At 36.6% G+C, this 115,343-nt stretch carries 106 protein-coding genes, 3 tRNA genes, 1 other RNA gene and 2 pseudogenes (1 of these 112 running past the window's edge); 54 read left to right on the top strand and 58 right to left on the bottom strand.

Going from position 1 to position 115,343, the window contains the following annotated elements:
• Nucleotides 1-905: 905 nt before the first annotated feature.
• The 9 genes from A9G13_RS01435 to thrS form a co-directional block, all read right to left on the bottom strand.
• The gene (locus A9G13_RS01435; protein ID WP_065555848.1) at nt 906-2,852 is read right to left on the bottom strand and encodes a peptidase U32 family protein; all 1,947 of its coding nucleotides are present in this window, start codon (nt 2,850-2,852) and stop codon (nt 906-908) included.
• A 285-nt stretch (nt 2,853-3,137) separates the two neighbouring features.
• An RNA gene (gene ffs, locus A9G13_RS01440) (signal recognition particle sRNA small type) lies at nt 3,138-3,233 on the bottom strand.
• A gap of 134 nt (nt 3,234-3,367) precedes the next feature.
• A complete protein-coding gene (locus tag A9G13_RS01445; protein WP_065556354.1) occupies nt 3,368-3,661 on the bottom strand; it encodes an integration host factor subunit alpha in 294 nt (97 codons plus the stop codon).
• Nucleotides 3,662-3,666: 5 nt separating this feature from the next.
• Nucleotides 3,667-6,054, bottom strand: coding sequence for a phenylalanine--tRNA ligase subunit beta (pheT, locus tag A9G13_RS01450; RefSeq protein WP_065555849.1), 2,388 nt, complete (start codon nt 6,052-6,054; stop codon nt 3,667-3,669).
• A 16-nt stretch (nt 6,055-6,070) separates the two neighbouring features.
• Complete coding sequence (pheS, locus tag A9G13_RS01455; RefSeq protein WP_065555850.1) at nt 6,071-7,054, bottom strand: phenylalanine--tRNA ligase subunit alpha; 984 nt, start codon at nt 7,052-7,054, stop codon at nt 6,071-6,073.
• Between the two features lie 213 nt (nt 7,055-7,267).
• Nucleotides 7,268-7,621 (bottom strand): 50S ribosomal protein L20, encoded by a 354-nt coding sequence (gene rplT / locus A9G13_RS01460; protein ID WP_065555851.1) that lies wholly within the window; start codon nt 7,619-7,621, stop codon nt 7,268-7,270.
• A 32-nt stretch (nt 7,622-7,653) separates the two neighbouring features.
• Nucleotides 7,654-7,851 carry a 50S ribosomal protein L35 gene (gene rpmI / locus A9G13_RS01465; protein WP_065555852.1) on the bottom strand — a complete coding sequence of 66 codons (198 nt, stop codon included), beginning with the start codon at nt 7,849-7,851 and terminating at the stop codon, nt 7,654-7,656.
• A gap of 84 nt (nt 7,852-7,935) precedes the next feature.
• Nucleotides 7,936-8,475 (bottom strand): translation initiation factor IF-3, encoded by a 540-nt coding sequence (gene infC, locus A9G13_RS01470; protein WP_065556355.1) that lies wholly within the window; start codon nt 8,473-8,475, stop codon nt 7,936-7,938.
• 21 nt (nt 8,476-8,496) lie between these two features.
• The gene (gene thrS / locus A9G13_RS01475) at nt 8,497-10,428 is read right to left on the bottom strand and encodes a threonine--tRNA ligase (RefSeq protein ID WP_065555853.1); all 1,932 of its coding nucleotides are present in this window, start codon (nt 10,426-10,428) and stop codon (nt 8,497-8,499) included.
• Between the two features lie 274 nt (nt 10,429-10,702).
• Between thrS and A9G13_RS01480 the strand changes: the two genes are divergently transcribed.
• Nucleotides 10,703-11,452, top strand: a complete 750-nt coding sequence (locus A9G13_RS01480) for a hypothetical protein (RefSeq protein WP_065555854.1) — start codon at nt 10,703-10,705, stop codon at nt 11,450-11,452.
• A gap of 93 nt (nt 11,453-11,545) precedes the next feature.
• On the opposite strand, the gene recO is transcribed toward A9G13_RS01480, so the two are convergent.
• Nucleotides 11,546-12,238, bottom strand: coding sequence for a DNA repair protein RecO (recO, locus tag A9G13_RS01485; RefSeq protein ID WP_065555855.1), 693 nt, complete (start codon nt 12,236-12,238; stop codon nt 11,546-11,548).
• A gap of 164 nt (nt 12,239-12,402) precedes the next feature.
• On the opposite strand from recO, the gene A9G13_RS01490 reads away from it, so the two are divergent.
• The 16 genes and pseudogenes from A9G13_RS01490 to A9G13_RS11300 form a co-directional block, all read left to right on the top strand.
• Nucleotides 12,403-14,034, top strand: a complete 1,632-nt coding sequence (locus tag A9G13_RS01490; RefSeq protein ID WP_065555856.1) for a Na+/H+ antiporter — start codon at nt 12,403-12,405, stop codon at nt 14,032-14,034.
• Between the two features lie 22 nt (nt 14,035-14,056).
• Nucleotides 14,057-14,542 (top strand): ubiquinone anaerobic biosynthesis accessory factor UbiT, encoded by a 486-nt coding sequence (ubiT, locus tag A9G13_RS01495; RefSeq protein WP_065556356.1) that lies wholly within the window; start codon nt 14,057-14,059, stop codon nt 14,540-14,542.
• Between the two features lie 99 nt (nt 14,543-14,641).
• A complete protein-coding gene (gene sbcB / locus A9G13_RS01500) occupies nt 14,642-16,075 on the top strand; it encodes an exodeoxyribonuclease I (RefSeq protein ID WP_065555857.1) in 1,434 nt (477 codons plus the stop codon).
• Between the two features lie 101 nt (nt 16,076-16,176).
• A complete protein-coding gene (locus tag A9G13_RS01505) occupies nt 16,177-16,629 on the top strand; it encodes a CidA/LrgA family protein (RefSeq protein ID WP_081301117.1) in 453 nt (150 codons plus the stop codon).
• The gene (locus A9G13_RS01510; protein WP_065555858.1) at nt 16,626-17,315 is read left to right on the top strand and encodes a CidB/LrgB family autolysis modulator; all 690 of its coding nucleotides are present in this window, start codon (nt 16,626-16,628) and stop codon (nt 17,313-17,315) included. The genes A9G13_RS01505 and A9G13_RS01510 overlap by 4 nt, the downstream gene beginning before the upstream one ends.
• 1 nt (nt 17,316) lies before the next feature.
• On the top strand, nt 17,317-17,964 hold the full coding sequence (locus A9G13_RS01515) for an ElyC/SanA/YdcF family protein (protein ID WP_065555859.1): 648 nt from the start codon (nt 17,317-17,319) through the stop codon (nt 17,962-17,964).
• Between the two features lie 154 nt (nt 17,965-18,118).
• On the top strand, nt 18,119-18,847 hold the full coding sequence (gene artP / locus A9G13_RS01520; RefSeq protein WP_065555860.1) for an arginine ABC transporter ATP-binding protein ArtP: 729 nt from the start codon (nt 18,119-18,121) through the stop codon (nt 18,845-18,847).
• 23 nt (nt 18,848-18,870) lie between these two features.
• Complete coding sequence (locus tag A9G13_RS01525) at nt 18,871-19,605, top strand: transporter substrate-binding domain-containing protein (protein WP_065555861.1); 735 nt, start codon at nt 18,871-18,873, stop codon at nt 19,603-19,605.
• Between the two features lie 112 nt (nt 19,606-19,717).
• Nucleotides 19,718-20,467 carry an arginine ABC transporter permease ArtQ gene (artQ, locus tag A9G13_RS01530; protein ID WP_065556358.1) on the top strand — a complete coding sequence of 250 codons (750 nt, stop codon included), beginning with the start codon at nt 19,718-19,720 and terminating at the stop codon, nt 20,465-20,467.
• 12 nt (nt 20,468-20,479) lie between these two features.
• Nucleotides 20,480-21,157 carry an arginine ABC transporter permease ArtM gene (gene artM / locus A9G13_RS01535; RefSeq protein WP_065555862.1) on the top strand — a complete coding sequence of 226 codons (678 nt, stop codon included), beginning with the start codon at nt 20,480-20,482 and terminating at the stop codon, nt 21,155-21,157.
• Nucleotide 21,158: 1 nt separating this feature from the next.
• A complete protein-coding gene (gene uvrC, locus A9G13_RS01540; protein ID WP_065556359.1) occupies nt 21,159-22,994 on the top strand; it encodes an excinuclease ABC subunit UvrC in 1,836 nt (611 codons plus the stop codon).
• A 106-nt stretch (nt 22,995-23,100) separates the two neighbouring features.
• Nucleotides 23,101-23,655 carry a CDP-diacylglycerol--glycerol-3-phosphate 3-phosphatidyltransferase gene (gene pgsA, locus A9G13_RS01545; protein WP_065555863.1) on the top strand — a complete coding sequence of 185 codons (555 nt, stop codon included), beginning with the start codon at nt 23,101-23,103 and terminating at the stop codon, nt 23,653-23,655.
• Between the two features lie 192 nt (nt 23,656-23,847).
• Nucleotides 23,848-23,935 (top strand) — tRNA-Leu (locus A9G13_RS01550).
• 19 nt (nt 23,936-23,954) lie between these two features.
• Nucleotides 23,955-24,030, top strand: a tRNA-Gly gene (locus tag A9G13_RS01555).
• Nucleotides 24,031-24,206: 176 nt separating this feature from the next.
• Nucleotides 24,207-24,401, top strand: a pseudogene (locus tag A9G13_RS11295) (DMT family transporter); the annotation flags it as partial.
• Between the two features lie 64 nt (nt 24,402-24,465).
• Nucleotides 24,466-24,615 (top strand): annotated as a pseudogene (locus A9G13_RS11300) (LysR substrate-binding domain-containing protein); the annotation flags it as partial.
• A 224-nt stretch (nt 24,616-24,839) separates the two neighbouring features.
• On the opposite strand, the gene A9G13_RS01560 reads toward A9G13_RS11300, so the two are convergent.
• From A9G13_RS01560 to A9G13_RS01590, 7 genes are all read right to left on the bottom strand, one after another.
• The gene (locus tag A9G13_RS01560) at nt 24,840-26,333 is read right to left on the bottom strand and encodes an MFS transporter (protein ID WP_065555864.1); all 1,494 of its coding nucleotides are present in this window, start codon (nt 26,331-26,333) and stop codon (nt 24,840-24,842) included.
• Nucleotides 26,334-26,361: 28 nt separating this feature from the next.
• Nucleotides 26,362-29,520 (bottom strand): alpha-mannosidase, encoded by a 3,159-nt coding sequence (locus A9G13_RS01565; RefSeq protein ID WP_065555865.1) that lies wholly within the window; start codon nt 29,518-29,520, stop codon nt 26,362-26,364.
• An 81-nt stretch (nt 29,521-29,601) separates the two neighbouring features.
• Nucleotides 29,602-30,678, bottom strand: a complete 1,077-nt coding sequence (uxuA, locus tag A9G13_RS01570) for a mannonate dehydratase (protein ID WP_065555866.1) — start codon at nt 30,676-30,678, stop codon at nt 29,602-29,604.
• 113 nt (nt 30,679-30,791) lie between these two features.
• A complete protein-coding gene (locus A9G13_RS01575; RefSeq protein WP_065555867.1) occupies nt 30,792-31,664 on the bottom strand; it encodes an ROK family protein in 873 nt (290 codons plus the stop codon).
• Nucleotides 31,665-31,863: 199 nt separating this feature from the next.
• Nucleotides 31,864-33,069 (bottom strand): TPM domain-containing protein, encoded by a 1,206-nt coding sequence (locus A9G13_RS01580; RefSeq protein ID WP_176701935.1) that lies wholly within the window; start codon nt 33,067-33,069, stop codon nt 31,864-31,866.
• 278 nt (nt 33,070-33,347) lie between these two features.
• Nucleotides 33,348-34,544 (bottom strand): MFS transporter, encoded by a 1,197-nt coding sequence (locus A9G13_RS01585; RefSeq protein ID WP_065555869.1) that lies wholly within the window; start codon nt 34,542-34,544, stop codon nt 33,348-33,350.
• Between the two features lie 425 nt (nt 34,545-34,969).
• The gene (locus A9G13_RS01590; RefSeq protein ID WP_065555870.1) at nt 34,970-35,875 is read right to left on the bottom strand and encodes a DMT family transporter; all 906 of its coding nucleotides are present in this window, start codon (nt 35,873-35,875) and stop codon (nt 34,970-34,972) included.
• A 268-nt stretch (nt 35,876-36,143) separates the two neighbouring features.
• Between A9G13_RS01590 and A9G13_RS01595 the strand changes: the two genes are divergently transcribed.
• Nucleotides 36,144-37,034: a LysR family transcriptional regulator gene (locus A9G13_RS01595; RefSeq protein WP_065555871.1), complete on the top strand. Its 891-nt coding sequence runs from the start codon at nt 36,144-36,146 to the stop codon at nt 37,032-37,034.
• Nucleotides 37,035-37,158: 124 nt separating this feature from the next.
• Here A9G13_RS01595 and A9G13_RS01600 read toward each other — a convergent pair whose 3' ends face one another.
• The gene (locus A9G13_RS01600; protein ID WP_065555872.1) at nt 37,159-37,536 is read right to left on the bottom strand and encodes a carboxymuconolactone decarboxylase family protein; all 378 of its coding nucleotides are present in this window, start codon (nt 37,534-37,536) and stop codon (nt 37,159-37,161) included.
• A 185-nt stretch (nt 37,537-37,721) separates the two neighbouring features.
• Nucleotides 37,722-38,732 carry an SDR family oxidoreductase gene (locus tag A9G13_RS01605; protein ID WP_065555873.1) on the bottom strand — a complete coding sequence of 337 codons (1,011 nt, stop codon included), beginning with the start codon at nt 38,730-38,732 and terminating at the stop codon, nt 37,722-37,724.
• 162 nt (nt 38,733-38,894) lie between these two features.
• Here A9G13_RS01605 and A9G13_RS01610 point away from each other — a divergent pair, with 162 nt between their 5' ends.
• Nucleotides 38,895-39,494 carry a TetR/AcrR family transcriptional regulator gene (locus A9G13_RS01610; RefSeq protein WP_065555874.1) on the top strand — a complete coding sequence of 200 codons (600 nt, stop codon included), beginning with the start codon at nt 38,895-38,897 and terminating at the stop codon, nt 39,492-39,494.
• Between the two features lie 56 nt (nt 39,495-39,550).
• Here the strand turns inward: A9G13_RS01610 and A9G13_RS01615 are convergent, their stop codons facing one another.
• The gene (locus tag A9G13_RS01615) at nt 39,551-40,603 is read right to left on the bottom strand and encodes a hypothetical protein (RefSeq protein ID WP_065555875.1); all 1,053 of its coding nucleotides are present in this window, start codon (nt 40,601-40,603) and stop codon (nt 39,551-39,553) included.
• Nucleotides 40,604-40,961: 358 nt separating this feature from the next.
• On the opposite strand from A9G13_RS01615, the gene A9G13_RS01620 reads away from it, so the two are divergent.
• Entirely contained in the window at nt 40,962-41,759 is a 798-nt protein-coding gene (locus A9G13_RS01620) for a hypothetical protein (protein WP_065555876.1), read from the top strand.
• Between the two features lie 51 nt (nt 41,760-41,810).
• On the opposite strand, the gene A9G13_RS01625 is transcribed toward A9G13_RS01620, so the two are convergent.
• From A9G13_RS01625 to A9G13_RS01660, 8 genes are all read right to left on the bottom strand, one after another.
• A complete protein-coding gene (locus A9G13_RS01625; RefSeq protein ID WP_065555877.1) occupies nt 41,811-42,626 on the bottom strand; it encodes a MetQ/NlpA family ABC transporter substrate-binding protein in 816 nt (271 codons plus the stop codon).
• A 24-nt stretch (nt 42,627-42,650) separates the two neighbouring features.
• On the bottom strand, nt 42,651-43,508 hold the full coding sequence (locus tag A9G13_RS01630) for a DUF169 domain-containing protein (protein WP_081301122.1): 858 nt from the start codon (nt 43,506-43,508) through the stop codon (nt 42,651-42,653).
• A gap of 42 nt (nt 43,509-43,550) precedes the next feature.
• Nucleotides 43,551-44,225 (bottom strand): methionine ABC transporter permease, encoded by a 675-nt coding sequence (locus A9G13_RS01635; protein WP_065555878.1) that lies wholly within the window; start codon nt 44,223-44,225, stop codon nt 43,551-43,553.
• A complete protein-coding gene (locus A9G13_RS01640; protein WP_065555879.1) occupies nt 44,215-45,213 on the bottom strand; it encodes a methionine ABC transporter ATP-binding protein in 999 nt (332 codons plus the stop codon). The genes A9G13_RS01635 and A9G13_RS01640 overlap by 11 nt, the downstream gene beginning before the upstream one ends.
• A 216-nt stretch (nt 45,214-45,429) precedes the next feature.
• Nucleotides 45,430-45,867 (bottom strand): cupin domain-containing protein, encoded by a 438-nt coding sequence (locus A9G13_RS01645; RefSeq protein WP_065555880.1) that lies wholly within the window; start codon nt 45,865-45,867, stop codon nt 45,430-45,432.
• A 26-nt stretch (nt 45,868-45,893) separates the two neighbouring features.
• Nucleotides 45,894-46,856, bottom strand: a complete 963-nt coding sequence (locus tag A9G13_RS01650) for an aldo/keto reductase (protein WP_065555881.1) — start codon at nt 46,854-46,856, stop codon at nt 45,894-45,896.
• 23 nt (nt 46,857-46,879) lie between these two features.
• The gene (locus tag A9G13_RS01655; RefSeq protein WP_065555882.1) at nt 46,880-47,200 is read right to left on the bottom strand and encodes a carboxymuconolactone decarboxylase family protein; all 321 of its coding nucleotides are present in this window, start codon (nt 47,198-47,200) and stop codon (nt 46,880-46,882) included.
• A 36-nt stretch (nt 47,201-47,236) separates the two neighbouring features.
• A complete protein-coding gene (locus A9G13_RS01660; RefSeq protein WP_065555883.1) occupies nt 47,237-48,055 on the bottom strand; it encodes an SDR family oxidoreductase in 819 nt (272 codons plus the stop codon).
• A gap of 181 nt (nt 48,056-48,236) precedes the next feature.
• Between A9G13_RS01660 and A9G13_RS01665 the strand changes: the two genes are divergently transcribed.
• The 5 genes from A9G13_RS01665 to A9G13_RS01685 all read left to right on the top strand — a co-directional run bounded on the left by A9G13_RS01665 (nt 48,237) and on the right by A9G13_RS01685 (nt 53,485).
• Nucleotides 48,237-49,118 (top strand): LysR family transcriptional regulator, encoded by an 882-nt coding sequence (locus A9G13_RS01665; RefSeq protein ID WP_065555884.1) that lies wholly within the window; start codon nt 48,237-48,239, stop codon nt 49,116-49,118.
• 134 nt (nt 49,119-49,252) lie between these two features.
• A complete protein-coding gene (locus A9G13_RS01670; protein WP_065555885.1) occupies nt 49,253-49,936 on the top strand; it encodes a flavodoxin in 684 nt (227 codons plus the stop codon).
• 235 nt (nt 49,937-50,171) lie between these two features.
• A complete protein-coding gene (locus A9G13_RS01675) occupies nt 50,172-51,071 on the top strand; it encodes an AraC family transcriptional regulator (protein WP_065555886.1) in 900 nt (299 codons plus the stop codon).
• A gap of 130 nt (nt 51,072-51,201) precedes the next feature.
• On the top strand, nt 51,202-52,347 hold the full coding sequence (locus A9G13_RS01680; protein WP_065555887.1) for an MFS transporter: 1,146 nt from the start codon (nt 51,202-51,204) through the stop codon (nt 52,345-52,347).
• An 85-nt stretch (nt 52,348-52,432) separates the two neighbouring features.
• Nucleotides 52,433-53,485 (top strand): alpha/beta hydrolase, encoded by a 1,053-nt coding sequence (locus tag A9G13_RS01685; protein ID WP_065555888.1) that lies wholly within the window; start codon nt 52,433-52,435, stop codon nt 53,483-53,485.
• A gap of 141 nt (nt 53,486-53,626) precedes the next feature.
• Here the strand turns inward: A9G13_RS01685 and A9G13_RS01690 are convergent, their stop codons facing one another.
• The gene (locus A9G13_RS01690) at nt 53,627-54,838 is read right to left on the bottom strand and encodes an MFS transporter (protein WP_065555889.1); all 1,212 of its coding nucleotides are present in this window, start codon (nt 54,836-54,838) and stop codon (nt 53,627-53,629) included.
• Between the two features lie 154 nt (nt 54,839-54,992).
• On the opposite strand from A9G13_RS01690, the gene A9G13_RS01695 reads away from it, so the two are divergent.
• Nucleotides 54,993-55,694 (top strand): ArsR/SmtB family transcription factor, encoded by a 702-nt coding sequence (locus tag A9G13_RS01695; protein ID WP_065555890.1) that lies wholly within the window; start codon nt 54,993-54,995, stop codon nt 55,692-55,694.
• A 39-nt stretch (nt 55,695-55,733) separates the two neighbouring features.
• On the opposite strand, the gene A9G13_RS01700 is transcribed toward A9G13_RS01695, so the two are convergent.
• Genes A9G13_RS01700 through A9G13_RS01710 form a run of 3 tightly spaced genes read right to left on the bottom strand, consistent with a single transcriptional unit; the run spans nt 55,734 to nt 60,755 of the window.
• Nucleotides 55,734-56,864 carry an ABC transporter permease gene (locus A9G13_RS01700; protein WP_065555891.1) on the bottom strand — a complete coding sequence of 377 codons (1,131 nt, stop codon included), beginning with the start codon at nt 56,862-56,864 and terminating at the stop codon, nt 55,734-55,736.
• A gap of 5 nt (nt 56,865-56,869) precedes the next feature.
• Nucleotides 56,870-59,668 carry a ribosome-associated ATPase/putative transporter RbbA gene (gene rbbA / locus A9G13_RS01705; protein ID WP_065555892.1) on the bottom strand — a complete coding sequence of 933 codons (2,799 nt, stop codon included), beginning with the start codon at nt 59,666-59,668 and terminating at the stop codon, nt 56,870-56,872.
• Nucleotides 59,669-59,681: 13 nt separating this feature from the next.
• Nucleotides 59,682-60,755: an HlyD family secretion protein gene (locus A9G13_RS01710; RefSeq protein ID WP_065555893.1), complete on the bottom strand. Its 1,074-nt coding sequence runs from the start codon at nt 60,753-60,755 to the stop codon at nt 59,682-59,684.
• A gap of 393 nt (nt 60,756-61,148) precedes the next feature.
• Between A9G13_RS01710 and A9G13_RS01715 the strand changes: the two genes are divergently transcribed.
• Complete coding sequence (locus tag A9G13_RS01715) at nt 61,149-61,583, top strand: LexA family protein (RefSeq protein ID WP_218059119.1); 435 nt, start codon at nt 61,149-61,151, stop codon at nt 61,581-61,583.
• An 8-nt stretch (nt 61,584-61,591) separates the two neighbouring features.
• Nucleotides 61,592-62,857, top strand: a complete 1,266-nt coding sequence (locus tag A9G13_RS01720) for a Y-family DNA polymerase (RefSeq protein ID WP_065555895.1) — start codon at nt 61,592-61,594, stop codon at nt 62,855-62,857.
• A gap of 634 nt (nt 62,858-63,491) precedes the next feature.
• On the opposite strand, the gene A9G13_RS01725 is transcribed toward A9G13_RS01720, so the two are convergent.
• Nucleotides 63,492-64,922 carry a hypothetical protein gene (locus tag A9G13_RS01725; protein ID WP_065555896.1) on the bottom strand — a complete coding sequence of 477 codons (1,431 nt, stop codon included), beginning with the start codon at nt 64,920-64,922 and terminating at the stop codon, nt 63,492-63,494.
• 1,011 nt (nt 64,923-65,933) lie between these two features.
• Nucleotides 65,934-67,298: a hypothetical protein gene (locus tag A9G13_RS01730; RefSeq protein WP_141670839.1), complete on the bottom strand. Its 1,365-nt coding sequence runs from the start codon at nt 67,296-67,298 to the stop codon at nt 65,934-65,936.
• A 59-nt stretch (nt 67,299-67,357) separates the two neighbouring features.
• Between A9G13_RS01730 and A9G13_RS01735 the strand changes: the two genes are divergently transcribed.
• Nucleotides 67,358-67,549 (top strand): hypothetical protein, encoded by a 192-nt coding sequence (locus A9G13_RS01735; protein ID WP_065555898.1) that lies wholly within the window; start codon nt 67,358-67,360, stop codon nt 67,547-67,549.
• A 966-nt stretch (nt 67,550-68,515) separates the two neighbouring features.
• Here A9G13_RS01735 and A9G13_RS01745 read toward each other — a convergent pair.
• Nucleotides 68,516-69,868: a hypothetical protein gene (locus tag A9G13_RS01745; protein ID WP_065555900.1), complete on the bottom strand. Its 1,353-nt coding sequence runs from the start codon at nt 69,866-69,868 to the stop codon at nt 68,516-68,518.
• Nucleotides 69,869-71,018: 1,150 nt separating this feature from the next.
• Nucleotides 71,019-72,437, bottom strand: a complete 1,419-nt coding sequence (locus A9G13_RS01750; protein ID WP_065555901.1) for a hypothetical protein — start codon at nt 72,435-72,437, stop codon at nt 71,019-71,021.
• 59 nt (nt 72,438-72,496) lie between these two features.
• On the opposite strand from A9G13_RS01750, the gene A9G13_RS01755 reads away from it, so the two are divergent.
• Both A9G13_RS01755 and argE read left to right on the top strand, forming a co-directional pair.
• Nucleotides 72,497-72,724: a hypothetical protein gene (locus tag A9G13_RS01755; RefSeq protein WP_065555902.1), complete on the top strand. Its 228-nt coding sequence runs from the start codon at nt 72,497-72,499 to the stop codon at nt 72,722-72,724.
• A 1,293-nt stretch (nt 72,725-74,017) separates the two neighbouring features.
• A complete protein-coding gene (gene argE / locus A9G13_RS01760; protein WP_255307338.1) occupies nt 74,018-75,181 on the top strand; it encodes an acetylornithine deacetylase in 1,164 nt (387 codons plus the stop codon).
• Nucleotides 75,182-75,220: 39 nt separating this feature from the next.
• On the opposite strand, the gene rnz is transcribed toward argE, so the two are convergent.
• Together rnz and A9G13_RS01770 are read right to left on the bottom strand one after the other, a co-directional pair.
• A complete protein-coding gene (gene rnz, locus A9G13_RS01765; RefSeq protein WP_065555904.1) occupies nt 75,221-76,138 on the bottom strand; it encodes a ribonuclease Z in 918 nt (305 codons plus the stop codon).
• Nucleotides 76,139-76,144: 6 nt separating this feature from the next.
• The gene (locus A9G13_RS01770; RefSeq protein ID WP_065555905.1) at nt 76,145-76,372 is read right to left on the bottom strand and encodes a YccJ family protein; all 228 of its coding nucleotides are present in this window, start codon (nt 76,370-76,372) and stop codon (nt 76,145-76,147) included.
• A 74-nt stretch (nt 76,373-76,446) separates the two neighbouring features.
• On the opposite strand from A9G13_RS01770, the gene yaaA reads away from it, so the two are divergent.
• Together yaaA and A9G13_RS01780 are read left to right on the top strand one after the other, a co-directional pair.
• Entirely contained in the window at nt 76,447-77,217 is a 771-nt protein-coding gene (yaaA, locus tag A9G13_RS01775) for a peroxide stress protein YaaA (protein ID WP_065555906.1), read from the top strand.
• Nucleotides 77,218-77,236: 19 nt separating this feature from the next.
• Nucleotides 77,237-78,202, top strand: coding sequence for an AEC family transporter (locus A9G13_RS01780; protein WP_065555907.1), 966 nt, complete (start codon nt 77,237-77,239; stop codon nt 78,200-78,202).
• Here A9G13_RS01780 and A9G13_RS01785 read toward each other — a convergent pair.
• On the bottom strand, nt 78,194-79,066 hold the full coding sequence (locus A9G13_RS01785) for a carboxylate/amino acid/amine transporter (RefSeq protein WP_065555908.1): 873 nt from the start codon (nt 79,064-79,066) through the stop codon (nt 78,194-78,196). The genes A9G13_RS01780 and A9G13_RS01785 overlap by 9 nt on opposite strands.
• Nucleotides 79,067-79,359: 293 nt before the next feature.
• Here A9G13_RS01785 and A9G13_RS01790 point away from each other — a divergent pair, with 293 nt between their 5' ends.
• Entirely contained in the window at nt 79,360-80,952 is a 1,593-nt protein-coding gene (locus A9G13_RS01790) for an ABC-F family ATPase (RefSeq protein WP_081301123.1), read from the top strand.
• Between the two features lie 66 nt (nt 80,953-81,018).
• Here A9G13_RS01790 and A9G13_RS01795 read toward each other — a convergent pair whose 3' ends face one another.
• Together A9G13_RS01795 and A9G13_RS01800 are read right to left on the bottom strand one after the other, a co-directional pair.
• Nucleotides 81,019-81,357 carry a YggL family protein gene (locus A9G13_RS01795; RefSeq protein WP_141670841.1) on the bottom strand — a complete coding sequence of 113 codons (339 nt, stop codon included), beginning with the start codon at nt 81,355-81,357 and terminating at the stop codon, nt 81,019-81,021.
• Nucleotides 81,358-81,372: 15 nt separating this feature from the next.
• Nucleotides 81,373-82,704, bottom strand: a complete 1,332-nt coding sequence (locus A9G13_RS01800) for a DEAD/DEAH box helicase (RefSeq protein WP_065555911.1) — start codon at nt 82,702-82,704, stop codon at nt 81,373-81,375.
• A gap of 309 nt (nt 82,705-83,013) precedes the next feature.
• Between A9G13_RS01800 and nikA the strand changes: the two genes are divergently transcribed.
• From nikA to A9G13_RS01830, 6 genes are read left to right on the top strand one after another with little or no spacing between them, the layout of a single operon-like run.
• Complete coding sequence (gene nikA, locus A9G13_RS01805; protein ID WP_065555912.1) at nt 83,014-84,579, top strand: nickel ABC transporter substrate-binding protein; 1,566 nt, start codon at nt 83,014-83,016, stop codon at nt 84,577-84,579.
• A 26-nt stretch (nt 84,580-84,605) separates the two neighbouring features.
• Nucleotides 84,606-85,550 (top strand): nickel/cobalt ABC transporter permease, encoded by a 945-nt coding sequence (opp1B, locus tag A9G13_RS01810; RefSeq protein ID WP_065555913.1) that lies wholly within the window; start codon nt 84,606-84,608, stop codon nt 85,548-85,550.
• A complete protein-coding gene (gene opp1C, locus A9G13_RS01815) occupies nt 85,547-86,380 on the top strand; it encodes a nickel/cobalt ABC transporter permease (protein WP_065555914.1) in 834 nt (277 codons plus the stop codon). The genes opp1B and opp1C overlap by 4 nt, the downstream gene beginning before the upstream one ends.
• Nucleotides 86,373-87,239 carry an ABC transporter ATP-binding protein gene (locus A9G13_RS01820; protein ID WP_065555915.1) on the top strand — a complete coding sequence of 289 codons (867 nt, stop codon included), beginning with the start codon at nt 86,373-86,375 and terminating at the stop codon, nt 87,237-87,239. The genes opp1C and A9G13_RS01820 overlap by 8 nt, the downstream gene beginning before the upstream one ends.
• Entirely contained in the window at nt 87,240-88,019 is a 780-nt protein-coding gene (locus A9G13_RS01825; protein ID WP_065555916.1) for an ABC transporter ATP-binding protein, read from the top strand. It begins immediately after the preceding gene.
• 1 nt (nt 88,020) lies between these two features.
• A complete protein-coding gene (locus A9G13_RS01830; RefSeq protein WP_218059120.1) occupies nt 88,021-89,349 on the top strand; it encodes an MATE family efflux transporter in 1,329 nt (442 codons plus the stop codon).
• A 59-nt stretch (nt 89,350-89,408) separates the two neighbouring features.
• Here the strand turns inward: A9G13_RS01830 and A9G13_RS01835 are convergent, their stop codons facing one another.
• Both A9G13_RS01835 and A9G13_RS01840 read right to left on the bottom strand, forming a co-directional pair.
• Nucleotides 89,409-89,867, bottom strand: a complete 459-nt coding sequence (locus A9G13_RS01835) for a DUF4234 domain-containing protein (RefSeq protein WP_065555917.1) — start codon at nt 89,865-89,867, stop codon at nt 89,409-89,411.
• Between the two features lie 53 nt (nt 89,868-89,920).
• The gene (locus tag A9G13_RS01840; RefSeq protein ID WP_065555918.1) at nt 89,921-90,274 is read right to left on the bottom strand and encodes a hypothetical protein; all 354 of its coding nucleotides are present in this window, start codon (nt 90,272-90,274) and stop codon (nt 89,921-89,923) included.
• An 88-nt stretch (nt 90,275-90,362) separates the two neighbouring features.
• Between A9G13_RS01840 and clcA the strand changes: the two genes are divergently transcribed.
• The 4 genes from clcA (at nt 90,363) to A9G13_RS01860 (ending at nt 95,889) form a co-directional block, all read left to right on the top strand.
• A complete protein-coding gene (gene clcA / locus A9G13_RS01845) occupies nt 90,363-91,745 on the top strand; it encodes a H(+)/Cl(-) exchange transporter ClcA (protein WP_065555919.1) in 1,383 nt (460 codons plus the stop codon).
• A 281-nt stretch (nt 91,746-92,026) separates the two neighbouring features.
• Nucleotides 92,027-92,866, top strand: coding sequence for a BglG family transcription antiterminator LicT (licT, locus tag A9G13_RS01850; protein WP_065555920.1), 840 nt, complete (start codon nt 92,027-92,029; stop codon nt 92,864-92,866).
• Between the two features lie 134 nt (nt 92,867-93,000).
• Entirely contained in the window at nt 93,001-94,872 is a 1,872-nt protein-coding gene (locus A9G13_RS01855) for a beta-glucoside-specific PTS transporter subunit IIABC (protein WP_065555921.1), read from the top strand.
• Nucleotides 94,873-95,064: 192 nt separating this feature from the next.
• Nucleotides 95,065-95,889, top strand: coding sequence for a PHP domain-containing protein (locus A9G13_RS01860; RefSeq protein WP_065555922.1), 825 nt, complete (start codon nt 95,065-95,067; stop codon nt 95,887-95,889).
• 142 nt (nt 95,890-96,031) lie between these two features.
• Here the strand turns inward: A9G13_RS01860 and A9G13_RS01865 are convergent, their stop codons facing one another.
• Nucleotides 96,032-96,862 (bottom strand): MetQ/NlpA family ABC transporter substrate-binding protein, encoded by an 831-nt coding sequence (locus tag A9G13_RS01865; protein ID WP_065555923.1) that lies wholly within the window; start codon nt 96,860-96,862, stop codon nt 96,032-96,034.
• A 317-nt stretch (nt 96,863-97,179) separates the two neighbouring features.
• On the opposite strand from A9G13_RS01865, the gene A9G13_RS01870 reads away from it, so the two are divergent.
• Entirely contained in the window at nt 97,180-97,764 is a 585-nt protein-coding gene (locus A9G13_RS01870; protein WP_065555924.1) for a hypothetical protein, read from the top strand.
• Between the two features lie 121 nt (nt 97,765-97,885).
• Here the strand turns inward: A9G13_RS01870 and A9G13_RS01875 are convergent, their stop codons facing one another.
• The 8 genes from A9G13_RS01875 to A9G13_RS01910 all read right to left on the bottom strand — a co-directional run bounded on the left by A9G13_RS01875 (nt 97,886) and on the right by A9G13_RS01910 (nt 105,675).
• Complete coding sequence (locus A9G13_RS01875; RefSeq protein WP_141670842.1) at nt 97,886-98,182, bottom strand: hypothetical protein; 297 nt, start codon at nt 98,180-98,182, stop codon at nt 97,886-97,888.
• Nucleotides 98,183-98,663: 481 nt separating this feature from the next.
• Complete coding sequence (locus A9G13_RS01880) at nt 98,664-100,052, bottom strand: hypothetical protein (protein ID WP_065555926.1); 1,389 nt, start codon at nt 100,050-100,052, stop codon at nt 98,664-98,666.
• 691 nt (nt 100,053-100,743) lie between these two features.
• Complete coding sequence (locus tag A9G13_RS01885; protein ID WP_065555927.1) at nt 100,744-101,751, bottom strand: phage integrase; 1,008 nt, start codon at nt 101,749-101,751, stop codon at nt 100,744-100,746.
• 239 nt (nt 101,752-101,990) lie between these two features.
• A complete protein-coding gene (locus tag A9G13_RS01890) occupies nt 101,991-102,347 on the bottom strand; it encodes a hypothetical protein (RefSeq protein ID WP_065555928.1) in 357 nt (118 codons plus the stop codon).
• Nucleotides 102,348-102,540: 193 nt separating this feature from the next.
• Nucleotides 102,541-102,909, bottom strand: a complete 369-nt coding sequence (locus tag A9G13_RS01895; RefSeq protein ID WP_065555929.1) for a helix-turn-helix transcriptional regulator — start codon at nt 102,907-102,909, stop codon at nt 102,541-102,543.
• A gap of 119 nt (nt 102,910-103,028) precedes the next feature.
• Nucleotides 103,029-103,304 carry a helix-turn-helix domain-containing protein gene (locus tag A9G13_RS01900; protein WP_065555930.1) on the bottom strand — a complete coding sequence of 92 codons (276 nt, stop codon included), beginning with the start codon at nt 103,302-103,304 and terminating at the stop codon, nt 103,029-103,031.
• 1 nt (nt 103,305) lies between these two features.
• Complete coding sequence (locus tag A9G13_RS01905; RefSeq protein WP_065555931.1) at nt 103,306-103,674, bottom strand: helix-turn-helix domain-containing protein; 369 nt, start codon at nt 103,672-103,674, stop codon at nt 103,306-103,308.
• Nucleotides 103,675-104,307: 633 nt separating this feature from the next.
• Entirely contained in the window at nt 104,308-105,675 is a 1,368-nt protein-coding gene (locus A9G13_RS01910; RefSeq protein ID WP_065555932.1) for a hypothetical protein, read from the bottom strand.
• Nucleotides 105,676-105,734: 59 nt separating this feature from the next.
• Here A9G13_RS01910 and A9G13_RS11240 point away from each other — a divergent pair, with 59 nt between their 5' ends.
• The gene (locus A9G13_RS11240) at nt 105,735-105,869 is read left to right on the top strand and encodes a hypothetical protein (RefSeq protein ID WP_255307333.1); all 135 of its coding nucleotides are present in this window, start codon (nt 105,735-105,737) and stop codon (nt 105,867-105,869) included.
• Between the two features lie 361 nt (nt 105,870-106,230).
• Here the strand turns inward: A9G13_RS11240 and A9G13_RS01915 are convergent.
• From A9G13_RS01915 to hemA, 4 genes are all read right to left on the bottom strand, one after another.
• Nucleotides 106,231-106,317, bottom strand: a tRNA-Leu gene (locus A9G13_RS01915).
• Between the two features lie 98 nt (nt 106,318-106,415).
• On the bottom strand, nt 106,416-106,658 hold the full coding sequence (locus A9G13_RS01920) for a zinc ribbon domain-containing protein (RefSeq protein WP_065555933.1): 243 nt from the start codon (nt 106,656-106,658) through the stop codon (nt 106,416-106,418).
• Nucleotides 106,659-106,836: 178 nt separating this feature from the next.
• The gene (locus A9G13_RS01925; RefSeq protein WP_065555934.1) at nt 106,837-107,088 is read right to left on the bottom strand and encodes a DUF1289 domain-containing protein; all 252 of its coding nucleotides are present in this window, start codon (nt 107,086-107,088) and stop codon (nt 106,837-106,839) included.
• 33 nt (nt 107,089-107,121) lie between these two features.
• Entirely contained in the window at nt 107,122-108,393 is a 1,272-nt protein-coding gene (gene hemA, locus A9G13_RS01930) for a glutamyl-tRNA reductase (RefSeq protein WP_065555935.1), read from the bottom strand.
• Nucleotides 108,394-108,569: 176 nt separating this feature from the next.
• Here hemA and lolB point away from each other — a divergent pair, with 176 nt between their 5' ends.
• Both lolB and ispE read left to right on the top strand, forming a co-directional pair.
• Nucleotides 108,570-109,190, top strand: a complete 621-nt coding sequence (lolB, locus tag A9G13_RS01935; protein WP_065555936.1) for a lipoprotein insertase outer membrane protein LolB — start codon at nt 108,570-108,572, stop codon at nt 109,188-109,190.
• A 12-nt stretch (nt 109,191-109,202) separates the two neighbouring features.
• Complete coding sequence (gene ispE / locus A9G13_RS01940) at nt 109,203-110,042, top strand: 4-(cytidine 5'-diphospho)-2-C-methyl-D-erythritol kinase (RefSeq protein WP_065555937.1); 840 nt, start codon at nt 109,203-109,205, stop codon at nt 110,040-110,042.
• 124 nt (nt 110,043-110,166) lie between these two features.
• On the opposite strand, the gene A9G13_RS01945 is transcribed toward ispE, so the two are convergent.
• The gene (locus A9G13_RS01945) at nt 110,167-110,814 is read right to left on the bottom strand and encodes a DUF421 domain-containing protein (protein WP_065555938.1); all 648 of its coding nucleotides are present in this window, start codon (nt 110,812-110,814) and stop codon (nt 110,167-110,169) included.
• Nucleotides 110,815-110,969: 155 nt separating this feature from the next.
• A complete protein-coding gene (locus A9G13_RS01950; RefSeq protein ID WP_065555939.1) occupies nt 110,970-111,737 on the bottom strand; it encodes a transporter substrate-binding domain-containing protein in 768 nt (255 codons plus the stop codon).
• 484 nt (nt 111,738-112,221) lie between these two features.
• Here A9G13_RS01950 and A9G13_RS01955 point away from each other — a divergent pair, with 484 nt between their 5' ends.
• The 6 genes from A9G13_RS01955 to A9G13_RS01980 form a co-directional block, all read left to right on the top strand.
• Nucleotides 112,222-112,413 (top strand): DeoR family transcriptional regulator, encoded by a 192-nt coding sequence (locus tag A9G13_RS01955; protein ID WP_065555940.1) that lies wholly within the window; start codon nt 112,222-112,224, stop codon nt 112,411-112,413.
• A gap of 27 nt (nt 112,414-112,440) precedes the next feature.
• Nucleotides 112,441-112,866: a PTS sugar transporter subunit IIA gene (locus A9G13_RS01960; RefSeq protein ID WP_065555941.1), complete on the top strand. Its 426-nt coding sequence runs from the start codon at nt 112,441-112,443 to the stop codon at nt 112,864-112,866.
• Between the two features lie 149 nt (nt 112,867-113,015).
• The gene (locus A9G13_RS01965) at nt 113,016-113,417 is read left to right on the top strand and encodes a PTS sugar transporter subunit IIA (RefSeq protein ID WP_065555942.1); all 402 of its coding nucleotides are present in this window, start codon (nt 113,016-113,018) and stop codon (nt 113,415-113,417) included.
• 13 nt (nt 113,418-113,430) lie between these two features.
• Nucleotides 113,431-113,925, top strand: coding sequence for a PTS system mannose/fructose/N-acetylgalactosamine-transporter subunit IIB (locus tag A9G13_RS01970; RefSeq protein WP_065555943.1), 495 nt, complete (start codon nt 113,431-113,433; stop codon nt 113,923-113,925).
• 13 nt (nt 113,926-113,938) lie between these two features.
• Nucleotides 113,939-114,691: a PTS mannose/fructose/sorbose/N-acetylgalactosamine transporter subunit IIC gene (locus A9G13_RS01975; protein ID WP_065555944.1), complete on the top strand. Its 753-nt coding sequence runs from the start codon at nt 113,939-113,941 to the stop codon at nt 114,689-114,691.
• A 1-nt stretch (nt 114,692) separates the two neighbouring features.
• A protein-coding gene (locus A9G13_RS01980) for a PTS system mannose/fructose/sorbose family transporter subunit IID (protein WP_065555945.1) crosses the window boundary here: on the top strand, nt 114,693-115,343 show its 5' portion. The gene runs 168 nt beyond the window's last position; 651 of the gene's 819 nt are visible here — the first part of the coding sequence; the start codon lies at nt 114,693-114,695; the stop codon falls past the right edge of the window.

Here is a 115,343-nt window from a genome sequence, read left to right on the forward strand (position 1 = left end):
TAAAAAATTTTTTTAAAGAATAAGTAAAGATAGAGGGGAATACTAAACTGGTATTAGGAAATCTCTAATTTAATAGTTTTAGGATAAAAACCTTGCATTAAGGTTATTTAACATAATATACATTATGCGCACTTAAGTATTTATATGTTCAATTAAACAAATAATGGGAATAATTATTCACTACAATTTAAATTACAAATAATGATTTGTACGATAGATAAACTAATTATTCGAATTAGAATTCTTTAGTAGCATTATTTCTGTTATATAGCCCTTCATATTATGCAATCATTATTGACTCTAAATTGAAAACAATATAAAAACAAAATCACAATTCTGTGGTGTAACTAATGAGCAGCTATTAATTTAGTGCTATTCATTTAGATAGACCAACTTAAGTAGGTTTTTATACTGAAACGTATACTTCTCAGGAAACATCTTTACAGCTATATCATAACTGATAATGTAAGAATACATCTTTGCTTCGGAATAAATAAAGTGAATCAATATCACTGATAACTTGACTGGAAAATAGACATCAAAGTGACTTTTATTATTTCCAATAATCAGATACTCAAATATTATTATAACTTGAGATAAACCTACATTGCTTGTGCGATAACTTAATAATCACTTTAAAAAATAGCACAGCAGGATTTTTTAAATTTATTCTTACGAATTATTTATTCAGAACATCTTAAAATGCATATTATATTTCTTCTTTTATGCTAACTACCTATTACATGAATTTTTATGTTCATATTAATGGTATAAATAATTATTATAAATCAATATATTAAAGTTGGTATAATGTATATTATGTTAAATATATTAAATTATTACGAACTACTGTCGCACTATTGATTGGCCAATTTTTTATTAATTCTTATTGTTTGCATACATTATTATTTATCACTTATAAAAATAACTTCACTACCAGGTAAAGGCATTTTTAAAACATGATTCTTTATTTTACCCCAAACCTGCATTTCACAGGCTTTGCAGTTGAATTTTAGTAATAATTCCTCATTATTTTGTACCAATTTCATTGGTGTAACTCTAGTTTTAACCCCTTGAATACCTTTAGCTTGTTTTGGGCATAAATTGAACGCAAACCGTAAACAGTGCTTAGTTATCATTAATGGAACATCATCTTTAACTTCATGGGCTTCATAAGCATTTTCAATTAATTCGACTCCATGTTGAGTATAAAATTCACGGGCTTTTTGATTATAAACGTTAGCTAAATAACTGAGATGATTTTCCGGATATTTAGCTGATGGCGTTATTTCTGGCCTGCGTTTATTGGTTTTATAGTTAGCTAGTCTTGTTGTAGTTAAACGCTCTATTATGTCTCGTCTTAACTGATTTAATTGGCTACTAGCAATAAAATAAATAGTGGTTAAATCTATTTTAATTTCAGTTAAATAATATATTGTCTGCCCGAGTTTGGATAAATTATCTTTTATAGTTTTAAGAGTTTTATCCGGTTGGTCAGCAACTGAAAAAGAGTCTTTTAGTTCCATACTAACCTGAGTACCCTCTTCACTTTCAGCAACTAAACAAATTCCATTTTCAATATTTGATAATTTGAAGGATACCCCTATACGACGATTACTAGATTCTTTTATTAAACTTTGTTGCCAAGCATGATCTAAATTACGATTAATCTTATAAGGTAAGTTAATTGAAAAAAGCACTTTGGGTAATTCATTTGGAAAAATACGATATTGATTAGCGGATATTTTGGCAACTTTATCTGCTCTGAAACCCACGATTTCCCGCTTAATTAATACATTAAGTCCATCACCATTGATTAAAGATTGTTGAGATGTTATATCAATAAATTTGTTAGTAACCTTGACTATTTCACCGACTGGTAAACCAATAAATTTAGGTGAATCAAATGCCCCAATATCTTGTTTACGCCCCTGAACAAAATAATCAGTATTACCTCTATTAAATGTACGGTTTGGATCAGGAATAAATGCGTGTTGAGTTTTACCACTTGAAGCAGGAATCAAATTTGAATTTTGTGCCATAATAGTGTCTATTTTTTTACGGTAAAAAGCGGTAATATTTTTGACATAACTGCTATCTTTATAACGGCCTTCTATCTTGAAAGATCTTACTCCTGCTGTAATTAATGCTTCTAAATTATGAGACTGATTATTATCCTTCATTGACAATAGATGTTTGTCATAAGCCACTATACGGCCTTGATCATCTTTTAGCGTATATGGAAGCCTGCAAGCTTGTGAACAATCCCCACGGTTAGCACTCCGACCAGTTTGTGCATGAGAAATATAACATTGACCGGAAAAAGCCACACAGAGAGCCCCATGGATAAAGAACTCAATTTTAGCATCTACACTTTGATTAATTTTGGCGATTTCATTGAGATTAAGTTCCCGAGCTAATACTATTTGTGAAAAACCAACATCCGCCAAAAATTTAGCTTTTTCAGGGGTGCGAATATCCATTTGAGTACTGGCATGTAAATCAATCGGTGGAATATCCATATTTAAAATAGCCATATCTTGCACAATTAAAGCATCAATACCTGCATCATAAAGTTGCCAAATTAATTTTCTAGCTGATTCAAGTTCGTTATCATGAAGAATTGTATTTAAAGTCACAAAAATTTTGGCATAGTAAAGATGAGCAAAATCCACCAGTTTTGCAATATCACTCACAGAATTACCCGCATTATGCCGCGCCCCAAAATTTGGACCACCAATATAAACAGCATCAGCTCCATGTAAAATTGCTTGTTTTGCTATTTCTATATCTTTTGCCGGGCTCAGTAATTCTAATTGATTTTGTCGACTAAGTTGTTTTGGTTGTAACATTATAAAATCTCGTATAATGCAAAAATTTTGGTATCTGAATATTTACTTAAAAATATATATTTTAAAACATAAAAATCAGACTTATGTCTGATCAACAACACGCTTAAATGGATAAACATAAATAGGTACTATGATCGCAAATATAACTGCAATCAACAACTATCATTTTAATTAATTTACCCATAAACAAGGTGTTTGAGCACTAATTATTCTTAATAGTTATTAGACTGACAAATTGAAAATGGAAGATTAGAGATGAATAAGCATTTTCTATTTTGGAGGAGACCCTATCAGCCACATCCCACACACATGTTTTTTACTTTGGCTGCTTCCTTCCGGACCTGACCTGATGAGCAAAAAAATGTTGCAAGAGGACCCATAGAGCCTCCATAAAAGAGGCGTTATTATGCTTGAATCATTAAATTTTTACAATCAATTTTTTCTAAAAAAATAAAAAAAAGCCTATCTTTTGTTAGCTAACAAAAAAAGGCTTATACAATTATAAAAGTGAAAAATTATAGCGCTAAATTCTTTTCTACTCGTTCTCTAAATTTAATACCAGGTCTAAATGTAACAACCCGACGAGCAGAGATATCGACACTTTCACCTGTTTTTGGATTACGTCCTGGTCGTGAATTTTTATCACGAATAGAAAAATTACCAAATCCAGATAATTTAACGGCTTCCCCTCTTTCTAAAGCTACTCGAATCTCTTCAAAAAAAAGTTCAACAAGCACTTTAGCTTCTTGACGATCAATATTAAATTTTTCGGCAAGACGATCTGCGATATCAGCTTTGGTTAATGTCATAGTCATTATTCTCTTAATAGGGCTTTAAAACGATTTTGTAAAGCAACAATACATTTGTTTACAATGTTAGTTATATCTTCTTCCTCAAGTGTACGCGACTTGTCTTGTAAAATCAAACTGATAGCAAGACTTTTTTGATCTGCACCAATATTTTCGCCTTGATAGACATCAAATAGTGAGACTTTTACAAGTTGTTCGCCACCTGAATTTTTACATACTGAAATAATATCTGCTGCCGGGATTGTATTAGATATAACAATTGCAATATCACGTTTGTTAGACGGATATTTAGACAAGTCTTGAGCAACAGGTACCTTTTTAGAATTAATTTTAGCTAAATTTATTTCAAAAACAAGAGTTTTGCTATTTAAAGATAATTTTTTTTCAATTTCGGGATGTAAAACACCTATATAGCCAATAAGATCATTATTGGTATATATAGCTGCACTCTGTCCCGGATGTAATGCCGATAAATCAGCTTTTTTAAATTGAAGGTTATCAGTATAACCTAAAAGAGTAAAAATAGATTCAACATCACCTTTTAAATCATAAAAATCAATATGTTGTTTAGGTAAATTCCAATGATCTTCATATAAACGTCCAGTTACCACACCAGCTAGCATTAACTCTTGACGGACACCAAATTCGGATTTTTCATCAGGTATAAAACGTAAACCAGTTTCGAATAGTCGAATTCGCGACTGTTGTCGATTTTGATTATATAAAACAGCATCTAATAATCCAGACCATAATGATAACCGCATCACCGACATTTCACTCGAAATTGGATTTGGTAATTTTATTTCTTTTAATTCTGGATGTAACATTTGCTGAATTTTAGGATCAACGAAACTATAGGTAACGGCTTCTTGATAACCCCGATCAACCAATAGATCTTTAATTCGACTTAATGGAATATTTCCTTCTGGTATTGGCTTCATTATTGATTCAATTTTAAGATTGGCATTAGGTATATTATTGTAGCCATAGATACGGGCAACTTCTTCGACCAAGTCTTCTTCAATTTGCAAATCAAATCGCCAACTTGGGGCTTTAACTAACCAAATATTATCTTTATATTCTACGTTACAACCAAGTCTTTCAAGGATATCAGTAATTTTTTGTGTTGCCACAGAAAGACCAATAATACGATCAATTTTTTCACGTCGTAATACAATTGTTGCTTGTATTGGTAACTCATTAGCATGTGTTACATCAATAATTGGACCAACTTCACCACCACAAATATCAACTAATAATTTTGTAGCGCGCTGCATTGCCACCATTTGTAAAGCCGGATCAACCCCACGTTCATAACGATGAGATGCTTCAGTATGCAAACCATATTCACGGGCTTTTCCTGTAATTGCGATTGGTGCAAAAAATGCGGCCTCAAGCAGAACATCTTTAGTGGTTGAAGTTACACTAGATTGCTCTCCCCCCATGATTCCAGCTAAAGCTAATATTTTTTGTTGATCAGCAATAACTAAGGTTTTGTCATTAACTGTTACTTCATTACCATTGAGTAAAACTAATTTTTCATTAGCATTGGCGTAACGAACTACAATACCTTTTTCGATTTGAGCCAAATCAAAGGCATGCATAGGGTGACCAAGTTCTAATAACACATAATTAGTCACATCTACGACTGCGTCAATAGAACGAATTCCGCCACGACGTAATTTTTCTTTCATCCATAATGGCGTCGTTGCATTAACGTTGATATTTTTAATGATACGACCTAAATAACGAGGTGCAGCTGTTGGTTCATCAACTTGAATTGATATGGTATCGGTTATAGTTGCAGTAACTTCATCTACATGCAATTCACGCATAGGTATATTGTTTACTGCTGAAATATCTCTAGCCACGCCAATAATACCAAAACAATCAGCACGATTAGGGGTTACACTAATATCAATCATCACATCATCAAGTTTAAGATATTCACGGATATCTTGCCCTAAAGGGGCATCATTAGGTAACTCAATAATTCCATTGTGATCATCGCTTATACCTAATTCGGAATAAGAACAAAGCATACCTTCAGAAGGTTCCCCTCGCAACTTAGCTGCTTTAATTTTAAAGTCTCCTGGCAGTACCGCACCAATAGTGGCACAGGCTACCATCAAACCTTGACGACAATTAGGTGCTCCACAAACGATATTCAGTAATTCAGATTTGCCTATATCTACTTTGGTAACACGTAATTTATCGGCATTAGGATGTTGCATGCATTCTACAACTTTACCCACAACTACTCCGGTAAAATCTCCAGCAACTTTTTCAACGCCATCAACTTCTAAACCGGCCATAGTTAATTGGTCGGTTAATGTTTCGCTACTAATTTCTGGATTGATCCATTCACGTAGCCAGCTTTCACTAAATTTCATGTTTTGGTCTCCAGAATTAATTAAATTGTTTCAAAAAACGTAAATCATTTTCAAAGAAAGAACGTAAATCAGTGACACCGTAACGCAACATAGTTAACCTTTCAATACCCATACCAAAAGCAAAACCACTATACACTTCTGGATCAATACCTACATTACGTAACACATTGGGATGAACCATTCCGCACCCTAAGACTTCTAACCATTTACCATTTTTAGCTTTTATATCTACTTCCGCTGAGGGCTCAGTAAATGGAAAGTATCCCGGTCTAAAACGAATTTCCATATCGTCTTCAAAAAAGCAATGCAGAAAATCATGCAAGAGCCCTTTCAAGTGACTAAAGCTAATATCTTTGTCTACCAATAAACCTTCCATTTGGTGGAACATAGGTGTGTGTGTCTGGTCATAGTCGTTACGATAAGTACGACCTGGTGCTATTATGCGAATCGGCGGTTTTTGGTTTTCCATGGTGCGGATTTGCACGGTTGAAGTTTGCGTACGTAATAATCGTTTAGCATCAAACCAAAATGTATCATGATCTGCTCTAGCAGGATGATGAGCTGGAATATTTAATGCATCAAAATTATGATAATCATCTTCAATTTCTGGCCCAGTTTCAACCACAAAACCAAGTTCACCAAAAAATCCAATTAGGCGATTTATAGTTTTAGTTACCGGATGTAATCCTCCTAATTCTAGAGTTTTACCTGGTAAAGTCACATCAATCGTTTCATTGGCTAATTTGGCATCCAGAGCCTGACGTTCTAAAGCATTGCGTTTTTGATTCAATATTTCAACAACTTCTTGTTTGGCATCATTAATTTTTTGACCTACAACCGGGCGTTCACTAGCAGGAACATCACGTAAAGAAGCCATTTGCAATGTAAAATGGCCTTTTTTACCAAAATATTCCACTCGAATTTGTTCGATCATATTAATGTCATTAGCACTTTCAATAGCGGATTTGGCATTATTTACCAGTTCGACTAATTGAGACATACAGTTCTCCTGCTTATGGTTCAATATATAAAAAAAGCCTCTGTTGAGGCTTTTATAATTATTTTTCGTTTTTCATTTGCCTCAAAAATGAATACTGTAAATGAAGCTAAAAAAGAAACGAAAAATAACTAAATCCATGATCAATTACTCTTTTAATTAATATTAACTATCCACAATAATAAAAGCCGAGGTAACTCGGCTCTTATAAAGACATTATAGTGCCGCTTTTGCTTTTTCTACTAATGCAGCAAATGCATTTTTATCGAATACAGCGATATCAGCAAGGATCTTACGATCGATCTCAATTGATGCTTTCTTCAAACCATTGATAAAACGGCTATAAGAAAGACCACATTGACGAGCGGCTGCATTGATACGCACAATCCACAATTGACGGAATTGACGTTTACGTTGACGACGGTCACGATAAGCATATTGTCCTGCTTTAATTACTGCTTGGAAAGCAACACGATACACACGTGAACGTGCACCATAATAACCTTTTGCTTGTTTTAAAACTTTCTTGTGACGTGCACGAGCAATAACACCACGTTTAACACGAGCCATAAATTATATCCTCTAAATAATTAACCAATAATTTAAACGTATGGAACACACGCTGTTACTAAACCTAAATCACCTTTTGACACAGTTGTCAAACCACGCAAATGACGTTTACGTTTAGTTGATTTTTTAGTTAGGATATGACTCTTGTTAGCTTGTTTATGCTTGAAGCCACCAGATGCTGTTTTTTTAAAGCGCTTTGCTGCGCCTCTTACAGTTTTAATTTTAGGCATTTTAATAAATTCCACTTCGCATTGTTAATAATAATAAAATAATGGTGTAATTTTCAATACATCAAAAACTAACTTGCAGAACCATTATTTCTTCTTCGGCGCTAGCACCATAATCATTTGACGACCTTCGATCTTAGTTGGATAAGATTCAATAGTTGCCAAATCAGCTAAGTCTTCTTTAATGCGATCAAGCATTTCAGTACCTAACTGCTGGTGAGCCATTTCACGTCCACGAAAACGCAGCGTGACTTTGGCTTTATCGCCATCTTCAAGAAAGCGAATCAGGCTGCGGAGTTTTACCTGATAATCGCCTTCGTCTGTACCAGGTCGGAATTTAATTTCCTTAACCTGAACAACCTTTTGCTTCTTCTTCTGTTCTTTTGTTGCTTTACTCTTTTCATAGAGGAACTTGCCATAATCCATAATTCGACAAACTGGCGGTTCTGCATTAGGGCTTATTTCGACTAAATCTAAAGTCGCTTCTTCAGCTTGTTTTAATGCTTCATCTAAACTAACAATACCAAGTTGTTCACCATCGACACCAGTTAATCTCACTTCACGTGCGGTAATTTCATCATTAATTTTATGTGCTCGTGTTGACTGAATACGTTTACTGACTTTAATATCTAATTCCTCCAAATAAATTTATTCTTTATCCATTTGTTCTAATGAACGGTTATGAATTTCATTAAGCAACAATTCTATAACATGTTTCACTTCAAAGCTACCAAGATCTTTACCTTGACGAGTTCGAACTGAAATTGTACCAGATTCCATTTCTTTGTCACCACAGACAAACATATAAGGAACCCGTTTTAAAGTATGTTCGCGGATTTTAAACCCTATTTTCTCATTTCTCAAGTCTGCTTTAGTTCTAATGCCAACTTTTTGTAATTGTTCGGTCAATTGTTTCGCATACTCAGCTTGGTTATCAGTAATATTCATCACAACAACTTGTAATGGCGCTAACCATGTTGGGAAAAATCCAGCACAGTTTTCGGTTAAAATCCCTATAAAACGTTCCATAGAACCTAAAATTGCTCTATGAATCATTACGGGAACATGGCGTTCATTATTTTCACCTACATAAGTTGCATCCAATCGGCCTGGCAACATAAAGTCAAGTTGCACTGTACCACATTGCCATGCTCGACCTAAACAATCATATAATGTGAATTCAATTTTTGGACCGTAAAATGCCCCTTCTCCAGGTAAATATTCAAATTTAATGCCATTTTCAGTCAAACATTCAGCTAAATCTTTTTCGGCCAAATCCCAAGTTTCATCATTACCGATGCGTTTTTCCGGGCGAGTTGATAATTTAACCGTAATATCAGTAAAGCCAAAAGTACTATAAATGTCGTACACCATTTTTATACAACCATTGACTTCACTACGAATTTGCTCTTCAGTACAAAAGATATGCGCATCATCTTGGGTAAAGCCACGAACTCGCATTAATCCATGTAAAGAACCAGATGGTTCATTTCGATGGCAGCTACCAAATTCTGCCATTCGTAATGGTAAATCACGGTAAGATTTCAAACCTTGATTAAAAATCTGCACGTGCCCTGGACAATTCATTGGTTTAATACAATATTCACGATTTTCTGATGAAGTAACAAACATTAAGTCTTTATAATTACCCCAATGACCAGTTTTTTCCCATAGCACTCTATCCATCATAAATGGACCTTTAACTTCTTGATAATCGTATTCTTTTAATTTGGTACGCACAAAGACTTCAAGCTCACGGAAAATAGTCCAACCGTCATTATGCCAAAACACCATACCCGGTGCTTCTTCTTGCATATGGTATAAATCAAGTTGTTTACCAATTTTACGATGATCACGTTTTGCCGCTTCTTCTAAAAGATGCAAATAGCTATCAAGTTGCTTTTTGTCAGCCCAAGCTGTGCCATAAATACGTTGTAACATTTTATTATCACTGTTACCACGCCAGTATGCACCGGCAACTTTTTGTAATTTGAAATGATGACAAAAACGCATATTAGGTACATGCGGCCCTCGGCACATATCTATATATTCCTCGTGGTGATAAAGTGCCGGTTTGGATTCCTTAGGAATATTTTCATCTAAAATAGCAATTTTATATGGTTCGCGGCGATCCCAAAAAACTTCTCTTGCTCGTTCCCAACTAACCACTTCTTTTTTTACATCATAATCTTTTTTAGCCAATTCATGCATACGTTTATCTAATGCATCAAGGTCTTCCTGTGTTAAAGGGTGATCTAAATCAACATCATAATAAAAACCATTGTCAATAGTTGGTCCAATAGCCATTTGCGTATCTGGCCATAATTGTTTAATGGCATGACCTAATAAATGGGCACAAGAGTGACGAATAATTTCCAGTCCATCATCATCTTTAGCGGTGATTATAGCTACTGTAGCATCTTTATCGATCACATCACACGCATCTTTGCGTTCACCATTCACACGCCCAGCAATACAAGCTTTCGCTAGGCCCGCTCCAATACTTTGAGCAACTTCTAACACAGTAACTGGTTTATCAAATTGACGTTGAGATCCGTCAGGAAGAGTAATAATTGGCATAATTAATCCTTATAACAGTGGTGCGCCCTACGAAAGCGCACATGCATACAATAATAAATAGATCGCGTATATTACCACCTATCATAAGGATTTAAAATAGAACAACTTAGATTTGCGCAAGATTTTATTACTACTGTCAGATGTAAATCATTTAATAACAATGAATTATAGATACGAGTAACAAATGCATAGTTAACTAAAAATATATTATATATAATTGCATATAGTTTTCGGATACATCTGGTTAACTACATATAAAGGAATGAAAATCAATATGAAGAAATTATACACCAAATATTTTATCACTATTTTATCTTTGCTGACTTTAATTATAACAGGTTGTCAATCAGGTCGTCATAGTGACGCTGTAACATCTGATATTAGTCGGGATATCTCTTCTAGTAGATCCTTGGGTACTCAATGGGGCGATGGCATTGAATCACATGTTCAACAAGTAAGTATGCAACGCACCAGTTTTAGTCCTATCGATGTTATTACTATTAATTATTCAGGGCAGCAATATAACGGAAAAACGATTTCGGAAGTTATGCTAAATAATGGCAGGGTTGGTATGGCTTTTCTTGATGATCGCGACAATAAATGGCCATTAACTAAGCAAAATAACAATGTTAGGCTGCAAGGTAAGACCGGACAAAGTTACCAATTATTCTACCGTAATTACTCTGGTAATACCTATGAAATCATAGCTACTGTTGATGGATTAGACGTTATTAATGGTAAAGCTGGTTCATTCTCAAATGATGGCTATATTTTAAGACCATATGATACTCTTATTATTAAAGGCTTCCGTAAAAGTAATAATGAAGTAGCTGCTTTTACTTTTTCTGACAGTTCTAATGCCTATGCTAATCATACTACTGAAGGTTCGCCTAGAAATATTGGTGTCATTGGCACGGCAATATTCCAGTTAGAAGATAATAATAAAAACTATCAAAAAATAAGTCCAAATGCCTTCCCTGCTGATAAAGCTAATGGTACTTATGCCCAACCACCCGTTTATTGAGTTAGAAGCAATTACCTTTCCGTCAACTTAGTTGGCGGAATTGTTCAAACAATCCCCATGCAAAATACTTGTTTTATTAACCAATAAAACCAATTATATTTTTAAAAATAACTCCCTACTTTTAAATGGTTTGGTTCCTACATAAGGTTTTAATGCCATCCTAGTAAAGCGTTTTGCTGCTTTAAGCACATCTTGATTATCAAATTGACGATGGCCTAACGCCAAAACTTGCTCACCAGTAAAACTGGTACTATTTTGCAATAAGCTACTCATAAACCCTTTTTCTGATTGAAATTGATAATTCATAGCGGCAACGATATCATCACCAGTGGCACTACAATGAAAAAAATCAACGTGATAACCTAAATTTTCTAATAAAGCGAGTTCGAAAGATCGCAACACATTTTCAGCAGAGTCTTGTTTCGCCAACTGTTGTAAACTATGTAAATAATGTTCAAACAGTGTAGTGGTATCACTCTCAGCAACTAATACTCGATGCAATAACTCATTTAGATAAAATGCACTATATAACGAGGTTGAAACAAGAGGTAAAGCTAATGCCATAGCTTCCACTTGGCGTAAGGTTTTAACTTCCCCATGACCGGAATATTGTATGATAAGTGGAGTAAAAGGTTGCAACACACCTTTTAAAGCTGAACGTTTACGCTTTGCTCCTTTAGCTAACACTGTAATTTTACCGAAATTTTCGACAAAAAAATCAACGAGTAAACTACTTTCACTATAGGATCGGGTATGCAGGATAAATGCTCTCTGCCAACTCTCCATACAAAAATACCTTTATTTAGGTTGTTATTTATTAAATTGATTTTGGCTAAATGATGTAATATTTTTCCAAAAATATAAATAATATTTTTAAATTTAGCACCTGAAACTTTGCTAAAAATCAGGTATAATCAACAATTAATTGTCGGGTCACAAAAAGAATAACTATGGAACTTTTTTCAACAATATTGCTTATAGTATTAATTGTATCACTTTCAGGTGTATTTATTAAAATGCTACCGATTCAAATTCCACTACCACTGATGCAGATATTACTCGGCTGTATATTAGCTGCTTTTGGCGTTTATGTTAAATTTGATCCGGCATTATTCCTGGTTTTATTTATTCCGCCGTTATTATTTGCTGATGGTCGTAAAACTTCAGTTAAAGACTTTGTCTATAATGTTCGAGAGATTGTTGGTCTTGCATTAGTCTTGGTTGTGATTACCGTTATTGCCTTAGGGTATCTGCTTTATTGGATGTTACCGGAAGAAATTAAACTAGCCCCAGCATTAGCACTAGCAGCAGTACTATCACCAACCGATGCCGTGGCATTAAGTGGTATTGTAGGGAAAGGTCGTATTGAAAAAGAAAAAATGGAAATTATCGAAGGTGAAGCCTTGATGAACGATGCATCCGGCTTGGTCTCATTAAACTTTGCCATTTTAATTGCCATAGGCCAAATACAATTTGATTTATTACAAATTAGTATCAGTTTCTTTATTGTTGCCGTTGGTGGACTAGCTATTGGTGTTTTATTCACCTGGTTATATGCGCGGATTTTACGCCAAATAAATAAATTAACGCATAATGATGCCGCCATTCAAATTGTCTTACTATTCTTACTACCATTTGCCGCTTATCTTATTGCAGAAGAATGTCATTGTTCTGGTATCTTAGCTGCTGTGAGCGCTGGTATGACGGTTAATCAATCCGGAATGATGAGAAATGCCCCCTTAACCACCCGCTTACAATCTGATAGTGCATGGTCAATGTTAACCTTCGTGTTCAATGGTTTTGTTTTTATTCTATTAGGCATTCAATTACCAAGCATTCTAACTAGTACTTTTACCGAAAACCAAACAGATTCGTCAATAGAAGTATGGCAACTATTCTGTATTGTTTTATTTGTTTTTGTAGTTTTAATGGTGACCAGATTTGCATGGTTATGGGCAATGAAACATATGCCCGCGATGCCATTTGGTACCAAGCGCCCTCTGGCATTCAAATCCTATACCACTAGGGATCTATTAATCTCCACATTTGCCGGGGTACGTGGAGCAATTACTCTTGCCGGTGTACTCTCTATCCCAATGACAATTGCAGGTCGTTATCAATTAGTTTTTATTGCTACAGGTATTATTTTAATTTCATTAATTGCAGCAATCATTATCTTACCAATTTTATTACGTGGTAGTGTTATTTTAGATAATTCAAAACAAGAAAATGAAATCTTAACTATCAAAGGCCATATGGCCGAAGAAGCCATTGTTAGTCTTGAAAAAATGCAAAATAACTTATTACAAGAAACGACTGAAGATGGCTTAGATCAAGAAATTATTCATGAAGTTGGATCGCGTGTTATTGGTTCTTTAAGGCGCCGTACTGGACTGAAAGATCTAGAACAGAAAGCGCTTGAAGCGGAAAATTTAGAAAGACGAATGCGTTTAGTTGCAATTGGTGCTGAACGTACAGCTTTATTACAGATGAAAATACGCAATGAAGTAAGTGAAGAAGTTTTCGAACATCTCAATACTGACTTGGATATTTATGAACAAATGATTTCTGAGGGTGCCTAAAATGTTAGCTAGTAAACATCAAATTTTAAGTAAACTCCATTCGCAGATTGTTGATAAAGCGCCACAAATATTTGGGCTAACTCTACGTTGTGTACCTTTCAATTTAAAAAAACGTGCAATTGAGCAGTTATTGCAATTACAATTTAAACATTCACTTGAAGATGGTGATCTGGATTTTTTAGAAAATCGTTGGCTTAAAATTGAAGTTACTGATCTGCAATTAATCTGGTTTGTTAGCCTTATCAATAATAAACTAGTAGTAAGTCGAGAAGAAATTGCTGATGTTAGTTTTATTGGTAATGCTAACGATCTCATTATGATAGCCACCAGAAGGCAAGATCCAGACACCCTATTCTTCCAGCGTCGTTTAATCGTTGAAGGTGACACTGAATTAGGTTTATATGTCAAAAATCTGATGGACTCAATCGAATTGGAAGCTATGCCTAAATTACTGAGATTAACACTTGAAAAATTGGCTAATATAATCGAAAGTTCACCGAGTCACTAATACCAAATTATAAGTAACCTTGCCCCGGATATCGGGGCATTTATGTTTATAATTTTCAAGTTTATTGAATATATATTCACAATAATAAAGAATTTGCTAATGAATAATTTTTCAGACCAGTTAACTTTTTACTTTCACGATTATGAGACTTTTGGCATTAATCCGGCCTTGGATAGACCGTCTCAATTTGCCGGTGTGCGTACTGATAGTGATTTTAATATAATTGAACAACCCCTAGTTATTTATTGTCAACAAACTCCAGATTATTTACCCAATCCAGAAGCAGTGTTAGTGACAGGCATAACGCCACAAAAAGCCAATCAAAAAGGACTTTGTGAAGCAGAATTTACTAAACAAATTCATCAAGCTTTTAGTAAACCCAATACCTGTATATTAGGTTATAACAATATTCGATTTGATGATGAAGTCACACGTAACCTTTTATATCGTAATTTTTATGATCCGTATGCTTACAGTTGGCAAAACGGCAATTCACGATGGGATTTACTCGACCTGGTGCGAGCTTGTTATGCTTTACGTCCTGAAGGTATTAACTGGCCAATTAATGATTCTGGGTTGGTAAGCTTTCGGTTAGAACATCTAACGAAAGAAAATAATATCGCTCATGAACATGCTCATGATGCCATGTCCGATGTTTATGCCACTATCGCTATGGCCAAATTAATTAAAGAGAAACAACCGAAATTATTTAATTATTTTTTCTCATTACGTAATAAAAATAGAGTGGTTGAACTTCTTGACGTTATTAATATGACGCCAATAGTACATGTATCGGGTATGTTTGGTAGTTATCGAGGTAACTTGTCATTAGTTTGCCCCATTGCCTGGCACCCAATGCAAAATAATGCCGTGGTTGTATGTGATTTAACTGGAGATATTGATTTACTCATTAATCTAACGGTTGATGAACTTAGGGAAAAACTCTATACCAAAACCGAGGATCTTGAATTAAACGAATCACGGGTGCCATTGAAACTAGTGCATATTAATAAATGCCCTATTATTGCGCCTCTAAAAACATTGTTACCAGAAAACGAAAAGCGTTTTAATATTGATATCAACCAATGTTTAGCCAAACAACAACATTTGTTACAACACCAAAATACTTTGCAAGATAAAATGCGCGCATTATTTAGTATAACTAATGAGCATTTGGTGGCTACGGATGTTGAGGCCCAGATCTACAGCAGTTTTCTAAATGGTCAAGACAAATTACGTTGTGAAACAATTAGAACTACACCTGTCGATTTATTAGATTCAATAGCACCAACATTTGATGATCCGCGCTTGGCTACCTTATTTTTTAGATATAAAGCGCGTAATTATCCGCAAATACTAAATGAACAAGAGCAAATGATCTGGCAACATTACTGCCGTGACAAACTTAATACCACTAAAATTCAAGACTACTTATTAACACTCGAACAGCTAGCAGAAATCTACAATCAACAACCAGAAAAATTAGCAACAATTAAGCAGCTATATAATTATTGTCACTATTTAGTTGGATAATTAAATTTCAGGGGCGTATGATAGGCAACAAATATCGTAATACAGTTCGTTCCATCAATATTTAATCATAATTAAACCATAAGATAATTAACATTTATATTATGAAACATTTTTTAGCCAAACATGCCACTATAAAACATCGACTTTACTCTTTGTACTATACACTTTTTAGTTATAGTCGTGGATTAATTGTGTTAACCCTATTTTTATGGGCTGGGAATATAATTTCTAAAATATTACCTATCATGATCCCGGGCAGCATTATTGGTTTATTAATTTTATTTTTCTCTTTAGCCTTTCAATTAATCCCAACTTGCTGGATCAAAAACAGTTGTAATTTATTTATGCGCTATATGACAGTATTATTTATTCCAGCAGCAATGGGAATAATGGATAATTATTCATTATTAATAGATAACTGGGTACCAATTATTTTTAGCTGTATTGGTGGTTCGGTTATTGTGTTATTGTTAACTGCTTTTTTAACTGAATACATACATAAAGCTAATCTCAAAAAAGAAGCACAATTGACTAATAAGGAAAATCAATCATGATTTGGATGTTACCCTTAACTATTGGCATTTTCCTGATTGTCCGTAGGTTGTCATTTAAAATAAAAACCCCGCTATTTAATCCATTAGTGATCTCAGTAATTGTGTTAATTCCAATATTATTAATCACTAACACTAACTATACTGAATATGTAAAAAATGTACAAATTATTAATGATTTACTACCCTATTCTGTGGTTGCTTTAGCTTACCCGTTATATGAACTAATCCCACAAATTAAAGCTCGTTGGAAGTCTATTATGATAATTACTTTCACGGCTTCAATTGCTTCAATGGTAACTGGAGTGAGTATTGTTTTCTGGCTAGGTGGTAACCATGAAATCGCCGCCTCAGTGTTACCTAAATCGGTTACTACGGCAATAGCGGTCACCATTGCCGATAGTCAAGGCGGTGTACAATCCATAGCTGCCCTATGTGTTATTCTTGTTGGCACCTTAGGTGGCATATTTGGTCACCAATTATTAAACTTTTTCCGCATAAAATCAGTCTCAGCTCGTGGGTTATCTATTGGTGCGGTCTCCCATGCTGTGGGTACTGCTCGCTGCATCGAAGTTGATTATCATGAAGGAGCTTATAGTTCATTATCATTAGTACTCTGTGGTATAATGACATCATTGACAGCACCGTTTTTATTCCCAATAATGGTATTTATTTTTGATTGGTTTTAGCATGAAGTTAAGAAGGCTTATCGCTTATTTTGTTAGTTTATGCTTGATTATATTGATTACGATTATCGGACTTGATTATTGGATAAGTTATAAAACCGCCCCATATATCTACCATGATGAAAACAAACTCCCTTATCGTGCTATTGGTGTAGTTTTAGGCACCTCTAAATATGTTCGTGGTGGGGGTATAAATGGTTTTTATCGGAATCGAATTGATGGTGCAATTGATCTATACTGGCAAGGTAAAGTCGATTACCTATTATTAAGTGGTGATAACGCCCTGCTTAGCTACAACGAACCAATTACGATGCAAAAAGATTTGATTAAAGCTGGCATTCCACGTGAGGCAATTGTTCTTGATTATGCCGGGTTCCGCACTTTTGATTCAGTGGTACGCGCAAATAAAGTTTTTGATGCCAAGGATTTTACGATTATTACTCAAGAATTTCATTGTGAACGAGCCATTTTCATCGCTCTAGCGCAAGGAATTCAAGCTCAATGTTTTGCCGTGCCAGCACCACAAAGTATGAAACTCGTCCGCGTCCGCGAAATGTTTGCTCGTGTTAGTGCTTTTATTGATCTATATATACTCAATAAAGAGCCTAAATATTTAGGTCCGGTAATTCCTATCATTACGGATGAACGTTAAATTCCCCAGTAAAATTCTTGTCAAGATGTTTCCTGAGAAGTATACGTTTCAGTATAAAATATGCGCTAAAAAATGCTTGTCTCATATTTTAGATTGCATTTTTATGCAGAAAAAAGTAATATTTAGTCAATTTTAAAGCAAACAATAATTAATAATGAATATAGAATTAAAGCATATTAACTGCTTTTATGGTAGTCATCAGGCATTGAATGATGTCTCTCTTTGTTACCCACTAGGTGAAACCATTGTGTTGTTAGGCCAAAGTGGCGCAGGGAAAAGCTCTTTATTAAAGATTTTTAACTTACTGGAAATGCCGACTTCAGGCGAAATGACCATTGCCAATGAACATTTCGATTTTACCCAAAAAATCGCCGAAGCCAAAATTCGCCAACTGCGTAAAAATGTGGGTATGGTTTTTCAAAACTATAACTTATGGCCTCATTTAACGGTACTGGAAAACTTAATTGAAGCACCATGCCAAGTGCTTAAGTTGTCTAAAAAAGCAGCTAGTGATAAAGCCATGGCTATTTTAACTCGATTACAAATCGATGATATGGCACAACGTTTCCCTTTGCACCTTTCTGGAGGGCAGCAACAACGTGTTGCTATTGCAAGGGCTTTAATGATGGAACCACAGATTTTACTGTTTGATGAGCCAACAGCAGCATTAGATCCAGCAATTACATCGCAAATTGCCGAGATTATTAATGAGCTTGCGCAAACAGGTATAACCCAGATTATTGTTACCCACGAAGTCGATTTTGCTCGCAAAGTGGCTTCACAAGTAATTTATATGGAACACGGTAAAATAATTGAGCAAGGCCAGCTAGATAGTTTTGCTCATCCAAAAACAGAGCAATTTAAAGCTTATTTATCACATTAATTAACATGAAATTGGGTGGATATATGAAAAAAACGTTATTGGCTATTTTATTAGCAAGCAGTGCATTTATGGCACAAGCGGCTGAAACGCTAACCATAGGTACTGAAGCGACTTATGCGCCGTTTGAGTTTACTAATGATAAAAACGAAATAGTAGGATTTGATATTGATGTCATCAATAAAATTTGCGACGAAATGAAAGCCTCATGTAAAATCGTCAATCAATCATTTGATGGTTTAATTCCTAGCTTAAAAACTCGCCGTATTGATGTTGCCATTGCGGGTATTGATATTACACCTGAACGCCAACAACAAGTTGATTTCACCAAAGTTTATTATGATGACAGTTCAATCCAATTTATTACTCTAAAAGATACTTTAAATAATTTGGATCAATTAAAAGGTAAACGTGTGGGCGTTCAAAAAGGAACTACTTATTCAAAATATTTGAATGAAAAATACCCGGACGTGAAACCAGTTAGTTACGATAGCTATCAATTTGCTTTTTTAGATTTGAAAGCTAAACGTATTGATGCCATCGTTGCTAGTTCTTTTGTTGCTGGTGATTGGTTAAGTAAAGATGCTGATATCGTACCATTAAGTGACAAAATTACTGATCATGAATTTTTTGGTGAAGGTTTAGGTATTGCTTTACGTAAAGGCAATGATCAACTACTTAATCAATTTAACCAAACCATAGATAAACTTAAAGCTAATGGTGAATTAGACGCTATCTATAAAAAATGGTTTAACAAATAATTAGTTATAATTAAATTCGCTATACTATTGTGATCTCGCCGCATTATACTGCGGCGAGTTTATTTTTTAATTTAACCACGGTTTTTTTATGTCAGACTTTTTAGCAAATGGAATGAATTGGTTGCTACCCTCTTTAGATGGGTATATCTTGCCACTAACTCAAGCAACGTTAATTACATTGTCCTTGGCTTTTGTGTCATTGATCGTTGGAATGATCTTTGCTTTTATTTTTACTATGTTAGAATCGGCGCCATTCAAACCTGTTGCCTGGTTAATGTCGTTATTTAATTTAACCATTAGGGCGTTGCCTGAATTATTAATCGTGGTTGCAATTTATACCGGATTACCGTTGTTATTAATGGCATTAGATGATGGTATGACCATTTCACTTGGTTTTACCTCATTTAATTTACAAATCCATATTAGCAATACCCAACCTAATCCTTTCTTATGTGGTGTAATTGCACTATCGTTACTGTACGCGGTGTATGCTTCACAAACTTTGCGTGGCGCCTTAAAAGCTATTTCTAGTGGGCAAAAGCAAGCTGCTCAAGTGCTTGGATTAAGTAAATCCCGTACTTTCTTGCGTATTATTATGCCGCAAATGTGGCGTCATGCTTTACCAGGACTAAGTAATCAGTGGTTAATTTTATTAAAAGATACGGCGCTAGTTTCAGCAATAGCTATTGATGATTTAATGATGCAAACAAAGACCATCATTGCCAGAACCAATCAACCGTTTCTCTGGTATTTTGTTGCCATGATCATCTATTTAATTATCTCTATTTTTAGTCAGCGTGTTATTCAAAGAATCGAAAAACGAGCCGTCTATTTTGAACAACCTAACTCAGCTAATAGTTAATAAGGTCATAATATGTCAGATACTTTTATTTACTACCTTAAGATCATTATCCAAGGTCTACCCGATACCTTAAGTTTAGGCATTTTAGGTATCTTATCGGCTGGACTATTAGCGATTATTTTTTCTTGTTTATTATCCTTGAATTCTTGTATTTCCAGTAAAATTATCCGTACTTATATTACTATCTTTACTGGTTCACCGTTATTAGTACAACTGTTTTTAATCTATTATGGCCCATCACAATTTGGTGACGTTTTAAGTAAAATCCCAACATTTTATAATCTGATTTCCTCACCTTGGTTTTGTGCTTATTTAGCTTTAACCCTAAATAGTGCTGCTTATACTACGCAAATTTTTTATGGGGCGTTAAAATCTGTTCCTCAAGGACAATGGCAAGCTTGTGAAGCTTTAGGCATGAATAAACGACAAACGCTGAAAGTGGTATTACCTTATGCCTTAAAACGCGCGCTATCTACTTATTCAAACGAAGTGGTGTTTGTAGTTAAAGGTACAGCATTAGCATCAATGATCCCAGTTATGGATGTTATGGGCTATAGTAACCAATTAAATGGTGAATATTATGATTTTTCTATTTTTATTGCTGCTGGACTAATATACCTCTTGATAAACGGTTTATTAAGCACCATTATGAGGATAATAGAGAAAAAAGCCCTCACATTTGAAAACTAATATGAGCCAATTTGATTCGACAAACTTCTTAAAAACAGTCCCACATAAACCAGGCATTTATCAGATGTTTAATGATAAAGAGACCATTATATATGTGGGCAAAGCCAAAGATCTTAACAATCGTCTCAAAAGCTATTTTAACAGTAGCAAAAAAACCCTAAAAACAGATAGGTTAGTTAGTCATATCCAGCATGTTGAATTTACGATAACTAACACCGAAACCGAAGCTTTATTACTCGAACAAACCTACATTAAAAAATATCAACCGCGTTATAATGTACTGTTGAAGGACGATAAAAGTTATCCTTTTATAAAACTCAGTAAGGAACGTCATCCACAACTATCGCTATATCGTGGTGCAGTTAATCGTAAAAAAGATGAATTTTTTGGCCCTTATCCTAGTGGTTATGCGGTAAAACAAATATTAGCTTTGTTACAAAAAACTATTCCGATAAGGCAGTGTTTAAACACGACTTACCGTAATCGCACCCGCCCCTGTTTACAATATCAAATTAAGCGTTGTTTAGGGCCATGCGTGCCTGGTTTAGTCAGTGATGAAGATTATCAAGAACAAGTTAATTATGTTAGGTTATTTTTATCTGGTCAGTCAGATCAAATATTACAAAAAATAACCGAAGATATGCACAAAGCCAGTCATGATCTCAATTTCGAAAAAGCAGCGGTGTTGCGCGATCAATTGCAAGCTATCAAACATATTAATGAAAAACAAGCTATCTATAATAATAATGATAACCTTGATGTTATCGGCTTCCATTATGAATTAGGTTTAGCTTGTATTTATGTATTATTTATTCGTAATGGTCAAACTTTTGGGCACCGTTCTTATTTTCCTAAAGTACCGTCAAATACTGAACTGGAAGAAGTAATTGAGACCTTTTTGGGGCAATTTTATTTGCAAGGCAATCAGAATCGGAATATCCCTAAAAAGATCTTACTTAACTATTCCCTTTCCGATAAACAACCGTTGGAAGATACACTGTCACTTTTAGCAGAACATCAGGTTAAATTAGTCGATGAACCCAAAGGTGATAACCTAAAATTACTCAATATTGCCACTATGAATGCGCAAACTGAAGTTAAAAATAAGTTACTAGAGAATTCTTCCATAAAACAACGCTATGATGCTCTTAAAGCCTTTTTACACATCGATAAAATCAACCGGATGGAATGTTTTGATATCAGTCATTTTATGGGTAAAAATACTATAGCATCTTGTGTGGTTTTTGACGAAAATGGTCCGGTTAAATCTGAGTTTCGTCGCTACAATATCACTGGGATTACTCCCGGTGATGATTATGCGGCAATGGAGCAAGTTTTAACTCGTCGTTATAGTAAAAAAGATCTGCCAGATGAAAAAATTCCCGATATTATCTTTATTGATGGTGGTAAAGGCCAATTGAATCAATCATTACAAGTATTTGCGAATTTGGATGTAAATTGGGATAAATCTCACCCTATTTTAGTCGGGGTGGCTAAAGGTGCCGAACGTAAAGAAGGATTAGAAACACTGTTTTTTGAAGCACATGGAACGGGGCATTATCTTAATGATCATTCCCCTGCTCTTTTACTGATTCAACAAATTCGTAATGCTTCGCATGATCATGCCATTGGTGGACAACGCAAGAAAAGCGTCAAACAACTAACCGATAGCGCTTTAGAACATATTGAAGGTATCGGCGCAAGAAGGCGTCAAGCGTTACTTAAGCATTTTGGGGGACTAAGAGAACTAAAAAGTGCCAGTATTGATGAAATTGCTCAAGTTCAAGGCATTTCAAAGTCTCTTGCTGAAAAAATATATCTAAATTTACAACAATAACACATTGAAAAATTAACATTTTTCAGGCAACATAAGCATAAGAAAACACTGTTTTTTAATTATCCCTAATTATTTGATTAATAAAATAAAATAGAGTCTATGTCGCATGAAAATCAACTTCCCTACAGTTTTAACATTATTTAGAGTTATTTTAATTCCTTTTTTTGTGTTGGCATTTTATCTATTTTCACATGAATGGTCTGGTTTTTTTTCGGCTTTGATTTTTCTTATCGCTGCAGTTACCGACGTATTAGATGGTTACATGGCTCGCCGTTTAGGGCAAACCACCCGCTTTGGTGCCTTTTTAGATCCCGTTGCTGATAAAATTATGGTAACTATCGCTTTGGTATTAATCACACAATATTACCAAGCATGGTGGATTTCCGTTCCGGCAATTATTATTATTTCGCGTGAGATTATCATTTCCGCTTTGCGTGAATGGATGGCACAGATTGGTAAACGTAATAATGTTGCAGTTTCATCAACTGGGAAAATCAAAACTATCGCTCAAATGACGGCTTTAACATGGTTATTGTGGCGCCCTTGTGATCTGGTTATTTATGCCGGTTTAGTTGCATTATTTATCGCCACAGTGTTAACCATACTTTCTATGTGTCAGTATTTATGGATCGCCCACAGTGATTTATTAGATGATGAATAATTCTGGTTATAGTTTTAATTAAAAACAATCGCCAAAAAATCATTATTTAAACTTAAATGCAGCAGTTTTATTGTAAAAGCAGACAAACATTAAGCAATCGTGCAATTATTTGCATTTTTTTATTGACTGAATGCATAAGATGGGTAAAATGCACTGCATTCAAAGCGATGTTGTAAATAATATCAGTTTTGAGCCCGGGTGGTGAAATCGGTAGACACAAGGGATTTAAAATCCCTCGGCCTTTTTGGCCGTGCGAGTTCAAGTCTCGCCCCGGGCACCATTTAAGCAACACTTCTTATGCGGGAATAGCTCAGTTGGTAGAGCGCAACCTTGCCAAGGTTGAGGTCGCGAGTTCGAACCTCGTTTCCCGCTCCAATTCAAAATGTATAAAGCAGTACCGAATGATACAACTCAATGATTTTAAATAATTTATTTAGTGTTTCACACTGTACTGAAATATACTAAAATGTACCTACAGGTACTAATATTTAGTACACTTTTTACTTTTCAAGTAAACTCTTATTCCATATAATAATTCTTAAAGATGGGTACTTAATACGTTATATGCTTTCTTAGAACAAGTCTCTTTCCCACTAACACTATATATAGGTCTACAATACACAAGCTCATTGAACGCTGCTATATATACAACTCCATGTATTGTACTACTCATTAATTTTTTCTTATTTAAAGATACAATTACCTTACGCAATATAATTGGTGTAATAGTTAGTACAAAAGGAATTTGTTCATGTAAAAGGTCACTTAAGTAGTGACAGTGAAGAGGTTTAAAAAAAATGGTGTCTTTTAGGTAAAGGTATAGCATTACTGGAAGCATGGGCTGTATCACAAGACTTAAATGAGGGTAAATTAGTGCGTATCTTGGCTGACTGGGAAGAACCTGGCGCAACTATTAACATTTTATATCATCAGCGACAATATACATCAAAAAAAAGTTAGTGTTTATGCTCAATACCTTTTTCAATGTTTTAAACAGTCATTGTGATTTCCTTAACAATGAGAACTTTTATAATTTTACTGTATAACACTCATGTAAAAAAATATACTCCATATTGTTAAAAGACATAATAATGTTTTCTATACAAATAAAGGACAAATAAAAACCCCGAATTATTCCGAGGTTTTAGATAGCTGAGCTAAAGGAAAACTAGCCTAGTATAATATTATTTTTTATCAAACAGTTGTTCGCAAGAATAACCAGTTAAATCCTCAACAACTGATTTTGTTTCAATAGATAAATCACTAGGTTTACCGTCAGATTGTAAGACATCAATTGCATTAATTAACAAATTATGAGTTTGTTTATTTAAATTAAATGTTTGAGTTACTAATAAAGCTAAAAAAATCAATGTTCCTGTACCTAAAAACAAAATTAAAGCTATAGTGGTTATTGCCTCTGGTGATTGAGTAGCTTGTTTTTCGACAAAACCACCAAATTCTAAAATCAAACCTACACAAAAAGTTGATATAGCCACTGTAGTTTTTCTACAGAATGTCATCACCGCAGCAAATAATCCCTCTCTTCTTTTTTTAGTTATCATTTCATCCACATCTGGAATAAATGGGAATATATTCCATGGGGTAAATTCCATAAGACATCGTCCTATTTGATAAACAGTTCCAATAATGAATAAGAATAATATTTTTGAAGATGGGTTGAAATAATAAATCATATAAGTCAGTAACAAGCAAATTAACATAATAATGTATGCGCTAGTTAATAATTTTTTGGGGCCAAATTTAACAAATGCAAAACCTGCTATTAATGTTACTGGTAAGCCAATTATACTCAAGGATAATACACTACCAGCAATGGATGCACTGATAGACAAACAATACACACAAAAGAAAACAAATACGGTGTTATAAATATCTTTCCCTGTAAAAGAAAGTAGATATATAGCAAGATGTTTTCTAAAAGCTCTTACTTTGAGAGTTGACAAATACTCTTTGAAAAGATCTAATACAAATTTAATAGGATTGGATTTATTTTTATTTTTACTTTCAAGCTCCTTTTCCATTTCTTTGGTAATAGGTCTTTCCCATGTGGAGCAATATGAAATAATGACACATATGGCAAAAAATATAGCAAAAAATAATCCATTATAAAAATAAGCCATTGCATTATTTTCTCCGAATTTAGCTATTAATAATCCAGGAACAAAGGTAGCTAAAAAGGTACCTATAGCAGAGATAAACATACGGCATGTAGACAATTTTGTTCTTTGACTATAATCAGTAGTCATTTCTGATGGTAGAGTTTCCCAAGGGATCATAACCATAGCAACTATAATTTCAAATGCTAAGTAAACGGCTAAATAATATAAGTAGCTCATACCTTGTATCCAAAGCAAAGCATAAACTAACATTAAAGGTGCACCTATTATAAGAAAAAATCTTCTTCTCCCAAATTTTTTACCTAAGATATTTTTATAAAAATGATCGGTGATACTTCCCATAAATAAACAAATAATAGCATCTATAATTCTAGCTATCGCCACAATTGAACTAGCTTCTATGGGAGTTAAACCGACAAAGACGGTGAAAAAATAAAGTAGCCAAGCCCCAATAATGGTGAAAGCTCCACCACCAATTATATCAATCATCCCGAAACCTATAGCTCTAGGGATAGTAATAAATTTATTTTTAGTTTTCATAATTTTCCTTTCATTTATTAAATTATCTCTAATTATTTGCCACTAATTTTATAGCAAAAGTTCTGATTTCATATGCACCAACAGTTACATTTATACTCTTCGTTTGTTCTTCATGAGTGATGAAATTTTCCATTAAATCACATTCTCTCCACCAAAGAATATTATAATTTGATGTAAGAATGACTGCTTGTTTACCTCCTGAATAATCATGAATTCTAACTATTAGCCAATCTCCATGTTCCGCTTTTTTAATAGTATCTATTTGTATAAATGGATTATTAACATTTATAGGTGACATGATTTCCCCCTTATCATGTTGTAATGAACCATTAAATATTCTTAATGGATCATTTAAAGACCATGCTTCAGGAACAACGGCAGCAGATTGCCATGAATCGGTATGAGGAAACAAAGAGTAAATAAATTGGTGTTCACCCTGATCGGCTTTAGCATCAGGGCTTATTGCTGATTTGATTAAGGTTAGTTGAATTATATTTTCTCTAATGCTATGACCATATTTACAATCATTTAATATAGCAACACCGTAACCGAATTCAGACAAATCAGCCCATTGATGGGCTACACTTTCAAATTTTGCATAATCCCAACTGGTATTCCATGTGGTTGAGCGTTTAACATTACCAAATTGTATGTCATAAGTTGCTTCTGTCGCTCGAATATTCACTGGGAAAATAGTTTTCAGTAATTTATTATAGTCATTCCAAACAACTTCTGTAATAAAATCTATTCTACGATTAGCTGTATAAACACGCATTTTTTGTTTAATTTGGCTGTTATTGAAACGCCATTTAAACGTTACTTCAGCTAAAAGTTCACCAATTTCAGTAAGTTCTATTGATTCAATGCTAGTAACTGGTTGATGTTTTTGTATATGAAAAATTTCAATATCCCATGCATCATACTTCATAGGTTTATCTTCATATATTGTTAAAACATTACCTACATCTGCTAATACTTCCCTAGAATTTTGTTTGTCATATATACTGGTAATATGTCCGTAATGATTCCACGTAATAAGATAAATTGGTGTGTCTAAAGTATTTGTTGCATATTTAAAATTACTTGATTCATTTTCGTCACATAAATTATGTGGCTCGTATTGAATCGTTATGCCACTTAAAGAATAAATTTCTGGAATTTCAACAAAATAGCCATCATTAAGCATAGTTCGTTGCACCGATAGCTTATTATTGTTAGAGTTTTTAAACGAAACATTCTCCAAATTATTTTTCCAGAAAATTACATTATTAAATCTACTCCAACTACTATTATTAAAAATTGTTATCTCACCCATACTATTAGTATTTAACAAAGGTTCTAATAGTCTTTCGGTGGTTACATTATATTTTTCATATAATTCAGTAAATTCTAATTTTACATCTTTATATACTTCTGCAATTGAAGACCCAGGAATAATGTCATGAAACTGGTTTTTAAGAATAGTTTTCCAATATGAATCAAAATCTGATTTAGGGTAATTTTGCCAATTATTATCAATTATTGAATTAACAACACCTAGCCATTCAGCAAACTTCATATCAATTTCAGATCTTCTATTTAATTTTTTTACTTTAGCCTGACTAGTATATGTCCCCCTATGGGTTTCAAAATAAAGTTCTCCATCCCATACATGAAAATAAGCTGAACTATTTGATATGTTTTCATCCAATTGGTGAAAATATTTTTTTACACCGCCAAATTCAATAGTTGGGAGACTTGGCATTTTTTTAAACGTTTGTAACAATTCAAGCATAGATTCATTCGGGCCACCACCCCCATCGCCATACCCAAAAGGTAACAACAATGTATCGGTTAGTCCTTTATCTTTATAGTTATCATATAAACCTTGTATTGACTTAGCATTTACAATTCCATTGTAAGTATAACGAGGGTATCCTTCTTCTGGAGTGGTCACAAAATGAGCAATAATTTCACTACCATCTATTCCTTTCCATTTAAAAGTATCATGGGGAAGCTGATTGAATTCATTCCAACTTATTTTTGTTGTCATGAAGTATTTTATTCCTGATTTTTTTAATATTTGTGGTAATGCCCACGAATATCCAAATACATCTGGAAGCCACAAACATTCTGGAGTAACACCAAATTCCTTCTCCATGAAATTTTTGCCATAAATGATTTGGCGAATAAATGATTCACCAGATGGTAAATTACAATCAGCCTCAACCCACATAGCTCCATCAACTTCCCAACGCCCTTCTTTAATTCTAGTTTGGATTTGTTGGTAAATATCAGGATAATCATTTTTCAAAAATTCATATAATTGAGGTTGTGATTGAAAAAAATAATAATCATCAAATTGATTCATTAATTTCAACACAGTCGAGAATGAACGAGCGCTCTTTTCTCTTGTATGTTTTATTTGCCATAAAAAAGCTAAATCAATGTGTGTATGCCCAACGCAATGAATTTTTATAGGTGGCTTTATCGCATTTGCAGCATAATGATCATTGATATATTCATTAGCTAATTTTATTGAATCATAAAAAACATCATTTCCAGGATTGGTCCAATCAATTAACAAATAAGCATTATCGAGTTGATTAAGTAATTTAGTATAATAAGGATCATTTGTAGAAATTACTTCTAGCGTTTGCATAATTGCTGTAGAGGTTACTAATAAATCATGAGTGGCTTTATCTCTCACTCCAAATGCGATGTTTTTTATACTATTACCAACGTGAAAAGCTTCAAAATGTTGCCTAACTTTACCTTCAAGTATCCCAGACCAAATTCTAATATCAAACTCAATTGTTTGACCTGAAAAATTATCTGGAAATGATATAACATGATGATTTTTATCTAAGCCATGCCATGGTTTTTGGTTAATATAAAGTAATGCTTCAAATTCATCACGTAGAGCTGGAAGGGAAAAATCGAATGTACCGATAAGTGTATATAATTGAGAGTTAATTTTGGGAAATGTATGTATTGTTTTTAACCAAACGTAAATATCTTTTTCTAACCAAGTATATCCTTTTTTCTCAGTTTTCCATCCTGAAAAATCTTTATCAGGGGGACGAGTTCCATTCGTCCCTGCTCTATCATAACAAATGTCTACTTCTTCTATTGATTGAACATCTCTTAATTCATATTTACTTAATTCTTCAATTCGTTGCTTCAATTTTTTTTGAGTAAAAAACATGATAACCTCCATGACTATAATTCTTTAATTCCGTATCATTCAATGAGGTAATCTCTTTAAAAATGTTGTTTGTAATTTCGACTACATTCCATATTTTTGTTTTTCAAGAGATTCCCATATTCCCATTAAATAAGTCACGCCTAAAGCTCTATCATATAATCCATAACCTGGACGGCCTGTTTCTCCCCAAATAAATCGACCATGATCAGGTCTAATATATCCATTAAATCCATTATCATGTAATGATTTCATTATTTTATACATATCTAATGAACCATATTGTGATGGATGAGCGGACTCATAAAAGTCTTTGTCTTTAATTAATTTTATGTTTCTTACATGCGCAAAATGAAGACGTTTACGTTGAGTAAATTCAGCTAAAATTGCATAAACATCGTTATTAGGTTCTTCAGCAATGGATCCTGTACATAGCGTGATACCATTAGCTTCTGAGTCAACAGATTTACACAACCAATCTAAATCTTCTCTATTTTTAATAATTCTTGGTAAACCAAATATTGAATAAGGAGGATCATCTGGATGTATTGCCATTTTTATACCAACTTCTTCACAGGTAGGTATTATTTTTTTTAGAAAATATACCAAATTTTCACGTAACTTTTCGTCATCAACATTTTTATATTTGGCAAATAGTTCTTGTACTTTTGCCAAACGCTCAGGTTCCCATCCTGGTAAAGCAAAACCATTTGAGTTATTTAAAACTTCTTTAACTACCTGATCTAAACTTTTATCAATACCTTTTTTTTCGAATGCCATAGTAATAGAACCATCTGGTAATACATATGACATATCAGTTTTCATCCAATCAAAAACAGGCATAAAATTATAACAAATAACTTTCACCCCAAATTCAGCTAAATTACGGATAGTTTGTATATAATTACTGATATAGTGATCCCTACTAGGCAAACCTATTTTAATATCATCATGAATATTTACACTCTCAATAACTTCCATCTTCAAATTAGCAGCATAAGCTTGTTCTACTAATGCTTTTATTTTTTCTTTAGGCCAAATATCACCCACATTAACGTCATATAAAGCACCTACAACTCCCTCAACACCTGGAACTTGACGAATATATTGTAAGGAAACCTTATCTTCTGTTTCTCCAAACCAACGCATTGTCATTTGCATAACGATTTACTCCAATCCATTTATTTTATATTGATTCATTATTACAACGATCTAATTCGTCTATGTTAATTAAATTTAATTAATAATCAAGTAGTTATATAAAATAGCTTACATTATTTACTTTCTTTAGTCTCTAATAATTCTTTAGCTATTAATAATCCTCCTATAATACCTGCTTCATTACCTAACGCTGGTGTCACAATATATTGATCGACATTAGGCAAATCAAAATAATTATTAATTAGTGACACAAATTGTGATTTAATTTTGTTTAATAAATTAGCATTATTCATAACACCACCACCTAAAATAATTAATTCAGGTGCTATAGTTAACGTGTAATTGGCGATAGCTTGAGCTAAATAATAAGCTTCAAATTCCCATGCAATATGATTGTCAGGCAATTTAGAAGGAGTTTTATTCCAACGTTTAATAATTGCTGGCCCTGATGCCAATCCCTCTAAACAGTCCTTATGGTAAGGACAATTTCCAGAAAATGTGTCATCTTTTTTTCTATTAACAAAAATATGCCCCAATTCAGGATGTTGTTGATTATTAACAATACTTCTATTTATGATTACTCCTCCACCGATACCTGTGCCTATAGTTAAATAAACACAACTATCTTTACCTACCGCTGCACCTCTTTTAAACTCTGCATAAGCAGCAACATTTACATCAGTATTCAAAGCAACTTTAGGCGATATTTTATCTTTGATTGATTGCAAAATATTAAAATTCTTCCATTCAAGTTTTGGAGTTGATGTGATATAACCATATTGTTTGGACTTGGGATTAATATCAATAGGTCCGAAAGATCCTAGACCAAGAGCTTTTATTTTATGATTTGAAAAAAAATCGAAAACACTAGATAAAGTTATTTTAGGTGATTCTGTTTCAATAATGATTTTATCAATAATATTTAGTGCAGGATCCGATACTGCACAAACAAATTTTGTTCCACCGCCTTCAATTGCCCCTAACATGGAACTTTCCTCCATCAAGTAGTTTTATTTTTTTAGTTGTATATTTAATTTGAATAATTTATAACAATTTATCAAATTGGTCTAATAGATTTTAAGATGACTATCAAATTATCTATTTCTTTACTGAATTACCTAATAAATTGATTTATCCAGATGTGTTAACAAATAATTTAGAATACTATGCAAACATAATCCAATATCACCACCTACCCGATGCGCCACCACCGCCGCTGCGACCGCCACCACCATCACTACTAGAACTAGAACTAGAACTAGAACTAGAACTGTGGCTACTATAACTTGAATAGTCTTGACTAGAATTATCCCAATTACTATCTCTATACAATTTAGTTGATATACATTCACTTATATAACACAAAACTCCCATAATAATAGTAATTATGCTAGCAAATATTACGCCATAGATTAGCGAATCAGAATGGATCGCAGCCATTAATCCAAAAATCACACCCGAAAACAGGCCGATAGTAATGCTAAATTTTAATTTAGCATTACTAATCCATTTATTAACTATGACAATCAATATACCTAATAGGCCTAAACATAAAAAGCTAGAAACCAAAAATACCGAGAAGATCATTAACACAGACATCCAGCTAGGTAAAATTTTTAATAACAGCTCTTGTACCCAATACGGTAAGTTGGTTTCTAAATATTCGTCACCCAATTGTAAGCCATTACAAGTATTTATATCAAAGCCTCCAAAATAACCAGTGATGCTCAAAATAATTACTAGTAAAATACTAACTATTAGTGGTGAAACTTTTAATAATTTAAAAAGGATAACCGCCCACATATAAAAACAAGTACCAAGTATAATTGCTGCAATAATATCAATCACCCTAAAATCAGTAGGATTTTTAGCAATATAAAATTGCGTATTATCAATGGCAGGTAAAGGTTCTTGTTTTATTTTGGCAATAAGTGCATCAACTGCTATTTCTATACCTTGTTCATAACGTTCTTGCTTAAAATATGGTAATAAATAGTCATTAATGATATTTTTAGTTGTTAAATCAGTTAATGTTCCTTCTAATCCATAACCCACTTCAATGCGTACAGATCGATCATTTAAAGCTACCAATAACAATACCCCATCATCAATCTTATAACGTCCCAATCGCCAATGATTAAAAAGTTGATTAGCATACTGTTCTAAAGTTAATGGTGCTGTTGTAGGGATAATTAATACGGCTATTTGCGACCCCTTTGTTTTTTCGAGTGCAAGGATTTTGTCATTAATTCTCATGAAACTTTGAGGTGATAAAATACCTATCTGATCGGTCACAGCACCTTGCTTTAAAGGGAATGAAATTTCGGCATGCACAGAAGCACAACAAAGAATTATACTAAGCAAAAAGAAGCGCAAGGTATTTTTTAACATAACAGTAATCATCATATAATTAGATATTTTCATAGCCAATAATAGCAAATATGAAAAAAAGCTATATCAAAAAGAGTTTGATGCATAATATCCCTTCTCTTAATTAAATATCCTAGTTCGTAAAACTATTCCGAATCTTAGCATTTTATATGTAGTCTATCATTCTAAACATACAAAATAACATCGAAATTATTTTGTTAATATTTTAAATAAATTAATGATCAGAATATTATTAAACAAAACTTAAAATTAGCTTGGTTATATATCTCATTTTCTAATTATTTTTTAATTAACTTCATTCCCAACCACGCCAAAGCTACATTAACTAATGCCAAACTAATACATGCAAAAATTACTCCATGCCAATTTAGATTTTGGTAAATAATCCCCAACATATAAGTACCAATACTGCCTCCGGCCAAGCATGAGAGTAAATATATGGATGAAATGGCTCCGCGTGAATTTATTGGCACAATTTGATTAAGTACCGAAATAACAATTGGTTGAATACCAAAAACAAACAAGAATAGACCAAAAATACCTAGTGCAATGCACAATAAGTTTTGACTAAAGCCAATGGTAATAACAGCTGCACTAACACATAATAAGCAAATAATTAATAACTTTTTATCACTGACAGTTTGCGACAATTTACCAGTAATTGTGGCACCAATAACCGCGCTTATGCCAGCAAAATTTAACCATCCTAACACGGTGGATGAAAGATAAAATGGCGCACCTTTCAAATAAAAGGTAAGAAACGAAGATAATCCAAGATAAACAAAAAATAACAAAAAACCGACCAATAAAAAAATAACTACTTTGGTATTAAGTAGTAATTTTGCTGCCGCTAAATAAATGTTAACAATGCTAACATTAGCATTCGAAGAATTATTATTGCTATTATTTATACCAAAAGGAATAAATAGGCAAGCAAACAGAATAAAACCCGCATAAATAATAAAAGCTAACTGCCAAGACCAAATATCAGCCATCATAGCAACAATACTACGACTAAAAATAATACCGACAATTGAAGCTGAAATCATCACGCCCATGGCTTGGGGTAATTTTTCATTGGGCGTATTTTTAGCAGTATAGGCAAATAAAGCTGCTGGTACTGAGGCGGCAAAAAAGCCAGTTAAGGACATCATAAGTAAATGTATTTGGAAGGAATCAACCATACTGGCTATAACTAAACAGAAGATCGTTCCAACACAACCAAATAGTACTAATAATCTAGTTGCCACTCTATCTGATAATGGGCCATAAATGAAAAACGAAATTGCATAGAAAAAACAAGAAAGACTAAAAACAAACCTTGCATCCAAAATATTTATATTAAAGCTTTTGGATATTTCTTGGAAAATCAGTTGACTTATATAGACCGAACCGACCAACAGCACAATTAATGCAGCAGATATAAAAATACTAGTATTTGCTTGTTTTACAATCGGAGTAGTACTTGATTCCATATTCTAAATTCCTTTTTAAATTGCGAGTAATACCCATCGCTACATTTTTACCATCACAGAAATATCAAGACATAACGTTAGTATTAAGTTTACTAAAATTAATTATTGAAGATGAAAACTAAAATACGCTAATCAACCATACTAATAGAGGAAAAATGCAGAAATAGAAAATAAAGGTATTAACTAAAGGGTTGCAAGGATAAAACAAAAGCCGACAATACCAAAATACTTATTTTGCGATATGAAATTAATATCAAAATATGTTTAATTAAAACGTATAAGTATTTACAAATTACAGGTTACAGGTTACAAGTTATTACAAACTGATTTTAAAGAATATTATTCTAGGTTGTTTTCATTAAATAATGTGACCGATTAGTCACATTATTTTACAATTAGGCTAGCATACTTTTATTAAAACGAATTTAACTATTTTTTATCATTATTTTATAAGCACCAGTAGCATAAATTACCCCGCCAATCACCAAAACAGCTCCTGCCAGTTGTAATACATTTGGGATCAGGCCTGTTATTAGAGCAAGCAACATAGCAAAAACTGGAACTAAATTAAAAAATACAGATGTAGTAGCTGCACCGAGTTCTTTTATGCCAACATTCCAAAATAAGTAAGCTAATACTGAACCAGCTATTGCCATATAAATAAGCATCATGTGATTAGATAGAGAAATTTTTTCAATCTCTTTTAATAAGTTACTTTGATATATTGAAAAAAATAATATACCAATTGAGCCAAATAACATCGTAAAACTAGTTGTTTGTAATGGGGTTGAGTTGGAGATAAATTTACGACAACCGACGGTATAAGTCGCCCAAGCTATATTACCTAACAAAATAATTAAATCCCCGCGACTGAATTGTAAATTAACTATATTATTTATCTGCCCATTACTAATCACCAAAATCACACCAACCAAACTAATTAACATACCTACAGCTTGTGACCAAGTTATCCGATGTTTATCTAATATTGAGGCAATTAACGCTGTAGTTACTGGTGAGGTAGCCATAATAAGAGCACCATTGATCGCCGAGGTGGTTTGTAACCCAATAAAGAAGGCTAAATTAAACCCCGTAATACCACATAACCCTAATAAAATGAATGCCAGCCAATTTAATTTAAATGCAGTAATGTTATTTTTAGCCTGGATTACCATATAAATAAAAATAACCAAACTAGCAATAATGAAACGTTCAGATGCGGCAACCAGAGGTGACACTTCTGTTACAACTATTGATGCTGCATTAAAATTAGATCCCCAAAAAAAAGTAGATAATGTAACCAGTAATAATGCCATTTGACGATTTTTCATTTTATTCTCCATTATTTCTAAAATAAGGTATCTAAGCTTATTGAAGCTATCAGTAATTCTTGTTGGAGAATTAATTCAAAGTATTAGAATTTCGATCACATCCATGTCCTTAAGCGTTCATGGTTTTACCTTTCCGTAAGCTGATATAGGATTCAATATTCTCGTTATAATTTGAGTCAACTTAGATGGTTATTTGTAAACTGGATTTAAGTTTATTTACATTTCATTTATAATACAATGAACAAAATAACAACATTAAATTTCAAAAATGAAACTATCTTTTGATGATCTCATAATCTTTATAAGCGTAATTAGAGAAGGCAGTATTATTAAAGCTGCCAAAAAACTCTCAATGCCATCACCCACCATAAGTAGACGGTTGACTCAATTAGAACAAGCTATTGGTGGACTTTTGATGTATAGAAGTAGTAGAAAGATCACTCTTACCACATTAGGGCAAATGTATATTGATAAATTTACTAACTTAGTAGATGAATTTATTGAAACCGCAGAAAATCTAGATGATTATCACCAAAAATTATCAGGAACCATTAAAGTAACTGCACCAATGAGTCTAACCCATCAATGGTTTGGTAACTGTATTTTTGCATTTAAGAAAGAGTATCCAGACATAAAAATAGATTTAATGGCAACCAATAAAATTATCGATTTAGCCGATATGAATATTGATATTGCAATTAGAGTTGGCGATCTCAGCGATAGCGATTGGATTGCCAAAAGACTATTAGTATCAAAAAATATATTATGCACATCGAAAGAATATTTAGAGAAAATAGGGAATTGCTCTAATCCTGTCGATTTATTAGATCATCATTTAATTAATAATAATAATAATCTAAATTGGTCATTAAAAAATATAAATAAGCCTGAATATTACCAAGTCCGAGCAACCCCATGTTTAGTTATAGATGACGCTGAACTTATAATTGATGCTGCAAAAGCAGGCATAGGGATCTGCTTTGTACCGTCACAGTTTGTTATGAATTGTTTATCAAGTGGTGAATTAGTACAAATTTTACCGGATTGGATCGGTAACGCCAGATCAATCTATATCATATTTAAGGACAGAAATTACCTACCTAACCGGGTGAGAGTTTTTAAAGAATACATTGAAAATTATATTAATAAAAATCTCTAAATATGAGCTAAATTATCATTAGTTTTGGTGACGAGAATTTTATTCGTCATCTGATTAATGTTTAAACTAAAAAATAACTTAATTTTATTATTTTAGTCACACAAACCTGATCTAACAATTAGCTTCATTTTTTACGTTCTTTAAAAACATCATGAGCGGTTTTTAAAGCATTAGTTACTCGAGGGAAGCCAACATAAGGCAAACAGTGTACACAAATATCTAATATTTGTTCTTCGGTTAATCCCGCATTTAAGCCGCCATGCATATGCATTCTTAACTCATCTTGAACACAGCCTTGAGTAATTAAAGATGAAATTGTAACTAATTGTTTTTGCTGTAAAGATAAGCTATTGCGACTATAAATATCACCATAAGCAAAATCACAGATATATTCATCAAATTTAGTTGCTAATTTGGCGTTTTCTTTTAAACCATTAGCACCAAGTTCTCCATATAATTGCGCGATATTTTTCAGTCCATTTTCATGTCTTAATTTAGTCATCTTATCCTTCCAATAAATTATTCGAAATGAATTTAAATATAACATATTATGGTTGATAAACCTTCCATATTATGATTTTTGGTAACATGATTAAATGAATAACATAACCTATGACTAATAATACTTATCAATCAGAAGGAAAATCATAGGCTATATTGCTTCCTTTCTAAGAAAAGAAGCAATAATTAGGAAATATAATTATTTTGCTTATACCAAGTGACGACATCTTTGAAGGTAGCTTCTAAAGGCCTAAATTCACAACCTAACTCTTTAGCACTTTTTTCATGACTAAAATGAGTACGTTGGTATTCTGTTCCGATTAATTTAACCGAAGAGTAACTAAGTAGAATTGGTTTACGGGTGATTAAATGATAGATTTCTTGCCCTAATGCAATAATTTTCAATAGCCAAAATGGAATAGATTTAGTTGGCATCTTAATACCAGTCGTTTTTTCGAGTAATTCGAAAATATCTTTCATTTCCATATAACGCCCTGCTGCAAGGTATTTTTCACCACTTCGACCTTTTTCCAAAGACACAATGTGATGTTCAGCAACATCACGGGCATCCACTACCGAAAAACTTGCTGGTAAAATACCCGGCATTTTTCCGGCAATATAATCTAAAACTAATTGTCCTGATGAAGTTGGCCCCATATCAAAAGGTCCATACATCCAACCTGGTAAAATAATTGTAGTAAACATATCAGGATGTTTATTTAAAAACTCCTTAACTTTGCGCTCGGCTAATATTTTACTTTTATAATAATTATCACTACCTTCAAGGTGACGTTCCATGGTTTCATTAATCAACTGATTTTTTTCACCATAAAGTGTAGCTATCGAAGAGGTATACACGGCTTTACGAATTCCTGCTTTGTAAGCTGCTTCTAAAATTTGCTCTGTTCCCTTTACATTAGTATTAAAAAGCTCATCCCAGTGTTTTCCACCTTTATAGTTATCTCTAAAAAAAGCGGCACAATGGAATAATGTATCACAACCTGATAAGTGGTCAGCAAACCCTTGGACATTAAGAATATCACCCTCAATAATTTCTACTAACGGGTTTTGAAATAGCTTCTTAGCTTTATCCATAGATCTAGCCAGAACTTTAATTTTGACATTGTGCTCAATCAAATTTCTAACAATACTACTACCTAGCAACCCCGTTCCACCAGTAACAAAGACTACGTTCATTATGAATACCCCTCTTTGAATCAGATTGCGATTTTAAATACCAATCAAAATCCAGATACCAATTGGTATTTATATTTAAGCATGATATATTAATAGCTGTTAATTAACAATCTACTTTAAGTTAACTTTTAATAACATTTTAGAATATACAGAGCATTTAAAATGCAAAGAATGACTAGAGCACAACAGCAACAACAAACTAAAGAAATGTTATTTATGGCTGCAATGGAGCAAATAACTAAGTTTGGCTTTGAAAAAACCAGTATTAACTCAATAACAGAAGCTGCTGGTTTTTCTAAAGGTGCTTTTTTCTCTAATTTTGAAAATAAGTACGACTTGCTATTGCAACTAACAGAAAAACTTAAGAGTGAAGAAAGATCGCTATTAAAGTCATCACTTAATATTAATGATAAACAACACACCATTTCTATTCATGGTTTAAATGCTTACTTTGACCATATAAAAAACAATACCGTTTGTGTTATTTTAGATATTGAAATGCAACTCATTGCCAGCAGAAACCCTCAATTTAAATCTTTTTATTGCCAGTTCCAACAAGAAAATAATAAAGCTTTAGGGGAAATAATTGGTAAAGTATTTGCTTCCAAAGGAGTAAAACCATCCCTATCCCCTGAATCTTTAGCGCAAATATTTATCGCACTCACTGAAGGTTTGTTATTACAAAATGTCGACAATCCAGGAAAGCAAATTAAAGCTATATTAGAGGCACTCATTGCCAAGGATAATAAAAATTTAAAATAGTCACGATGTTGTTTACTGGTTAATCAGATAAAATTATTTTTTATTGCCATTCGGTGCTATTTATCCACTCCTATACGTTCCATTTGTTGTTTAAATCTATAATAAAATTTTTCATATCTTTCAACTACCTGCTGATAAGTTTCATAATGTTTATCATTGTTAGCTAACGTCGAATTAGGTTCTAATGGAATACGCAAATACTCTAACCTTAATGGATTATTAGGAATACCTTCGGTATTAGGCGGTATCTCTTCAACAAAAGTCCAAATAGTGGGACTGTCAATAGTACCTTGGCTTGTTTGAGTTTCTGTTTCTGAATTAAATGGGGGGATTAATCCATATTCTTTTGGTCCTAGAATAATTTTTTCCTGTGGGTAGGATATTTCTAATAACTCACCTCCAGGTTTATCGTAGTAACACATAGGCATATAGTTATGCTCCGGCATCCATACCCCAGTTTGAGTAATGGAACTACCGGTAGGGAATGTTTCTGACCAGTGAATTAAATAATTGGGATAGACTGCTGGCTCTATTAAACAACCTTGCACAAAAGGATCGTTTGCATCTTTGGCAACAAATACATCATCGTAATCTCTCACCTTATGATCAAATAAATCCATAACAACAGATAATGCGGGGTTGCCCCCTCTATCACTCAGTAAATCATAAATACGGCTATCTAATCTATAATCTGTTTCCAATAGGTCATTAATTTCACCTGGAGCATCAGCTTCAATCCCTTGTGGTAGCGCATCATCAAAAAACAAACTATCCGACTTAACTCGCATAAAACCAGCGATTCCAATAGAGAAATTCACTGATTGCCGTGAATATTTACGTTTAATAGTTACTTTTTCTTTAAGCTCTAATAACTTAGGACCGATAAAGCGGTCGATAGCAAAATCCTGCCAAAAGTAATATAACGTTTTTTCTGATGACCAGCGCGAATACCGTTTTTTATTGAGTTTGTCATACTCAATCACTTTATCGTAAACAGCCTGCAACGCCGATAAACAACGTTCACCATACTCTAAAGAATATAAGTGATATAGATACCAAGCTTCTAGCTGGCGGTAAGGGTTTAGTAGTAACTCTACATTTTTACGCATGGTTTTTATAAAAAATATAATTAAAAAGGATCAACATTCATTAGCTATTGCTACTAATAGAAAGAGTTAAGTTTCCTGCTCCAAATTTCCGTATAAAAATATATTACAACCTTTCTTTTTATCATAAAAATGATATTTTTTTATTTTTCTCGTCTATCCATAGATTACAATAAACACTACTATTATGAAGGACAACATCATATGAGATTTATTAAGTTGTTATCAGTATGTATATTATTTGCCAAAAAAATAATTTAAATTTAAACTTTAACTACCAAAAATAAGAATAATGTCTAACATAGATTTATTAATAACTATCTATAATTAAAAGTATTTTCTAAGAAAAGGAAATTAATGTATGACAGCTTCAACCTTGGGAATAAAGATTGTCCATCTTACTAAACTAGGACTTGGTCCGAAATTGATAGTTTATATTTTATTTGCATTCGAATTTATATCTCTTATAGCTCTTTACCTAATCGATCTATTATCTTTAGATGAAACTATTGTAATTATTGCTGTTGCAGTCATTGTTGATTTAATTCTTTATGTGGTATTTGCCTCTTTTGCTCGTAAAAATACTGACATGCAATTTTTTGAAAAAGGTTTAATAATTAAAAAAGGCAAACAATCGGTAAGTTATCTATACAATCAAGTAAAAAATTTCTATTTTTTCCCTGATCAACATGGTTTTATTTCAATTCTTAGCATCCAAATGGATGATGATCCAAAATTCTACAGCTCGAATAAATTAGGCGGTGGCAACAAAGAAGCTTGGGTACAAACCTATATAGATGCAGTCTTTGAAGAAAAACTAACTCTTCTCGCACAAAATAAATCCTTAACTTTTGAATATTTAGAAAATAAAAATAATTTACTTAACTATTTAGTTGGCCGTAATTATTTAAAAAATTTTGATGACCAGAAAAAAAAGATTGTATTAACTCAAAATCAAATTCAAGTTGATAGCGTAAATGTATCTCCTTATAGTCAGTTACAATCAATTAGTACCAATGATTGGAAAAATACCATCACTATCACTGACATTTATGGAAATGAGTTTTTCTCTAATGATTACTCAAGCCTATCGCAATGTTTGTTGTTTATTTGTTTAGTTAACTATCTAATTGCAGAAGCAAATAATAAAATTAACTAACATTAGTGGGATTATAATAGCAAGGCAATCATTAGAATTTACGACTTGATGCTATTGATAATATTCAAATACGCCGCCGAATTTTTGAGCGATATTATCACGCACTGGTTGTTGTAATAGTGCTTGTGCTAATAATTTTGCCCATGGTGCTTGCGCATTTTGTTGTTGTACTACAATCCCCATTGGAAAATCTTTAGCATCATTATCGCGAATAATATAATGTCTAAAATCTTTACCCGCATTTTTCATATGGGTAAAAAAGACGATTGCGGCATCTAAATCATTTAAGGCCCTAACAGTCTGAACTTGATTCATATCAATCAATTCAATATGTTTTGGGTTTTCCTTTATATCAATTAAACTAAACTGACCTTGATGTTGTTTATCAAGTTCTATTAAACCAGCATCATTTAACATCCGTAAACCACGATCCATATTCATGGCATCGTTCATAATCGCAATTTTAGCACCATCAGGTAATTGATCTAATGATGAATATTTTTCTGAGTACAGACCAATTCCAGTAGTAAAAGCATAAGGTTGCACCATAGCAAGATTACCATGATTTTGCGAATTAAAACTATCCATAAACTTAATATGCACACCTAATGCAGCATCTGCACTCCCATCATTAACAGCCCGAATAACATTAACATTACCAGACATAATAACCAAATTAACATCTAAACCTTGCTGTTTTAACCAATCGAGCCCCGGTTGTAAAATTGCTGCAGAAATTTCAGTAGTTGCTACATTGATTTTCTTAGGTAACGGAGTATCAACTGATTTTTCAGTTTTATCATTATCACAGCCGATCAAAGCAACAGTTACCAAAAGTAAACTAATAAATTTAATAAATACTTTCATACAATATCCTCTAGTTGTGTCTAATTAATGTTTGTTTCTGTGATAACTAAGAGTACCAAAACTACCTTTGTAATAATTACAACTTAACTTAACATCCAATTTATCACCAATATTCATGTTCTCGGCTCGTTCTATAATTTTTTTCTTAGTTTGATTATCATCCATTAAATTACTGGTTGCTTTCACACCATCAATAATTTTATCTAATTGATTAAAAGGTATTCCCATTGCTATTTCATCATCTTGCCATTTGGCCACCTTTCTTGTACCAGCGCAGAGCATACTAATATTAGGTTGATTCATTTCAAAAGGATAAGATGTACATTCTTGACAAATGGCTTGATTACCTACCATTTTTATATTTTTTAGTTGTCCAAAATGATAAGCATAACCTTGAATTAACCGCATAATATTTAGAGAGTTAGCTATTATTATCACAACATCAGGTGTAGCTTTTTCAAACTGTTCTAAAGGTTTAATTTCCACACCCAAAACATGATGCTGACAATAAATCATATCTTTGGCAACTTGACGACTAATCCCATAATCAGCATATAATCCCATCCTAAAATGACGTCTTCCTGATTTTACCTCAGTTTGATCAATAATATCTTGTGAAGCTGGCAACATTCCTAATACCCTAGCCCCTGATAAACAAGAAATTTTATTAAGTCCAAGTTTACATGACGTTCCTAAGGTTGCATTTTTAACGGCAACACAGTATTGTTGGGCTACTTTCGGTTCAGGAGTATCACAATTTTCATAATCATTTTGATCATACAAAAAACGTACTCCCACTGGTTTTCTTACTAAAGATAACATCACTTCTAACCAAGTACTTGCATCTTTGCTTATTGTGATACTGTCAGCTTTATTATTCATAGTAGATGTCCTTAGACTGAAATTGCTCTTACTGCTAATAGATTATTTAAGACGATTGTAAATAAACTGCCCCATAGCTTGAATGGTCCAAACCATAATACCGATAATAAATACTACAAAATAAGTAACCACATCATCAAATCTCTCGTAACCAAAGGTCAAAGCTACAGCACCAAGCCCACCAGCACCAACTGCTCCAGCTAAAGTAGTATTTGCTAATGCTTGAATTAAGATAAATGTCATATTATTAACTAATGCTGGTTTTGCTTCTACAAACATAACTCGTGTTAGAATTTGCCAGTTAGTTGCGCCAAAAGCTTTAGCGGCTAAAATTGTATTCGGATTAACTTCCAATAATGAAGATTCAACAAGTCTAGTGACTAAAGGAATAGTAATAATACTCAATGTAACTGACGCCGCAAGCCAACCTACACTAGTTTGAACTAATAATTTTGTAAATGGAGCTAATGCCACAATCATAATTAGAGCTGGGAATGATCGAGTAATATCAATACAGTAATTAATACTTTTATACACTAAGCGCCGAGGAGCTAATCCCCTTGGTCTGGTTACAACTAAAATTACTGCACAAATACCACCGAATAAAAAACCCAAAAGTGCTGAAACGACTAACATTTTTAAAGTAGCAAGCAGCGCCGGCCAAATAATAATCGTTAAGTAGTCAAATAATCTAGTTTGGCTGAGGTTAAAGAACATCTACTACCTCATTATTTGTAATCACTGATTTAATATGTATATACCTAATTTTCTGTTCATCAAGAAAATAACATACATGAGTTAATTCACTAATTATGAAACTAATATAATAAATTGTTAACGAATGGCCGTTACAATTCTCTGTTTTAGCATTAATAACCTGAAAATTAAGGTGTAATTGCTGAGCTAAAATCGATAAAATTTGTTGATCAGCGGTACTATCAGTACAAATAATTTTCAAACAAGTTTGATTATCTGGAAGTTCAAAGACTGTAGAGCCAATCAGTTTTCTATAAGCAGCTGGTTCTTGTAGTAATACATCTATAACTGGAGCTGTCAAAGCCACTGTTTTGTTATCAATTATAGAAACACGATGACAAATAGCTTTAACAACTTCAAGCTGATGCGTAACCATGACAATGGTAATTTTAGTTTGAAGATTAATCGCTTGTAAAAGGGATAAAATCGATTTTGCTGTTTGAGGATCTAAGGCTGAGGTTGCCTCATCACATAAGATAATATCAGGTTTTAAAGCCAATGTTCTCGCAATGGCTACGCGCTGTTTTTGACCACCTGATAGTGTTTTCGGAAAATCATTGGCTTTATCTAATAACCCAACTAAAGTTAATAATTCAATAACTCGTTGATGTCTAGTTAGTTTATCTACATTCCAACATTGTAAAGGTAACATTACATTATCATAAGCAGTTTTATTTTCGAGCAATGCAAAGTCTTGGAAAACCATTCCAATTTTTTTTCTTAAAGCTCTTAAGGGTTGTAGCGGTAAAGTATTGACTTCTACACCGTCAACTTTAACACTTCCGCTCTGATATGGTTCCAATCCATTAATGCAGCGTAATAATGTTGATTTACCTGCTCCACTACTTCCAATAATGCCGTGAATCTCACCTTTGGTAATATTCAGGTTAATATTTTCAAGTATTACTTGATCAGAAAAGCTCTTACATAAGTTTACAACTTTTATCAAAAGCTATCCCACGCTGTGTTTATATTTTTTATAAAATAACTTATGCAAAAAACTAACATAAATGAAAACAGTAATCAATAGAATTAAATTTGATTTAACTCCTTTAATTACCGTTATATGATGACTAACTATTTCTATATATACACCAATTTTGATGTCGAATTATTTATACCAAAATGTCCAATTTAATACCTAACAACCAATAAACATCCACCACTATTTCAGTTGCTGATACTCTTGTTCCGACACAGGCTCACACCATTCGTTATGTAGATTTTCTCCCGGGACTTCAATAGCAATATGGCTAAACCAAGAATCAGCTTTGGCACCATGCCAATGCTTCACTTCTGCTGGGATTACAATAACTGAACCTGGCTGTAAACTAACTGCCTGTTTACCCAGCTCTTGATACCAACCACTACCAGCTGTACATAACAAAATTTGTCCGCCACCTTTGCTGGCATGATGGATGTGCCAATTATTCCTGCAACCCGGTTCGAAGGTTACATTTGCTAGAAATAAGGATGTATTAGCTGGATCGGTTAAAGGTTTAAGAAAGGAATTACCAATAAAATATTTAGCATAGGCGGTATTAAGTTCCCCTATTCCAAATATATTTGCCTTGGCAAACTCTGTTTTGTCGATTATTTTCATATTATGATCCTTATTCTTAACAATAGTTAAATAGCGCCCATAATGCGATGAGGTAAATACAATTCTTCAAGATAATTAATATCTTCCTGCGTTAGTTGTATATTCAATGTTCCTATAGTATCATCAAGATATTTTGTTTTAGTAGCACCAATAATTGGTGAAGTCACACCTTTGGCCAATTGCCAAGCTAAAGCAATTTGTGTCATGCTAGCACCATATTTTTCAGCTAGTTCATGAACTCTTAGTGAAATTTTGCTATCATTTTTTTGAGTACTGTCATACTTGGTAATAGCGACTTTATCAGTTTTACTACGTAAAGTATCTGTTTGCCAATCCAAACGAGAAAGTCTACCAGCGGCTAAGGGACTATATGGGGTTAATGCAACATGATATTGTTTACAAATAGGAATAAGTTCACGTTCATCTTCGCGATATAGTAGATTATAATGATTTTGCATAGCAATAAATGGCGTCCAACCGCCCTTTTCAGCTGCAAGTTGCAAATTGAAAAACTGATATCCATACATTGCCGATGCACCTAACGCACGGACTTTACCAGCCTTGACTAAATTATCTAACGCTTCCATTGTTTCTTCTATTGGAGTGTTATAATCAAAACGATGAATAATATAAAGATCTACATAATCAGTACCAAGGCGCTTAAGTGAACCATTAATTTCTTTTGCTATTGCCTGTTTTGAAAGATGCCCTTCATTAAAATAGACTTTGGTTGCCAATATGACTTTATCGCGAGCAATATTATTTTTTAATGCCCGTCCAACATATTCTTCACTGGTTCCATTAGAGTAGGTATTGGCAGTATCAAAAAAGTTAATACCTAAATCTAAAGCATGTTTAATAATGGTCTCGGTTTCAGTTGGGTTAAGTGTCCACGCATGCATTTGACTTGCTGGATCACCAAAGCTCATACATCCCAAACAAAAATTTGAGACAGTAATATTAGAATTACCTAGTTTTACATAGTTCATATAATCCCCATTGTAAAAGGTTATTAATCAGTCCAAATTTCTTTAGCAAAACGAAAAGCAGCCCAAGCTTTTGGCCAACCAATATAAAAGGCTACATGCGTAATAACCTCAGCAATCTCTTGCTTAGTAATGCCATTATCTTTGGCTGTTTGCAAATGGTATTGCAATGAACTATCTAAGATGCCACTAGCTAACAATGCCGTTACCGTGATCATACTTCGGTCACGTTGAGATAACTGCTGTTCTCGTGACCACACTTCACCAAATAATACATCATCATTAAGTTGCGCAAATTTGGGGGCAAAATCGCCCAAAACGTCTCTACCTGCGGTTACCTTCTTCATTTTTATTCCTTAATTACTTATTGAGTTTTAACTAAATTAGTCAGCTTGATCCCACCAGAATTTTGCAGTGGCACCACCATCGATCAACAAATCACTACCCGTAATATAAGCGCCTTTTTCGGACATAATAAGTTCTGCCAGATTGGCAACTTCATCGGGTGAACCACCTCGCCCCACGGGTAAATTTTTAAGCATGTTTCGGTAAAATTGTTTACGTTCGCCATTAAGCTCATCATTGGCGAGTGGCGTATGAATAATACCGGCACTGATGCAGTTTATTCTGGCACCACGATGCCCCCATTTAACTGCTTGCGCTTGCACCCGCAAAGCATTACCGCGTTTAGAAAGTTGGTAGGCTTTTAAACTATCATCGACTTCTTGAATAAAGGGTAACTTAAGTAAATCTTCGGTAGGCGTTAATGCTAGTGCTTTGGTTTGTTCAATTGATAATGGTTCTAACCGGTGAGCCGATTGCGAACCAATCACTAAAGCACTACTGCCTTTAGCCATCACGTCAGCAAAGGAATCTAATAACAATGCCGTACCATATAGATCAACAGCAAATAACCGTTTAGCCGATGCTTGTGATGGTGATAAACCGGCAGTATTAACTAGCCCCATAATATCGCCAAGCCCAACGGCAAAATGAACTAATTTATGGACATCGTCTGGATTTGATACATCACAACCAATGGTATGCACAGCAAATCCAGCATTACGCAATTCTTGAGCTTGTTTTTCCGCATTGGCTATGTTGACATCCGCTAATACTAATTGTTTGCCTACCGCAATACGCCTGGCAATAGCTATGCCAATCGCACCAGCACCACTCAAAACAATCACTTGCTTAAACATTATTAACCTCGATTGTCGCTGTTTCTATGAAGAAAATTCATTTTTTCAGATTATTAGGTAGCAATCATTTTGCTTAGACTAACTAATCGCTAATAGTTATTCTAGACACTCCCTTTATTGAGATAAATTAGCTATTGTTTTATAGTATGATGAATAAAATTCAATAATGGCCAAGCATATGATGTATAACTTCAATGAATTGAATTATTTTATTACTATTGCTCAAACTGGTAATTTTGTAAAAGCAGGTAAACAGCTGGGGATTTCAGCTTCTGCGGTGAGCCACAGCATACGCAAATTAGAAAATCGCTTAAATTTACGTTTATTTAATCGTTCTACCCGTAATGTCTCGCTCACTGAAGCTGGCAAACAACTTTACCAACAAATATCCCCATTATTTAATTCTATTAATCAAGAGGTTAATGCATTAAATAGTTATCTTAGCACCCCTGCCGGTACGATTAAAATCAATGCCCCAGATTTTGCCATTGAACACATTATCTATCCTAAATTACGTGATTTTTTACCAAAATATCCACAAATTAAAATCGAAATTCAAGCCGACAATAGTTGGGCCGACATCGTTAAACAAGGTTTTGATATGGGGTGCCGTTTAGGTAACGATCTTGCCAAAGAAATGATCGCGGTCAAAATCTCAGCGCCACTAAAAATGGCGTTAGTGGCTAGCCCTAGCTACTTAGCTGGCAAAGACCAACCTAAGCAAATTAAAGATTTAGATAATCACCGCCTGGTAGGTATGCAAATTTCTACCCAACATAGCACGGAACTAACTTGGGAATTCATTGAAAATGGCAAAATAGTAAAATACCAACCGCACTCACAATTTAAAATTAATAGCAGTGTACGTAAACAAGCCGTATTAGATGGTCTCGGCATTTCTTGGTTAGGAATGCCCGATGTAGAAAACGAATTAGCCAGCGGTCAATTAGTTGAATTATTAGCTGAATTTGCCATTAGTTACGATTCTTTTTATATTTATTACCCTAGTCGTCAAGGTCACTCAAACGTATTCAAACTCGTTGTTGATGCATTAAAATATTGATACCTTAAAAGCGATAAAAATGCCTATTTTATGCAAACAATTGCCATAAATGTGTATTCGGTTGCTGGCAACAGCATGTTACTCTCGTTTAACCAACAAATTTTCACCAATGCAAGTGATTATTAAGGGAGTAAATGATGAACAGGGTTTCAAGAAGGTATTTTTTAAAAACCATGGCAGCGGGATTAACCACAATTACCGCGGGTTATTTATTATCAAACAATAAAGTCTATGCGCAATCACCAATAACACAACCAAATAGTAACACTATTTTAGTTGTTTACTATTCATTACCAGAAACCAACAGTACTCTAAGTGAACATCGCGAAAACAGTACTGTTACTATTGCTAATCAAACCTTAGGCAATACCCAGTATATGGCGCTGGTTATTCAAGAAGCTTTGAAAAATGCAGATTTATTTCGCATTGAAACCGTAGTTCCTTATGACACCACCGATCATGCAAAATTAATTGATCAAGCCAAAAAAGAATTAAATAGTCATTATCGACCAGCACTTAAGCAAACTATCAATAACCTCGATCAATACGATACTATTTTATTCGGTTATCCTATTTGGTGGGCTGATTTGCCTACACCCGTTTATTCTTTTTTGTCACAACATGGCTTAGCCGGTAAAAAAGTCATTCCATTTGGAACGAATGGCGGTAGCGGTTTTGCCAATACTCGCACGACTATCGCCAAACTGCAACCTAATGCTGATTTTCGTGGTCAAGATGGGTTAACTATTTATCGAGACAGAATTGAGAATGCTAAAAATGATATTGTCGATTGGGTAAATAAACTTTCGTTGGTTTGAGTTTATTGAGATTAACTTACCAATTTGCCAATTAAGGCAAAATAAAAAATTACTTAATAAAATAAATTCATCGACTATTATTTGTCTCTATTAATATTTGGAATATCAATAGAATTGAGCGAATTAGGTAATAATTTGCTATTTTTGTACATGCATAAAAACACCTAATTGAGATATATTGATCAATAAGTTATTTTATCGCAGAAAAACTATTCTCAATGACAGGAAGATCAGAATGTCAAATGATCGACTAGCCCAAACTAATTATTATCTTAAACAAAAGATAATCCAGCATTTACCTCAAGCAGATCGCAAAGCTACTGCTATTCCGGGATTAATGCTATCACGCCATGACAATGACAGCCCGCAGGAAAATTGCTTTTATAGACCAATGATTGCCTTAGTAGTGCAAGGATTTAAACGATCTATGATTGGTAATGAAGAGTTTAATTATGGTAAAAACCACTTTATGGTAGTTAGTGTCGATTTGCCAGGGAGTTACCATATTACTGACGCCAGTCCGGAACTGCCATTTATTTCGATTTCAATCAAACTTGATAAACACATCATCAGTCAGTTATTAACTGAAATGCCAATCAAACCAACTTCTTTAAAACAAAAACCAGCATCACAAGTTAGTGTTGCGGAAGTATCACTACCAATCCTCGAAAGTTTTTTACGTTTAGTGGATCTACTAGATGAACCTGAAAATATCCAAATCATCGCACCAATGATAATTAAAGAACTGCATTATTATTTGCTTTGTAGTCCGGTTGGCGAAAGTTTGCGCCTTGCCAACTCCAGCGGCACCAAAATTAACCAAATATCAACAGCTATTGATTGGTTAAGAAACAATTACGCCAAGCCACTAGATATTGAACAATTAGCTAAATTAGTCAACATGTCAAGTTCAACCTTTCACCGCCATTTCCGCCAAGTTACCACCTTTAGTCCATTACAATTTCAAAAACAATTACGCTTATATGAAGCCGAACGCTTAATGTTAGTAGAAGGTAAAGATGTTAAAACGGTAGCTTTTCAAGTTGGTTACGAAAGCCCCTCCCAATTTAGCCGCGAATATAAGCGTCAATTTGGTGAAGCACCACACCGCGACATGCTCAAAAAACGTAGTTAGCATAATCACTACGCTTCTAAGTTAGAATCATCTCGGTTGGCTAAGTGAGTCTATTATTTATTAAATAAGTGTTTTCAATAAAATATAAGAGTATTATTTTCAATTTAGTTAACAATCTGGAAGTTTGCAGATGAACTTTATCAAAAATTATGGGTTGGTAATGCTTATTGGTTTAGCAGGATTCATTTCTGCCGCTGACAATTGGGTCGCTTCACTTTTATTGCCCAATATTGCAGCTGACTTTGGGCTTACCATCTCACAAGTGAGTATCGTGCTTACAGCTTATTTGCTTCCTTATGGTGTACTACAGCCTTTTTATGGATATTATAGTGACAAATATGGCAGAAAAAATATATTACTTGCCTTAATGTTGTTATTATCACTAGCCACCCTGCTTTGTTCTTTTGCGCAAAATTTAATGCTACTAACTATTTATAGATTTATTACAGGGTTATTTGCTGCTGGCATTGTCGCCGTCTCACTTGGTATTTTAGGTGAATTATATAAAAATGAAATATTAACTAAACTAGTTGGTATTTTTCTGGGCTTGATTTTTCTAGGGCAAGGATTAAGTTCGGCAGTTGGTGGTTGGTTAATAGAAATTAGCACTTGGCGAAATATATTTCTAATATTTTCTATCTTATCGCTATTATCTTTTATGACAATTTTCAGCTTACCAACTAGTCCGAAAAACATAGCAAAATCAAATTTTATCCCTACAACTATTCTATTACTGAAAAATAAAACCTTACTAATGGTATATTTTCTGGCCTTTTGTAATGGATTTATAGTACTAGGCAGTTATTCTTTTATCGGCGCGTATTTTTTCAAATCGCTGGCTATCGATTATAAGTATGTTGGTCTGGGATTAATGTTATTTGGTTTAGCCTGTTTTTTTACCGGTTTTATCAATAGAATTTTTCTAAAAAGTATGACTCCTAAAAATGTCGTTATTTTAGGTTTAAGTTGTTCGTTAACATCGTTATTGCTATATTGTTGTAATAGTGTTGCTTTAGCTTATCTAGCAACTATGATGCTTGGAATTGGTTATATATTAGTTCAATCAATTTTAGCTAGTACAGCCCTTGAACTTGCAGGTGACAATAAAGGCTTATCGTCCGGACTCATTGGCGTGGCTATTTTTGGCGGTGGCGGTATAGGAACTTATTTAGGTAGTTTTATATTAAACGTAATGCAATACCGAATGCTATTTAGTATCTATATTTGCTTATTATTAATACCTTTTTGGTTAGTATTTAAAAGTCGGAAATTTTAATTAAAAAATAATAATTTTTGTTATATTTTTAAATACTAAAAATTGGCTTACTTTAAATAATTGTTAATATAGGAAGCATTAATACATGTCGAGACTTTTAGTTTTTCTATTTACGTTAGGATTTATTTCTATGAGTAATGCCAATACGTTACAAAAACAAGATTTTTACCTTGAATCATGCATTAACAATCAACATTTATTTATTAGAGAAATTAAGCTTGCAGCAAATAAACATATTAATAAACCCGCACCAGTACTTTTAATTCATGGTGCCAGAGTGCCATCTATAGGCTCGTTTGATTTACCTGTCAAAGGAGGATCGTTGGCTCAGGAACTTGCTGAAGCCGGAATAGATACCTATTTATTAGATTTAAGAGGATATGGTAAATCAAGTAGACCTATTGAAATGTCACTACCAGCAGAACAATCCGCCCCTTTAGTTAGAACAGATTCAGCCGTTGAGGATATTGCTTGTGCAATTAATTTCATTAAACAATTATCACCTTGGTCTAAAGTAAATTTGTTAGGTTGGGCAACTGGTGGTCATTGGTCTGCGGCTTATGCCAACAAATATCCTGAAACTGTGAATAAACTGGTAATATATAATTCTTTGTATGGCACAACGCAAAATCATCCAATGCTTGGCAAGGGTTCTTTTTTGGACGACCCTGCACATTCTGGACAACTTAATCCACACATAGGTGGTTATCAACTCAATACTCGAGAAAGTCTTTTCCCGGCATGGGATAACAGTATTCCTATGCAAGATAAAAATATATGGCGCGATCCTTTAGTTAGCCAAGCCTATGCACAAGCAGCATTAGCTTCCGATCCACAATCTTATGACCATACTCCACCACAATTCCGCTCGCCTAATGGTGCTATGGCTGATAGCTTTGAATTGGCAATTGGCAAACGGCAATGGCAAGCAAAAAATTTGACTATGCCAACGTTAGTGATCTTTTCTCAAAATGATTTTTGGAGTCGTAAAGAAGATGCCTTAGCAATCATCAATGAAGCACCTAATGCAAAATTAGTTGAGATTGCAAATGGAACTCATTTTGTTCATTTGGATAGGAATCCATATGGACGAAAAATTTTTGTAGATAATGTGATTACTTTCCTGACTACCAATTAAAATCTAGTAGCTAGTTATTATTTTTTGCCAATGATTAATTTATAATATGTAATGCTTGTTGGCAAAAACTTACTGGTTATTTTGCCTTTTTCAATCCAATCTTGTTTGCCATAAAATATCGGCTTAAGTGCCAACCCACTGCTATTGGTTATTTTTAATCGCTTGGTTATATCTAAACGAATAAATAAACATACAGATTAGGATCATGAGAGTTAATCCCCATAATTGTTGATACATTTCTGCTTGCTGTGCCAAATCATCATTAATCTTATTTGTTTCTAAGACAACTAAAGCATACTCGGTACCTAAAATAATACCTAAATTTTGGCACAATCTTAACATGCCACCAATTGTAGATTGTTTATCTGGTTGTTGCTGCATTGCTATCTGGATTAATGAACTTTGTAATAAGCCTCCACCAATACCGTAACCTAAAGCGGCTACAATATATGTACCTACTGAAATATTTAAACTTATGCCCCAAAATAAAATAAATGCCAACAACATAACCGGTAAAGCATAGATCAAGATCATTTGGTTAACATCTTTGCCTAATAATTTTTTAATCAATACACTTAAAATCACGCCTATCGGCGAAGCCATACAAATTAAGCCTATAATATCAATAGGATAATTAGTTTCCCTAATCAATATAATTGGGGAAACAGAAAAAATAACTCCAGCAGTAAACCCAAAAATAAAACTACCAACTGCCACATACCTAATAGTTGACTGAAGTAATAACTCGAAAACGAATAAAGCACCGGCACGATGCCTGTTATAAGGTGATTTATTTAGTGACAACGTCACTGCCAAACCTAAAATACAAAAAGGAACATTAATAAAAAAGAGTAGTCGCCATTGCCAATATTGTAAAATAAAACCACTTAAACTAGGTCCCAATATTGGCCCTATACTAATGGCTAACATAATTACTGCATTTAATTGTAATTTTTGCTTGGTCGATTGTACCCCAGCTAATCCTAAACAATTTGCCTGTAATAATGCCGCCGCTATCCCTTGACCACAGCGAGCTAAAATAAATTGCCAGGCGGATTCACTGGATCCGGCTAAAAACGAGGTTATGGCAAACAGCAAAAATCCTAATATTAATGCAGCTTTTTGCCCATAAATATCGCCAAACCAGCCACTAGGTATAAGCAAAATAATCAAAAATAATAAATATAAAGTGATAGATAAACCTATAAACGTCAATGAAACCGCAAAGCTAATTGCTAGTGAATTTAGAACTAAATTAATAATTCCGGTATCAAGCGTTGATAAAAACAAGCCTAAACCACAAATAATATAAATAGAATAACCGGTTTTGGCATCAGTGGTTTGATCACTCATTAGCTACCTACTATAAAGCGTTTTTTAATAACCAACATATTTAATGAGTTTATTTCTAATTAGCTGACTATGTTTAAAATTAAATTGAAACATATAATGTAAAAGCGGAGTAAGATTGTGTAGGTTAATAATCTATTGGAGTACCATTAAATCGATGAGTAAAAAATTATATTGTGAAGATTTAATCCATTTTTCCGATGTTATGTCCGACGCTAATCGAGTAATGATTATCACTGAGTTAATGAATGGTCGCGCCCTGTGTGCATCGTGGTTGGCAAAACAATTAAATTTATCGCCGTCAGCAACACGGTTTCATTTAAAAAAATTAGCAGATGCCCAACTTATTCACCATAGATCTTGTGGCCGGCATCGTTACTATGAAATTAACAATCAAGATACCGCTGATTTTATAGAATCAACCTTTAGAATTATTCCACCCAAAGATTATTTGTATTTAACCAATAACAACAGCAAACCAAAATTTCAGCAAGCTAGAACATGTTATAAACATTTAGCTGGCTCATGGTCGGTAGCATTAACACAATCATTGCTACAAAATAACTTAATAGCAATTCAAGAAGATCTGTTTTTAATAACTGAATCTGGCAAAGATTTTTTAAATCACCAGCAATTATTACCAGATGATTTTGACAGTAAAATTGTGGGTAAACGTTGCATAGATTTTACTGAACATCGCGATCATATTGGTGGTCAATTAGGCTCGCAACTACTTAAAGCAATGCTACACCAAGCTTGGTTTAAACAAGACATTAATCGTCGGGAATTGACCATTACCTCATTAGGTAGAATAAAACTTAACGCTATAATTAACTACCTTAATATTCAAGGTAGTTAATTATCAGTTTTTCAATTGTATTCAATGAGTAATAGATTGTTACGATCCCATACTCACAATTGATTTACGGAAACGCATTAGAGAAAAGACAAAGAACACCGATCCAATCGCCAGTAACCAGACAAACGAAGTCCAAACAACCTCGATACCAGCACCGCGATATAAAATAGCTTGTCCTAATTCTACAAAGTGAGTGGTTGGAGCTAATAGCATAATATTCTGGACAAATTCTGGCATACTTTCGCGCGGAGTGCTACCACCGGACAGCATTTGTAATGGTAATAAAATCAAAATAAATAACATGGCAAATTGCGCAGTGGATTTAGCCACCGTTGCCATAAATATACCCATTGACGTGGTTACAAACAGGTGCAACGCCGCTCCGGTTAAAAATAACGCCACCGAACCGGTAATCGGCACACCTATCCAAGCATGCACTACCACTAATAATGAAATCCAAGTTGAAACCAGTACTACTAATCCCATCGACCAGATCTTCGACATCATAATTTCAAACGGGGTTACCGGCATTGACAGCAAGTGATCGATAGTGCCATGTTCGCGTTCACGCATCAATGCTGCCCCGGTCAAAATAATCGATATAGTGGTTACAATATTGATTATTTCCATAACCGAACCGAACCACGACCGCGTTAAATTAGGGTTAAAGGAGGTATGTACTTGAATACCTACCGGTAAACTATTAGTAGCACTATAGCGATTAACAAATTCAGTGATCTCGCCATTCACAATTTGGGTAATATAACCATTACCAACAAACGCCTGCCCCATACGCGTTGCATCGACATTAAGCTGAATTTCCGGGCTGCGATTATTCAGCACATCACGCTGAAAATTAGGTGGAATATTGAGTGAAAAAGTAAACTGATCGGTGTCCATACCCCGATCAACTTCATCCATAGAATATAATCTTACCGGTTTTATAAACATCGGCGGATAAAACGCCTGAATAATTTGCCGAGATAACGGCGAATCATCTTCATCGACCACCGCTACCGACGCATAATGCAACGAATCAGATGTTGCTGTAGCCGCGGTATAAATATCCAAAGTAAAACAATAAGCGATTAACAGCAGCATAATCGGATCGCGCAATAATCCCCATAACTCTTTAATGCCTAAACGATAAATATTAGTTAAACTTTGCATAATATTTATCCTTCCTGCTTTTTAAGAAGTGCAATACTGACACCAAGCACAATCGGAATGGTGATCAGTAAAACGAAAATAGAACTATGTAAATCAGTAAAGCTCAGCGCCTTGTTAAATACCCCCCGAGCGATAATTAATAGATGCGTTGTTGGATAAATCTCACCAATATATCTACCCATACCTTCCAGTGATGACACCGGATTTAGCAAACCGGAAAATTGGATTGCCGGCAACATAGTTCCTACGCAAGTTAAAAAGATAACCGCAATTTGGCTGCGGGTTACGGTGGATGCCAACAAGCCAAAGCCCGTCGAAATAATACAATAAGCTAAAGCCGCCACACACAAAGTCAGTACATTACCTTTGATTGGCACATCAAAAATAGTTACCGCCATTAATAACAACAGCAAGAAACTCAACATTGAAATAATAATATACGGGACTTGCTTACCTAACAAAAATTCCGCTCGGGTAACTGGCGTTACATAAAGATTAATAATCGAACCCATTTCTTTTTCGCGCACTACCGATAAGGCCGCTAACATGGATGGGATCATTAATAATAATATCGGTATAACCGCTGGCACCATGGCGGGTAAACTTTTAATATCCGGATTATAACGGTATCGGGTTTCTATATCGGCTAGGCTAGCAGAGGTTTGTCCTAAACTTTCCTTCGCTTTTTCGCTCAACCAAGCCAAATGCATGCCTTGCACATACCCTTTAATAGTATCGGCACGCATTGGCATGGCACCATCAATCCAAATACCAATTTCAACCTGATCACCGCGCTGAATATCCCGCCCAAAATGCGGTGGAATTTCAATTGCCAACGCAATATCACCACTACGCATGCGCGCATCCATATCATCATAATCAGTTATTGGCGGTTGTTCGATAAAGTAACGTTTGGAACCGGATAAATTCAGCGTGTAATTTTGGCTAAGGCCACTATGATCACGATCGAGCACCGCAAAACGTAAATCTTCGACATCCAAAGTAATACCATAACCCATAACTAACATCAAAATTGCTGAACCTAACAAAGCTAAAACGGCTCTTAACGGATCGCGAGACAGCTCAAGAGTTTCTCGCCATAAACAGCCCACCATTCTTGTTAAGCTAAAGCCAGCAAATTGTTTTTCGGTAGTTTTATCTGCATCGTTACTAGCTACAGTATTGGTTACTGCAGCGGTGTTTTCTGCCTCCGCGGTATCATCAGCACCGGCTTCCACCAAATAAGTAATAAACGCTTCTTCCAACGTTTTTGCTTTTTTAGAGGCAATAATATTATCCGGGGTATCACTGGCTAAAACCTTACCGGCATGCATCAACGAGATCCTATCGCACCTCGCGGCTTCATTCATAAAATGGGTAGTAATAAATACTGTGACTTTATCTTGGCGGGAAAGCTCAATAATTAACCGCCAAAAATCATCACGCGCAATCGGGTCTACCCCTGAAGTTGGTTCATCCAGAATCAGAATTTCAGGATTATGCACCACCGCAACTGATAAAGATAACCGCTGTTTTACCCCTAACGGCAAACTATCCGGTAGACTTTGTGCATCTTGTACTAAGCCAAATCGTTTAAGTAACGCCTCAACCCGAGCCGGAATTTTGCTCTCTTCAATGCCAAATAAGCGAGCATGTAAAACTAAATTTTGTTCAACGGTTAATTCACTGTACAAAGAAAACGCTTGCGACATATAACCCAAGTGTCGCCTAACATTAATATCACTGGCATCAACTGGTTTGCCAAATAACCACGCCTCACCCGACGAAATTGGTAATAATCCGGTTAACATTTTCATAGTAGTGGATTTACCACAACCATTTGATCCTAGAAAGCCGAATATTTCCCCTTGTTTGATGGAGAAATTAACATGATCGACGGCAATAAAATCACCAAATTGTTTAGTTAGCCCTTTAGCTTCTATGGCAATTTGTGTTTGTTGATTAATATCTAAAGGTGGAATGGTAACGGCTTGATAACCTTGTTTGGCGTCATCCGGCATTAATTCAATAAAAGCCGCATCTAAATTATCTTTGCCGGTTTTGGTTAATAAAGCCTGCGGAGTGCCGGTTTCCAGGATTTTACCGCCATACATAGCTACTAACCAATCAAAATTTTGCGCCTCATCCATGTAAGCGGTGGCCACAATAACACTCATTTGGGGGCGTTGCTCACGAATCTTATTAATTAATTGCCAAAACTGCGCACGCGATAGTGGATCCACACCAGTTGTGGGTTCATCTAAAATTAATAAATCAGGATCGTGGATCAAAGCCGAACACAAACTGACTTTTTGCTTCATCCCACCAGACAAGCGCCCAGCAGCACGTGACAAGAACGGGTAAAGCCCGGTACTACGGGTTAATTCATCAATTCGGCGACGGCGTTCGGCCGCATTATTACCAAAAAGGCGGGCAAAAAATTGCAGATTTTCCTCAACCGACAAAGTTGGATATAGGTTTTTACCTAACCCTTGGGGCATATAAGCAATACGGGTACACACAGATTTACGATGGGCTTTATCCTTCATATCGCCATCTAACACATAAACTAAACCTTCTTGAATAACATGAGCACCCGCGATAAGGGACAATAAACTCGATTTACCCACGCCATCAGGGCCGATCAAGCCAATCATACAGCGTGGCGGAAAATTCAAATTAATATCATTGAGCGCACAGGTTTTTTTATAATGTAGCGTTACATTACTAACTTTTACCACTGCATCAGCAATCGGTTTATCTTCAGCAAGTAAAGCTAAATCCTTATTGTCGGCTTCTGACATATGCTAACTCCAATTATTTACTTGGACACTTTGCAACATCAGATAAATCGGCTGGCCAAGGTGTTTTAGGATCTAGCCTAACCCAAGCAACGCCGGGTAGGCCTGTTTTAACTTGCTTAATATAACATTTTAACAATTCCGGGCTTAACTGTGCTTTTACTCTAAACATCAGTTTTTGACGTTCATCTTTAGTTTCCACAGTTTTAGGGGTAAATTGGGCTACACTCGATACAAACGAAACTTTTGCCGAAATGGCTTTATTGGGTAAGGCATCAAGAATTAATCTAACTTCATCCCCAATAGCAACTCGCCCGGCAATCGTTTCTGGTAAAAAGAAAGTCAAATACACATCGGATAGATCAACTAAATTTAGCACTTTACCACCTGAAGGTAACACTTCACCGGTTTGGGCAATGCGGTATTGAATCCGGCCATCAACTGGCGCCGAAAGCGTACTATCATTAATATCCGCTTGGATTTGACTAATATTAGCTTTAGCCACATTAATGGCCGCGCTAGCACTATCAACACTGGCTTGGGCGGCTTCAATGGCAGCATCAGCAGTAACAACTTGAGATTTAGCTGAATCTAATGCCGCTTTAGCACTATTTACTTTTGCAGTATCATCATCGAATTGTTGAACAGACAAGGCACCTTTTTGATAAAGGGCAGTAGTACGAGTAAGGTGTTTTAAGGCAATATCCAAATCACTGGCTTTTTGTGCCACGCCAGCTTGGGCGGCAACTTTATCACTCATTTTTAACGCGACTTGAGCTTTGGCATTGACTTCATTGCTAATTGCTTGGTTGTATTGTGCTTGGGCTTCATTTAATTGTGCTTGTAAGGTGTCGGTTTGCATAATCACCAATGGTTGCTTAGCCGTAACAAAATCACCTTCATCCACATTAATTTTTTCAATCTTTCCGGCTAGTTTAGCCGCAATATTTATTTCGGTAGCCTCAATGCGGCCATTACCACTGGTAAAATCTGGTCCATAGCCATCTTTTGTCATTAATTGCCACACCACAAAACCAATACCAACTACAATAACCGCAACGATAACCCACTTTTTGCTTATTTGTTTCATCCCTTACGCCTTGTCTCAAATTGATTAATTTATAATATAAATTCGTGCGAATTTATTTTTTGCTAAGTTATTTAATTACTACTGTTTAAATAATAGCAAATGTTTTTTATAAATAAAATCAACTCATAAAACAAACGCAAGAAAAGCTAAAATTTAGTACTAATAACATTAAATCACACAACTTACATCCACAAATAAATCCCAATATTAACAATTATGGCAACTTTAATAACACCAAACAGCAGTAAACATTTTTTCACCACCTAGCTATTTTTTTACAGTATTTTTATTGAACTTAAAATTATATACTGTATATTTATACAGGTTAATAAGTTTTACCGCGAAGATTGCCCTCCAAGCAATAATTTTTTAGTCAATTTAAGGAGATCTTTCTTGAATAAAAGTTGTATGGTACTTGGATTTGTTGACGTTAATGTCAAAAATTATTTACCTTGGGTCGACGTCCCTGTTAGAGCCGGGTTCCCCTCGCCCGCGGATGATTATTTAGAAGCTAAACTAGATCTAACCGAACATTTAATTAAACACCCCAGCGCCACCTATTACATTAAAGCCATGGGCGATTCAATGATTGATTATGGTATTTATAGCGGTGATTTATTAGTGGTCGATCGCTCATTAACGCCTAAAATAGACGATATTGTGATTGCCGCGGTTGATGGCGAACTAACTTGTAAATGCTTAGGCATAATTGATGGGCAACATCATTTGCTGGCCGGCAATGCCCTCTATGCGCCAATTTCATTAGTTGGTAAACAAGTCCATATTTGGGGTGTAGTTATCCACACCATTCACTCTTTACGCAAGTGAGGCTGTTGATGATTGGCTTAATCGATTGCAATAACTTTTATGCTTCTTGTGAACGAGTATTTAATCCCAAATTAGAAGGCCAACCCATTGGCATTTTATCCAACAATGATGGTTGCGTCATCGCCCGCTCTAACGAATTAAAACCACTAGTCCCAATGGGGATGCCTGCCTACCAAATTCAACCCAAAATTCGCAAACAAATTACCTTACTCAGTTCCAATTATGAACTCTATGGTGACATGAGCCAACGGGTATTTGACACCGTGCGCAACTATACGGCCAACATTGAGCCCTACTCGATTGATGAAGCCTTTATACAATTAGACGGATTTAGCGACATCCCTGATCATTGTCAAAAATTAAGGGCAATAGTTAAACGCGACACCGGGATCCCCGTTAGTATTGGCGTTGCCTCCACGCGAACTTTGGCAAAATTAGCTAATCATATCGCCAAAAAACAAGTTATTCATCAAGGCGTTTACTGCTTGGCAACCAATACAACCTCATTTATTGACACCTTAAAAGCCCATGCCATTGATGAAGTTTGGGGCGTCGGCCGCCGCATTGCCGAAAAATTACAAACTTTAGGCATACACAGTGCTTGGGATTTACACCAAGCCGATCTAAAACAAATTAGGCAACAATTTTCCGTAGTTCTAGAGCGGACTGTCTTAGAATTACGTGGCATTGCCTGCATTGAATTAGATGATTTAGCCACGCCCAAAAAAAATATCATGACCTCGCGTAGTTTTGGCCGTTTAACCGGTGACTTATTTGACTTGCAAGAAGCAATTCGCATGCACGCCTGCCGTGGTGCCGAAAAACTCCGACGGCAACAATCCGTCGCCAATGCCGTAGCGATCTTTTTAAAGACGAATCATTTTCGTAAAGACTTAAACCAATACCACCCATCAATAGTCGTTCCCCTTGCGGTTGCTACTGATGATTCGCGGTTAATCGTTCACGCCGCCCAAAAAGGCTTGCAAGCAATTTATAAAAAAGGATATCTATTTATGAAAGCCGGAGTAATGTTATTGGATCTAAAAGCCAAAAACAGTAATTCGCAATACGATTTATTCACCGACGAATCAACAGTTACATGGCAACAAAAAAATGACCAATTAATGCAAACAATAGATAACATTAATCGCAAAATGGGCAAAAACACTATCCAACTAGGTGGAACACAACCACAAGCACCTTGGCAAATAAAACGCCAACTACTCAGCCAACGTTACACCACCCGTTGGGACGAGTTGCCATTGGTGAAATAAATGAACCACTAACACTAGCAATAACGCGAATCGTTCTTTATTTAACTTATTTGTTTAAATTCACTATTGTAGTAGTATCAAGCCTAAATTATAACTAATATTAAGTCGATTTTTATACGCAAACATACCCTTCTCAGGAAACATCTTGACATAGATTATTGTGATTTTATTATTTGAATTCGTTAGGTTTCGAGCGTTTTATGGTTGGGTGTTGGTTTTTATTCCCCCGCTTAAGTGGTGCCGAGGGAGGTAATTGGCATAGAACAGCCGGCAGGAAGCCGGGTGAGCCGTGGGCGCACATGGAGGTGCGATACGCGGCGGTTCGTTAAGTGCCAATTAGCGAGCGAGGGTAGTCACGCAGTGACCACTACTTCCCGCGGGGTGTGGGGAGATTGTTAAGAGGGATTCACACCAATCCCTCTTAACGCCTAAGCGGCAGCGTGACTAATGAGCCAATTTTTATACGCAAACATACCCTTCTCAGGAAACATCTTAACAAACATAAAAGTGCCAGCGCTGTGGCTGGCATTTTTAAAAAGCGGCTCGGGTTGCCCCTGCCGCTGCAACCGTCCTGTTGCTGCTTAACCCTTATTAAACACCCGCGACTTAAGGATTAAGGACTAAGAACTAAGGACTAAGGATAGGCGCAAACCGCTTCGCCTCCGCTTATGGTGTTGGAGTCGCCGAGGATCGAGTAGACACCGAACTGGCGCGAACCGTCGCTATCGCTTGTCAAGTGATAGCTGCCGACGAAGCCGGCGGCTTCGCCATACTCGAGTATGGCGCCCCATTCGGCGAACAAACCAGCACCAATATTACGTTGGTAATAATTACCATCTGATGACGGCGTGGCGACTGGCCAAGGATTACTTTGACACCAAGAGTCAACACACACCGCATTAGTTAAGTCTTTGACCTGGGGTAGACGGTAACCACCGCCTAAACTACTACACCAGGATGATTGGTTAGGATAAGTATCATATTTATTTCCGCGGGTGACGAACCAATGCTGTAACTTAAAACCATATTTTAATACCTCGTTATTACTACTATCTTTACCGACTAACACGAATGTCTGTGGCAAAGTGGGTCTAGCAATACTACCCGGTGAGGCTGATTGTTGTTGGGCTGCTGTTGCCGCCGGACCTGTGAGAGTAACGCGCACCGAAGAAGCTCCATCAGGGTTAAAACAACCGAAGTAACCAACACATGAATCTCGCGGAGGGTTAACGGTCATAGTGGCAGTAATACCACCTTGAGTGACAGTTGGCCAAGTTAAAGTTGCGGCATCAATACCGCCTACCAATAAATCAAAATATAGATTATTAGCCCCTGTAGTCGGGAAATTACGACTGTAACTTGATGACTCAGTGGATTGCACCAGGAAGCCTTTAGGCCAGTTCCAGATAGTGGCGGGGCCGGCGAAGTTATAGTTTATGCCGTCAATTGTCTCACTATTTTTACCAAATGCCAGATCCGGGCGGACGTAACAGATTTTAAGTGGGGGACTGATATAATAAGTAGCAGTACCACCGCTGAAACTACTACTATTAGGCAGCCCATACTGAGTGGCTAAACTACCAGCAGTACTGGTTAATTCCACTTTATAAGGGGCACCATTACAAGCACTTAAAACAGTATTTCGACTCACTGCTTGATTGTCTTTATCGGTAATACGCACGCTTAAATCACCGGTAGCGGTAGTACCGTTAACACCCTGACCATCACCATCATCATCGCCCCAATAATTATACGGGGCACCAATTAGAGCGTTTAAGGTGATTGAATCAGTAGTAGGTGGCACCAACATACCAATATCGGTAAAGCGCTGGTTTTCCTTGAGTAATACTATTGGATTACTTGCAGTTGAGGTATTGTCGGCTGGTGTATAAGTGATTTTAGTTGTGCCATCAGAGATAGTAATACCTAATAGACCATCACCCGTAGTAACCTTAGTTACCCCATTATCAAAGGTTAAATACGGCTGAGTACCATGAATTACCTGGGCGGTAGTGGCGGACAACGCTTGGGTAGTAGTAGCATACGGCAATAATAGCCACGGCACTAAAGCTAAACCACGCTTTAAGCTAAAACCTAAACGCGGCTGGCGCTTAATTGGTAATAATGGCGATAACTGCCGATTTGGCGGTAATGGTGTTAATGATTTTAGCTGCTGATTTGGGTAGTTGGGTTGCCGACGGTGCGTAGCTAAATCATGGACTAAATCGGGGGCTAAATTATTACTTTGGTGAAATGAGTTAACTACAGTGTATTGAGATAGATTTTGGACGTAAAGCTGCCAGTGCTTGTGTCTTGTGTCTTGTGTCTTCCAGTATAAGGCATGATGAAGATTCCGTCAAGTAATTTTATGTTTTATTTACACTTTTCCATCTGAGTGCGCGAAATTTAACCTCCGCACCACTCATCGATAAAAGTATATCGCCTTGATAAATTTTAACTACTGTTTTGTTAAGTTTATTTGTAAAGAATAGTAAAGATGAAGGCATTGGCTTTATTTTTAAGCTGGGTTTGGGTTGGGTTTTTATACTGAAACGTATACCTCTCAGTAAACATCTTGACAGGAAAGTTAATTATTTAAAGCCGTTAGGTTTCGAGCGTTTTATAGTTAGGTGATTATTTTAATTGCGGAGTTAACGCTCGAGTAAGGGAATTTTAACGCGAAAATTCCCTTACAACCCAAACGCGGGCCTGCAGATGGTGGTCTGCGACTGTCCTCCGCCTTCGCTTGGTCTTAACGCACCGGTCGTGATTTGTTCCTACAAAGCACTCCCTCGGCAAACTTCCCTGTTTGCCGTGCTAACCTCACTCAGTTGTCGGCACCATCTAACGGCCAATTTAACACCTTAACAACAAGACTATTATGAAATTAATTGGTTTTTACTTCCCACGGGGTGTGGGGAGATTGTTAACAGGGATTCACACCAATCCCTCTTAACGAAAAAGCGGCTCGGGTTGCCCCTGCCGCTGCAACTGTCCTTTGGTTGCTTAAACTTTATTACTCCTTATTAAACACCCGTGACTTAAGGATTAAGGATTAAGGACTAAGAACTAAGGACTAAGGATAGGCACAAACCCCGGTAAGGCTGAGGGAGGGATTGGCGCTGCGAACGTCGCCGAGGCTCGAGTCGACATAGAACTGGTTCGAACCGTCGCTGTCGCTTGTCCAGTAGACGTAGTAGGCGAAGCCGGCAGCGGTATAAGTGATCATGCTGCCCCATTCGGCGAACAAACCAGCACCAATATTACGTTGGTAACGATTCTCAGTTGATGACGGCGTGGCGCCCACTGCTCCTTGGCACCAAGAGCCTGAATTAGTTCCCGAACACACCGCGTTTGTTAAGTCTTTAACCTGGGGTAGACGGTAACCGCCGCCTAAACTACTACACCAGGATGAGTGGTTAGGATAAGTATATTTATTAGTTCCGCGGTTGACGAACCAATGCTGTAACTCAAAACCATAGCTTAATACCTCGTTATTACTACTATCTTTACCGACTAACACGAATGTCTGTGGTAAAGTGGGTCTAGCGATACTACCCGGTGAGGCTGATTGTTGTTGGGATGTTGTTGCCACCGGACCGGTGAGGGTGACGCGGATGTTATTAGCATTATCGGGGGATGGCGTCATGGTAGCGGTAATACCTCCTTGGCTGACTGTTGGCCATGTCAATGCTGAACCTTTAATACCACCTATGTCTAAATCAAAATACAGATTATTAGCACCGGTAGTCGGGAAGTTACGACTGTAACCTGATGACTCAGTGGATTGCACTAGGAAGCCTTTATCTGGGTTCCAGATAGTGGCGGGGCCGGCGAAGATGCCGGCGCCAAAATCAAGATTCGGCCGGGCGTAACAGATTTTAGGTGGCGCTTTAGGACTGATATAATAAGTGGCAGTACTACCTGTGAAATTACTACTATTGGGTAGCCCATACTGGGTGGTTAAACTACCAGCTGTACTAGTTAATTGCACTTTATAAGGTGCTTTACATAAATCTAAGCTGGCACTACGACTCACGGCTTGATTTGTATTATCGGTAATACTCACAGTTAAATTACCGCTAGCGGTAATACCATTAGCACCCTGACCATCACCATCATCATCACCCCAATAATTATACGGGGCACCAATTAAAGCGCTTAAGGCTATGGAGTTGGCATTTGTAGGTACCAGCATCTGTACATCAGCTAAAGTTTCTCCTACATTAGGTAACACTATAGGTGTAGTCGCTGAAGTATTGGTTGCCGGAGTGAAGCGAGCACCGTTGGAAAGTTTAATACCTAACAGATCATCTGTAGTCGTGACCTTAGTTACCCCATTATCAAAGGTTAAATATGGCGCACTACCATGGATTACCTGGGCGGTAGTAGCCGACAACGCTTGGGTAGTGGTAGCATACGGCAACAATAGCAACGGCATTAAGGCTAAACAACGCTTTAAGCTAAAACCTAAACGCGGTTGGTGCTTAATGGGCAATAATGGCGGTAATTGCCGATTATGCCGGCGGCACGAGACTAAATCGGGGATTAAATCGGCGACTAAATTATCACTTCGGTGAAATGAGTCAATTACAGTGTGTTGAGATAGATTTTGGACATAAAGCTGCCAGTGCTTGTGTCTTGTGTCTTGTGTCTTCCAGTATAAAGCATGATGAAGATTCCGTCAAGTAATTTTATGTTTTATTTACACTTTTTCCATTCGAGTGCGCGAAAAACAACCTCCGCACCACTCATCGCTAAAAGTATATCGCCTTGATAAAATTTAACTACTGTTTTGTTAAGTTTATTTGTAAAGAATAGTAAAGATGAAGGATTATCCTTGCGGAATTGGCCATTTTTATACTGAAATATACCCCTCTCAGGAAACATCTTAACAGAAGTTAATTATTTAAATCGGTTAGGTTTCGAGCGTTTTACGATTTGGTGATTATATTAATTACAGAGTTAACGCTCGAGTAAGGGAATTTTAGCGCGAAAATTCCCTTACAACCCAAACGCGGGCCTGCAGAAGGTGGTCTGCGACTGCCCTCCGCCTTCGCTTGGTCTTAACGCACCGGTCGTGATTTGTTCCTACAAAGCACTCCCTCGGCAAACCTCCCTGTTTGCCGTGCTAACCGCCCTCAGTTGTCGGCACCATCTAACGGCCAATTTAACACCAACACCTTAACACCTTTACCTAATGTTGAATTAATTGATTTTTATGGTTGTTGTCTTTATCCCCCGCTTAAGTGGTGCCGAGGGAGGTAATTGGCATAGAACAGCCGGCAGGAAGCCGGGTGAGCCGTGGGCGCACAGGGAAGTGCGATACGCGGCGGTTCGTTAAGTGCCAATTAGCGAGCGAGGGTAGTCACGCAGTGACCACTACTTCCCGCGGGGTGTGGGGAGATTGTTAAGAGGGATTCACACCAATCCCTCTTAACGCCTAAGCGGCAGCGTGACTGATTAGTCAATTTTATACGCAAACGTATACTTCTCAGGAAACATCTTGACAAGCATAACAATGCCAGCGCTGTGGCTGGCATTTTTAAAAAGCGGCTCGGGTTGCCCCTGCCGCTGCAACCGTCCTTTTATTACTTAAACTTTATTACCCCTTATTAAACACCCGTGACTTAAGGATTAAGGTCTAAGAACTAAGGACTAAGGATAGGCACAAACCCCGTTAGGGCTGAGGGAGGGAAAGTTGCTGTAAACGTTGCCGATGTACGATTCGACAGTGAACTGGTTCGAACCGTTGCTGTCAGGTGTCCAGTAGTAGTAGTTGACGAAGCCGGCAGCGGTATAATAGTGCATGCCGCCCCATTCGGTGAACAAACCCGCACCAATATTACGTTGGTAATTATTTTGAGTTGATGCCGGCGTGGCGCCCACTGCTCCTGTACGCACAGCATTAGTTAAGTCTTTGACCTGGGACAGACGGTAACCGCCGCCTAAACTACGACACCAGGATGAGGTGTTAGCAAGATTATCTTGTTTAGTTCCGCGGTGGACGAACCACTGCTGTAACTTAAAACCATATTTTAATACCTCATTATTACTACTATCTTTACCTACCAACACGAATGTCTGTGGCAAGCTGGGTCTAGCGATACTACCCAGTGTGTCTGAATCTGAATACCATTGGGATGCTGTTGCCGCCGGACCGGTGAGGGTGACGCGGATGTTATTAGCATTATCGGGGGATGGCGTCATGGTAGCCGTTATACCTCCTTGGCTGACTGTTGGCCATGTCAATTCTGAACCTTTAATACCACCTATGTCTAAATCAAAATACAGATTATTAGCCCCGGTAGTCGGGAAGTTACGACTGTAACCTGATGACTCAGTGGATTGCACCAGGAAGCCTTTAGTTGGGTTCCAGATAGTGGCGGGGCCGGCGTAGTCGCCGGTGCCCCAGGTCAGATTCGGCCGGGCGTAACAAATTGTAGGCACGGCTTTAGGACTGATATAATAAGTGGCGGTACCACCGCTGAAACTACTACTATTAGGCAGCCCATACTGGGTGGTTAAACTACCAGCTGTACTGGTTAATTGCACTATATAAGGCGCTTGACAGATATCTAAGCTGGCACTACGGCTCACGACTTGATTGTCTTTATCGGTAATACTAACACTTAAATCACCGCTAGCAGTTATACCATTAGCACCCTGGCCATCACCATCATCATCGCCCCAATAATTATACGGGGCACCAATTAGAGCGTTTAAGGCGATGGAATTGGTATTGGTAGGCACCAGCATACCAATATCGGTAAAGCGCTGGTTGGCTACCCTGAGCACTATTGGGTTGGCTGCGGTTGAAGTATTATCCGGTGTGTAGGTGGTTCGAGTAGTACCGTCAGAGATGGTAATACTTAGTAGAGCTTCCGTAGTGGTAACCTTAGTTACCCCATTATCAAAGGTTAAATATGGCTGACTACCATGGATTACCTGGGCCGTAGTAGCCGACAACGCTTGGGTAGTAGTAGCATACGGCAATAACAACAACGGCATTAAGGCTAAACAACGCTTTAAGCTAAAACTAAAACGCGGCCTACACTTAATTAGTGATAATGGTGGTAATTGCTGATTTTGGTAACTAGGTTGCCGATTATGCCGACGGTGCGGGGCTAAATCTGGGATTAAATTGGGGACTAAATTATCACTTCGGTGAAATGAGTCAACTATAGTGTATTGAGATAGATTTTGGACGTAAAGCTGCCAGTGCTTGTGTCTTGTGTCTTGTGTCTTCCAGTATAAGGCATGATGAAGATTCCGTCAAGTAATTTTATGTTTTATTTACATTTTTTCCATTCGAGTGCGCGAAAAATAACCTCCGTACCACTCATCACTAAAAGTATATCGCCTTGATAAAATTTAACTACTATTTTGTTGAGTTTATTTGTAAAGAATAGTAAAGATGAAGGCATTGGCTTTATTTTTAAGCTGGATTTGGGTTGAGTTTTTATACTGAAACGTATACCTCTCAGGAAACATCTTAACGGGTGTGTTGGGTTTTACTAATTATATTCGTTAGGTTTCGAGCGTTTTACGATTTGGTGATTATTTTAATTGCGGAGTTAACGCTCGAGTAAGGGAATTTTAACGCGAAAATTCCCTTACAACCCAAACGCGGGCCTGCAGATGGTGGTCTGCGACTACCCTCCGCCTTCGCTTGGTCTTAACGCACCGGTCGTGATTTGTTCCTACAAAGCACTCCCTCGGCAAACCTCCCTGTTTGCCGTGCTAACCGCCCTCAGTTGTCGGCACCATCTAACGGCCAATTTAACACCTAAAAACCTATTATCTAAATGACTTAATACCCTAACCTATTGCAGAATGCTGTCGGTTTTAATTCCCCGCTTAAGTGGTGCCGAGGGAAGTAATTGGCATAGAACAGCCGGCAGGAAGCCGGATGAGCCGTGGGCGCACAGGGAGGTGCGATACGCGGCGGTTCGTTAAGTGCCAATTAGCGAGCGAGGGTAGTCACGCAGTGACCACTACTTCCCGCGGGGTGTGGGGAGATTGTTAAGAGGGATTCACATCAATCCCTGTTAACGAAAAAGCGGCTCGGGTTGCCTCTGCCGCAGCAACCGTCCTTTTATTACTTAAACTTTATTATTCCTTATTAAACACCCGTGACTTAAGGACTAAGAACTAAGGACTAAGGATAGGCGCAAACCCCGTAGGCGCTGGCGCTGGGGTCGCTGCTGACAACGTAGCCGCTGGTCGAGTGGACTTTGAACTGGTTCGAACCGTAGCTGTCGCTTGTCCAGTAGTAGTTGTGGACGAAGGTATAACCGTCCATGCGGCCCCATTCGGTGAACAAACCCGCACCAATATTACGTTGGTAACCATTAAAATTTGATGACGGCGTGGCGCCCACTACTCCTTGGCACCAAGAGCCTGAACTAGTTCCCGAACACACCGCGTTAGTTAAGTCTTTGACCTGGGGCAGATGATAACCACTCCCTGACTTGGTACACCATGATGATTGGTTAGTAGCAGTATCTATTTTAGTTCCGCGGGTGATGAACCACTGCTTTAATACAAAGCCATATCTTACTACCTCGTTATTACTACTATCTTTACCGACTAACACGAATGTCTGTGGCAAGCTGGGGCTAGCAATACTACCCGGTGTGGCTGGATTCCATTGGTATAATGTTGCAAACGGACCGGTGAGGGTGACGCGCACCGAAGAGGCTCCATCAGGGTTAACACAAGGGTCGGAATAATAACTACATAAATCTCGCGGCGGATTAACGGTCATAGTGGCTGTAATACCTCCCTGAGTGACAGTTGGCCAAGTTAAAGTTGAAGCATCAATACCGCCTACCAATAAATCAAAATACAGATTATTGGCTCCGGTAGTCGGGAAGTTACGACTGTAACCTGATGGTGTAGTTGACTGCACCAGGAAGCCTTTAGTTCTGTTCCAGATAGTGGCGGGGCCGGCGTAGTTATTTCCTGATACCTCTGAGCCATATTGCAGATTCGGCCGGGCGTAACAGATTGTAGGCCCTGCTTTAGGACTAATATAATAGGTGGCAGTACCACCGCTGAAACTACTGCTATTAGGCAACCCATACTGGGTGGTTAAACTACCCGCTGTACTAGTTAATACCACTTTATAAGGCGCTTTATCACAAAGGCTTAATACAGTATCACGACTGACTGCTTGTCCATTTTTATCGGTAATGCTCACGCTTAAATTACCGCTAGCGGTAACACCATTAGTACCCTGACCATCACCATCATCATCGCCCCAATAATTATACGGGGCACCAATTAGAGCGCTTAAAGCAATGGAATTGGTATTGGTAGGCACCAGCATATCAATATCGGCGAAACTCTGATTGGCCTCGGGAAGTACTATAGGGTTACTTGCAGTTGAGGTATTGGTTGCCGGAGTGAAGCGAGCACCGTTGGAAAGTTTAATACCTAACAGACCCTCCGTAGTAGTAACCCTAGTTACCCCATTATCAAAGGTTAAATATGGCTGACTACCATGGATTACCTGGGCAGTAGTAGCGGACAATGCTTGGGTAGTAGTAGCATACGGCAATAATAACAACGGCATTAAGGCTAAACCACGCTTTAAGCTAAGACCTAAGTGCAGCGGGCGCTTAATTGATAATAATGGTGGTAACTGCCGATTTAGCGGTAATGGTGTTAATGATTTTAGCTGCTGATTGGGGTAGTTGGGTTGCCGACGGTGCGGTACTAAATCGCGGACTAAATTATCACTTCGGTGAAATGAGTCAACTACAGTGTGTTGAGATAGATTTTGGACGTAAAGCTGCCAGTGCTTGTGTCTTGTGTCTTGTGTCTTCCAGTATAAGGCATGATGAAGATTCCGTCAAGTAATTTTATGTTTTATTTACACTTTTTCCATTCGAGTGCGCGGAAATTAACCTCCCGGACAACTCTGTGTTAAAAGTATAACGCCTTGATAAAATTTAACTACTATTTTGTTAAGTTTATTTGTAAAGAATAGTAAAGATGAAGGGATTTGCTTTATTTTTGAGCTCGTTTTTGGGCTGAGTTTTATACGCAAACGTATACCTCTCAGGAAACATCTTAACGGGTGTTGTTGGTTTTTACTAATTATATTCGTTAGGTTTCGAGCGTTTTATAGTTAGGTGATTATTTTAATTGCGGAGTTAACGCTCGAGTAAGGGAATTTTAACGCGAAAATTCCCTTACAACCCAAACGCGGGCCTGCAGATGGTGGTCTACGACTACCCTCCGCCTTCGCTTGGTCTTAACGCACCGGTCGTGATTTGTTCCTACAAAGCACTCCCTCGGCAAACTTCCCTGTTTGCCGTGCTAACCGCCCTCAGTTGTCGGCACCATCCAACGGCCTATTTAACACCTTAACAACAAGACTATTATGAAATTAATTGGTTTTTACTTCCCGCGGGGGTGTGTGGAGATTGTTAAGAGGGATTCACACCAATCCCTCTTAACGCCTAAGCGGCAGCGTGACCAGTCCTACAAAGCACTCCCTCGGCAAACCTCCATGTTTGCCGTGCTAACCGCACTCAGTTGTCGGCACCATCTAACGGCCAATTGAACACCTAAAACCCATTATCTAAATGACTTAATACCCTAACCTATTGCAGAATGCTGTCGGTTTTTATTCCCTCGCTTAAGTGGTGCCGAGGGAAGTAATTGGCATAGAACAGCCGGCAGGAAGCCGGGTGAGCCGTGGGCGCACAGGGATGTGCGATACGCGGCGGTTCGTTAAGTGCCAATTAGCGAGCGAGGGCAGTCACGCAGTGACCACTACTTCCCGCGGGGTGTGGGGAGATTGTTAAGAGGGATTCACACCAATCCCTCTTAACGCGGACGTGGCTCAGTGAATTATTAAGAACACCTTTGCCAATACCGTCCGCAACCTCACGAAATCTTAATTATAACTAATAATTGGCTGAGTTTTTATACTCAAACATACCCCTCTCAGGAAACATCTTAACAAACGGTCTAATCGTACCAACAATCCAATAATTAATTATGTGACAATGTCACTTATAGGCCGCTGTATAACCTCCTTTAAAATAAAAACATATGCGAAATCATAGGCAAACGCACAGCTAAGTGCTATGCTTATAATTCGGTTATTGAACTTATGTTAAGTTAAGCTATTTTATAAAGGTGATTTTTATGACGCTTCCTTCGTTTTTGACTCTCTATAATGAACTTATTTCTACTCCAACTATCAGCAATGTCACCAATGAAAAATTAGATTATTCCAACAAACCGCTTATTGACAAATTAGCGACTTGGTTCACTGATTTAGGTTTTACGGTGGACATTCAACCGGTGCCAAATACCCGCCACAAATTTAATCTGCTTGCTACCTATTCCAATAGCCAAAATAAAACTCAAGGTGGGTTATTACTGAGTGGCCATAGTGATACCGTTCCTTTTGATGATGGCCAGTGGACTAAAGATCCGTTTAAATTAACCGAAGAAAATAACAAATTATATGGCCTTGGTACTGCGGATATGAAAGGCTTTTTTGCTTTTATTTTAGATGCCTTGCGGGATATTGACCTGAAAACACTCACGAAACCAATTTATGTACTGGCCACCGCAGATGAAGAAACCTCAATGGCGGGGGCGTCATTTTTTGCTAAACAAACACAACTGCAACCCGATTGCACCATTATTGGTGAGCCAACATCATTAATTCCTATTCGTGCTCATAAAGGCTTTTTAGCCAATTCGATTAAAGTCATTGGTAAATCAGGCCATTCTAGCGATCCTGATAAAGGCATTAATGCAATTGAAATTATGCATTTAGTTATTGAACGTTTATTAAAACTCAAACACAAATTTAAAGAACAATACCATAACGATGGTTTTACCGTTCCCTACCCGACTTTGAATTTGGGTGTGATCCACGGTGGCGATGCGGCCAATCGAATTTGTGGATGTTGTGAATTGGTAATCGATATTCGTGTATTGCCGGATAATGATGTAGATTCACTGTATAATGCCCTGTGTGAAGCGTTACAACCGGTCATGGATAAGTACCCTAATCGTATTGCTATAGAATATGAAGTGGCACCAATCCCGGGCTATGAATGCAAAAAAGATCATCCGGCATTGCAGCATATTGAAAAGCTAGTTGGTCACACTGCCCAAACTGTAAATTACAGTACTGAAGCCCCTTATTTAAATCAAATAGCGCCAACCATTGTATTAGGGCCGGGTTCTATTGAACAAGCACATCAACCGGATGAATTTATCTCGATGGACTTTTTAAAACCAACTAAAGTGACTATTGAACGCTTGATTAAAGATTTTTGTTTATAATCGAGAAACTCATGCGCCGACTTAGTCGGCGTATAGCGGTTATAGTTCGAATTTAGCTAAGTCACAGGCAATTTCAGTATTAGTAAATACAGTTTTCGCTTCATTAACTAATCTAGTGCTATCTTTTAAGCTATACCTAGGGCTGATGTGGGTAATAATCAGCCGTTTAGCATGCGCCTGTTTGGCAATGGTGGCGGCTTGTACTGTGGTAGAATGACCGCGATCACTGGCTTTAGCTTCTAGAGCATGTTCTTGAGTGGCTTCGTGCACCATGACATCGACATTTTTAGCCAAAGCAATCGATGCCGGGCAAGGAATAGTATCCCCTAAAATAGCTAACTTGCGCCCGGATTTTACACTTCCTAAATAATCATTGCCATTAATGACGCGCCCATCATCAAGAGTCACGGTTTTACCTTGCTTAAGCTGGGCATACAATGGGCCAATATTAATATTATCTTGTTTTAATTTAGCCATATTCAGACTGGCAGGACGATCTTTTTCAATGATCCGATAGCCAAAGCAAGGAACGCGGTGCTGTAACTGTTTGGCTTCAATACAAAATCGCTCATCTGCAAATACCACGCCATCTTGTTCAAGCTCAATAATATTCAGCGAATAAGTCAACCACGAATAACTAATATTAGTCACAGTTTCGATAAACTGTTTAATACCTTTGGGGGCAATTAAAGTTAACGGTGATTGGTTTTGCATTAATGATCGAGTAGTTAACACGCCGGGTAGCCCAAACAGATGATCGCCATGTAAATGAGTTAAGCAGATCAATTCAAGTTTAGCCAGACTAAATTTGGCTTTTTGCATTTGCATTTGTGTGGCTTCACCACAATCAAACAACCACAAATGCCCGCGTTCTTGAACAAGATCTAAAATAATTGCACTAACATTACGTTCTGCGGTTGGACAACCGGCGCTGGTACCAAGAAAAGTAAGATTCATGTCAAGCTAGACGTTTTTACGCTCGACGGTTTGTTCACCCCAAAATAATTTGTTGGCTTTAGTTTTGGCGAAAGCACGTTTTAAGACTTCATCACTGCCTTCTTGCCAAATTTGTTCAGCTAATTCTTCGTCGTGGTTGGCGACTTCGAAAATAGCTTCAGCAATTTCGATAGAGGTTTCACGGACATTTGCCCAAGCACGAATTTCATGGATATCTTTTTTGGTTGGATTCATTTTATTGCTCCTTTTTTATAAGATTAGTGTAAAATAAACCCAATTTATATAAATATCAATAGGTCAGCAAGTTTATGTTAACGATTATTTCTCCGGCAAAAACGCTCGATTATCAAAGCCCACTCATCACCCAACAACATACTTTGCCACAATTTATTAATACTACTAAACAGCTGATTAAAGATTGCCAAAAATTAAGTGCTAACGATTTAGCTAAATTAATGGCTATTAGTCCCAAATTAGCAGAAGTTAATTATCAACGCTTCCAAAATTGGCATGCCGATTTTAACCTAAGCAATGCCAGACAAGCAATTTTAGCCTTTAAAGGTGATGTTTACGCAGGTCTGCATGTTGAAGATTTTAGTGCTAGTGATTTAAAATTTGCCCAGGCGCATTTACGGATTTTGTCCGGTTTATATGGCGTTTTAAGGCCGCTGGACTTAATTCAACCTTACCGCTTAGAAATGGGCATCCGCCTGAAAAATGGTAACAATACCAATTTATATCAATTTTGGGGTGATCAACTGACTGAATACCTCAATAGTGAACTGCGCCAATCCAGTGATGCGACTTTGATTAATTTAGCCTCCAATGAGTATTTTAAGGCAATTAAACCCAAACTATTACAAGCTAAAATTATCCAACCCATCTTTTTAGATAACAGTAAAGGTGAATACAAAGTCATTAGTTTTTATGCTAAAAAAGCCCGTGGACTTATGAGCCGTTTCATTATAAAAAATAGCATTAATAAGAGTAACGATATTAAAAGTTTTAATTTGGAAGGCTATCAATTTGATCAACAACGTTCGACTGAATTAGAATGGTTCTTCTTACGCAATCACTAACCTAAAAGTAGTATTTAATATGGAATTTATTTCAACATTATGGTTACAGTTTTTAGCTACACTGCCTTTATTTATTTTAATATTATTAGGTTATTTAGCCATTAAAGTTGGCCGCTGGCAAAAAACCATTACTGACAGCTTAACCAAATTTACCTTTTATATTGCCTTCCCGATTATGCTATTTCAGATTATGAGTCACTTTTCTGAACATTCACATATCGACATTACGCTATTAATCGTATTTTTTGGCAGTAGTTTTATTGTCTTCGCTATTGGTTGTGTGATTGCTAGCAAAATATTTAAATTAAATGGTTCCGAAAGTACTCTATTTGCCATGGGCGGTATTTACACGAATACCGTGTTTGTGGGGATCCCCATTATCAAAATGTTAATAGGCGATAATGCCATTCCGATTGTGGCGATTATTGTGATCTTTAATGCCTTGATTTTATGGACGCTGGCCAGTGTGTCCATCGAATTTGTGCAAATTGGTAAACTGTCATTCCGGAGTGTCTCGAAAGCACTTAAAAATGTGTCTAAAAACCCGATTATTATTGGTATTTTTGCCGGCATGTTAGTTAATTATAGTGGCTTGCCATTACCTACATTTATTAATCAATCAACCAAAATGGTCAGTGATATGACAGCGCCGTTATCGTTAATTGTGCTAGGGATGGGGCTGGCTGAATACAAAATCCGCGACGATTTAGTGATCACCGCGGCAATTTGCCTATTAAAATTGTTTATTTTGCCAATGGTGACTTATATTTTAGGCAAGTTGTTAGGTTTGCCGTTGTTAGAATTACAAGTGATGGTGGTATTAAGTTCGGTTTCCATTGCCATCAATTGTTACATGATGGCAAGGCAGTTTGAGGTGTTACAAGGGCCGATTGCGTCGAGTTTACTGATCTCAACAGCATTGTCTTCGATCACTACCCCATTGATTTTATCGATTATGATGCAGTTACCGTTTACTCTAGCTTGATTGTGATTGAGTTAATCGGCGGCGTTTAAAGTGGTAATGCAGCATTAAAGCGCCAACAATCACCGCGCTACCTAACAAAAACCGCGGCCAATCAATAGATTGGTGCCAAAACACCACATTCACTAAAATCCCGGTGGGAATAACCACATTATTCATAATTGCCAAGGTGCCGGAATCGACTTTGGTGGCGCCATAATTCCATAAAAAATAACACAAACCGGAAGCGACAACTCCTAGCCACACAATAATTAACCATTGCACATTGGTGGTCGGTAATTTTTGTGGATTACCAAATAACAGCCAACCAATAGCAGCAACTATCACTGCGCCTAAATAAACCCAGGCAAAAGCCTGATGTTGCGGTAGCGGGTACAATTCCATAATGCGTTTATAACCGACTTGCCCCAAGGCAAATACCATATTGGCACCTTGAATCAATAAAAAGCCAATCATGAATTCGGTACTGATATGATCGTAACGAATAATCGCAGCCCCGATCACCGCAATCACAGCAGTGAAAAGGTAACTGAGTCTTAATGGGTGACATTGTAACAAATCATAAATAACCGTCACATAAATAGGCGTGGTGATGGTAAATAACAGCACCTCGGGAACCGAGATATATTGAAAGGAATTATAGTAAAAAAAGTACATAATACCTAACTGACAAGCCCCTACTCCCATCAACAATAACATGGGTTTTGCTTGGAACTGTTTCAAACGTAAAAACGGCACAAAGGTGAGAAAGGCCAAAAGCACCCGCATAACCACCGCAAACCAAGTATCCACCTGGCCACTTAAATATACAGCGATAAAACTAAATGAAAACGACCACACAATGGTCACTAAAATAAGATAAAACATAGGTTATTAATAGTTGTTAAAAATAATCGTTACAAATAATAGTTGGTTATTTCAAGATTGCAGATGGTACCAATTAGCAGCTTTATTGTAAACACAAGTAAAAAATAAAGGTTGACTATTGTCAAGATGTTTCCTGAGAACTATACGTTTCAGTATAAAAACTCAGTATAAAAACTGACTAAACAAAAATCCTCAAGCTTTATGAATTATGGCATAATGTGCGCCAAATTTTAATTCCGTGGCTTTACTCAGCTTGTGAGTAAAGCTAACTTTAAATTAGAGAGTACATTTTTGTGTTAACAACAAATAACATCACTATGCAATTTGGCAGCAAGCCTTTATTTGAAAATATTTCCGTTAAATTTGGTAATGGCAATCGTTATGGCTTAATTGGTGCCAATGGTAGTGGTAAATCCACCTTTATGAAGATAATTGGTGGCGATTTAGTACCCACATCCGGCAATGTGAGTTTAGATCCGCATGAACGCTTGGGTAAATTACGCCAAGATCAGTTTGCCTTTGAACAATATAGCGTGCTGGATACGGTGATTATGGGGCACACACAATTGTGGCAAATTAAACAAGAGCGCGATCGCATTTATGCATTAGCGGAAATGAGCGAAGAAGATGGCTTTAAAGTGGCCGACTTAGAAACTCAATATGCAGAAATGGATGGCTACAGTGCCGAAGCCCGAGCCGGCGAACTATTATTAGGCGTAGGCATTCCGACCGAACAACATTATGGGCTAATGAGCGAAATCGCCCCCGGTTGGAAATTACGGGTATTATTAGCGCAAGCCCTGTTTTCCAATCCGGATATTTTACTGTTAGACGAACCGACCAATAACTTAGATATTGACACTATTCGTTGGTTAGAAAACACCTTAAACGAACGCGAGAGCACTATGATCATCATCTCGCATGATCGCCATTTTTTAAACATGGTTTGCACCCATATGGCCGATATGGATTATGGTGAATTAAGGATTTATCCGGGTAATTATGATGATTATATGACCGCTTCGACCCAAGCCAGAGAACGCTTACTTGCCGATAATGCTAAGAAAAAAGCCCAAATCAGCGAACTACAATCATTTGTCAGCCGTTTTAGTGCTAATGCCTCTAAATCTAAACAAGCTACCTCGCGCGCTCGCCAAATTGAAAAAATCAAACTGGAGGAAGTCAAAGCCTCGAGCCGACAAAATCCATTTATTCGCTTTGAGCAAGACAAGAAGTTATTCCGTAATGCCCTAGTTGTCGAAAATCTGACTAAAGGATTTGATAATGGACCACTGTTTAATGATCTTAATTTAATGGTTGAAGTCGGCGAAAAAGTGGCAATTTTAGGTACCAATGGTATTGGTAAAACTACCTTGTTAAAAACCTTAATGGGCGAACTCACACCAGAACAAGGTGACATAAAATGGTCGGAAAATGCCAATATTGGTTATTATGCTCAAGATCATGAATATGAATTTGCTGAAGATCTAAGCGTATTTGACTGGATGAGCCAGTGGAAGCAACCAACTGATGATGAGCAATCAGTGCGCAGTATTTTAGGGCGATTATTGTTTTCACAAGACGATATCAAAAAACAAGTAAAAGTGCTTTCCGGTGGCGAAAAAGGCCGGATGTTATTTGGTAAATTGATGATGCAACGCCCTAATATTATTGTGATGGACGAACCCACCAATCATTTAGATATGGAATCGATCGAATCCCTGAATACCGCCTTAGAACTTTATCAAGGTACATTATTCTTCGTGTCCCATGACCGCGAATTTGTGAGTTCACTGGCAACCCGAATTATTGAAATCACCCCAGACAAAGTGATCGACTATACCGGTAATTATGAGGATTATTTGCGTAGCCAAGGCATCGAATAACGATTACTTTGCCATAAAAATAGCCACATAAGTGGCTATCTTTTTATGTGCTGATTATTGGCAATATTAGAAATCCAATTCATCCCACCAAATATCGATAAGTGGACTCGCTTGAACATTGGTTAACCCATGGCTTTCTAGCCAACTAGTCACCAAAGTGCGATGTTCTTCGGTACAATTACCTAGTTTTTGGGTGCAAACAATACCTTGCCAATTTAAATAACCACTGCCTTCATAAGCTAAACCATTCGCTTCAATGACTTCATGGATAAACTGATCGACAACTTTGTCCAAAGTTGCTTCATCAGTACCTTCGGCAAATGACCAATTAATGGTGAAGCCTAATTCTTTGAATTCATCGATATGTAATTTTTTACGTAAACGTCGACTGCGATTTACCATAATTTGCGTTCCTTTTCTTTATTGAGTATAACTTGATTTATGTTTCGAAGTAGCCTGCCTGTTAGCTAGTTTACCACTATTTGCTTTGCCATTACTTTTATTTGTTGATGCAGAGCGATTATTGGCTGACCGCGATTTATTTGCTGCCCGGCGCGGTGGCGTTTTTTTTGCCGGTTCAGCTTTAATAGTTGGATCAACGGCAAAGCCTGGAGTAGTTAATTCCGGGATCGGCATTTTAATTAATTTTTCAATGGCTTTCAGTTGTGGCAACTCATCAATACAAACTAACGAGATGGCCTGCCCTTGGTTTTGTGCCCGCCCGGTGCGACCAATGCGGTGCACATAATCCTCGGCCACTTGTGGCAGTTCATAGTTAACCACATAAGGTAATAATTCAATATCCAAACCCCGCGCGGCAATATCGGTGGCTACTAAAGCGCGAATTTGGCCACTTTTAAAATCGGCTAAGGCTTTGGTGCGCGCACCTTGGCTTTTATTGCCGTGGATCGCTGCAGCTTTAATGCCATCTTTAGTTAATTGCTCGGCTAAGTGGTTAGCACCATATTTAGTGCGGGTAAAGATCAACACTTGTTGCCATTGATTTTTGCCAATTAAGTAAGACAGCAGTTCGCGTTTACGGCGTTTATCGACTCGATGGACATATTGGGTGATCTGCTCGGAGGCACTGTTAGTTTTAGCCACCGCAATGGACTGTGGATCATATAAAATAGATTTGGCTAACACTTTAATGTCATTCGAAAAAGTGGCCGAAAACATCAGGTTTTGGCGTTTTTTAGGTAACTTGGCAATCACGCGGCGAATATCATGAATAAAGCCCATATCTAACATACGATCGGCTTCATCCAGCACTAACACTTTAACGGTAGCTAAATCAACAGCATTTTGTTGCACTAAATCCAATAACCGCCCCGGCGTAGCAATTAAGATGTCCACCCCACCCCGTAACTTCATCATTTGTGGATTAATACTAACGCCACCAAACACCACCAATGAACGAATTGGCAAATAGCGACTATAATCGCGAATATTGTCACCTATTTGTGCCGCCAGTTCCCGAGTTGGGGCTAAAATCAGCGCATATAATGGCCGTTTACCCTTTTTAGCTTCAGGTTTATTACTGACATTGGCTTGTTGATCCAACAATTGTTGCAAAATTGGCAAACCAAAGCCGGCGGTTTTACCGGTGCCAGTTTGGGCACTGGCCATTAAATCTTTACCGGATAAAATAACAGGAATGGCTTGTTGTTGAATGGGGGTTGGTTGTGTATAGTTTTGTTCTTGAATAGCTTGTAAAATCTTAGCGTCTAAGCCAAGAGAGTCGAATGACATGCAATGTTCCTAAATAAAAAAAAAATGAATGAATAATTCGTTAGTATTATAAAGCAATTCGCTATTTTTTTCTGGTTATTTCAATATTTGCTGAACGAAAGTTACTTACCCACTGCTAAAGGTGTTATTAAATCACCCATTAACAGTCAGCATTAAATGGTGAAAAATTGTTTTCATAAATAAATAGTGCTAAGCTAAACACCATGATTTTCATTATATTTCTTGATGTTAGACATGATAATGGCATCTATTATCATTTCAAGTTATGTTAATATTTCTCCCTTTAAAACACTAACATAGGGATTGAGTATGTATCTAAATTTTAGTCGCCTAAAAAAATACCTCATTATTTTAATGCTATCCTTATTTAGTCTGAACTGCTTAGCAAAAGATGATCTTACCTTTGCTAACTTCCGTGATATTCGTGATTTAAACCCCCATCTTTATTCCGGCGAAATGTGGGCGCAAAATATGCTGTTTGAATCACTGGTGCATTATAATGAAGATGGTAGTTTTTCACCTTGGTTGGCGGAAAGTTGGAGCATCTCTAATGACAGCAAAACCTATACTTTTAAACTCAGGCAAGATGTTACCTTTAGCGACGGCGCTAAGTTTGATGCCCATAGTGCCAAATTAAATTGGGATGCCGTATTAGCCAATAAAGTCCGCCACACTTGGCTAGAAATGGTGCGCTTAATTACCGAAGTTAAAGCTGTGGATGACTATACTCTGCAAGTTAATCTTTCTGAGCCTTATTATCCATTTTTAATTGAAATTGCCGTTACCCGGCCAATGCGGTTTATCTCACCTAATTCAATGATAAATGGTACCACTAAAGATGGCGTTAAATCTTATATTGGCACCGGCCCTTATGTTTTAGGCGATCATAAAAAAGATCAGTATGCGGTTTTTAACCAAAATCCGACTTATTGGGGCTCAAAACCACCAATTAAAACCATTACCATGAAAGTGATTGCCGACAATCAAAGCCGTTTGCTAGCGTTGGAAAACGGTGAAATTGATTTGATTTATGGCCAAAATATGGTGGATGCTGATTCCTTTGAGCGCTTTTCACATATGGATAACTTTCAAACCTTAATATCCAAACCGGTTTCTAGCCGGATGGTATTACTAAACACTACCCGCGCAATATTAAAAGATGCCAATGTGCGCCGTGCTCTTGAACATATCATCAATAAAAATGATATTTCTACTGGCATTTTTAACGGTAGTGAAGCGCCAGCGGACACTTTAATGGCAACCAATATTCCTTATGCTAATATTGGCTTAAAACCCTATCAATATGACCCCAAATTAGCATCGCAACTTCTTGATGCTGCCGGATGGATCAAAGTAGCCGGACAAGATTATCGTTATCAAGATGGTAAACCTTTCGAGATCACCCTGTATTACAATAGTAATGCCACTTCACAAAAAACTATTGCCCAATACATGCAAGATGAATTTGCCCAAGTTGGTTTAAAATTGAATATTCATGGTGAAGAAGAACAAGGTTATAGTGATCGACTAAAAATTGGTGACTTTGATATGGTGTTTGATATTTCATGGGGCATGCCGTACGATCCGCAATCATTCTTAGCGTCAATGAAGTTACCGGTGCATGGTGATTATATGGCTCAACAAGGGCTGGCGGAGAAAGCGCAGATTGATGCTAGTATTAGCAAAGCGCTTATTGCTACTGACGATAAAACGCGGCAACAACTTTATGCTTATGTGCTGGAAACATTGCATAATGAAGCAGTGTATATTCCGTTAACTTATGAACGTAATCGCGCTATTGCGATTAAATCATTACAAGGGATTGAATTTGCACCATCACAATTTGATATTCCATTTACAAAAATGCACTATTAAATTACTTATTTTATAAATTATTACTGATGCTCAATTATATAATTAAACGCTTACTCATGATGATCCCGATTTTAATTGGTATCACCTTTATCGCTTTCATATTGATTAATTTAGCCCCTTCTGATCCGGCTGAAGTTGCGTTGCGTTTAAATGACATCATGCCAACAGCCGACGCCATTGAGAGTATGCGCCAAGAACTTGGTTTAAACCAACCTTTTTGGAACCGTTATTTCAGCTGGCTGTATAACGTTTTGCATCTTGATTTTGGGCGATCATTTGTTTATCGGGATCGGCTAGTTTGGGATGAAATGATCCGCTCATTAAAACCTACCTTAATTTTGGCTTTATCAGCGTTTGTATTTACCTTAAGCATCAGTTTAGTGCTTGGAGTGTTAGCAGCTATTTTTGCCAACTCCGTGTTTGACCATGGCTTACGTATTATTATTTTTTTAGGCACTGCCATGCCTAGCTATTGGTTAGGGTTATTACTAATTTGGTTCTTTGCCAATTACTGCGGTTGGTTACCAACTGGTGGCTATGGCAGTTGGCAAAATTTAATCTTGCCGACTATCACCTTGTCATTTGTTTACATTTCCACCTATATTCGTTTTATCCGTAACAATATGCTGGAAAATATGCACGACTATTATATTTTTTATGCCCGCTGCCGTGGTTTAAGCAAGCCGAAAATCATCCTCAAACATGTCTTAGTTAATTCATTGCATACCACTATTACTGCACTCGGCATGACCATTCCGCAACTGATTGCCGGTTCGTTTGTGGTGGAGTATATTTTTTCCTGGCCGGGCCTTGGGCGCTTATGTATTGCTGCTATTATGAATCGTGATTATCCGGTTATTCAAGCCTATATTTTAATTATGGCAATTTTGTTTGTGGTGTGTAATTTCATTGTGGATGTGTTACATCAATTGCTCGATCCCAGATTACGTGATAGTGGTGGTATGGCATGAATCTATTACCACAACTTATTAAAAATAAAACGGCACTATGTTGTTTAATCATCATAGCCATAATTATCATTTTGGGGGTTTTGGCACCTTATATTGCCCCGTTCGATCCTAACAAAATCCACATTATGCATAAATATGCCGGCATTTCGGCCGTACATTGGTTAGGCTGTGATCACTTAGGTCGCGATATTTTGTCACGGCTATTATATGGCATTCGCGCAACCGTGTTTTTATCTTTACTGACAATGATTATTACTATTGTGATCGGTTCGCTTATAGGCTTAATTTCCGGCTACCATCGCGGCAAACTTGATGAATGTATAATGCGATTGTGCGATATTATGCTGTCATTCCCGAGCCAAGTGATGATACTCGCCATTGTCGGCATGTTGGGGGTTGGCATTGAAAACGTGATCATTGCCAATATTGTGGTGAAATGGGCTTGGTATAGCCGCATGATTCGTAGTTCAGTGATTAAATACAGTCGCAAAAACTATATTCTGTTCTCCCGTGCGATTGGTGCCCCACCTGCATTTATTATTCGCCACCATTTATTACCTAACGTAATGTCAGAATTAGTTGTATTAGCAACGCTGGACACCGGTTGGGTGATTTTAAATATTTCGGCACTTTCTTTTATTGGTCTTGGCGTGCAAGCGCCAACCGCGGAATGGGGATTAATGTTAAGCGAAGCCAAAAATGTAATGGTGCAACACCCTATGCAAATGGTCTTCCCTGGTATAGCGATATTAGTGGTAGTGGCAGCATTTAATATGCTTGGTGATTGTTTGCGTGACATTCTTGACCCAAAGGGGCAAAAACATGAATAATCCATTGCTCACAGTAAACAACCTCACCGTTGCTCTGAATAATGGCAAGGTGTTACTTAATGATATTTCGTTTACGGTCGCCCATAATCAATGCTTGGGCATAGTCGGCGAAAGTGGCAGTGGTAAAAGCCTAACTATTAAGACGATTATTGGTTTGTTAGAGCCCTACTTTTCGATTCAGGGGCAAGTCCTATTTGCACCCCAGCAAAACCAACTTAACTTAGCTAAATCGGGTGATTTGCTTAAACAAACCCCGGAAACCTTACGCCGTATTCGTGGCAAAATAATTGCAGTGATCTTACAACACCCTATGAATGCCTTTGATCCTTTATATCGCATTGGCGATCAGATTATTGAAACCTTAATGGCACACCAAGCAATCAGTAAAAAAGCAGCCATGACTAAAGCACTAAATATGATTACTGACGTAGGATTAACCGACCCGAAACAAATATTTAATAAATATCCGCATCAATTAAGTGGTGGTATGTTACAGCGTATAATGATTGGTATTGCGTTAATGCTGGAACCAGAGTTAATTATTGCCGATGAACCTACAACCGCATTAGATTCAATTAGCCAATACCACATTTTAAAAATGTTTGAAAAAATTAAACAACAAGCACAAACAGCTATGATTGTTATCTCGCATGATTTAGGGGTCATTCATCATATTGCCGATCATATTTTAGTCATGCATCAAGGCACAATTGTTGAACAAGGCAGCCGCGATCACATTTTTCACCATGCAAGCAGTGAATATACCCACCGTTTAATCAATGCACGCTTACAACTGTTAACTAAATTTAATGCCATTATTCACCCTAAAGCGTCAAAATCAACGAGGGAGTGTTGCTAAATGTCTGCGTTATTACAGCTTGAAAATGTAAGCAAAGCTTATAGGCAACCGCAGCAAGGGTTATTTAATCGCCAAAAAACGCCGGTCATCAACAACGTTTCCTTTAGTTTAAAGCAAGGTGAATGCCTGGGTATTATTGGTGCAAGTGGCAGTGGCAAAAGTACACTGGGTAAACTAATTTTAGGTTTAGAGAAGCCCGACCATGGCAAGATTTACTTTGATGGTCATGAAATGCAAACCCGTACATGGCGCAAATTACAACTACAACGGCAATTAAGTGCCGTATTTCAAGATTATAATGCCTCGGTCAATCCTTATTTTAAGGTAGCGCAGATTATTGGCGAGCCGATTGCTATTTACACTAACATGTCCAAAAAAGATCGCCAACAACGCATAGAACAATTGCTAGAACAAGTTGGTTTGGATCACAGCTTTTATCATCGTTTTCCTCATGAAATCAGTGGTGGCCAATTGCAACGCGTGTGCATTGCGCGGGCAATTGCTTGTGATCCTAAATTCATCTTATTCGATGAAGCCGTAAGTTCTTTAGATATTTCGGTACAAACACAAATTTTGGCTTTATTAGCTGAGTTACAAAAACAGTTAAACCTTACTGCTATTTTTATTAGCCACGATTTAACTACCATCACCTATTTATGTAATCGCGTTATATTTTTCCAACATGGCACAATCGTCGAGAGTATTGATGATATTACGCAACTTAAGCAGGTGCAAAACAGTTATTCAAAGCAACTTTTGCAATCAATTCTAGGTTTTTAGCATGATGACAACCGCAACACCGCTTCATAAACAATATCGCTTTAAAAATTACCTGGCATTAGTGATCCCTTTTATTATTTCAACCATTACTACTCCACTACTAGGTGTGGTCGATACCGCTTTAGTCGGCCATTTACCCAACCCGGCTTTTATTGCCGGCATAGCTGTGGGTGCGGTTATTTTTAATACTATTTATTGGTTATTTGGTTTTTTGCGGGTGAGCACCACCGGTTTTGCCGCCCAGGCTTTAGATGATCCGATGTTATTAAGATCATCCCTGATCCGGCCGTTATTTATTGCGATCTTTTTAGGCATTTGCTTCATTGTTTTTCAAAAGCTGATTTTTGCCGCCTCCATGCAAGTTATACAACCTAATGATGAAGTCAAACATTATGCGAATATCTATTTTAGCATCCTAATTTGGGGCGCCCCTTTTGTGCTAATCAATTACGTTTTAGTGGGTTGGTTAATGGGCATGGCAAAAGTGAAAGCAGTATTATTGTTACAAGTGCTTATTAATCTGCTTAACATAATTATGGCAATTATTTTTGTTTGGCAATTGCATTGGAACATTGAAGGTGTGGCCTTAGCAACCTTAAGTGCCCAAGTTATTTGTAGCTTATTGGGGGTTGGGTTTATCTTTGGTTATTTACCCAAGACTAAGCAAAAAACTGATCTAAGAGCAATTTTATCTTGGCAATCACTAAAAGGGGTGATTTTGGTCAATACCAATTTAATGATTCGTACCCTTTGCTTATTAATTGTCACCAATCATTTTATTGCTATCGGTTCGAGTTTTAACACCGAAGTTTTAGCCGCTAATGCCGTTTTATTCCAGATTCACTATTTAATGGCTTATATTTTTGATGGTTTTGCCAATGCTTCGAGTGTTTTTAGTGGCAAAGCTAAGGGCAATAAAGATCTAGTGTTATACAAACAAACCTTACATTGGTCACTACTTGCCTGCATCATCTGCCCGATTATTTTAATCATACTGTGGATTGGCTTTGACACTTATATTATCAAGCTATTAACCAATCAAAATCAAATTATCGCCATCTGCCTTGATTACCAATATTGGTTAATTATCTTCCCGATAGTAGTGGCTGGTGGTCTGATTTATTATGGCGTTTTTTCCGGGATCAGCTACACCGCATCCATTCGTGATTCGATGATCTTAGCCCTAATATTATGGTTAGTTGCTCAATATGTTTGCGTGCCTATTTGGGGCAATAATGGTTTATGGCTGTCATATATATTATTTAGTCTGGGGCGCACGCTATTTTTAGTAATTTGGATTAACCGATCTAAGCAACATATTTTGGCTTAACTTGAATGAGGATCAACAATCTACTGTTAAACCGTCAATAACAGCTAGCAACTCTAATATTAATGCAATTGGTTAGCACTAAAGCGTTTTTCATCACCTAAATAGTTGATAAGGTAATTAATATAAAAAATATTAAAAATAATAACGTAAAAGAATTTGGTTTTTAATTTGATGTTGTATTCACCCAAACAATAATAAGTTAATACATATCGGGCAACATTTGCCCATTCAATCCACATAAACAGGCCAATAAAATCAATAATGTCGTTAAGGTTTTTTAAATAAACCAACGCGGTTATAACACCGATTAAAGCAATAAAAAACGGGGCAAAGTACAACATAATTAACGTTTTAATAAAAGCATTACTTTTTACCTCTACACCCAGCAATTTTTTTATAGATTTATTAACTCTATAAATCCACACTAACTGATAAATACCTAATGTAATCAGTGTCCATATAATAAATTTAAAGGTGCCTAAGTTATTGGCTTTTTTCAATTCAACAATTGCGTTCATTTTGTTCCTTTAATGCTAGTTTAGTTAGCTGAGTTATTAGCCTTATAATAACTTTACTGTGGACTAATGCGATGACCAGTTGGATTTAAGTAGTGTTTTTTCACCCAACCCGATATATCTTCGGGATGGTCTTTCAAAAAGTACGTAACTGAATAAAAATTATCATAATCAGAATATACCACTAATGAAGAAATTTCATCAGATCGCAACACCGTATCGGTTTGGCAAGCTTCATTTGGGGCTGAATATAAGTACACCTTTTCACCATTATTGCTTTCTAATTGATAGGTTTCAAGAGGATGAATTATCACCCTATTTTCTATAGCTTGTTGATTTAATAATTCACAATCGGTAGCAGTGGCATAAACAGGTGTTAATAACAGCAACAAGTAAAATAGTTTTGACATATTAAATACCTTAAAGGCAAGTTTAGCGCCTTGTTTTTCTCAATTATAATAGTAAAATCCCCAATTATTTCTTAAATCATTATGCACTGTGCCTAGTTATTCATCCATAAAAAAATACCTACAGCTTTTTCATAAGATCCAACGTATCGAAGAAAAAGCGCCACTAACGGTGTTAATCATTGCCGGCGTTATTGGCACCATTACCGGTATTATTGGTGTTCTATTTCAATATGCGGTCAATTGGGTCATCAGCATCCGCAAATTATTAATGTTACATCTATTTGATAATATTTGGCTCACTTACTTAACTATTTTTGGCATAACTGGGGCTATGGGGCTGGTTGCTTATTATTTAGTTAAACGCTTTGCACCGGAGTCGGGGGGTTCTGGTATTCCGGAAATTGAAGGTGCCTTGATGAACTTACGCCCGGTGCGCTGGCGTTATGTGCTGCCGGTTAAATTTATAGGTGGGCTCGGGGCTTTAGGTTCGGGCATGGTGTTAGGGCGTGAAGGCCCAACGGTACAGATCGGTGGTAATATTGGCGCCATGATTTGTGATCTACTAAAAATAAGAAATAATGCTTACCGACATACTTTTTTAGCTACCGGTGCAGCCGCCGGGATCACGGCTGCCTTTAATGCCCCGCTAGCTGGCATTTTATTTATTATTGAAGAAATGCGACCCCAGTTTCGTTACAGTTTAACTTCTATTAAAGCCATCTTTGTCGGTGTGATTATGGCAAGCATTATGTACCAATTCCTATTTAATCAAACCTCCGTGTTTCAAATTGGGCATTTTAATGCCGTGCCAATTCGGTCATTATGGCTATATTTAATTTTAGGGGTGTTATTTGGTGGTATTGGGGTGATTTCTAATAAATGCATCTTACTCATGCAAGATCGCTATCGCCAATTTTATCAACGCCATTCTTACAACTTTTTAGTCACTGGCTTTCTATTGGCAGGTATTTTTGGCGTAATTAGCTTCGTTCTGCCTGAAATAACTGGCAGCGGTTTTGACTTTATTCCAGATGCCACCGCCGGTAAATACGCCATTGGGGCCCTATTTTTGATTTTATTACTGCGTTTTATCACCACGGTTTTATGTTTCAGTTCCGGTGCTCCTGGTGGCATTTTTGCGCCAACTTTAGCACTTGGCACCACCATTGGGATTGTTTTTGGGTTATTCACTCAACAAATCTTCCCCAATTATCATATTGAACTTGGGGCTTGCGCTATTATCGGCATGGGGGGCTTATTTGCCGCCACCGTGCGCGCACCATTAACCGGCATAGTATTGGTAATGGAAATGTCGGATAACTACCAACTAATACTACCCATGATTATCACTTGTTTAGGCGCAACCCTAATTGCCCAAGCATTAGGTGGTGCACCGCTCTACTCGGCCATATTAGAGCGGATTTTGTTAAGAAGTAAGGCGGCAAAGGCTGAAAAAACTGAGCAAACTTAATTCGTTTTGGTCATTATTTATATAACAACCGTAAGTTAATTAATTGTTTATTGGCATGTTGGCTATGAATCTAACTAGTGGCTTTTAATCTGTGATAAAAAATTAATTTGTGATATAGATAGAAGATTATTACTAATAATATTGACTCTACAAACGAGCTTATGCTATTGTCGCCAATAGCAATGCAGGATTGTAATAGTACTTAGCTTACTACACAAAACCTATTTTTAGAAAAGTTATATTTTCTAAAAATAGGTTTTTTTGTTTTTGGAAATATGGAAATGGAAATTAAAAAAATCCTAAACAATAGCGTAGCTATCTCAATAGATAGTAACAATAAAGAAATCGTTGTCATGGGTAAAGGTATTGCTTATGCCAAAAAAGTTGGGGATCAAATAGATCCACTACACATAACCAAAAAATTTGTTTTAAGTTCAATGCAATATCCTCAAAAAATCTTAGATTTGTTAGCTGATGTTCCTTTAGAATGTGTAGAGATCACTGACAATATTGTGCAATATGCCAAAGAGAAATTATCTTTAGAATATCTTGATACTCTGTATATATCTATTCTTGATCATATTCGCGTCAGTATCGAACGTTACCAAGATGGGATTATAATTAATAACAAATTGCTATGGGATATCAAAAACTTTTATAAAGAAGAATTTGAAGTAGGTGTATATGCCTTAAATCTTATTGAACAAGTTTATGGCATCAAAATGCAAGAGGATGAAGCTGCATTTATTGCCTTACATGTAGCTAGCGCTAAAACAAATGACGATATTGGACAAACATACGAAATTACCCATTTCATTCAAAATATAACCAATATTGTTAAGTATTATTTCAATCTTGAATACCAATTTGAATCCTTAAATTATCACCGTTTTGTCACTCATCTGAAATTTTTCGCTATTCGTTTATTTTCAAATCCTAACAATTCTAATAAATTATTTAATAATGATTTACTTGACATGATAAAAGAACGATATATTGATGCTTATCTTTGTAGTTTAAAAGTCAAAAAATATATTGAAGAAAAATATCAATACCATTTAGATAGTGATGAAATTTTATATTTAACCCTTCATATTGCCAAAATCCTAGGAGGTAGATAAATAACTTAATCTGTATTATCAGTATGATAATTAAAAATAATTTATTCTAATTCTATTTGAATTCATTGCTTGGATAGTAACATTAAGTTGGCTAAACCTTGATTGTTCGAATTATTAAATCAAAGGTAAACAACATGAATTATAAAAATTTTGCACAAGAGATCATTACAATTGTTGGTGGTCAAAATAATATTCAATCATTAGTCCATTGCTCTACTCGTTTACGCTTCAAGTTAGTTGATGAAAGCAAAGTAAACGATGATTTAGCAAAAAATCATAAAAATATCCTATCTGTTGTCAAAAAAGGCGGTCAATACCAATTAGTAATCGGCAATGATGTTGATAATGTTTACAACGAAATCATGAAAATGATAAAAATAGATAATAATGTTAAAGACCACGAGTCCAAACAATCTATTATTAACAGAATTTTATCCACTATTACTGGCTCTATCGCTCCAGTCATTCCAATCCTTGCTGGAGCCGGTATGGGCAAAGTATTATTAATAGTACTTAATATGCTAGGTTGGTTAGATAAGAGTTCTCAAACCTACTATATTTTAAATTTTATTTTTGATACTGGGTTTTATTTCATGCCAGTATTTATAGGCTTTTCGGCTGCTAAAATGTTCAATTGTAATCAATATTTAGCAGCATTTGTTTGCTTAGCAATGTTACATCCTAATTGGGACGCTTTAGTCAAAGCCAAAGGTGCGGTTGAATTTATGGATATTCCAGTCACTTTAGTTAAATACTCATCACAACTAATCCCGGCTTTGTTAACTGTTTGGGCAATGTCTTACATCGAACGAATTGTATATAAAATTGTTCCCGATATGGTAAAGGTTTTTCTAGCTCCATTATTAGTATTTATTATTACAACACCAATTGCATTTATCGCCATCGGTCCAGTCTCGAGTTTCTTAGCACAATTAGTTGCAGATGCTATAATGTTAATTCAAGAACATACTGGATTTATTGCCATCCCAATTCTAGTTGCAATATATCCATGGTTAGTTTCTATTGGTATGCATAAAGCATTAAGTCCAATTACCATAATGTTAGTTGAACAACGTGGATTTGATCCAATTATTCGGGTTATTGCATTATGTTCAAACATGTCTCAGGCTGCAGCTTCGTTAGCAGTGTCAATTAAGTCTAAAAATCGGGAATTAAAACAGCTTGCCCTTTCAGCTAGTATTACAGCCTTCTTTGGTGGGATTACAGAACCGGCCATGTATGGGGTTAATCTTAAATTAAAAAGACCTATGTACGCTTGTATGATTGGTGGTGCTTGCGCCGGTTTATTTGCTGGTATTGTGAAACTTAAAGCATTCGTATACGCGACACCAGGATTATTAAGTTTACCGATGTGGGTTTCAGATGTAGATAATCAATTAGTAAATGCAATTATTACCTTAATTATTGCAAGTATTATTACTTTCATTGCCACTTTTGTGATTGGTTTTGATGATCCGGTTAATCAAGAAGATGAATGGATGAATGATGGAGTCACCCAAAATAATCCTGAAACTAATGCCCATCAAAACCAAGAACCTGTAAAGCTATTTGCACCATTAGATGGTGAAGTGATGCCATTAACTAATGTGAATGACGAAACCTTTTCATCAGGAATTATGGGTGAAGGTATTGCCATCAACCCAAAGAAAGGAATTGTCGTGGCACCTGGTCATGGCATTGTATCGGCAACATTTCAATCGGGTCATGCTATAGGGCTAACATTAGCTAATGATATTGAAATGCTCATTCATGTCGGTATAGATACAGTTAATTTAAATGGCAAATATTTCACTACTAAAGTTAGTAAAGGCCAAGTGGTAAATCAAGGAGATACCTTAATTGAATTTGACTTAGCAGCTTTACAACAAGAAGGTTTTGATCTTGCAACCATAGTAGTTATTACCAACAGTAATGATTATTTAGATATATTAAAAACACAGCAACAAACAGTAAATAATCAAACGGTGTTACTAACTGTTTTCTAATAGAAACAGTTAATTACGTAACTCATTAACATTGAAAATGTTATCCTGCTAATTAAATATTAGCAGGTCTAATTAAAGCCATTTTATAAATAGTATTCATAGTGAAATAGTTTTTATTTTACAACATTAACATTGATTTTGGGTTTATATTATATGAGCTATTTATAGCTTAAAACTTACAAGGTAAATAATATGATTTATGCTGATTTACATGTTCATACCAACCATAGTGACGGAGTTTGTGAAATAAAAGATGTGCTAGAAAATGCCGCTAAAAATGGAATAAAAGCTATTGCTATTACAGATCACGATACTACCAATCATTATGATGAAATTTATTCTTATGGGGAAAAACTAGGATTGCATATTGTTAAAGGGGTTGAAATGAGTTGTTATGACTTTGATGTCTATAAAAAAGTCCACATAGTCGGATTATGGCTCAATCAAAAAACTCCTCATATTGATGAATTATGTAATCACACATTACAATGCCGAGATAAGTATCATCAAGAACTGATTAAAGAACTTAACCAAAAAGGTTACGACATTTGTTATGCGGATGCTAAAAAATTTTCAAAATATAACATTGTTTTTAAAATGAATATCTTCCAAGCATTACGTGAAAAATACCCTAACGAAATGACCAAAGAACGTTATAAAAGCCTATTTGCATCAAAAACATCTAAAGAAACAGATCTAAAAATGGGATACATTCAAATAGAAAAAGGGATTAATAGCATTTTAGCGGATGGTGGTATTCCTATTTTGGCTCATCCATGTGTTTACGATAATTATGATGAAATAAATAAATATGTTGATTATGGTTTAAGAGGCATTGAAATTAATCATTCAAAAATGAAGGCTATTGATTATCAATTAACTCAGCAATATGCTGATAAATACGATTTAGTAAAAAGTGGTGGTAGTGATTTTCATGATCCGGCATTATTAAAATTTGGAGATTTTGGTTTAACTGAAAAACAATTTTATGAGTTAGAAGATTTTGCTACCTTATAAATTAACATCATATTTTAACTTATTAAGCTAGCGGTAATAATTTATTTAATGATGATAGTTTAATGATAATATTACAAATACTATTCCTATCAGCATATCCCCTTTTGTGTTTACATAAAGGGGATAATTTTTATCAGTTAACCTACCCCTGCGGCCAAATAAATCGACCTTTGGCTTCGGGATCTTCGTTGATGAATTTTTTTAGTTGTGCGGATTGGTAAAGTTGTTTCACGTCTTGTGCCCATTGCGTATTTAAATTCTGTTTTTTTAACACTACCATAAGCTCTAAATTGGGTGACAACTGTTCTTGAACTAAGGCATTTTCGGCCGGTACTTTACTTAGCCATGCTACGCCACCAGGCATAATCGCATAATCAACTTCGCCCAATACCCGTGGGATTAGTTCAGACAATACCGTTTTAAATTGCAAGTTATATTTGTTGTCGGCAATATCGTCTAAACTTGCTGTACCAGATTGTGCTTGCGGTTTTAAAGTGATCCAATGCAATTTTTGCAATAACAATAATGCCCGCGCAGTATTTGAAGGATCATTGGGGATCACAATAGTTTGCCCGGGCGCTACTTCATCAACTGAATGGTGCGATTGCGAGAATAACGCCGCCGAAATCGAAGGAATATGCACTAACGAAACTAAATCATTATTAGTTTCTTTATTATAGACATCCAAATACGCTTGGTGTTGCGCCGCATTCATGTCAATACTGCCTTCAACTAAAGCGGTGTTAGCGTCGCGCAGGGAACTAAAGTTAACCAATTTAACCGTATAGCCTTGCTTTTCTAATTCCGGTTTCACTACTCGTTCCATTAAAATGTTGTGCATGCTTGGCGGCATACCCACAATAATTTCTTTTTTCTGCACTTGCGCTGCCGGCGTCGAAGTGGATTTTTGCTCGCAGGCAACCAAAGTCAACCCCAAAAGCATAAGAACCACCAGATTAAAGTATTTTTTCATTATTTCTCCTTAATACTTAAGTGTTGATTATGGTGTCAGCCAATTAAAAATATTGATAATTACTTCATTATAAGGATGGAACCGCAATCAGCAAATATAAAAAAATTATATGGATATGCCAATTAGTCATATAAAGATTGCACGCCCAAAACCTATCCATATTAGTCTTACTTTATACGCAAACATACCCCCTCTCAGGAAACATCTTGACAGCAAGACCTATAGCCAAACAATTGACTAGTCAATACACAAATTATTTTATATATTGAATCAATATTTATAGCGCATTATCTCAATAATACATAGGAATTAATCACATGAAAAAACGATTGAAATTAACCATTGCCTTGCTATTGTTTTTTGCTACTCCCCTATTTGCTGATCCAAATGAAGCAACCACAATTTTTAAAAAACAACATGAAGTTTTAAATGATGGTATGCAATATTTAACTTACTCAGCCGATATTGATGACGGTCGAGTAGTATTTATTATTAATGAAGACGACAAACCTGATAGTTATCAGAAGCAAGCTGTTGCCAGATACATTGTGGGCAAAAAAGTATATCGATTACTTGCTATTAATTATTGTGTGGACGAATCTGATTTATGTGGCGACATTAATCTATTATTAAAACCGTTGGAAAAAGTAGCTGATATTTTATATTCCGGTGATCCTCAAGAAGCATTACTTTGGCGCATTACCTTTGTTAAAAATGATAATTTAGTTTCAACGGAACAATTAGTCCCAATCCCTACTCTTGGTGACTTAAAAGATTTTGTTGGTGTTTATTCCGAAGCCGATGATGAAGATGGTGGCGCGGTAGTAGATGAAAACGGTAATGCGACCATATATAAAGCTCACTTTTTAGATTGGAGTTATGGCCCTAAAGTCAATCCATAAAAGTTAGCTTTGGCAGTAAATCATCACTAGCAGCAGCGCCTTACTTAGTCGCAAACAAAATTGGCGCTGGCGACTTAGTTTAGAATGCCCCTATGTGCCTAGGGGATTTTATTAACGGGCTCTACTTTACCTTTTCTATTGTATCCACCGTAATAGTCTCTTGACCGTACACCTCTTTAGATATCTGATAACGAATACGCAGTTTTTTTCGGGTGTTAAGCCCCACAATATACTCACAAATTAACGGTTTGCTGTTGATGGTTGTGCCGGAGTAGATTTCAACGGCTAGATAGCTATAATCATAATGTTGCCATAGTTCATTTATGTTGCTAATGGCTTTTTTTATGGTGTCGTTATTATTACATGGATTGTCCATTAAGGCGGCCTGGCTGGAAAAAATAGATAATAGCAGCGGCATAATCCATATAAATTGCCTTTGTCTGGTCATTTTGTCCCTTATTGTATGGTGCATTAGGTCTATTTAACTAATTGCCAATTATATTAGCAGTTTAATAATCACTATTTTAGCTTAAATTAGTTTAAATCGGTTAGGTTGCGAGCGTTTTATGCTTGGGTGTTGTTTTTACTTCCCCCCCGCTTAAGTGGTGCCGAGGGAGGTAATTGGCATAGAACAGCCGGCAGGAAGCCGGATGAGCCGTGGGCGCACACGGAGGTGCGATACGCGGCGGTTCGTTAAGTGCCAATTAGCGAGTGAGGGTAGTCACGCAGTGACCACTACTTCCCGCGGGGTGTGGGGAGATTGTTAAGAGGGATTCACACCAATCCCTCTTAACGAAAAAGCGGCTCGGGTTGCCCCTGCCGCTGCAACCGTCCTTTGGTTGCTTAAACTTTATTACCCCTTATTAAACACCCGCGACTTAAGGATTAAGAACTAAGAACTAAGGATAGACACAAATCGCGAGGCCGTTGTAGTTGGGGTTGTTGTAGGCAAAGTCACCGCTTTCCTGGCCGACAACGAACCGCTCCGAACCGTGGCTGTCGCTTACCCAGAAGGCGTAGGGGTAGTAGCCGAAGTCGGCATTATAATAAAACATGTTGCCCCATTCGGTGAACAAACCCGCACCAATATTACGTTGGTAATAGTGAGTAGATGATGAAGGCGTGGCGCCCACTGCTCCTTCGCAATTCCTGCCAGCAGCTATTGCCTGACTTGTACACACCGCGTTAGTTAAGTCTTTGACCTGAGACATACGGTAACCACCACCTAAACTATTACACCAGGTTGTTTGGACAGGAGCTTTAGCATAATTACCTCCACGGGTGACGAACCAATACTTTAACTCAAAACCATATTTTAATACCTCGTTATTACTACTATCTTTACCGACTAACACGAATGTCTGTGGCAAGCTGGGTGTACCTCGATTGTTCATATGCGGACCTGTGAGGGTAACGCGGATATTATTAGCATCAGCGGGTGATGGCGTTATGGTGGCGGTAATACCACCTTGGCTGATGACGGTTGGCCATGTCAATGCTGAACCTTTAACACCACCTATGTCTAAATCAAAATACAGCTTATTGGCCCCGGTAGTCGGGAAGTTACGACTGTAACCTGATGATTCAGTGGATTGCACCAGGAAGCCTTTAATTGGGTTCCAGATAGTGGCGGGGCCAGCGAGGTTCCATCCTGATGAACCGCGAATTGTCTCATTATTTTTACCATATTGCAGACTCGGCCGGGCGTAACAGATTTTAGGTGGCGCTTTAGGACTGATATAATAAGTGGCAGTACTCCCTGTGAAATTACTACTATTAGGCAGCCCATACTGGGTGGTTAAACTACCAGCTGTACTGGTTAATGCCACTTTATAAGGGGCACCACAAATACTTAATACCTCATTTCGACTTACTGCTTGATTGTCTTTATCGGTAATACTAACAGTTAAATTACCGCTAGCAGTAATACCATTAGTACCCTGACCATCACCATCATCATCGCCCCAATAATTATAAGGGGCTCCAATTAGAGCATTTAAGGCGATTGAATCAGTAGTGGGTGGCACCAGCATACCAATATCGGCGAAACTCTGATTGGCTACCCTGAGCACTATGGGGTTGGCTGCGGTTGAAGTATTATGGCTCGGGGTGTAGGTGGTTTGAGTAGTACCGTCGGAGATGGTAATACCTAACAGACCATCTGTAGTTGTAACCTTAGTTACCCCATTATCGAAGGTTAAATATGGCGCACTACCATGGATTACCTGGGCGGTAGTAGCGGACAACGCTTGGGTAGTAGTAGCATACGGCAATAATAACAACGGCATTAAGGCTAAACAACGCTTTAAGCTAAAACCTAAACGCAGTTGGCGCTTAATTGGTAATAATGGTTGTAGCTGCTGATTTGGGTGACTGAGTTGCCGACAGCGCGGAGCTAAATCGGGGATTAAATCGGGAACTAAATTATCACTTCGGTGAAATGAGTCAACTACAGTGTGTTGAGATAGATTTTGGACGTAAAGCTGCCAGTGCTTGTGTCTTGTGTCTTGTGTCTTCCAGTATAAGGCATGATGAAGATTCCGTCAAGTAATTTTATGTTTTATTTACACTTTTTCCATTTGAGTGCGCGAAAAATAACCTCCGCACCACTCATCGTTAAAAGTATAACGCCTTGATAAAATTTAACTACTATTTTGTTGAGTTTATTTGTAAAGAATAGTAAAGATGAAGGGATTTGCTTTATTTTTAAGCTGGGTTTGGGGCTGAGTTTTATACTGAAACGTATACCTCTCAGGAAACATCTTGACAAGGATAAAGGTAGTTTTTAATTGGATTTATCTTGGTGAGTTTGGTGCCAGTGGTCGGACTCGAACCGACACGCTTTTAAGGGCGGCGGATTTTGAAAACTAAAACCTACCTTTAAAAAACAATAACTTATAAATAAATCAATAAATTACAATGTCAATAAAAGGCGATATTAGTCAATAATGGGCAACTCTACCGCCATTTTACCGCCACTTATTTTATGTTGACTAATGGATTTAGTGCGGTAGCTTCTTCGAGGTGATCGGGTGCTAGGTGAGCATAACGCATTGTTGTTTTTATGTCGGTATGGCCTAGTATTTTTTGTAATACTAAAATATTGCCGCCGTTCATCATAAAATGGCTGGCAAAGGTGTGGCGCAGTACATGTGTTAACTGTCCATCTGGTAACTCGATCCCAGTTCGCTCAATCGCTCGTTTAAATGCGTTTTGATGCGTTCCGCTAAAGATCTTATTATTCTCTTTTGGAATTTGGTTATATAGTTCTTTCGTAATTGGTACAGTGCGATTGCGCCGCCCTTTCGTTTTTGTGTAGGTAATTTTATAGGGTTGTATTTGTGTTAACTTAAGATTAGCTATCTCGGACCACCTCGCCCCGGTTGATAATCCAATCTTAACCATTAATAGCAAATTGGCAACGTTACTACTTGCACATTCATCTAATAATAATTTTATTTGCTCATTAGATAAAAAGGCCATTTCTGACTCATCGGTTTTGAATTGCTTGATATTGCTGATCGGATTGGGTTGATTCCATTCGCCAAGTCGTGCTAGTTCGTTAAACATGGCGCGCAGATAAACCAACTCAAGGTTAAGTGTTCTTAACGATATTGTCTTAACTGAATCAGTTCGATAAAGTTCCCCGTTCATGCGCTTTTTTCGGTAATCTGTAAATGTTCTAGTAGTAAAATCCCCGACCAATGGATTATTAGTAGACTGGCAAATAAACTCCAAGATTTTTTTTACCCTTTCGCCATCTTTCAACGTTTGCCCATGCGATTGGTACCAGATATTAACTAACTCAGACATACGCCGGCGATCTTGTTTTTCAGCTATCCATGGCTTGGTCGCCGCTTGTTCTTCAATATAATTTTCATATGCTAGCGCTTCGCCTTTGGTGCCGAATGTTTTACGAATACGGCGGCCACCTTCTAAATACTTTTCAAATAGCCATTTGCCGTTAGATTGCTTGCGTACTGTCATTTATTTTTATTTTTTATCATTCAAATAATAAAAAAGCCCGTATAAAAACGAGCTTTTTTATTTTAAATAACATTTATGCAGCTTTATTCTGCTCAGCTAAGCTAGCCTCTAATTTCTTTCTCGAATTAGTTATTTTATCTGCTATTTTTTCCGCTCTTTTCAATAAAAACAATACATAATTTATATTCATAATATCTCCCCCTTGTTTTAATATACTTCTTTATCTAATAACTTTTAAATTAAAGCCTTATATTGCAGTCTAATTTGGCAATTGCCTCGCAAATCATCTCAATATTTTCTTCCTCTATCCCTTTGGCTAACTCGCTAAAATGATCCAATACCAAATTGAGGTCATCAATCACATGTTGTGGTGTTTTTATTATTGGTGTTAATAATTCAACTATCTCTAAATACTTTTTTAAAGATTCAACCACTTCGCTATAACTAGGATTTTTTGCTTTAAGGATATCATAAGCGTTTAACTTTGCGTATTTTAATAAAAGACTAATTTCACCATAAACCCTGTTTTGTATTGTTTCAAAATCTTTTTTTGCTTTAACTAGTATGTCTTCATCTTTGCTATTGGCACTATTCATTTTTGAAAACTCTCTATACAAAAAGACCCTAAGCGTTCAACCAAGAGTCTATTATAAATATTATTGTCGACTATTAAACCACACTTTATGGTTGCACACAATAGGAAATGACTTGTTATACATCAATAAGTATCAATATAAGTCTATATAGATGCAGATGAATTTTTTTCAAGATCTCAAAGTTCAATAAAAATTAATCTTTATTAAAAATACTACCTTTTAATAAGTTGTATTCATCATCAGTAATAGCGCCATCTTTTTTTAATGCCGCAATACGTTCCAGTTTTTCTAATGATTCGGTCGAAACTTCGATTGATTTTTTTTCTGTTTTCAACCCATCAATATTAGGCTCACCCTCACCAGTACATAACCATTGTAAGTTAGCGCCTGTTTCTAATGAGCATTGAATCACATATTCAGCGGGAAAAGAGTTTCTTAATATTCTATTTGTTATAACGCTCATCCCCACATCAAAGTGATTGCATAGTGCTTTAATGGTTTTTAATTTATATGCGTTAACCATTCGGCTAACTACATTTTTGCTGTTATCAAATTCAATCATATCATCCCAAAATACCAAAACAGTAATATCTAATTATTAAAAACACTACTCTTTAATAACTGATATTCATCATCAGTAATAGCACCGCTGCTTTTTAATGCTGCTATGCGTTCCAGTTTTTACAACGTTTCTGCCGAGACTTCGATTAATTTTTTTTCTGTTTTTAACCCATTAATATTAGGCTCACCCTCACCAGTGCATAACCATTGCGGATTAACCCCTATATCAATAATACAAGTTAAAACAAGATCGTGCGGAAAGGAATTTCTATGGATTCTATTACCTATAACGCTGGCGGTAACATTCATTAAATCGGCAGCTTGTTTGATCGTTTTTGCGTTATAAGCCATAACGATACGCTTGATAACATTTTGTATATTTCGGTCAAATCGCATTTTAATTAGCCTTAAAAATACTACCTTTTAATAAGTTGTATTCATCTTCGGTTATTGCACCATCTTTTTTTAATGCCGCAATGCGTTCCAGTTTTTCTAACGCTTCGGTCGAAACTTCGATTGTTTTTTTTTCGGTTTTCAACCCATCAATATTAGGTTCACCCTCGCCAGTGCATAACCATTGTGGATTAACTCCTGTATCAATAATACAAGTTAAAACAAGATAGTGCGGAAAGGAATTTCTATGGATTCTATTACCAATAATGCTGGCGGTAACATTCATTAAATCAGCAGCTTGTTTGAGCGTTTTTGCGTTATAAGCCATGACGATACGCTTAATAACATTTTGTATATTTCGGTCAAATCGCATTTTAATTAGCCTTAAAAATACTACCCGGTACCAGTATTGGTAATCGATTTAAGAATGCACTGGATATTCATTCACCGTCGCGTTTATTTGCTAAATTTGGTGATCATACTGTTGGCGCTTACACCGACGCCACAGGGCTAAACCGGGTTGTAAATTTAACATTGGTTGTAAACAGTTAACTACAGTGTGCTGAGATAGATTTTGAGCGTCAAGTTGACAAGAATTGGGGCTTATAGTGTAAGGCATAACCAGGATTCCGTAAATTAATTTCATGTTTTATTTGCACTTTTTTCATCCTGGTGCGCGAAAAATAACCTCCTGTACCACTAAGTTGTAAAAGTATATCGTCTGGATAAAATTTAACTACTTTTTTATTTAGTTTATTTGTAAAGAAAAGTAAAGATGAAGGGATTGGCTTTATTTTTAAGCTGGGTTTAGGGCTGTGTTTTTATACTGAAACATACCCCTCTCAGGAAACATCTTAACAAGCATAAAAATGCCAGCACGATGGCTGGCATTTTTAAAAAGCGGCTCGGGTTGCCCCTGCCGCTGCAACCGTCCTTTGGTTGCTTAAACTTTATTATTCCTTATTAAACACCCGTGACTTAAGGATTAAGGTCTAAGAACTAAGGACTAAGGATAGGCACAAACCCCGCCGAAGCTGTTGTAAGGGTAGTGGCTGTCAACGTAGCCGGTGCCCGAGTAGACAAAGAACTGGTACGAACCGCTGCTGTCGCTTGTCCAGTTGCCGTCAATGACGAAGCCAGCAGCGGTATAAACGCTCAGGCCGCCCCATTCGGTGAACAAACCCGCACCAATATTACGCTGGTAAGTATTACCTCTTGATGACGGCGTGGCGCCCACTGCTCCTTGGCACCAAGAGCCTGAACTAGTTCCAAAACACACCGCGTTAGTTAAGTCTTTGACCTGGGGTAGACGGTAACCGCCGCCTAAACTACGACACCAGGATGAGGTGTTAGCAAGATTATCTTTTTTATCTCCGCGGTTGACGAACCAACGCTTTAATACAAAGCCATATCTTACTACCTCGTTATTACTACTATCTTTACCGACTATCACGAATGTCTGTGGCAAGGTGGGTCTAGCGATACGACCCGGTGTGGCTGAACTTTGTTGCGATGCTGTTGCCAACGGACCGGTGAGGGTGACGCGGATGTTATTAGCATTATCGGGGGATGGCGTCATGGTGGCGGTTATACCTCCTTGGCTGACGGTTGGCCATGTCAATGCTGAACCATTAACACCACCTATGTCTAAATCAAAATACAGATTATTGGCTCCGGTAGTGGGGAAGTTACGACTGTAACTTGATGGTTCAGTGGATTGTACTAGGAAGCCTTTAGTTGGGTTCCAGATAGTGGCGGGGCCGGCGTAGATGCCGGTGCCACGGCCAAGATTTGGTCTGGCGTAACAGATTGTAGGCCCTGCTTTAGGACTAATATAATAGGTGGCAGTACCACCGCTGAAACTACTGCTATTAGGCAACCCATACTGGGTGGTTAAACTACCAGCTGTACTAGTTAATGCCACTTTATAAGGCGCTTTACATAAATTTAAGGTAGCACTACGACTCACGACTTGATTGTCTTTATCGGTAATACTCACCCTTAAATCACCCGTAGCGGTAACACCATTAGTACCCTGACCATCACCATCATCATCGCCCCAATAATTATACGGGGCACCAATTAAAGCGCTTAAGGCAATGGAATTGGTATTAGTAGGTATTGACATAGCAATATCAGCGAAACTCTGATTGACCTCGGGAAGTACTATAGGGTTACTTGCAGTTGAGGTATTGGTTGCCGGAGTGAAGCGAGTACCGTTGGAAAGTTTAATACCTAACAGACCATCCGTAGTAGTAACCCTAGTTACCCCATTATCAAAGGTTAAATATGGCTCAGTACCATGGATTACCTGGGCGGTAGTGGCTGACAACGCTTGGGTAGTAGTAGCATATGGCAATAACAGCAATGGCATTAAGGCTAAACCACGCTTTAAGTTAGAACCGAAACGCGGTTGGCGCTTAATTAGTGATAATGGCGGTAATTGCCGATTTAGCGGTAATAGTGTTAATGATTGTCGCTGCTGATTGGGGTGACCAAGTTGCCGATTATGCCGACGGCACGGGGCTAAATTGGGAACTAAATTATCACTTTGGTGAAATGAGTTAACTACAGTGCATTGAGATAGATTTTGGACGTAAAGCTGCCAGTGCTTGTGTCTTGTGTCTTGTGTCTTCCAGTATAAGGCATGATGAAGATTCCGTCAAGTAATTTTATGTTTTATTTACACTTTTTCCATTCGAGTGCACGAAAAATAACCTCCGCACCACTCATCGTTAAAAGTATATCGCCTTGATAAAATTTAACTACTATTTTGTTAAGTTTATTTGTAAAGAATAGTAAAGATGAAGGTATTGGCTTTATTTTTAAGCTGGATTTGGGGCTGATTTTTATACTGAAACGTATACCTCTCAGGAAACATCTTGACAAGGATAAAGGTAGTTTTTAATTGGATTTATCTTGGTGAGTTTGGTGCCAGTGGTCGGACTCGAACCGACACGCTTTTAAGGGCGGCGGATTTTGAATCCGCTGCGTCTACCAATTTCGCCACACTGGCATTTGAAGTGTAAATAAGTAAACGTTGGCATTATACTAAGCTATGAAATAACTGCAACAGATATTGTAATAAAGTGCTCTAGTTGCCTAAAAATTCAACTACCACCGGCGTTTCCAAGCGGGCAGTTTTTTAAGGATGATATAAGCGTTTTTTTTAGCTATGGCATAATCCACATCATGGTGGTTGGCATAATGTGTGGATAATTCTTGCCATTTTTCATCAAAAGTCTTCATTGAGCCATCTTTATGGGCACAATGTTTACAATAATTTTTGGACATATCATGTAACGGGTAATCACCAATAGTTGTCATTGGCATGCCACATGCAATGCACATTTTCATAGTTGTGTTCTCTTATAATATTAATAATAGCAATGGCTATTTCTATTAACTATTTTAATAACTACCTTAATTGACGGGCATTTCTTATACAGCAATTAAGGTAATAAGAAATGCTACTCCGAGTTAGGTGCAAATACAAGTAGTTAATAACTATAGATTAATTAACTAAATTTATTAATCAAAAATCAAAATTGCTTTGCTGTAAAGTCGCTGTAGAGGCTTGGTCACGTTGGTGCCCTAATAGATAACGTTGGCGATTGCGCCGTTGCTTGCATAGGCGCAATACTTGTTGTTTTTGGGCATCTGAATAAGTGAACCAATTGAATCGTTCCTCGCGCGAGCGCAAGCACTTAAGGCAATAACCTTGTTTATTGGTTTGGCAAACACCTTGGCAAGGGTTGGGAATAGCAAAAAATTCCAGCTGATCCATGCGATTACCCCTTAGTCTGTAGCCATTAATGGCTTAGTGTTTTTTTAGCCCTAACCCTTTACTTAAAACCTTGAAACAATCATCACAGTCGTGAGTTGCCACATGCAGTAATGTTTGCGTTGGCGCATGGATTAATTTGTTAGTGAGTTTATGCGAAAATTCGGCAAAAACTTCGTCAACATTGGCGCCTTGTTTAAGCGCATTTAGGGCTTTTAGTTCTAACTGTTGTTTAATGGTTTCGGCGTTACTACGATATTGTTTAACAAAGGCCACTGCATTGCGCGACTTGAGCCAATCAATAAACTGTTCGGCTTGTTCTTGGATGATGTATTGTGCTTGATTAGCGGCGATGGCGCGTTGTTCCAGATTATTAGCCACGGTTTGCTGCAAATCATCAATAGTATAGAGGTGTACGTTAGCTAAGGTAGCAATTTCGGTTTCAACGTCACGCGGGACAGCTAAATCAATAAATAACATTTCTTTATTATTGCGGGCTTGCATAGTCCGTTCCACTAAGCCTTTACCAATAATCGGCAGTGGACTGGCGGTAGAACTGATCACAATATCGACTTCGTTAAGACGGGTAGCAATATCGGGTAAGGAAATGATTTCCGCATCAATCAGTGTAGTCAATTTTAAGGCTTTTTCACGCGTGCGGTTAGCCACGATCACATGTTTAAAACCATGCGGTTTTAAGTAACGGGCAATCAGCTCAATAGTTTCCCCTGCCCCAACCAGCATCACCTGTAATTGTTTAGCGTCGTTAAACAGGTTGCGAGCCACTAGACAAGCGGCATAAGCTACCGAAGCGGTATTGGCACCGATATGAGTTTGCGTGCGCACCAGTTTGGCAACATGAAAGATAGTTTGAAACAGTTTGGCGAGTTCCGACGATAAACAATTATTTTGTTGCGCCATGCTATAGGCTTGTTTAACTTGCCCGAGGATTTGTGGCTCCCCAATGATCATAGAGTCAATACCACTGGCAACCGCCATAAGATGTTCAACGGCGGCTTGCCCTTGGTGCCAATACAGGCAATCTTGATAAGGTTGCAGATCCAGATGATGGAACTGGCCTAACCAATTAGTAACCGATTGTTTTAGCCGTATGTAATCGGTTGCATGTTGGTAACTAACATAGATTTCGGTACGGTTACAGGTTGACAAAATAACGCAACCATCCACCAAAGGATGTTGGGATAAACTATAGAGCGCCTTGGCGACCACTTCGTTAGGGAAAGCGAGTTTTTCCCTGATGGCGACTGGCGCGGTTTTGAAATTAACACCTAATACTGATATTGACATTGCATTGCTTCTTATTAAGAATTTTGTTTGACATGATGATTTATTAAGCGTTCAACTGCGATTATTATACATAAAAAATTAATATAAGGTTAATTTACAGTAACTTTTTCTATTCTGATAATTATCAGTTATAATGCCTGCATTCATTTGTTCTTGAACAACTTACGAGCCATTATATGTCTAAAATCAAATATATTTTATTAGTAACCTTGCCATTATTACTGGTTGCTTGTCAATCGGGTAAAATCAAAAATAACACTTCCGTTCAACAACAATGGCAAGCTCACCAACAAGATCTAAAGCAAGTCAATGCCTTTCAAGTTAATGGTAGTATTGCCTATTTTAGTGATAGTTCGCGTAGTTATGGTCGTTTTTTAATTATGCAACAAGCCGCTAATAATTATGAAATAAAAATAACTACTCCGGTAGGTACCAACATTTTAACCTTGAAAGCTAATAATAATTATGCGGAGATGATTGATAAAAATGGTAAAAGTTATGCCGAAAATAATGTTGAAGATTTAATGCGCAAAATCGCCAATATTAATATTCCGCTAGCTTCATTACATAATTGGTTAAAAGGATTTTCGGATGATGTTAATGCCGATAAATTGGATAATTCCGGCCGTTTAGTGGCGACTGAGTTTATGCAAAACAATAATAAATGGAATTTGAAAATTAGTAGTTATTTGACTCGCAGTTATAACAATAAAAGTATTGATTTGCCAGCGGTAATTGAATTAACTCATGGTGACCAACGCGTACGTTTGAAGATTGATAATTGGGTATTGCGTTAACAGGAATTAAACATGAAACCATGGTTAGCGCCGGCTAAATTGAATTTGTTTTTATACATTACCGGTCGTCGTGCCGATAATTATCATAATTTACAAACCCTGTTTCAATTCATTGATTATTGTGACCAGTTGACATTTAATCTTCGTCAAGATGGTCAAATCAATTTATTGACGGAGTTTACCAATATTCCTAGCTATAAAAATTTAATGGTGATAGCGGCACAAAAATTAAAAACCTTTGCCAATCGCCCCGATTTAGGGGTAGATATGGCGATTGATAAAAATATACCTATGGGTGGTGGCCTTGGTGGCGCGTCGTCCAATGCTGCCACGGTATTAGTGGCCCTTAATCAGCTGTGGCAACTTAACCTGACTACGCAACAATTAATGGATCTTGGCCGCAGCATTGGTGCTGATGTACCTATTTTTATTTATGGTCATTCGGCTTTTGCCCAAGGCATTGGCGATCAATTTCAAGCATTAACGCTGCCGCAACATTGGTATTTAGTCACCTGTCCGAATATCGAAATTTCAACCGCTACGGTGTTTAATGATCCACAACTTAACCGCAACTCAGCGGTGCGAACTGTGGATGAGTTAATGGCGTTACCATTTAGCGAGCATTACAATGATTGTGAGGCGGTGGTACGTAAACGTTATCCGCAAATTAATAACATCATTACTCAGCTTTCGCGACTGGCGCCAACGCGCTTAACCGGAACCGGAGCATGCGTATTTAGCCAATGTGAGTCGCAACAACAAGCTCAAGCCATGCAAGCCCAACTGGTGGCACAGTCGATACCGAGTATTATTGCCAAATCACTAAATAAATCGCCCCTGTACCCAAGTTAAGTTGCTAGTTGGTGTTGAGTTTACGGGCCTTAAGTTGGGCTTGGTAAACTCATAATTGATGATGACGATTGACAATTATAACCGCCGGCAATTACAGTAAAATCTAAGCAACTCATTTGATGGATTAATTAACGGATTCACCGGGTATAACAAATAGGTGCTGATCGTAATATTCGACACAATATAAACCTTCATAAGAATGGTAGCCTTGTTCTGCCAAGCCTGCTTTTAACCAATCTTCATCTTTGCCCAAACTTTCTAAAACATCGGCGATCGGTTTTTCATTTTCTAACACGATTACGGAAATATCTTTATCGCCCTTTTTAACCACGGTTAATTGACCGTTGGGTTCAAGGATAGCTTTGTCAACAGCATTGATGGTGAAGATATTTTTCATTCTAAGTAATACCGCAAAACTGGAAATGTCCATATTAATCGTCGCGAAAGCCGACAATTTTAATTTGCCGTTATCCATTAAGATGATCGGATTACCGACAATAAAGGCCTTAGCATTTTGGCTTTTTTGTTTTAAATAATTCGAGGTGTACATAATGATGGTCCACATAACGATTACCACTAAAAAATCCAACACGGTCAATTTAGGGTTATAAATTATGCCTCCAGCTATACCACCTAAAATCATATTACCGATAAAATCAATGCTCGACATTTGTGCCAGTGAGGTTTTACCAGTGATTTTCAAAAATAAGATAATACAAATAAATACTACCAATAATTTCAACGCAATCACCAAAAAATCGTAATAATTCATTTTAGTATTACTCCAACAATATTATTGATGTTTAATTAGTAAGAAAGGCAAAAATAGGCATTTGAAAATAGGCAGTAATCATACCTGTTTGTTATGAGTTTGTCTTGCTATAAAAAATGGCGGGGTTAACCGCCAATTAATCACTAATTTGTGACTTAATTTAAGTGAGTTTTAACGCCCCATTTTACCGCAAATTGCTCTTTATTTGAGGTAGGTAGCCAGTTATTAATGATATCGATTAATTTTTGGTTACCGGACTGAACCATGTAGGCTTTATAACTTTCAGTACCTTTAAATGGTTGAGTCGTTGCCAAACAGAGTACTTGTGGTTCTTTATATTGATAATATTGGCCTTCAATAAGATCGGTTACCATCATATCCGCGGTTTTATCCCGTAAGGCTTGAATGTTGTCGAAGTTATTTTTCACTCGGATTACTTGGGCATTGTGAATGTTATTATTAACAAAACTTTCATTAGTGCCACCCGGATTAACTACTACTTTGACATTAGGTTGGTTTATTTTGTCTAAAGAACTCAGGTTAGCAGCAACATTACATGCGGCCAAAGCTATTTTGCCGTTAGGTACCACTTGGTTTGACAATAAGAATTTGGCGGCACGATCTTTAGTATAAGTCACCCCACCCATGGCTACGTCATACTTATCATCGGCTAAATCCTGTGATAAAGTTGGCCAACTGGTAATGTAAAACATAGGGGTTAATTTAAGTTGTTTGGCTAAATCTTTGGCCATGTCCACATCGAAGCCTACTAACAAATCTTGTTTATCATAAAAAGCCAGTGGCGCATAATCCGCCGGCACGCCGATACGGAGTACCCCTGAATTGATAATTTCGTCATAGGTTCTTGCTTGCGCAAGTTGCGAGCCTAATAGTAATATTGCCAATAATGCTAGTTTTTTCATTGTTCCATTCCTTTTGCTAATCAATTATTACCTAAAAGTAAGTTACTTTATGTTAAGGTGATTTATTCAAGCGTCACTGCTTTAATTACTTAAAACAACTTATATTTAATTTGATATTGAGCTAATTAGCAATTTATTTTTGACTAAAACGAGTAAATAAAAAATAGATATCTAAGGTAAATTGGATATAACACTTGTTCATATTTTGTTTTATGGTTTAACAAAAATTCGATTAGTTTTTGCTAAATATCAATGAAACTATTGATAGTTTTTAAATATTACTTTTCTTAGTTTCAATACTATTTAATTTCATTATAATTTAACTTTCTTAATTGAAATAAAGATAAATAGATCGTGTAATTAATATTATCTCTGTATTTTTGTTTTTTTTTGAAAATTTCCGATATTTTTTGTTTTCTTGATATGGATCACAAATTTGTATATTTTTTTTTGATATTATTTCTATTATAAGGGGTTGATAAATATGTTTAGAGAGAAAAGACGCACTGAGATTTTGAATTATTTGCAGCAACATAATAGTGCCTCAGTAAATGAATTAGCTGAATTTTTCTCAGTTACCAAAGAAACAATTAGAGCCGATTTACGCTTTTTGTTTTCCAAAGGGCTAATTAACAAATACCATGGGGGTGCTTTTATTGTAAAAACACCAAATTAATATGTGGACTTTTAAATGGGAGGAAGTATGAAATTTCAATATATATTGGCTAGTCACGGTAGATTTGCCGAAGGAATAAAAGAATCTGTTGAGTTAATTTTAGGTAAACAAGATAATATCCAAACCATTTGTGCTTATGTTGGTCTAACCGATGAAATATCCACAACTATTGAGAACATGATTTCATCTTTCTCCCCTGATGATAATATAATTGTAATTAGCGATATAATGACTGGTAGTGTAAATCATGCATTTATGCACTTTATTAAAAGGGATAATATCCATCTTATTGCTGGCCTTAACTTACCCCTACTTATTGGATTAATTATTGGCGAAGAAGTTGTCACTAAGAAAAGTGAAGTTAAATCTTTTATCATCAATTCATTATCACAATCTAAAGATAATATTCGTTACTGTAATGCTATCTATTCCGATAATAAAAAAATTCCTTAACAATATCTAAAAGATAATCCTCAGATTAACATATTTAATTAGAAGTGAAATAGCTTATTTCATAGGGATATCTATGCCTAATATAAAAGGTTTAAATAATAGTCAACAGGTAAAACTTATTCAATTTTTTAATAAAAGGAACTTTTTGTATGAATAAAGAAATTTGGTTATTTGTTTGTGCTCACGGTCGATTAGGATTCGAATTGGTTAACACAGCGCAAATGATTGTCGGTGAATTGGAGAATGTTTATGCATTTAGCCTTGAATCAGGGATGGCTCCTGAAGAGTTTGGGAATCAAATAGAAACAAAATTAAAAGAAGCTCCAGGGGAAGTATTATGTCTAGTAGATTTATTCGGAGGAACTCCATGTAATCAATGTGTTATGCTCTCTCGTTATTATAATTTGCATATTATATCAGGAGTTAATTTACCTATGCTAATTGAATTATATAATAACAGAAATGAGTGTGAAATAGCTGATTTAATTACACGAGGTTTAGATGTTATAACCACCAGCTGTAAAGATGTTTTATTTGAAATAAACAATTAATAGAGGAATAACTATGTCAAAAATTAATTTAATTCGTGCTGACTTTAGATTAATTCATGGTCAAGTAGTAACAAAATGGCTTAAGGAGTCTAATGCTAACCGCATTATTATTATTAATGATGTTTTAGCAAAAGATGATTTTATGGGTGATGTATATAAAACGGCAGTACCTAATGGCATAAAAGTAGATATTTATACCATCGATGATGCAATTAAAAATTGGCAGTTAAATAAATTTGGTGACGATACAATTTTAATGTTATTTAAAGAAATTTCTGACGCCTATCAATTTCAAAAAAAAGGATTTTTTATTGAAACATTACAAATTGGAGGTTTAGGTGGTGGTCCTGGTAGAACTAAAACACCTTGCGGAGTTACGTTTGATGCAAAAGATGTAAAACTATTAAGCGAAATGGAAGCTCAAAATAGCCGAATTTATATTCAAGCAGTTCCTACGGATAATAAAATTCCTTTCAAAAAAGCTATTGAACACTGTAATTTTAACTGAGGAGAACGATAGTATGTTAGAGATGTTTTTAATTGCGCTTTTTTGTGCTATTTGGCAATTTTTCGCAAGCAATGATATTGGTTATACCATTTCGGATACTTTAGGACAACCTGTTCTTGTCGGTGGAATTTTAGGAATTTTGATGGGAGATATTCAAAAAGGTCTTTTGATTGGAGGATCTCTTCAATTACTTTACCTAGGTGTAATCTATCCTGGTGGAACAGTTCCTGCATGTGCATCAACGGCGGCACTCGTTGCAATTCCGGTTGCTTTACGTACTGGTCTTGATCCTAAAGCTGCAATTGTCCTAGCTGTACCATTTGGTATTTTGGGAGCTTTACTATGGAATTTAAAATACTCATTCAACTCATTTATTGTTGCTAAAGCTGACAAAGCGATCGCTGACAATAATTTTTCAAAAATTCCACTTTATGGTAAATATTATCCATTAGTATTAGCATTTATTATATTTTCGATTCCAATTTTTTTCTGTAATATTTTAGCCCCATCACTTGTCGCTCAGTTCATTGAAAACATTCCACAGTGGGCAATGCATGGTATTGAAGTATCTGGGGGATTACTGCCTGCTATAGGTTTTGCTATTGCTATCTATACACTAGGAAACAAGCTGACAATGCCATTCTTTATTATTGGTTATTTTTTAGTTATTTATCTTAAGTTACCTATTATGGCTGTTGCTATTTTTGGTACAGCAATTGCTTTCGTATACTTATATATGACTAATAATCAAAAAATAGGAGTTTAATATGTTACTCGATGATAAATTACTCAATAAAAACGATCTTAATAGATCCTACCGTAATTGGTTTTTTTTTGCTGAACCCTCTCATTCTTTTGACCGTGTTCAATCTTTATCTTTTTGTACAACAATACAGCCAGTACTACGTAAGCTATATCCAGACGATCAAGAGTATAAAGAAGCTTTGGAACGCCACATGCAATTCTTTAATACTGAAGGAATAATTGGTTCTGTTGTTGTTGGTATGACAATCAGTTTAGAAGAAGAAAAAGCTCAAAAAGGAGAATTACCTGGAGACGTTATTACTAGTTTGAAAACAGGATTGATGGGACCAATGGCTGGAATTGGAGATACTTTGAATTGGGGAACATTAAAACCAATTATTTTAGCCTTATCAACAACATTAGCGTTATCAGGTCATTTAATTGGTGCTTTTATGGCGTTGCTTTATCCCATATTAACGTATTTTATTGGAGCACGGATATTTAAACTTGGTTATTCCCTTGGCCGAGAAGCAATCGGGAAATTGCTCAAAAGTGGAGTAATGAATCGTATCATTGAGTCTTGTGGTTTAATGGGATTAATGGTCATGGGTGCATTATCAGCAACTTATGTTAAGTTACCTATAAGTTTAGAATTTAAACTTGAAAATACTGAA

This window comes from Gilliamella sp. wkB178 (genome assembly GCF_001690705.1).
Taxonomy (GTDB): Bacteria; Pseudomonadota; Gammaproteobacteria; order Enterobacterales; family Orbaceae; genus Gilliamella; species Gilliamella apicola_K.

Excerpts from the sequence above, each read along its gene's own strand:
- A9G13_RS01435 (WP_065555848.1), bottom strand. The coding sequence starts at position 2,852 with ATGTTACAACCAAAACAACTTAGTCGACAAAATCAATTAGAATTACTG.
- A9G13_RS01445 (WP_065556354.1), bottom strand. The coding sequence starts at position 3,661 with ATGACATTAACCAAAGCTGATATCGCAGATCGTCTTGCCGAAAAATTT.
- pheT (WP_065555849.1), bottom strand. The coding sequence starts at position 6,054 with ATGAAATTTAGTGAAAGCTGGCTACGTGAATGGATCAATCCAGAAATT.
- pheS (WP_065555850.1), bottom strand. The coding sequence starts at position 7,054 with ATGTCTCAATTAGTCGAACTGGTAAATAATGCCAAATCCGCTATTGAA.
- rplT (WP_065555851.1), bottom strand. The coding sequence starts at position 7,621 with ATGGCTCGTGTTAAACGTGGTGTTATTGCTCGTGCACGTCACAAGAAA.
- rpmI (WP_065555852.1), bottom strand. The coding sequence starts at position 7,851 with ATGCCTAAAATTAAAACTGTAAGAGGCGCAGCAAAGCGCTTTAAAAAA.
- thrS (WP_065555853.1), bottom strand. The coding sequence starts at position 10,428 with ATGCCAATTATTACTCTTCCTGACGGATCTCAACGTCAATTTGATAAA.
- A9G13_RS01480 (WP_065555854.1), top strand. The coding sequence starts at position 10,703 with ATGAAGAAATTATACACCAAATATTTTATCACTATTTTATCTTTGCTG.
- recO (WP_065555855.1), bottom strand. The coding sequence starts at position 12,238 with ATGGAGAGTTGGCAGAGAGCATTTATCCTGCATACCCGATCCTATAGT.
- A9G13_RS01490 (WP_065555856.1), top strand. The coding sequence starts at position 12,403 with ATGGAACTTTTTTCAACAATATTGCTTATAGTATTAATTGTATCACTT.
- sbcB (WP_065555857.1), top strand. The coding sequence starts at position 14,642 with ATGAATAATTTTTCAGACCAGTTAACTTTTTACTTTCACGATTATGAG.
- A9G13_RS01505 (WP_081301117.1), top strand. The coding sequence starts at position 16,177 with ATGAAACATTTTTTAGCCAAACATGCCACTATAAAACATCGACTTTAC.
- A9G13_RS01510 (WP_065555858.1), top strand. The coding sequence starts at position 16,626 with ATGATTTGGATGTTACCCTTAACTATTGGCATTTTCCTGATTGTCCGT.
- A9G13_RS01515 (WP_065555859.1), top strand. The coding sequence starts at position 17,317 with ATGAAGTTAAGAAGGCTTATCGCTTATTTTGTTAGTTTATGCTTGATT.
- artP (WP_065555860.1), top strand. The coding sequence starts at position 18,119 with ATGAATATAGAATTAAAGCATATTAACTGCTTTTATGGTAGTCATCAG.
- A9G13_RS01525 (WP_065555861.1), top strand. The coding sequence starts at position 18,871 with ATGAAAAAAACGTTATTGGCTATTTTATTAGCAAGCAGTGCATTTATG.
- artQ (WP_065556358.1), top strand. The coding sequence starts at position 19,718 with ATGAATTGGTTGCTACCCTCTTTAGATGGGTATATCTTGCCACTAACT.
- artM (WP_065555862.1), top strand. The coding sequence starts at position 20,480 with ATGTCAGATACTTTTATTTACTACCTTAAGATCATTATCCAAGGTCTA.
- uvrC (WP_065556359.1), top strand. The coding sequence starts at position 21,159 with ATGAGCCAATTTGATTCGACAAACTTCTTAAAAACAGTCCCACATAAA.
- pgsA (WP_065555863.1), top strand. The coding sequence starts at position 23,101 with ATGAAAATCAACTTCCCTACAGTTTTAACATTATTTAGAGTTATTTTA.
- A9G13_RS01560 (WP_065555864.1), bottom strand. The coding sequence starts at position 26,333 with ATGAAAACTAAAAATAAATTTATTACTATCCCTAGAGCTATAGGTTTC.
- A9G13_RS01565 (WP_065555865.1), bottom strand. The coding sequence starts at position 29,520 with ATGTTTTTTACTCAAAAAAAATTGAAGCAACGAATTGAAGAATTAAGT.
- uxuA (WP_065555866.1), bottom strand. The coding sequence starts at position 30,678 with ATGCAAATGACAATGCGTTGGTTTGGAGAAACAGAAGATAAGGTTTCC.
- A9G13_RS01575 (WP_065555867.1), bottom strand. The coding sequence starts at position 31,664 with ATGTTAGGGGCAATTGAAGGCGGTGGAACAAAATTTGTTTGTGCAGTA.
- A9G13_RS01580 (WP_176701935.1), bottom strand. The coding sequence starts at position 33,069 with ATGTTAAAAAATACCTTGCGCTTCTTTTTGCTTAGTATAATTCTTTGT.
- A9G13_RS01585 (WP_065555869.1), bottom strand. The coding sequence starts at position 34,544 with ATGGAATCAAGTACTACTCCGATTGTAAAACAAGCAAATACTAGTATT.
- A9G13_RS01590 (WP_065555870.1), bottom strand. The coding sequence starts at position 35,875 with ATGAAAAATCGTCAAATGGCATTATTACTGGTTACATTATCTACTTTT.
- A9G13_RS01595 (WP_065555871.1), top strand. The coding sequence starts at position 36,144 with ATGAAACTATCTTTTGATGATCTCATAATCTTTATAAGCGTAATTAGA.
- A9G13_RS01600 (WP_065555872.1), bottom strand. The coding sequence starts at position 37,536 with ATGACTAAATTAAGACATGAAAATGGACTGAAAAATATCGCGCAATTA.
- A9G13_RS01605 (WP_065555873.1), bottom strand. The coding sequence starts at position 38,732 with ATGAACGTAGTCTTTGTTACTGGTGGAACGGGGTTGCTAGGTAGTAGT.
- A9G13_RS01610 (WP_065555874.1), top strand. The coding sequence starts at position 38,895 with ATGCAAAGAATGACTAGAGCACAACAGCAACAACAAACTAAAGAAATG.
- A9G13_RS01615 (WP_065555875.1), bottom strand. The coding sequence starts at position 40,603 with ATGCGTAAAAATGTAGAGTTACTACTAAACCCTTACCGCCAGCTAGAA.
- A9G13_RS01620 (WP_065555876.1), top strand. The coding sequence starts at position 40,962 with ATGACAGCTTCAACCTTGGGAATAAAGATTGTCCATCTTACTAAACTA.
- A9G13_RS01625 (WP_065555877.1), bottom strand. The coding sequence starts at position 42,626 with ATGAAAGTATTTATTAAATTTATTAGTTTACTTTTGGTAACTGTTGCT.
- A9G13_RS01630 (WP_081301122.1), bottom strand. The coding sequence starts at position 43,508 with ATGAATAATAAAGCTGACAGTATCACAATAAGCAAAGATGCAAGTACT.
- A9G13_RS01635 (WP_065555878.1), bottom strand. The coding sequence starts at position 44,225 with ATGTTCTTTAACCTCAGCCAAACTAGATTATTTGACTACTTAACGATT.
- A9G13_RS01645 (WP_065555880.1), bottom strand. The coding sequence starts at position 45,867 with ATGAAAATAATCGACAAAACAGAGTTTGCCAAGGCAAATATATTTGGA.
- A9G13_RS01650 (WP_065555881.1), bottom strand. The coding sequence starts at position 46,856 with ATGAACTATGTAAAACTAGGTAATTCTAATATTACTGTCTCAAATTTT.
- A9G13_RS01655 (WP_065555882.1), bottom strand. The coding sequence starts at position 47,200 with ATGAAGAAGGTAACCGCAGGTAGAGACGTTTTGGGCGATTTTGCCCCC.
- A9G13_RS01660 (WP_065555883.1), bottom strand. The coding sequence starts at position 48,055 with ATGTTTAAGCAAGTGATTGTTTTGAGTGGTGCTGGTGCGATTGGCATA.
- A9G13_RS01665 (WP_065555884.1), top strand. The coding sequence starts at position 48,237 with ATGTATAACTTCAATGAATTGAATTATTTTATTACTATTGCTCAAACT.
- A9G13_RS01670 (WP_065555885.1), top strand. The coding sequence starts at position 49,253 with ATGATGAACAGGGTTTCAAGAAGGTATTTTTTAAAAACCATGGCAGCG.
- A9G13_RS01675 (WP_065555886.1), top strand. The coding sequence starts at position 50,172 with ATGTCAAATGATCGACTAGCCCAAACTAATTATTATCTTAAACAAAAG.
- A9G13_RS01680 (WP_065555887.1), top strand. The coding sequence starts at position 51,202 with ATGAACTTTATCAAAAATTATGGGTTGGTAATGCTTATTGGTTTAGCA.
- A9G13_RS01685 (WP_065555888.1), top strand. The coding sequence starts at position 52,433 with ATGTCGAGACTTTTAGTTTTTCTATTTACGTTAGGATTTATTTCTATG.
- A9G13_RS01690 (WP_065555889.1), bottom strand. The coding sequence starts at position 54,838 with ATGAGTGATCAAACCACTGATGCCAAAACCGGTTATTCTATTTATATT.
- A9G13_RS01695 (WP_065555890.1), top strand. The coding sequence starts at position 54,993 with ATGAGTAAAAAATTATATTGTGAAGATTTAATCCATTTTTCCGATGTT.
- A9G13_RS01700 (WP_065555891.1), bottom strand. The coding sequence starts at position 56,864 with ATGCAAAGTTTAACTAATATTTATCGTTTAGGCATTAAAGAGTTATGG.
- rbbA (WP_065555892.1), bottom strand. The coding sequence starts at position 59,668 with ATGTCAGAAGCCGACAATAAGGATTTAGCTTTACTTGCTGAAGATAAA.
- A9G13_RS01710 (WP_065555893.1), bottom strand. The coding sequence starts at position 60,755 with ATGAAACAAATAAGCAAAAAGTGGGTTATCGTTGCGGTTATTGTAGTT.
- A9G13_RS01720 (WP_065555895.1), top strand. The coding sequence starts at position 61,592 with ATGATTGGCTTAATCGATTGCAATAACTTTTATGCTTCTTGTGAACGA.
- A9G13_RS01730 (WP_141670839.1), bottom strand. The coding sequence starts at position 67,298 with ATGCCGTTGCTATTGTTGCCGTATGCTACCACTACCCAAGCGTTGTCG.
- A9G13_RS01735 (WP_065555898.1), top strand. The coding sequence starts at position 67,358 with ATGGCGGTAATTGCCGATTATGCCGGCGGCACGAGACTAAATCGGGGA.
- A9G13_RS01745 (WP_065555900.1), bottom strand. The coding sequence starts at position 69,868 with ATGCCGTTGTTGTTATTGCCGTATGCTACTACTACCCAAGCGTTGTCG.
- A9G13_RS01750 (WP_065555901.1), bottom strand. The coding sequence starts at position 72,437 with ATGCCGTTGTTATTATTGCCGTATGCTACTACTACCCAAGCATTGTCC.
- A9G13_RS01755 (WP_065555902.1), top strand. The coding sequence starts at position 72,497 with ATGGTGGTAACTGCCGATTTAGCGGTAATGGTGTTAATGATTTTAGCT.
- rnz (WP_065555904.1), bottom strand. The coding sequence starts at position 76,138 with ATGAATCTTACTTTTCTTGGTACCAGCGCCGGTTGTCCAACCGCAGAA.
- A9G13_RS01770 (WP_065555905.1), bottom strand. The coding sequence starts at position 76,372 with ATGAATCCAACCAAAAAAGATATCCATGAAATTCGTGCTTGGGCAAAT.
- yaaA (WP_065555906.1), top strand. The coding sequence starts at position 76,447 with ATGTTAACGATTATTTCTCCGGCAAAAACGCTCGATTATCAAAGCCCA.
- A9G13_RS01780 (WP_065555907.1), top strand. The coding sequence starts at position 77,237 with ATGGAATTTATTTCAACATTATGGTTACAGTTTTTAGCTACACTGCCT.
- A9G13_RS01785 (WP_065555908.1), bottom strand. The coding sequence starts at position 79,066 with ATGTTTTATCTTATTTTAGTGACCATTGTGTGGTCGTTTTCATTTAGT.
- A9G13_RS01800 (WP_065555911.1), bottom strand. The coding sequence starts at position 82,704 with ATGTCATTCGACTCTCTTGGCTTAGACGCTAAGATTTTACAAGCTATT.
- nikA (WP_065555912.1), top strand. The coding sequence starts at position 83,014 with ATGTATCTAAATTTTAGTCGCCTAAAAAAATACCTCATTATTTTAATG.
- opp1B (WP_065555913.1), top strand. The coding sequence starts at position 84,606 with ATGCTCAATTATATAATTAAACGCTTACTCATGATGATCCCGATTTTA.
- opp1C (WP_065555914.1), top strand. The coding sequence starts at position 85,547 with ATGAATCTATTACCACAACTTATTAAAAATAAAACGGCACTATGTTGT.
- A9G13_RS01820 (WP_065555915.1), top strand. The coding sequence starts at position 86,373 with ATGAATAATCCATTGCTCACAGTAAACAACCTCACCGTTGCTCTGAAT.
- A9G13_RS01825 (WP_065555916.1), top strand. The coding sequence starts at position 87,240 with ATGTCTGCGTTATTACAGCTTGAAAATGTAAGCAAAGCTTATAGGCAA.
- A9G13_RS01830 (WP_218059120.1), top strand. The coding sequence starts at position 88,021 with ATGATGACAACCGCAACACCGCTTCATAAACAATATCGCTTTAAAAAT.
- A9G13_RS01835 (WP_065555917.1), bottom strand. The coding sequence starts at position 89,867 with ATGAACGCAATTGTTGAATTGAAAAAAGCCAATAACTTAGGCACCTTT.
- A9G13_RS01840 (WP_065555918.1), bottom strand. The coding sequence starts at position 90,274 with ATGTCAAAACTATTTTACTTGTTGCTGTTATTAACACCTGTTTATGCC.
- licT (WP_065555920.1), top strand. The coding sequence starts at position 92,027 with ATGGAAATTAAAAAAATCCTAAACAATAGCGTAGCTATCTCAATAGAT.
- A9G13_RS01855 (WP_065555921.1), top strand. The coding sequence starts at position 93,001 with ATGAATTATAAAAATTTTGCACAAGAGATCATTACAATTGTTGGTGGT.
- A9G13_RS01860 (WP_065555922.1), top strand. The coding sequence starts at position 95,065 with ATGATTTATGCTGATTTACATGTTCATACCAACCATAGTGACGGAGTT.
- A9G13_RS01865 (WP_065555923.1), bottom strand. The coding sequence starts at position 96,862 with ATGAAAAAATACTTTAATCTGGTGGTTCTTATGCTTTTGGGGTTGACT.
- A9G13_RS01870 (WP_065555924.1), top strand. The coding sequence starts at position 97,180 with ATGAAAAAACGATTGAAATTAACCATTGCCTTGCTATTGTTTTTTGCT.
- A9G13_RS01875 (WP_141670842.1), bottom strand. The coding sequence starts at position 98,182 with ATGCCGCTGCTATTATCTATTTTTTCCAGCCAGGCCGCCTTAATGGAC.
- A9G13_RS01880 (WP_065555926.1), bottom strand. The coding sequence starts at position 100,052 with ATGCCGTTGTTATTATTGCCGTATGCTACTACTACCCAAGCGTTGTCC.
- A9G13_RS01885 (WP_065555927.1), bottom strand. The coding sequence starts at position 101,751 with ATGACAGTACGCAAGCAATCTAACGGCAAATGGCTATTTGAAAAGTAT.
- A9G13_RS01890 (WP_065555928.1), bottom strand. The coding sequence starts at position 102,347 with ATGAATAGTGCCAATAGCAAAGATGAAGACATACTAGTTAAAGCAAAA.
- A9G13_RS01895 (WP_065555929.1), bottom strand. The coding sequence starts at position 102,909 with ATGATTGAATTTGATAACAGCAAAAATGTAGTTAGCCGAATGGTTAAC.
- A9G13_RS01900 (WP_065555930.1), bottom strand. The coding sequence starts at position 103,304 with ATGCGATTTGACCGAAATATACAAAATGTTATCAAGCGTATCGTTATG.
- A9G13_RS01905 (WP_065555931.1), bottom strand. The coding sequence starts at position 103,674 with ATGCGATTTGACCGAAATATACAAAATGTTATTAAGCGTATCGTCATG.
- A9G13_RS01910 (WP_065555932.1), bottom strand. The coding sequence starts at position 105,675 with ATGCCATTGCTGTTATTGCCATATGCTACTACTACCCAAGCGTTGTCA.
- A9G13_RS11240 (WP_255307333.1), top strand. The coding sequence starts at position 105,735 with ATGGCGGTAATTGCCGATTTAGCGGTAATAGTGTTAATGATTGTCGCT.
- A9G13_RS01920 (WP_065555933.1), bottom strand. The coding sequence starts at position 106,658 with ATGAAAATGTGCATTGCATGTGGCATGCCAATGACAACTATTGGTGAT.
- A9G13_RS01925 (WP_065555934.1), bottom strand. The coding sequence starts at position 107,088 with ATGGATCAGCTGGAATTTTTTGCTATTCCCAACCCTTGCCAAGGTGTT.
- hemA (WP_065555935.1), bottom strand. The coding sequence starts at position 108,393 with ATGTCAATATCAGTATTAGGTGTTAATTTCAAAACCGCGCCAGTCGCC.
- lolB (WP_065555936.1), top strand. The coding sequence starts at position 108,570 with ATGTCTAAAATCAAATATATTTTATTAGTAACCTTGCCATTATTACTG.
- ispE (WP_065555937.1), top strand. The coding sequence starts at position 109,203 with ATGAAACCATGGTTAGCGCCGGCTAAATTGAATTTGTTTTTATACATT.
- A9G13_RS01945 (WP_065555938.1), bottom strand. The coding sequence starts at position 110,814 with ATGAATTATTACGATTTTTTGGTGATTGCGTTGAAATTATTGGTAGTA.
- A9G13_RS01950 (WP_065555939.1), bottom strand. The coding sequence starts at position 111,737 with ATGAAAAAACTAGCATTATTGGCAATATTACTATTAGGCTCGCAACTT.
- A9G13_RS01955 (WP_065555940.1), top strand. The coding sequence starts at position 112,222 with ATGTTTAGAGAGAAAAGACGCACTGAGATTTTGAATTATTTGCAGCAA.
- A9G13_RS01960 (WP_065555941.1), top strand. The coding sequence starts at position 112,441 with ATGAAATTTCAATATATATTGGCTAGTCACGGTAGATTTGCCGAAGGA.
- A9G13_RS01965 (WP_065555942.1), top strand. The coding sequence starts at position 113,016 with ATGAATAAAGAAATTTGGTTATTTGTTTGTGCTCACGGTCGATTAGGA.
- A9G13_RS01970 (WP_065555943.1), top strand. The coding sequence starts at position 113,431 with ATGTCAAAAATTAATTTAATTCGTGCTGACTTTAGATTAATTCATGGT.
- A9G13_RS01975 (WP_065555944.1), top strand. The coding sequence starts at position 113,939 with ATGTTAGAGATGTTTTTAATTGCGCTTTTTTGTGCTATTTGGCAATTT.